Here is a 113696-nt window from a genome sequence, read left to right as displayed (position 1 = left end):
ATGCGTGCTTCATTCAGTCTGTTGCAGACGACCTTGTTGGCGATGGTGGCATCATGGACTTGTGGGTGCGTGAAGCGCGTCTGTTCAAATACGGCTCAGGCACAGGCACCAACTTTTCCTCCCTGCGCGGCGCTGGTGAGAAGCTGTCAGGTGGTGGCAAGTCCTCTGGCCTCATGGGTTTCCTGAAAATCGGCGATCGCGCAGCGGGTGCGATTAAATCGGGCGGCACGACGCGTCGCGCGGCGAAGATGGTCATCGTTGATGCGGACCACCCTGATATCGAAGAGTTCATCAACTGGAAGGTGCTCGAAGAGCAGAAGGTTGCGAGCATCGTTGCGGGCTCCAAAATGCACGAGCAGAAGCTGAACCTGATTTTCAAAGCCATCGCAGGCTGGGACGGTCTGGAAGCAGACGCTTACGACCCAACCAAGAACGAGCAGCTGAAGGACGCGATCCGCGCGGCCAAGAAGGTGATGATTCCCGAGACATACGTCAAGCGTGTGCTGGACTATGCAAAGCAGGGCCATACCAGCATCGAATTCCCGACCTACGACACTGATTGGGACTCTGAGGCGTATAATTCCGTTTCTGGCCAAAACTCCAACAACTCTATCCGCGTGACCAACGGTTTCCTTACAGCAGTAGAAAAAGACGCTGACTGGGAACTGCTGGACCGCACTACAGGCAAAGTGGCCAAAACCGTCCGTGCCCGTGATTTGTGGGACCAAGTCGGCCATGCTGCGTGGGCCTGTGCCGATCCGGGCATCCAGTACCACGACACCGTCAATGACTGGCACACTTGCCCCGAAGACGGTGCCATTCGCGGCTCCAACCCGTGTTCTGAGTATATGTTCCTCGACGATACGGCCTGTAACCTTGCGTCGATGAACCTGCTGACCTTCCTGAACGACGGTGTGTTTCAGGTAGAGGACTACATGCATGCCTCGCGGTTGTGGACTGTTACGCTCGAAATCTCGGTGATGATGGCGCAGTTCCCGTCCAAAGAGATCGCGCAGCGCTCATATGACTTCCGCACGCTGGGTCTGGGCTATGCCAACATCGGCGGTCTGCTCATGAATATGGGGTATAGCTATGACAGTGACGAAGGTCGCGCGCTGTGTGGTGCGCTGACTGCGATCATGACGGGTGTGTCTTACGCCACCTCTGCCGAGATCGCATCGGAACTGGGTGCATTCCCCGGCTATGCGAAGAACGCAGAACACATGCTGCGGGTCATCCGCAATCACCGCAATGCGGCACACGGCAACAGTGACGGCTATGAGGCGCTTAGCGTAAAGCCGCTGGCGCTGGATCACGCCAATTGCCCGCAGACAGGTCTGGTCGAGGTCGCCAAATCCACATGGGACGAGGCACTGGCACTGGGCGAGCAGCACGGCTACCGCAACGCGCAGGTTTCCGTCATCGCACCTACAGGTACAATCGGTCTGGTTATGGATTGTGACACCACAGGGATCGAGCCTGACTTCGCATTGGTGAAGTTCAAAAAGCTTGCTGGTGGTGGATATTTCAAGATCATCAACCAATCCGTGCCAGCCGCCCTTGAGAAGCTGGGCTATGGCTCTGCCCAGATCGAAGAGATCGTCAGCTATGCCGTAGGCCACGCCAGCATCGGCAACGCACCAGGCATCAACCATACCACGCTGATGGGCCATGGCTTTGGTCCCAACGAGCTGGCCAAAGTAGATGGCGCGCTGGCCTCTGCCTTCGACATCCGCTTTGTGTTCAACCAGTGGACACTGGGCGAGGAGTTCTGCACCCAAGTCCTTGGCATCCCGCGGGAAAAGCTGAATGACCCGACGTTCGACCTGCTGAAGTCGCTTGGTTTCTCAAAGGCTGATGTCGACGCGGCCAACGACCACGTTTGCGGCACCATGACGCTGGAAGGTGCGCCGCACCTCAAGGAAGAGCACTACAACATCTTCGATTGCGCCAACCCCTGCGGCAAGAAGGGCAAGCGTTATTTGTCCGTCAACAGCCACATCTACATGATGGCTGCGGCGCAGTCGTTCATCTCGGGTGCGATTTCCAAAACGATCAACATGCCGAATGACGCGACCATCGAGGACTGCCAGAAAGCGTATGAACTGAGCTGGTCGTTGGGTGTGAAGGCCAATGCGCTCTACCGTGATGGTTCTAAACTGTCGCAGCCTTTGGCAGCAGCCTTGGTCGAGGATGATGACGATGCAGCAGAAGTGCTGGAAAGTGGCACCATCCACGAGAAAGCGACTGTACTGGCCGAGAAGATCGTTGAGAAGGTAATCGTCAAGGAAATCATCAAATCGCACCGCGAGAAGATGCCACAGCGCCGCAAGGGCTATACCCAGAAAGCGAACGTGGGTGGACACAAGGTTTACCTGCGCACGGGTGAATATCAGGACGGCTCGCTTGGCGAGATTTTCATCGACATGCACAAAGAAGGTGCGGGCTTCCGCGCCATGATGAACAACTTTGCCATCGCCGTCTCCGTGGGTCTGCAATATGGCGTGCCGCTGGAAGAGTTCGTCGATGCCTTCACCTTCACCAAGTTCGAGCCTGCTGGCATGGTGCAGGGCAACGATAGCATTAAGTCGGCGACCTCGATCCTTGATTATATCTTCCGCGAACTGGCGGTCAGCTATCTGGACCGCACCGATCTGGCCCATGTACAGCCGCAAGGTGCGACATTCGACACGCTGGGCCGTGGCGAGGAAGAGGGCGTGGCGAATGTCACGGATGTCTCGGAAAGTGCCGCGTCCAAGTCGCTTGAAGTGTTGCGCCAGATCACATCGCCCGGTTATCTGCGCAACCGCGTGCCGCAAAACCTGACGGTGCTGCAAGGCGGTCAATCGGCAGCGATGGATGCGCTGACAGCGGTGATGCCGCAAGGGGATGGCGGTGTTGCGACAGCAGTTGCAACGTCTACCAGCACGACGGCGATTACGTCGGGCTCCATGTCAATGGACGCGCGTACCAAAGCCAAAATGCAGGGCTATGAAGGTGAGGCCTGCGGCGAGTGCGGCAACTACACGCTGGTGCGTAATGGCACCTGCATGAAGTGCAATACATGCGGCGGCACATCGGGCTGTAGCTAATCGAAAGAGAATGGGGCGCTTCGGCGCCTCATTTGATATGGGGTGGGTGCTGTCGCACTGTTTTGCGGTATGTTTACGCCCACTCTGTAGCCCCGAGTATGGGGCATGGATACGAGAGGCCCTAACTGTTCTCAGTAGAATGATGGGCACCTTTCATCGTCCCGCCTTTGTCGGGACGATTTACACGGGGCGGGTGCGCTCGCCCCCTGACGACATTCAGGCCGCAGGCAAAAATAAATTCGAGCGGTTAACATATGAGCCTGAATGGCGAGACTAGGGGAGAGCAATATGCTCTCCCTTTTTTCATCCAGAAGATTAGCTGTGTCTGGTAGGGTTCTGATTTATAGTCGTAATATGGACTGCGCCGAGCGATTTTGAGGCCGCGAAATCCCGTCGATTGCTAGATCAGGCTAAAGCAGTTCTGACACCCGACCGTCTGACCCCAGACCGATATGAGCGCGCAGTTTTACCCGTGCGCGCGCAAGCCGTGACATAACCGTGCCCAAAGGCAGGTCAAGCTGTGCGGCGATTTCGGTGGGGCTGACTTCGCCTTGCAGGATCATATGCATCACCTGTGCCTGATCGTCTGGCAGTGCACGAATGGCGCGCTGCAAATCGGCAATCGCAAGGCGGCTTGTGGCGACAGGTTGGGTGCTGATGTCATCGTCCTCCAGCGGGGCCAGATCGATGGCCGTGCGCCAGCGCGCGCGGGCCAGATTGTGCAGAATGGTCATGGCGTAATGCGCGGGGGCTTCTACCTCTTTTTGCTTCATACGCTGGAAAAGCCTCAGCACGGTCTCTTGCGCCATATCCTCGGCATCGCCGCGTGTAGCCCCCAATCGCTGTGCACGGCGTCGCAGACGCAGCAGCAGGGCCTCTATCTCGGGTGTTTTGATTTCGGAGTGCATTAGTCTGTTCTGCCCATTGTTGTTTTTCCCAGCATGACGGGTTTTTACGTTTCAACCAGAGGGGGAGTTTCCGCCGATCGGCCAGCACAGGCCTTTTTGAGCGGGTGTGTGCGCATCGGGCATGGCCAGATCGGCGGGTGGCCGCGCGTGGGGAGGGGGGAAGGGACGCAGAAGGTGATTGCACGCTCTATCCCTGTGAGGACGCCGAAACGGTGCCTCATGTAGCGAAACAAACTGGAGACACCACAATGACACATCTCAAAACCTTCGCCCTGATTGCAACTGCAGCACTTTGTGTGCCCGCCTTCGCGATGGGCCAGAGTGCTACACAGGCAGATGCAAACGAGGACGGCGTGCTGAGCCTGGCCGAAGTGCAGGCTGTGTATCCCGACATGTCAGAGGATCAGTTCACCACCGTCGATTTGAACGGCGACGGTGTGTTGGAGGATGCCGAAGTGAAGGCCGCCCAAGAAGCAGGCCTCATGCCAGCCAGCTAAGCGCGGCATCCCATTTGCGCGCCTGTGGCAGCAGCGCGCGTAAAACATCACAGGTCCGGTTGCCCCCAGCGCCGGGCCTGTGGTGCGTTTTGGGACTGCATGTGCGGCTGGTGTGCCCGTTGCCGCGCTGTTCTTGAGTATTTTTGGCCAGAAAAAATAGAGGGTTGCCCGTCTGTTATACCTCAGGCCTTGAGGTGGATGTTGTAACGGTCGCGGATCGCGCGGTCGGTTGCCGGATCAAGGGCCGCTTGGCTTGGCGCTGACAGGATTTCCTCTTTGCGCCGTGTTGCGGTTTCCAGCAGATCGGGTTTTTCCATCTCGACCCATTCTTTAGGCGACATGCGGTTGCCATACGTGGGATAGCAGTGGTCGCTCTGCATCCTGCTTAGTGTGCCTGCGGTGCCCAGATAATGACCGGGACCGCCCATACAGACCTGTGCAATCTGGTCGAGAGCAAGCGTTTCGTCGTTTACCTCGATTCCGCGGACGCAGCGCAACGCCTGACCGATGACGTCATCACCCAAAATCAGGCTCTCGTGGCAGAAACCCAGCAGTGAAGCGTGCATTCCGGCTGCTTCGTAGACCATGTTGCATCCTGATAGCCCCGCCATCACGTTTGAGCACATCGTCTCCCATCCGGCCTGCATGTCGGGTAGTTTGCTATCGGCAATTCCCGCAGCCGCCCCTCCCGGCAGATCATAGAAGGCATGCATTTGCGCACATCCCGCGCTCAGCAATGCTTGTTCGCCAGAGCCGCCTGTCATTGCGCCGGTGCGCAGGTCCAACCCAAATGGCCATGTGCCAAAGATGGCTGGGTGTCCCTGTTTTACCGCATTCACATAAACCAGCCCAGCCAGACATTCGGCGACGGCCTGCACGATAGCCCCTGCGACTGTCGAGGGGGCTGTGGCGCCCGCCATACCAGCGGAGAGCAGCAAGACGGGCATCCCGTGTTTGATACATTCCTCCATAACCAGACAGGACTCGGTGGCGAATTTCATCGGCGGTACGACAAAGCAATTGGAGTTTGAGACAAAGGGCCGCTCACGCCATTTATCCTCGCCGCCAGCGATCATATGCAGCATCTCTATGGTGGGGGCGACATAACTGGGATCGGTAAAGGATGTTCCGATGTGTTTGGTGGTGCCCGACACGCAGGCAAAGACCGAGTTGTAATCCATCTCCAGATTGTCGGGGATGTCGCGACAAACCATCGGGCGCTGGCAGAAATGCACGTTGTCCAGCGTGTTCACGATTTTTGCGGCATCGTGCAGATCCTGAACCCCGCAATCGCGGTAGTTTTTGCCGTCAATATCGACCAGATGCACCGCCGCACCTGCTGTGCCGTAATGTACGCGGGTGCCTGACAGCTCAAGATCATGTTCACCATCGCGGCTCATCAAGGTAATTTCACGGTTTGCGCGGGCCAATGTGTCTTCTACCAGTCCGCGGGGGAATCTGATGCGGCCGTCATCGCCCTCTATCGCGCCTGCACCTGTCAGATAGGCCACACCGGAGGCAGGCGCATCAGCCAGACCGATCGTCTCGAGTGCATCGAGTGCTGCATGGTGGATTTTCAAAACGTCTTCTTGTGACAGCGGTTTGTATTGCCCGCCTGACAGGCCAGGGCGCACGGGACGCAGATTGTCGGGCAGGGCAGAAGCGCGGGCAGCACGGCGGGCTGCGCGGCCACCAGATCGGGAGGAAGTCTGTACATTCATGGGATAAACTTTCTGGAAATGGGCTTGGGCAAGGTTTTGGTCTACGCCCTGTGAGGTGCCCCGCGTGCTGCGCGCCCACGTTCTGCACCGATCGTGCGGATAACCAAAATTGTGCGACAGATGCTGTCCTGCATAGCGCTGCTCCTGTTCCTGTCTTCCAGACTGGAAAGTATGAGCGACCAAATCTGTTCCGTTTGCGACGTGCGTGCATTTTCTGCGGTCGGCGTAAACACGCCTGTAAGTCGATGATCTGGCAAGGATTTGCCGCCTGTTTCCTAAGTATACGGATGGGCGGGAACCAAAAGCGGCAGCCCGTGTTGGCGAGATGAGGGGCGGATGAACTGCCTCCCGATCGAACAACCTCTTGAGGAGAAACGCATGAAACCGATTTGTAAAATCACTGCCGCGTCTGTCGCTGTAGCTGCACTGCTGACAGCGCCAGCCTTTGCTGGCAATCTGGCCGACCCGATTGTCGAGACTGTGCAAGAGCCTGTCTTTGAGCCGGCACCCGTTGAGAACTGGACCGGCTTTTATGGTGGTCTTAACCTCGGATACGGGGATGTGGATGGGACTGGTGCCGCAGACGGGGACGACACAACCTACGGTATTCACGCAGGCTATGATTATGACTTTGGCCGCTACGTGATCGGTGGTGAACTGGAGTATGACAAGGCCGATATCGACCTGAACGGCGCAGCCAACACGGACAGCGTAACGCGCCTGAAACTGCGCGGTGGCTATGATCTGGGGCGGACGCTGGTCTATGCCACTGGTGGTGTGGCACAGCTTGACAGCAGTATTGGCAAAGACACGGGCGAGTTTCTGGGCATCGGCGTCGCCTATCAGGTGACAGACCGCTTTGTCGTCGGTGGCGAGCTTTTGGAGCATCGCTTTGACGATATTGGTGGTAGTGGGGTTGATGCGGATGCAACCACGTTCAATCTGCGCGGCTCGTTCCGCTTCTAAGCGCGTGGAATAGCTAAAAAAGAGGCGCGCCTGACAAGGGCGCGCCTCTGGCATGCTGCTGATCTGTTGGATCAGGTCTGGTGCGTAAGGCTTTCGGCAAAGTTGCACAGTGTTTCCATCGCCGTTTTGAACGCGCTGTCCTCAATCGTCATTGCGACGCGCAGATGGCCCGCTGCAGCAGTGCCAAAGCTTTCTCCGGGCATCACGGCGATGTGGTGGGCGTCGAGTAGCTTGTTTGCAAAGGCCTCACCACTCAAACCTGTGGCAGAGATATCCAGCATCATATACATCGCGCCAGCGTTCGGTATGGCTGTGACGATGTTTTGACGGGCCAGCACATCCAGCGCCAATGTGCGGCGGCGGCGGAACGGTTCGGCGATCTCGGCCTCGAACTCAGGGCCTTGGTTCAGCGCAAACAGGGCTGCCTCCTGAATGAAACCCGCCACGCCGTAGGTGGTATGCGTTGCCAGATTGATCAGGTGCTGCACGATGTCTTCCGGCCCGACCACCCAACCGATGCGCGATCCAGTCATCGCATGGCTTTTGGACATGGAACCGACGACAAGTGTGCGTTCTGCCATCCCTTCCAGCGCGCGGGGCGAAATATGTGTGCCTTCCCATATCTGGGTGTCATACACCTCGTCCGAGATCAGCCACAGATCATGATCACGGCAGACCTGCGCAATCCCTTCTAGCGTGTCGCGACTATAGACGACGCCTGTAGGGTTATTGGGTGAATTGATGAGCAGGGATTTGGCGCCTTTTGCCTGCGCGGCGATATCGGCGGCGCGTGGCTGGAACGCATCGGCGGCGCGTGCTTTGATCGCAACAGGTTTGGCACCGACGCCGCGCAATGTACCTGGATACGTGGCATAGTAAGGATCAACATAGAGGGCGGTATCACCGGGATCGATAACCGCAGTATGGGCAGCAAACAGCGCCGATTGCCCCCCGGGCGTGATCATCACATTTTCGGGCCGTGTCGGCACGCCTGTACTGGCTGTAATCCTTTTTGCAATTGCATCACGCAAAGGGGCGATTCCGGGAATGGCGGCATAGCCTGTATGCCCGCCCATGGCAGCGCGGTGCATGTCCTGCAGGATAGGGGCGGCGGTACGAATATCATGCTCGCCAATGGTCAGTTCGGTCACAGGCGTGCCGTCCGCGATCATCTGGCGCGCGCGCCCGAAGACCTCCCACCCGTCAGAGCCGCCACCCAGAATTGTGCTGATGCGATTTGATGCTTGCATGATATGCCCTCCAGTTTGTCTGCGCAGGGGCGCAGAGGTGCGCTGATTTGTCAATCAGCCTTGACCGCAACAGGTGCGGTGCGCTACGCCAGTGCCATGAACATGATGCAGACCATTATTTGCTGTACGATTACCTGCTGAGATACCTCTCGCGGGCCTTGTTCACGTTGTTTTATTTCCATTGAAACTGTGCCATGTCCCGCGCATCCCGCGCTGATAGGACCTATGCCATGACGACTATTAAACTGCACAACACAAAGACCCGCAGACGCGAGGATTTTGTGCCCATCGATCCCAAAAACGTGCGGATGTATCTGTGTGGCCCAACAGTCTATGACCGCGCCCATCTGGGCAATGCGCGTCCTGTGATTGTGTTTGATGTACTCAACCGTTTGCTGCGCCATGTCTATGGGGCTGATTCCGTGACCTATGTGCGCAACTTCACCGATGTGGATGACCGGATTAACGAGACTGCACAGAAACGCAAAGCGGCGGGGGCCGAGGGCACGCTGGAAGAATTGATCCATGAGCGCTCCAACGAGACAATCGACTGGTATCACGCTGACATGGATGCATTAGGGGCGATGCGCCCCGACCATGAGCCGCGCGCGACCGAATACATCGCCCAGATGATTGCGATGATCGAAGACCTGATCGCCAAGGATCATGCCTATGAGGCGGAAGGGCATGTGCTTTTTGCCGTGGATAGCTGGAAAGAGCACTACGGCAAACTCTCGGGCCGCAGCGTAGATGATATGATTGCAGGCGCACGGGTAGAAGTGGCACCTTACAAGCGTAACCCGATGGATTTCGTGATGTGGAAGCCATCACCTGATGATCTCCCCGGGTGGGACAGCCCTTGGGGCAAAGGACGCCCCGGCTGGCACATCGAATGCTCCGCCATGGCGAAGGAGTTGTTGGGCGATCATTTCGACATTCACGGGGGTGGCAACGACCTGATGTTTCCTCACCACGAGAACGAGATCGCGCAAAGTTGCTGCGCCAACGGCACGGACAAGATGGCCAACATCTGGATGCATAACGAGATGTTGCAGGTAGAGGGCAAGAAGATGTCCAAATCGTTGGGCAACTTCTTTACCGTGCGTGATCTGCTGGACCAAGGCGTGCAGGGAGAGGTGATCCGCTTTGTGATGCTCTCGACGCATTACCGCAAGCCGATGGACTGGACGGAGAAAAAGCGGGAGGAGGCTGCGAGGACGCTTCAGCATTGGGCTATGCTCACTGCCGATGTGGAAAGCACCGAGCCTGATGCTGAGGTTTTGGACGCGCTTGCAGATGATTTGAATACACATCTTGCCATCACGCGTCTGCACAAGATTGCTCAGGAGGGTGACAGTGGCGCTTTAAAGGCCTCTGCTGAGTTTGTGGGGTTCAGGTTAGAACTTGTCTTGGGGGCGGCTAATGTTGATTTTCGAAGCTATGAAGAGGCCCTTATGACAGCGCGCTCTAGGGCGATGCATAGCAAGGACTTCTCACAGGTTGATCGCTTGAAAACGATGCTGCTTGATGCAGGTGCAAAGGTGCAGATGTCTAAAGATAGCGTTGAAATTACGGCGGGGCCCGACTTCGACTCCGCCAAGTTGGAGGGGTTGCTGTGACTTTTGCAAGCGAGGTGCGCAAAAATGCGCACCCTACCACGCCCGTAGGGTGCGCATTTATGCGCACCGTCACTCTCAAGACATCCATGCGCACCATGCTCCCTCACAAAGCGGAGCGAACCAATGCCTGAGCGCCTCTCTCTCTACGACACAACCCTGCGCGACGGCCAGCAAACCCAAGGCGTGCAATTCTCCACCGAGGAAAAGCAGATCATCGCCAAAGCTCTTGATGCGCTGGGCGTGGACTATATCGAGGGCGGTTGGCCGGGGGCGAACCCGACGGACAGCGCGTTTTTCGACGCAGCCCCCCAGACCCGCGCGCGCATGACCGCCTTTGGCATGACCAAGCGCAACGGGCTGTCAGCCGAAAATGATGATGTGCTGGCCGCTGTCACCAATGCAGGCACCGCCTCTGTGTGCCTTGTGGGCAAGACACATGACTTTCACGTCAAAACGGCGCTCGGCATTTCATTGCCAGAGAATACCGAAAACATCGCCAAATCGGTAGCGCATCTCGTGGCGCTGGGCCGCGAGGCGCTGTTTGACGCAGAACATTTCTTTGACGGCTACAAGGCCAACCCCGCCTACGCGCTGGAAGCGATCAAGGCCGCCTATGATGCAGGTGCACGCTGGATTGTGCTGTGTGATACCAACGGCGGCACGCTGCCTGCCGAGGTGCGGCGCATCACGACCGAAGTTATAGCGGCGGGCATCGAGGGCGACCGCCTCGGCATTCACACCCATGACGACACCGAAAACGCTGTGGCTTGTACGCTTGCCGCCGTTGATGCAGGCGCGCGGCAAATCCAAGGCACCCTCAACGGATTGGGGGAGCGGTGTGGCAACGCAAACCTCACCACGCTGATTCCGATCCTCAAGCTGAAAGAGCCCTACGCCAGCACCTTTGAGACAGGTGTAACAGACGAAGCACTTGCGGGGCTGACGCGTACGTCGCGGATGCTGGATGAAATCCTCAATCGTGTGCCGTTGAAACAAGCGGCTTTTGTCGGCTCTTCCGCATTTGCCCATAAGGCAGGGTTACATGCCTCTGCGATCCTGAAAGATCCGTCCACCTATGAGCATATCGAGCCGTCGGTGGTGGGCAATGCCCGCGTGATCCCGATGTCCAATCAGGCGGGCCAGTCCAACCTGCGCCGCCGTCTGGCGGGCGCAGGGCTCGAGGTGGCCAAGGGCGATCCCGCGCTCAGCGAAATTCTGGACGAGGTCAAAGCCCGCGAAGGCATCGGTTATAGTTATGATACCGCACAGGCGAGTTTCGAGCTGTTGGCGCGCAAGGTGCTTGGCCAGATGCCGCAGCTTTTCGAGGTCAAGCGATACCGCGTGACAGTCGAGCGGCGCAAAAACAAATACGACCAGATGATTAGCCTCTCCGAAGCTGTGGTGGTGGTCAAAGTCGACGGCGAAAAGCGGCTGTCCGTCTCGGAGAGTATGGACGACACAGGCGGTGACCGTGGCCCCGTAAATGCGCTGAGCAAGGCCTTGGTCAAAGACCTCGGCCAATATTCGGCCCTGCTTGCGGATTGGCGACTGGTCGACTTCAAAGTGCGCATTACCCAAGGCGGCACTGAAGCGGTAACACGCGTCATCATCGACAGCGAAGACGGGCAGGGCCGCCGCTGGTCCACCGTGGGCGTGTCGGCAAACATAGTAGATGCCTCGTTCGAGGCGCTGCTCGATGCAATTCGCTGGAAATTGATCCGCGATACAGGAGACGCGTCATGATCCTAACGATACTTAAACGCGTGGTGATTTCTGTCGTCATTACCCTGCTGGTCGCAGTTGCACTGGTGTTCAGCCAGTCGCCGCGCAAAATGGCGGGTGAGGGCGGGCTGGATTTCACCCGACAGCTCGAAAGCGTGGGCGACGCTCCTGCACCCTTGCAGAGCGTCCCTATGCGCGATGGATACGCGCTTCAGGTGCGCACCTATGGCGGTGCGGATGATGTGCCGTTGCTCGTACTTGTGCATGGCTCTGGCTGGCATGGTCTGCAATTTGATAATCTCGGCAAAGCGTTGCAGGGGAAGGCTGATATCATTGTTCCCGATCTGCGAGGGCACGGAACGGCACCCGGAAGGCGGGGCGATGTCGATTATATCGGCCAGTTGGAGGATGATCTGGCAGATCTGATCACTGCTGTTGCAAAGCCGGACCAGAAGGTGGTCATGGCAGGCCACAGCTCGGGTGGCGGGCTGGTTGTGCGCTTTGCGGGTGGTCAACATGCAGAGATGATCGACGGGGCGGTTCTGCTTGCACCATTCCTAAAGCATAACGCGCCTACTACGCGGCAGGATTCGGGCGGTTGGACTCAGGTCCTGATGCGCAGGATCATCGGGCTGAGTATCCTCAATACGTTCCGCATCACGGCGCTGAACCACCTCCCGATTATTCAACTGAACATGCCAAAGGTCGTGCTGGAAGGCCCATTGGGTCACACCGCAACAACCAGCTATTCCTACCGTCTGAACGAATCCTACGCGCCGCGTAGCGCCTATCTGGATGATATTGCCGCTTTGCCGCCGTTTGTGTTGCTTGCTGGCAAAACAGATGAGGCATTTTATGCCGAGCAATATGCCCCCACGATGGCCGCTGTGACAGACAAAGGCCGTTATGAGCTGATGACGGGCGCGACCCATCTGGACATCGTCGACGATCCGCGCACCAAGGCGATAATTGAAGGGTTTCTGAATGAGTTTTGATCCCAAAATGGAGGCGTTTTTTGCGCTGCACCGCGATTTGCCGCGCGAAGGACCGGGTGAAGCGGCTGATGTCGCTTGGGCGGTGTCCCTGCTGGAATTGCCAGACCGTGCGCATGTTGCCGATGTGGCCTGTGGCCCTGGTGGTGATATTGCGGCCTTGCTTGAGGCCGCGCCGAACGGCCATATCACCGCGTTTGATACCACTGCGCATTTTGTTCAGGCCGCACGGCAAACGTGGGGTCATGACGGCCGTGTAACGGTTCTGCGTGCGGATATGAAAGCGATTGCGAACCCCTATGATCTGATCTGGTGTGCGGGTGCTGTCTATTTCATGGGTGTCACTGCGGCGCTGACAGCTTGGCGCAAATCACTGCTGCCGCAGGGTGCGGTTGTGTTCTCCGAGGCATGCTGGTTCACTGACACCCCGTCGCCGCGTGCAGCCGAATTATGGGCGCGCGAGTACCCTAGCATGACAAATACCGCTGGTATTACAGCACAAATTACAGATGCCGGTTATGAGGTGCTGGGGCAGCGGCGTTTGTCTGATGCCGCTTGGGAGGCGTATTTCACACCGCTTGAAGCACGCGCAAAAGCACTGCGAAAAGATGCGGTTGGCCCGCTGGCTGACGTATTGGATGAGGCCGAAGAAGAGATCGCGTGCTGGCGCGCGCACAAGAACGAGTTTGGCTATTTGTTGAGCGTGGTACGGCCAGCGTGAACTGGAATGAAGACATCAACGCCTGTGCGGCCATTGTAGAGCGGGGCGACCCGCTTCGTTTTCGCACCGCTATGCTGGCGCCGCTCGCGCAGCGGGCGAAGCTCTTTGCGCTTTATGCTTTTAACGTGGAAGTCAGCCGCGCACCTTGGGTCACTCAGGAGGCGATGATCGCCGAGATGCGGTTGCAGTGGTGGCGCGACGTTCTGGAAGAAATTGCAACTGGCGCTACCGTGCGCCGCCATGAGGTCGCAACGCCCTTGTCCGCAATTATCTCTCCCGATCAGGCGCGGATGCTGGATACGCTGGTCGCCGCACGTCGATGGGATATCTACCGTGACCCGTTTGAAGACGGTGACGACCTGACACGCTATATTGACCAGACTGCGGGCAGTCTGATGTGGGTCGCAGCCTCGCTATTGGGCAAAGCACAGGAAGCGCCGGTCCGCCAAGCAGCATATGCTGCGGGCATTGGGGCTTGGTTGCGTGCGATCCCTGCGCTGGAAGAGGCGGGTCGCGTACCCCTGTTGGACGGCACGCCCGGAGGTGTTGCCGATCTGGCGGACGGTGGCTTGGTCGCACTCGGACAAGCGCGCAAGGCACGTGACAAGATCGGACGTCTTTGTGCGCCAGCATTGCTGCTTGCCACTGCGGCAGAACCCGCTTTGGTCGCAGCCAAAGCACATCCGCAGTCTGTTGTTGATGGCGCATTGCCTGACACCGGCGTCGGCTTTACGCTTCGTGCTGCACTGGGTCGGTGGTAAGAGGGCGTTCAGGCTCAGGCCGCGACGCGGCGATCGCGCAGCATCAACCAGATCAGTGCGCCGCCCGCAAGGATCAGGAACGGGATCATGGCATAGTTTACAGCCGCCCAACCCGCCTGTGCCGACCCGCCAGAACAGTTCATCAACCCACCAGAGGCAAGCGAGGCGACTGTCACGCCGCCAAACACCAGCAAATCGTTCAGCCCCTGCATCCGCCCGCGCTCATGCGGCGAATGTGCGCCAGCCAGCATGGATGTGGCCCCGATAAAGCCAAAGTTCCAGCCGATGCCGAGCAGGATCAGTGCGATAAAGAAATTACTCAGCTCGACACCTTGCAGCGCCACGATGCCTGCCGCAGCAAGAATGACCAAGCCTGTGCCGATTATCTTTTCGACACCAAATCGATTGATCAGGTGACCGGTAAAGAAAGAGGGGGCGAACATCGCCAGCACATGACCAGTCACCACAAAGCCTGCGATGACCTTGAACATCGTCGATGTCTCGTCACCCGAGAACATATCGGCGAGAAATGGTGGCACGGACGTGTCGCCTGCGATCCCGCAGCCAACAACAGCGAGAGGTGTTGAGGTCATCACGAGGTTCATCAATGCGTATGATACCATCGCACAGATCACAGCCACGGCGATGCGCGGTGTGCGCAAAAGCTCCAGCCTTGTACGGCCATGCGGTGCGTCAATGTCGGGCTTGGGCGGTGTCGGAATGTCGATAAAGAAAAATAATAGAGAGCCTGCGATGTTCAGGATCGCCACAGCCACATAGGTGCCGACAAAAGGCACTGCCGTCAGGCTGAGGGACGTGGCCGATGCCAGCTGTGGCCCGATGATGGCCGAGGCCAGACCACCCGCCATAACGTATGAAATCGCCTTTGCACGGTATTCATCCGATGCGGTGTCAGCAGCGGCAAAGCGGTAGAACCCCTGAGCAGACATGTAGATACCCGTCAGAAACGAGCCCGCAAGAAAGATCGGGAAGGACGCGGAAAACAACCCGTAGGCCGCAACAAGCGCGCCCGTTGCTCCGCCAGCCGCCCCGAGGAAGAACCCCGCACGGCGGCCATATCGCTGCATGATCGCCGAAACAGGTGTGGCAGACAGCATCGAACCGAGGACGATCATTGAAATGGGCAGTGTCGCAAAGCAGATGTTAGTGGCCAGCGACTGGCCTGCCAAACCACCTACCAGAAAAATCATGGGCATTTGTGCGCCCAGAATGGCCTGTGCTGCAACCAGAACGGCTACGTTGCGCTTTGCGCGGGTGTCGTCAATCATCGTCAGGTCCCTTTGTCTGGCTCTAGGGCTACTCTTCGAACGGATGTTCGGCAACCCCTGTCACCCTGTGAAGGGGCTTGTACTGTACGCTGGCGGGGGTAGTACTGTTGGCGTGATAGCAAATCCCCATATCCTTTTGCTGGCAGGCAGTTGCGAGGCGCGCGTTGTTGCGCAACACCTCAGCGATCGGGGCGCTAAATATGACGCTTGGCTATCGGAAGCGCCCCGCGGGGCAGCTCCCATGCCCCAAATTCCCCGGCTGCGCAGGTTTGACAGTGCGACACAGATGCAAGCAGAGATAATGCGGTCAGGGGCGCGTGTGATCGTTGATGCCGCCCATGTCTTTGACCGCAACACAACCCTTCGCGCTTTTGCCACTGCGCAAAATACGGGCCTTTCTTATCTGCGGATAGAGCGACTGGCATGGCAACTGCCGCCCAGCAGCGCCTGCGATCATGCGCTGGATGTATCCAGCGCAAATGCGATGATCGGGGCAGGCGCAAGGGTATTTGCCGCGACAGGGTGGGATAGCTTGCAAGATTTTTCGACCTTCGCAGGAGAGGTATTGATGCTGCGGCAAACCCGAAAACACGAGCGTGCGGCGCCATACCCCTTTGTACGGCTGTCCTTTGACGATCCGCCGTTCACGGCAGATCAGGAGAAAGCCATGTTTCGGGAGCACGGCATTGACACGCTGGTGTGTCGCAACCTCGGTGGAGCTGCGAGTTGGTCAAAGGTAGAGGCCGCTCTTGACCTTGATCTCAGGATTATATTGGTGGACAGGCCTCCTTTGCCTGCACAGCTTCCTGTGGTCAGCAGCGCGGAAGAGGCGATTGCTTGGCTGGGTAGACTGTGACGCGCCAAATAACCTGTGATGCGGATGTGGCGGAAGGGGCCGCGTGGCTTGCCGCACGCGAGCCGCGCTTTGCTGCGGCGCTGGCGCAAACAGGGCCACTGCCGTTGCGCCTTGCCCCTGACGGGTTTGCGGCGCTGTTCAACAAGATCGTCAGTCAGCAAGTCTCGGTCGCGTCAGCGCGCGCAATCTGGGGCAGGGTGGCAGCGGCGGGCCTTATTACACCACAAGCGATTGTATCGGCCAGCGATGATGAACTGCGATCAGTGGGGCTAAGCCGTCCCAAGCTGAAATACGCCCGTGCTTTGGCCGAGGCAGATATTGATTTTGTTGCGTTGCGTGCCGCCAGCGACGCCGACGTTATCGCGACCCTTACGGCTGTTTCGGGCATCGGGGTCTGGACGGCGCAGGTTTATGCGATGTTCAATCTGGGCCGGCCGGATCTGTTTGCCCCCGGTGATCTGGCCCTGCAGGAGGCTGTGCGCGTGCTGTGGAATTTGCCGGACCGCCCGACGCCAAAAGAACTGGAGGCGCGCGCGCGCGACTGGTCGCCTTGGCGGGCGGTTGCAGCGCGTCTGCTGTTCACCTACTACCGTGTGATAAAAGAACGGGAAGGAATAACATGACACGAGTCCTCACTTCGGAACGCCGCGCGCCAGTATCGGGCGAGACCCGCTCGGTCGTGGTGTTTTTGCACGGATACGGCGCAAACGGGGCCGATCTGCTGGGCCTTGCCGACCCACTGGGAGAGCATTTGCCCGATACGCTGTTTGTGGCCCCCGATGCCCCCGAAAGCGTTGCAGGCATGCCAAACGGCTATCAGTGGTTCCCGATCCCGTGGATTGATAATTCAAGCGAGGAAGAAAGCGCGCGGGGCATGGCCCAAGCGGTCGAAGATCTGAACGCCTATCTTGATGCGCTCATGGTGGATGAGGATGTCCTGCCCGAGCAGGTCGTCCTGTTCGGCTTTTCCCAAGGTACGATGATGGCACTGCATGTGGCTGCGCGCCGCGAGGACGAAGTTGCAGGGGTTGTCGCATTCTCGGGTCGTTTGCTTGCACCAGAGAGCCTTGCAGACGAGGCCGTATCGCGCCCGCCGATCCTGTTGATCCACGGCGATCAGGACGATGTTGTGCCGCCCCAGTCACTGCCAGAGGCAGCTGAAGCCCTGCAAGAGGCGGGCTGGACGGATGTGTTCGCTCATATCATGAAGGGCACAGCGCACGGTATCGCGCCTGACGGGCTCTCGGTGGCATTGGCGTTTATGCGCGACAAGCTGAGCCTCTGAGGCACATGTCGGGTACTCTGTCTGCCTAAAAATCCTGTCCTTCAGGCTGCGACATCTTGTGCCCTTCAAAGGCTTGCCAGCTTGAAACCACGAGATATAGTCATGTCAAACGGAAGACGGGTGGCGTGCAGATGGACGGCGATTTCAGAACCGAGTTTATACGAAGTCCAGCAGGGCTGAAACACAGGCCCGCGCTGGTGCTTAATGCGGATTATCGGCCGCTAAGTTATTATCCGCTGTCGCTATGGTCTTGGCAGGATGCGGTGAAGGCCAAATACCTCGACAGGGTCGATATTGTGGCCGAATACGAGGAGTGCGTGCACAGTCCCACCACCACTTTGCGCATTCCCTCGGTTGTGGTTCTCAAAGATTATGTCAAACCTCAAAAGCGCGTGGCCTTCACGCGCTTTAATTTATTTCTGCGCGACGAATTCCGCTGCCAGTATTGCGGCAGCAAGGGCGAGCTGACGTTTGACCATGTGGTGCCGCGTGCCGCAGGGGGCGTGACCAGCTGGCAAAACGTGGTGGCTGCGTGCAGCCCGTGCAACCTGCGTAAAGGCTCCAAGGCACTGCATCAGACGGGATACACCCTGCGCAAACCACCGCGTCAGCCCGAAGCGGAAGAGCTGCGCAATATGGGCCGTAAATTCCCGCCCAACCATCTGCACGAAAGCTGGATGGACTTTTTATATTGGGACGCCGAATTGCAGGCGTGATGTACTGTCGTTAAACGAGTTGGCTTTTTTTACAGCATGACCAAATAAATTTTAGAAAAAAGGTTATTAGCATGGAAGACGACTTCCCACAGACAAATGACACCACTGGGCGCCTTTCCGTAGGTGGCACAGCCACCGGCGTTCTGGAAGCTTTAGGGGACGTAGACCGTTTTGCGATAGATGGTATTGCGGGCCAGACCTACACGATCGAAATGTTGAGCGCTAATGAATCCGAGAGTGGTTACCCTGTTATCGACACGCTTATCCGTGGAGTTTTTGACGAAAGCGGCACTCGGGTCGGGCGGGGCGACGATGACGGAGGAGCAGATACGAATTCGCTGACCAGTTTCGCCCCGTCGGCTGATGGCACCTATTACATCGACGCGTCTTCATATGCGGGATCAAGCATCGGCGCGTATGAATTGCGCGCGAGCTTGGTGGCAGATGACTTTCCGAATGTTCCGTCAACCACGGGCATGGTCTCGATTGGCGGGACTGTGACGGGGTTGGGCCAGCCAATAGGGGAGAACGGGACGGATCGCGACTGGTTTGCTGTCTCGTTGGAAGCTGGGGTGCTGTACCGTTTTGATATAGACACATCCAACATCAACGATACCTCGCTGCGGCTATACGACGAAGGGGGCGAACGCGCCTTTCTGCAAGAAAACGAGCTGTTGGTTAATACGCGGGGCGACTCGATGTTCGTTTTTGCGAATGCGCCAGGTGACTATTTTGTTGATGTGCTGACCTTTCGTGAGAGTTTCAGCTATTCCTTGTCTGCAACCGAACTGTTTCGCACTGAAATAGACCAGCAAGATACAGGCGGATTTCCGGTGCTTGCCGTACTTTCCTCGGGGACCACAGCGCGCGGCAGCTCGCTTGATGAATTTGTTCTTGTAGCGCGAGAGACCGACGGAACGGCACTGCTGCGTGGCAGTGCAGGCAATGATACGCTGATTGGTTCGGCTGGCGATGACATCCTGATCGGCGATGACACGCTGGACCGGTTTGTGTCATTTGAGCAAGACGAATTTATTTATCGCGCATACCAGCTTCTGCTCGACCGCGCGCCCGATCCCGAAACTGCGGCGGCGCTGGAAAATCAGAGCTATGCTACCATCGTGGACATTATTCTTCGAAGCGTCGAATTCAACGCCAAGAATGCTGAGTTTGATATAGACTTGGCCTACGATGTTGATCCCTCTGCGTTTGTTGATTTTCTGTATACGGCGATGCGCGGAGAGGCGCCCGCCACTTCCAATACTTACAGACAGGAGTATATCTCACGGCTCGAAAGTACCGGTCGGCCATTCAGCAGTGAAATTGATGTTGCGGTGTCATTCATCAACAGCCAAGAGTTTCGTAATGTCGTCGGTGGTGATGCCCTTGATTTTTCCTTGCGCGATGTGACACCGGATGACCTTGGACCTATCTATGATATGTACGCGGCGGTCTTGGGTCGCACGCCTGACATGTTCGGCTTTACCCAATGGCAAATTGAAACGAATGATGGCCTCAGTAACGCGAGCCTTGCCTCCCGTTTTTTGAACTCGGCCGAGTTCGGGAAAATGGACGAGATGTCGGACGCGGCCTTTGCGGGCTATATTCTGGGCAATATGGGCGTATCCGAACAGGTGTTCTCGCTGCAGGTGGCCAGCGATCTGTTGGCAGGCGGTACATCGCGGGATGAGTTTGTTAACGCTTTGACGACACTTTTTGACGCAGACGGGGTCGAGGACTGGATCCGTGCAGAGGGCACCGATGATGTCTTGATCGGCGGGGGCGGCAATGACCGATTGCTCGGCGGTGCATTCTCGGATGAGTTTGTCTTTGCGCCGAACACAGACGGCACGGCCCGCGTGATGGATATGGAAACGTGGGACAAGCTGGACCTGACGGCCTTCGGGTTCGAGGACGTCTCAGCGGCGCGTGCAGCCTTTGGTGCCAGCGGCGATGATTTGGTGTTTGCCGCGCAGGATACCAACTTTGTGGTCGTCGATTTTACTCTTGCCGCGCTCAGCGATGATGCGCTGTTGATCTAGGGATCAGAGCGCCAGATCAACCCAGACAGGGACATGGTCGGACGGTTTTTCATGGCCGCGAATGTCTTTGTCGATCTGGCAATCAACCAGCCTGTCGGCTGTATAGGGACATAGCAGGAAGTGGTCGATGCGGATGCCCAGATTCCGGTTCCAAGCGCCTGCTTGATAATCCCAAAAACTATAATGACCGGGGCCTTGATGACGCGCGCGAAACGCCTCTGTCAGGCCAAGGTTCAGCAATGCGCGCCACTTTGCGTGGCTTTCGGGGCGGAATAGTGCATCACCGCGCCATGTTTCGGGGGTCGCTGCATCCTCGGGTTGGGGGATGATATTGTAATCGCCCGCCATCAGAAACGGCGTCTCTTCGGCCAGCAATTCTTGCGCACGGGCGCGCAGGCGGTCCATCCACGCCAGTTTGTAGGCGTATTTGCCGCCCTCAACAGGGGTTCCATCCGCCGCGAGTTCCACTGGGTTTCCATTGGGCAAATAAAGGCCGCACAGGCGCACAGATTGGCTCTCGCCTACGACTGTAGCCTCGATATAGCGCGCTTGCTCATCGCTATCATCGCCAGGCAAACCGCGCGTAACATCCTCTAGTGGCAGCTTGGACAGGATACCCACACCATTAAACGATTTCTGCCCGTGTACTTCGACGTTATAGCCACGCTCTTCAAAGATTTCGGTTGGAAAGGCTTCGTCTACCGACTTGATTTCCTGCATTAAAACAACATCGGGCTTGGCTTCGTCCAGCCATGCAGGCAATGCGTTTATGCGGGCCTTGATCCCGTTGATGTTAAATGTGGCGATCTTCATTGGGGCAGGCTCCTTGGGCGGGTTAGCCAAGCTATCGCGCATCTGCGCGGGTAGGGCAAGCCATCCGGCACGCTGCGGCACAACGCGCGTTTGCGCAATGAATCCTTCCTTTCTGACATGGATTGTGGTTATATTCGGCCTACGTCACGTCCTATCCAAACAGGATGCTAGACACGTAAAACGGCGCGATGCCGGGTCAGGGACGGCCCGTAACCGCGCCAGCTATTACGGGCATCAATACTGGATATTCGTCAAGAAGCAGATCTCGAACTGGCGCACGGCATGTCCTGCGCTTCGGCAACCTAGCCAACAGTAGACCGCATGAGCGGGGGAAGACGCGAACCGGACGGGGTTGAATGTACTGTGATGATGCGAGGATCATTTGCGGTGCAAGCGACACAACACTGTCAGCGTCTTTCCCCTGCTTCTGCGTTAGATCTGCACACCATGTTTGCTACATCGAAAACGACGTGCCACAGCCACATGATGACGTCGCGTTCGGGTTTTCGATCACAAACCTTGCGCCGATCAGCTCTTCGGTAAAGTCAATTACCGCATTGGCAAGGAACGGCAGCGAAATACTGTCGACCACAACTTTTTCGCCAGCGCCTTCAAGGATCAGGTCGTCTTCCTTGGCTTCGTCCAGTGCGATCTCGTATTGAAAGCCCGAACAGCCTCCGCCCTCAACCGCGACGCGCAGGGCTTTGCCATCGGTAGCTGCACCGATCTCGCTCAACCGTTCAAAGGCACGTTGTGTCACTTGGGGGGGCAGGTTCATGTGCTGGGGCTCCGCAGTGTGTTTTCATTGGGCTGTAAACGTAATATAGAAACGGACAAAGCGGGGTACAAGCGCCGCGTTACAGGAGACTACGTGTGCGTGCATCCTTTGCCTCCGATCCGGACCGCGCCCGCGGGCGACGTGTCCCCGAGGAAGAGAGCAACTTCCGCTCGTCTTTCCAGCGCGACCGTGACCGGATTATCCATGCCAGCGCCTTTCGCCGGTTAAAGCACAAGACACAGGTGTTTGTGGAGCATGAGGGCGATTATTACCGCACACGGCTGACCCACAGCATCGAAGTAGCCCAAGTGGCGCGTACGATCGCTGGCGCGCTTCACCTGAACCCCGAACTGACCGAGGCAATCGCGTTGGCCCATGATCTGGGCCATCCGCCTTTTGGCCATACAGGCGAAGACGCGCTGCATGCGTTGATGCAGCCCTATGGCGGGTTTGATCACAACGCCCAAGCGATCAAGATCGTTACATCGCTTGAGCGCCACTATGCCGATTTTGACGGGCTGAACCTGACATGGGAGACGCTGGAAGGGATCGCCAAGCATAACGGCCCTGTGCTGGGCGATTTGCCGCACGCATTGGCCGACTACAACCGTATGCATGATCTTGAGTTGCACACCCATGCAAGTGCCGAGGCGCAGGTGGCCGCGCTGGCCGATGATATTGCCTATAACAATCACGATCTGCATGACGGTCTGCGCGCAGGCCTGTTCACCGAAGACGATATCGCAGGCCTTCCGTTGCTTGCCCCTGCCTATGCGCAGGTGGACGCAAAGTATCCAAAACTGGACTCCTATCGCCGGCGCCATGAAGCACTGCGGCGGGTGTTCGGCATGATGGTTTCGGATGTGATCGAAACCTCGCGCGCGCAACTGTCGATTGCGCAGGCTGCATCGGTTGAAGACATCCGCAATCTTGGCCGTCCGGTGATCTGTTTTTCAGATGCGATGTGGCAGGACCTTGGCGCGATCCGGCGCTTTTTGTTCACACGTATGTATCGCGCACCCGCCGTGATGAAAATCCGCGCCGAAGTGACGGGCGTTGTCGAGGCCTTGTTTCCGCTATTTTTGGAAAAACCTGCGCTGATGCCCGCCGAGTGGGCAAATTATATTGCGCAAGCAGGGACAGACCGTACACTCTTGGCACGTATCGTTGCAGACTATATTGCAGGTATGACCGACCGTTTCGCGCTGCAGGAGCATGATCGCCTGATCGGCAATACGCCGCGCGCGGGGTCGTATAACGCCCAAGGGCACACGCACAAAGGGTAGCTTATGTTGGACAGTGAGACACAGCAGATGAAACGCCCATCGGGTACTTTACAGGGCCAGCGTATATTGGTGCTGGGAGCATGCTGCGGATTTGGCCGCGGCATGGCGCGCGCGCTGGCGGCGTCGGGTGCGCAGGTGGTTGTCGCAGACAGCAACGCCGATGCGTTGGCGCAGATCAGCAACGCGGTGCCATTGCCGCTCAAGGGCGAGGCCGATGTGGCGCTGCGCCGCGTGGGCCGTGCATGGGGCGAAGCGCGTCTTGATGGGGTGTTGAACCTGATGCCTCTGCGCCAGCCTGACAAGATTGATCTGAACGTGGCGGTGCTACAAGGGATCGTGCAAGGCTTTATGCCCGCGTTGACCTTGCGCGAAGGCCAGATTGTCAGCGTTGTTGCACGCCCCGAACAAGCGTTGGATGTAGGGGCAGGGGCCATGGCACCCGCGCTGGCATCTGCGCAATCGGCACTGGCCCATGCGCTGCGCCGTGACGGGCTGACCCTCAACATGGTTTCCGTTGGCGAAGGCGCGGTGAAACCCGCGCGCACAGCGGTTATCGGGCTGTTGTCAGGCGCGCTGGGGTCGCTGACTGGGGCCGAGCTGCGCCTTTGATTGACGCGCAGCCCCCGCGTGGTACATGAAGCGCAACATTCTGTTCTGAAAGCACACCAATGAACCTCTTTGCCGATATTCGTTCCCTTGTTTTGCACGCGCTCGACGCGATGGTTGCTGCTGGTGATCTGCCTGCGGGTCTCAGCACCGATAACGTCACGGCAGAGCCGCCGCGCGATGCGTCCCATGGTGATATGGCAACCAATGCGGCAATGGTACTGGCCAAACCCGCAGGGATGAAACCGCGCGACATCGCGGAAAAGCTGGCTGTGCGGTTGTCTGACGATCCGCGTGTCACTTCTGCCGAAGTGGCTGGTCCGGGCTTTTTGAACCTGCGACTTGCGCCTGCTGTCTGGCAAAATGTGGCGCAAACCGTTTTGGACAGTGGCACCGACTATGGCCGCGCGACGCTGGGGGCCGGCAAATCGGTGAACGTCGAATATGTCTCGGCCAACCCTACAGGCCCTCTGCATGTGGGCCATACCCGCGGTGCGGTCTTTGGTGATGCGTTGGCCTCTCTTTTGGCGTTCGCTGGTTGGGATGTGACGCGCGAATACGTAATCAATGACGGTGGCGGCCAGATCGGCATGCTCGCCCGTTCGGTTTATCTGCGGTATCTCGAAGCGCATGGCAAAGAGGTTGCCTTTCCCGAAGGGACCTATCCGGGTGACTATCTGGTGCCTGTGGGTGCTGCGCTTAAAGAGAAGGTGGGTGACCAATATATCGACCAGCCCGAGGATATCTGGCTTGGCCCCATTGGTGATTTTGCAACAGATGCGATGATGGAACTGATCCGCGATGATCTGGCGCTGCTGGGCGTCAAGATGGATCGCTTCTTCTCGGAAAAGTCTTTGTACAACACAGGCAAGATTGAAGCCTGCCTTGATAAGCTCGACAAAATGGGTCTGATCTATAACGGCACGCTTGAGCCCCCCAAAGGCAAGCTGCCAGACGACTATGAGGCGCGCGAGCAGACGTTGTTCAAATCGACCGAATTTGGCGACGACCAAGACCGTGCAATCAAAAAGCACGATGGCGCGTGGACCTATTTCGCCCCCGACATTGCGTATCACAATGACAAGGTCGAGCGCGGCTATGACGCGCTGATCAATGTTTTCGGGGCTGACCATGGCGGCTATGTAAAACGGATGAAAGCGGCTGTGCATGCGCTGTCGGGTGGCACTGTGCCGCTGGATATCAAGCTGACGCAGCTGGTTAAATTGTTCAAAAACGGTGAAGAGTTCAAAATGTCCAAGCGCGCGGGCAACTTTGTGTTGCTCAGTGATCTGATCCGCGAAGTGGGCAAGGACGTGACACGCTTTGTCATGTTGACCCGCAAAAACGATGCGCCGCTAGATTTTGATTTTGACAAAGTCACCGAACAGTCGCGCGAAAACCCGGTGTTCTATGTGCAATATGCCCATGCCCGTGTCGCCAGTGTGCTGCGCAAAGCGGCTGATGCTGGCATTGCGGTGGACGATGCCACGCTAAAATCCGCCGATCTGTCCAAGCTTGACCACGCGGCAGAGCTTGCCTTGCTGCGCAAAGTGGCCGAATGGCCGCGTCTCGTCGAGACTGCTGCGCGTAGCAATGAGCCGCACCGCATTGCCTTCTATCTCTATGAATTGGCGGGGGATTTGCACGGCTTCTGGAACCTCGGCAATGCCGAGACCGGCCTGCGCTTTATTCAAGAGGACGATCCTGCAACATCACAAGCGAAAATTGCCCTCGCGCGGGCGGTTGCGATTGTAATTGCAGCAGGCTTGGGTATCCTTGGCGTGACCCCTGCGGATGAGATGCGCTAAGCACCGCCGCAGGTACGAGCAAACACGATCAGATCAGCGCGGCAATGTACTGCGCTGACAGAGAGGCAACGATGGCAGATTTTACACACTCCCCTCAGGGGACGGGTGCGGCGTATCAACACCCTGAGTATTCCACCACCAATGGCAATGCTGTTACCAAACTGACCAATCTTGCAGGCGCTGTGGTTTCACTGGCACTTGTCGTTGGGGTAGGCGTTTGGGGTTATAAGCTGCTTGTGCGTGATGTGACCGGTATCCCTGTCGTGCGCGCTGCGGCGGGTGAAATGCGGGTACGTCCCGAAAATCCCGGTGGGCAGCTGGCGCAACATCAGGGCCTTTCGGTGAACGAGGTCGCCGTTGTCGGCGCGTCCGAGGCGCTGGCAGAGCAGGTCCGCCTTGCACCACAGCCCACTGATCTGGCGGAAGAAGACCAGCCGATGCCGCAAATCGAGGACGCGGCAGTTACGGCTATCCCTGAAATCGCTGATCCCGAACCGATTGTGCAAGATATCGCTGCTGCTATGGAAGCAGGATCAATTGACAGCATTGTAGCACAACTGACTGATGGTATTGCCCCGCTTGAACAGGTGGACGGCGAGGCGGTTCCGGTGCTTGCTTCGATCAATACGGGAAATGCCGTTGCTTTGCTAAGTGGTGATGGCATGCGTGTCTCGCTGCGCCCGACACTGCGGCCCAGCCGCCCTGCTGCGACCCAAGCTGCCGCCGCCGTGCCCAGCTCGGCTGTCAGTGATCTGGATATTAGTGCGGGCAGCCTGCCTGCTGGTACCCGTCTTGTGCAGCTTGGTGCGTTCGACACGCCCGAAATTGCCCGCGCCCAATGGGGCAAGCTGAACGCACGTTTCGCACCTTTCATGGAGGGCAAAAAGCGTATCGTGATGGAAGCTAAATCAGGTGGGCGGACTTTCTACCGACTACGCGCGCAAGGCTTTGACGATATCGGCGATGCGCGTCGGTTCTGTTCGGCACTCGTTGCGGAAAGCGTGGATTGCATCCCTGTGGTGACACGGTGAACAAGGGCCTCGCACGGTTCGGTGCGACAATCCTTGATGCCGATGGTCATCGGCTGAGCGCGGATGAAAAGGCGCTCTTTGCGGATGTGAACCCCTTTGGTTTCATTTTGTTTGCTCGCAATATCGACACACCGGATCAGGTGCGGGCGCTATGCGATGATTTTCGTGAGGCCGTGGGCCGCAATGCCCCCATCACCATTGATCAGGAGGGCGGGCGCGTCCAACGGTTGCGTGCGCCGCAATGGCGCGAATGGGTGCCGCCGATGCATTTTGTACAAGCTGCAGGCGCTGACGCTGCCGAGGCCATGTACATCCGCTTTCGCCTCATCGCACACGAGCTTTATGCACTGGGGATCGACAGCAACTGCGCGCCGATGGTTGATGTGCCTTGCCCCGACACCCATGATTTTCTTTATAACCGTTGTTACGGGCTGGATGCGCGCCATATCGCCCTGATGGGTCAGGCAGCCAATGACGGGATGTTGGCGGGTGGTGTTTTGCCGGTCATCAAACACATTCCCGGCCACGGCCGCGCGACTGCTGATAGCCATTTTGAACTGCCCCGTGTCTCGGCCAGCCGCAACGACTTGGACCGTGTCGATTTTGCTCCCTTCAAGGCGCTGCGTGACACGCCGATGGGGATGACCGCGCATGTGGTCTATGATGCGATTGATTCCGCTCCCGCTACCCTGTCGCCGCGCATGATGGGCGTGATCCGCGAGGATATCGGTTTTGATAATCTGATTATGACTGACGATATCTCGATGAAGGCACTGACAGGATCGCTGTCGGATCTCAGCCGTCAAGCGATTGCAGCAGGGTGTGACGTGATTTTGCATTGCAACGGCACCTTGGCAGAACGTGCAGAGGTTGCCGAAGCGGCGGGCGAGATGACCGATGCGGCTCAACGCCGCGCGCTGCGTGCGCTCAGCTATCGCCAGCGCCCTGACGATATTGACATTCCCGCCCTTGATGCGCAGCTTAAGGCGCTATTGGGCGAGGGGGCGCATGGCTGAAAACCTATTTGAGCAAGACAGCGCATCGGTAGCCGACCGTCTGGCCGCCGAAGCCCTGATTGTGGACGTGGACGGGTTTGAAGGCCCGCTCGATCTATTGCTGACGCTCAGTCGCACCCAGAAGGTTGATCTGCGCCGTATCTCCGTGCTGCAACTTGCGCGGCAATATCTGGCCTTCGTAGAGCGCGCCAAGGCTTTGCGGCTGGAACTGGCGGCAGATTATCTGGTGATGGCCGCATGGCTGGCTTTTCTTAAATCGCGTCTGCTGTTGCCCCCTGATCCAACCGATGAAGGCCCGTCTGGTGAGGAGCTGGCGGCACATCTGGCGTTCCAGCTTGAGCGTTTGGCCGCCATGCGCGACGCAGCTGCCCGCCTGATGGCGCGCGATCAGTTAGGCCGCGATTTCTTTGCCCGTGGGCAGACGCAAATGGTCGAACGGGTGCGCCGCGTCACCTATACGGCGACCTTGCTGGACCTGATGCAGGGTTATGCCCGCATCCGTACCCGCGATGATTTCCGCCCCTTTGTAATGGACCGCGAAAAAGTCTTTACGATGGAACAAGCACTAGAGCGGATGCGCGGCCTTATCGGATACGCAGGCGATTGGGGTGATCTGATGAGCTTTCTTCCCGAAGGATGGGAGAGCGATCCGGTCAAGCGCCGCTCGGCCACAGCGGCCACATTCGCGGCCTCGCTTGAGCTGGTAAAAGAAGGCCATCTGGAAATCCGCCAAAGCGATACATTTGCGCCCATCCAGTTGCGCAAGAAAGATTAAGACCATGTCAGAGCCTACTGTAGAACAAGAAGAAAGCCTGTTTGACGCGCCCCCCATGGCAGAGCAGGAACGTATGATCGAAGCTGTCCTTTTCGCCAGTGCCGAGCCTGTCACGATAAAAGAGCTGGCCGACCGTATGCCTCATGGCTCTGACGCTGCGGAGGCAATGGTACATCTGCGCCGCCGCTATGAAGGGCGTGGCGTGCAGGTCATGAAAATCGGTGATGCTTATGCCCTGCGCACTGCGGCCGATCTGGGATACCTGATGCAGAAGGAAACGGTGGAGGTCCGCAAGCTCAGCCGTGCCGCGATCGAAACTCTTGCCATCATCGCCTACCACCAGCCCGTCACCCGCGCCGAGATCGAGGAAATTCGTGGCGTTTCTGTCTCGCGCGGTACGGTCGACCAGTTGTTGGAGCTTGAGTGGATCCGCTTTGGCCGCCGTAAAATGACACCGGGTCGCCCCGTTACGTTTGTGGTGACAGAAGGCTTCCTTGATCATTTCGGACTTGAGAATGCACGCGATTTACCGGGGCTCAAAGAACTGCGCTCGGCAGGTTTGTTAGAAAACCGACCCGCTTTCGGTATGATGCCGCAAGTAGGTGAGGGCGAGGACGAGCCTGAAAGTACCGAAGGTCAAAGCGAGCTATTTGAGGACTGAACCTCAAAAATGCCGTAATTGTCCCTATATTGAGAACAAAGAAACGCGCGAGGAGAGTACTATGAACCAGATATTGAACATGGTCATGCGGATGGTGATGCGCAAAATGCTCAACAAGGGCATCGACGCAGGGTTTAACAAAGCCGCATCAATGAGTAGCAAGCGCAAGCAGCAGCCGCAGGGTGAAATCGATGATTTCGGCAACCCGACTGTGGGCCCCAGCAGCAAACAGCAAGAGATTCGCGCCGCACGCCGCGCCAAACGCCAAGGCGGCGGACAGGGTGCTAATCAGGCGAAACAAGCCATGAAAATGGCCCGCCGCGCAGGTAAGCTGTAAGCCCTCTATCTTTTGTCAGATATATTACGCGAATTTTTGGCAGACGGAGCTGGCCTTGCTCCAGTCTGCTATGGCGCTTTGAAATGCTTGGATAGCTTCAGGCCCTGGCCCTGATAGTTGGACGCGATCCCCGCACCATAAAGCTGTGTTGGTGCTTCAGACATTCGCTCGTACACCAACCGCCCGACAACCTGCCCATGTTCCAGCACAAACGGTGCTTCATGGCAGCGTACCTCCAGCACACCGCGCGATCCTGCGCCTCCTGATGCGTCATGGCCAAAACCGGGGTCGAAAAACCCCGCATAATGCACCCGAAACTCGCCGACCATTGCCAGATAGGGCGCCATTTCGGCGGCATATTCCGGCGGTATTGTCACCGCCTCGCGGCTGACCAGAATATAGAATGCACCGGGATCAAGGATGATTTGCCCGTTGTCGCTATGTACTTCTTCCCAATAGTCCGCAGGCGCATATTGGCCGATCCTATCCAGATCAATCACCCCAGTATGAGGTTTGGCACGGTAGCCCACCAGCGTCGTACCTTTGAGCCGCAAGTCCACGGAAAATCCCAGTCCGTCATCGATCACGGCAGGGCCATCGACCAAGGGCGTTTGTGCATGAAGCGCGCGCAAATCCTCGTCGCTTAGTGCCGCGTCACCCGTACCGAACCGTATCTGGTTCAGGCGCATGCCCGGCCTGACAAGAACCGAGAAAGAGCGCGGGCAAATTTCGGCATAGAGAGGGCCGGTATAGCCTGCGCTGATGCGGTCAAATTCGGTCCCGCCATCGGTGATGAGACGGGTCAGCAAATCCAACCGTCCTGTCGAGCTTTTGGCGTTTGCCGTTGCGCTTATTGCGTCAGGCAATGCCAGATGTTCCATCAACGGCACCACATAAACAGCGCCTTTTTCCAGCACTGCACCATTGCTGAGATCAACGCGGTGCATCTCGAACTCGTCCAGCCTGTCAGCTACTTTTGCGCCATGCCCCGCCAGAAAAGAGGCGCGCACGCGATAAGCCACAGTGCCAAGACGCAAATCAAGGCTCGCAGGCTGGATTTGGGCGGAGTCCACAGGGGGGGTGGCCGCGATCTCGCCACGCGCGATCATCTCTTCTAGCTGTTGGTTGGGAATCACGCCCGCCATGACAGGTCCTTTGCGAAAGCCTCGGGTCTGAATGTACGAAACGCCCACACCCGAGAGGATGCGAGCGTTTCGAAGTATGTCGTGGTCGGGCTAGCAGGACTCGAACCTGCGACCTTCCGTCCCCCAGACGGACGCGCTACCAGGCTGCGCCATAGCCCGACATGGGGGTGTTCATACCGCATAAACCCACACGCGCAAGAGGCAATCGCACCCATTCGTGCCGTGCCTCAGGATTTTGGCTGCGCGTTGTTGCGCCGGGCCGCCATTCGGTCCCGAAGACCTGCAAGCTGGGCCAACAAAGGCGCCATTTGCTGGGCTGTTCCCGCATCCAGCGCAGCCATGCGATAGGCGCGCGTCAGTGTCGCGGGTTGCGCATGGATCTCATGCTCTGGTGTTATCTCTGGCATCCCGATATCGCGCGGTTTCGGGGCAGGCGGCTCTTGCACTGCTGGTGGTTCTTGCACTGCCGGTGGTTCTGGTTCTGGCTCTTGCGCAACCGATGGTTCTGGTTCGGAATGCTCTACCGTCTGCGCAGGTTGCGGCGTCGGTTCTGGCGCTTGGGCCTGCGCTGACTGCGGCTCTCTATCTTGCGTCGCAGGGGTGCTCTCTTTTGTATCTGCGGCAGTGTCAGGGCTACGCATGAAGGATGGAAGCGGCTTTTGCGCTTCTGGTTTGGCCTCAGGCTCTTCCGCCACGCTTGCTTGCTCGGGTACAGTCTCTACTTCGGTGTCAGCTGGCACTGCGTCTGATAGATCTGCTGCAGCGGCCAGCGTGTCGCTTTCATCCACGGGCTCAGGACCGCTTGATAGGGGCGGTGCTTCTGGTGTTGGTGCGGGCGTCTGTGTCTGAGCGGACGCTGCTGCGACAGTCTCCGCCTCGTCGGGAGTGTCGATGTCTGTCGAAGGGACGGGCGCAATATCATCAGAAGCCAAATCTTGCGCGTCCATCGCTGGCGTTTCCGAAGCGGCGTCTTCTTGCGGCGCCTCAATTTGAGCCTCTGGCGCATCGGTTACAGGCTCGATTGCCTCGGCCACAGGCTCTTCTGAGGTGTGGCTAACAGCTTCAACTGTCTCAGGTTCAGCTGTTTCGGGTTCAGGTGTTTCAGGCTCGGACGCCGCAGCTACGGGCTCTGGTGCAGGCTCAACGGGGGCTGGAGGTTCTTCGGCCGCAGGTAATTCTGGTTTCGGCTCTTCAGGTGCAGCTGGCTGCGGTGCTTCCTCAAGAGTTTCGTCTTCTGTCGGGGATTGCTCGACCGTCGCTGTCTCTTCAGGCTCTTTGGGGGCCTCAAAAGGCAGCACAACTGCTTCCTCTTTGGGTGCAGGGATGGGCGCCGAGGTGGTTGGCGCGGCAGCAGGCATATCAAACTCCTGCTCGCCATCCTCCAGCGGAGGAGACATTGCCGATACATGGCTCATGCCTTCTTCGCGCAGCAGTTTTTGCACACCCTTGATGGTCAGACCATCATCATGCAGCAGCTTCTTGATACCGCCCAACAACAACATATCGGCAGGACGGTAATAGCGGCGGCCACCTGCGCGTTTGATGGGCTTTACTTGCGTAAATTTACTCTCCCAGAAACGCAACACATGCGCCTGAATGCCAAGCCAGTCGGCAACTTCTGATATAGTGCGGAACGCGTCAGGAGATTTGGGCATCAGTTCAGGACTTGTTGCCGTCCGCAACACGGTCTTTCATCAGGTGCGACGGGCGAAACGTCAAAACGCGGCGCGGGTTGATCGGCACTTCTTCGCCTGTCTTGGGGTTGCGTCCGATACGGGCTGACTTGTCGCGCACAGAGAATGTTCCGAAAGACGAGATTTTGACTTGCTCGCCACGCACCAGCGCATCCGACATTTCTTCCAGCACCGTCTCAACAAGTTGGGCGCTCTCGTTACGCGACAGGCCAACCTCGCGAAATACTGCTTCGCTCAAATCCATCCGCGTCAGTGTCGTACTCGTCATCGTATTCCCCCTAATTTTTCCAAGACATTGGCTAGCTTGGCTGTCCAAGTCAATAACTTCCCATTCGGCAGCTGTCTCAGCCGTGGGCGTGACCTTACCAGCGCAGGACCACCGCACCCCACGCCAGCCCGCCGCCAATTGCTTCGGTTACAATCAAATCGCCTGTTTTGATCTGGCCGCGCGCGACGCCCACGGACAGGGCCAGCGGTATGGAGGCGGCCGAGGTATTACCGTGATCCTGAACCGTCACAACAACCTTGTCCATCGACAGCCCCAGCTTTTTGGCCGTGCCTTGAATAATGCGAATATTGGCTTGATGTGGCACGATCCAGTCAACCTCGTCCGAGGTGATGCCAGCGCGCGCCATTGCCGTGGTGGCGGTCTGGCTCAGCTTTGCCACTGCATGGCGAAAGACCTGATTGCCCTGCATCCGCAAATAGCCCGAAGTGCCCGTCGATACCCCCCCGTCAACATACAGAAGTTCGCGGTGGGTGCCGTCAGAATTCAGATCGGTAGACAGGATGCCACGGTCATCGCTTGTACCGCTGGCGTCTTCGGCCTCCAACAGTACTGCCCCTGCGCCATCGCCGAACAACACGCATGTGCTGCGGTCGGTCCAGTCCATAATCTTGCTGAATGTTTCTGCCCCGATTACCATCACACGGGTTGCCTGACCCGACAGGATCAGCGCGTTTGCATTGCTGAGCGCAAAAACAAAACCCGCACAAACTGCTTGAATATCAAAGGCAAAGCCGCTTTTCATGCCAAGCTGCGCCTGTACCATGGTGGCAGCGGATGGAAAGGTCAGATCGGCGGTAGAGGTGGCAACGATAACCGCGTCGATATCGTCCGGACCAAGATCCGCCATGTCCAGGGCAGCGCGTGCAGCAGCAGTTGCCATGCTGGATGTCGTTTCACCTTCGCCTGCAAAATGCCGCCGTTCGATACCTGAACGCGCACGAATCCATTCATCGTTGGTATCTAGTGTCGCCTCGAACTCGGCGTTTTCAACAACACGGGTCGGCAGATAGTGGCCCACCCCTTTTACTACAGCACGCAGGGTCATTCGGCGGCAGGCTCCTCGGTGGGTAGGGCGGCGGCGACGCGCGCGGCCAGCTTGTCGTTAAATCCGTTCTCGGCCAGCTGCGCCGCGAGTTTGATTGCGGCTGATATTCCAGTGGCATCAGCAGAACCGTGCGACTTCACCACAGTGCCGTTCAGTCCCAAAAATACGCCACCATTCACGCGACGCGGGTCGATCTTTTTGCGCAGTCGCATCAGTGAGGTATAGGCCAGCAGCGAGGCGAGCTGGGACAGGATCGAATATTTAAACGCTTCCCTGAGACGCTGGCCGATCAGGCTGGCCGTACCTTCACCTGTCTTGATCGCCACGTTACCGGTAAATCCATCGGTGACGATCACGTCGGCCTTGTTGCCCGAAATATCACCGCCTTCGACGAATCCGACGAATTCATAGGCCGCCTCTGTCTGGTGATCGCGAATCAGATCGTGCGCTTCTTTCAGCTCGGTGCGTCCCTTATGCTCTTCCGTGCCGACATTGAGCAGGCCAATGCGGGGTCGTTCTACGTTCAGGCCATTGCGTGCATAAGACATGCCCATCAGCGCATAGCGCAGCAGATCATCCGCATCAGCACGAATGTCTGCACCTACGTCGAGCATCACGTTAAAGCCCTGGGTGTTGGAGGAGGGGTAGAGCACGGCAATGGCAGGTCGGTTCACACCAGGCAGCTTGCGCAGACGGATCATCGACAGGGCCATTAGCGCGCCTGTATTGCCGCAGGACACGGCGACACTTGCTTCGCCTGTGCGCACGGCCTCGACTGTGGACCACATCGAGGTGTTTTTACCCGTGCGTACGACCTGACTGGGTTTATCATCCATCGTGACAACACCGACCGCATCACAGATTTGCGTGCGGGTCTCCAGCTCCGGGTGTTTGCTCACCAGCGCGCGCAACTCTGCCTCGGGGCCGTGCAGGATAAAGGAAATGTCTGGATTTGCTTGCGCCGATTTAAGGCAACCGGCAACAACAGCTGCCGGTCCCAGATCGCCCCCCATTGCATCGACCGAAATGAGGGTTCGGGCATTCGCGGAATTGTGATCGGTCGGGGCCGTCATCTGCTGCGAGTGCCTTTAGTTGTTAGGGTCGAGCGCAGCTTACGCCGCGTCGTCTTCGAGATCAATCTCGTCGATCTGTGCAACGACTTCTTTATCGGCGTAGTGGCCGCAAGATGCACAGATATGGTGTGGGCGCTTCAGCTCACCGCAGTTTGAACACTCGTTCGGGTTCGCCGCAGACAGCGAATCGTGTGAGCGGCGGTTATTGCGGCGCGATTTGGATACTTTATTCTGCTGGACAGCCATGTCTGGTGCCTTTGTATTCGGGGCCGTGTTGCACACATCGGATGTGCAGGGCCGTGTTTCGGGTCAAGTCCCACGGGGGGCGTGTGGTGCGTTTAGGCAAGTGCTGCTCGCTTGTCCAACGCTATTTCGCCGTACTGCGGCAAAATATGGTGAAAACACGTGCCGTTTGGCTGTTTCATGCCACTCAGCGCGCGTGCCTAGCTTTCGTCCTTGCCGCCGAGCTGGTCTTTGAGTGCTGCAAGCCCTGCGAAAGGGCGCGCCTCTTCATCGCTCATCGGTTTCTTGCCAGGCTCCGTGACGCGGATCGGCTCGATGGCTGCGCCTTCTTTGCGCGGGTATTCGGGCAGGGCGAGGGCCAGCGCCTCTTGCATGATGACGGCAGGGTCAATCCATGCGCCCAATGGCTCGACTGTATCGTCCTCTGGCATCTCTATCTCTGGCGCATCCACATCCGAGTAGTCACGCACGAAAATCCGGTGAACGTCTGTATCAATCCGCGTCACCACAGGCTCAAGCGTGACAACGCAGGGTTGGGTCACTGTGCCCCCAAGGCGGGCTTTCAGCTCCCAATCGGCATCGCCCAAAGGACGCAACGTGCCTTCAAAAGACAATTTGCGCAGACCGTCCAGATGAAGCTCTTTGGCGATCTGGGCCAATGTGGCCGCATCAGGGCGCAAGGCAAAGGGCGTAGGCACGCCTTGGGACAGGGAAGACACCCTGAGGCTGGTAGCACTTGGAGGGGTTGCTGGCATGACTATGTGCTTTCGTTTCTTGAACCGCAGGGCGCATTTGGTATATGCGAGATAAAAGCCATACAGGTTAAGGGCAAGGGGCAGCACCATGGGTAACTCGAATTACACGATGCATGCGCGGCGGTTGCTGCTGGGTGCGGTGCTGGTCGGAGGCATTTCGGCCTGCAGCCCACAATACGTAAACCACGGGTATATCCCGCCGCAAGAAGAGCTGGACCAGATCGTCGTCGGTGTCGATACACGCGCTTCGGTTGAAGAAACGATTGGGACGCCAGCAACAGCGGGCGTCGTCAACGACAGTGGCTTTTACTATGTTCGCAGCCGCCAGCGTACCTTTGGCGCTTTGGCCCCCAAGGTGGTGGAGCGTCAGGTGCTTGCCATCAGTTTTGACAGCGCGGGCGTTGTCAGCAACATCGAGCGGTTCGGGCTGGAGCGCGGGCAAGTCGTGCCGTTGGCACGCCGTGTGACAACATCCGGTGTCAGCAATACAGGCTTTTTGCGCCAGCTGCTGGGCAATCTTGGCCGGTTTAACCCCGCAGGGTTGGCAGGCTGATCCCATACAAGGAGGAGCGCGTGGCATCTGTGCGGCGCAGCACTCCGCTCGGGGACGCGATGAAACCGCTTAGCAAAGGCAGATATACCGTGCGTGTTGCGCAATCGGGCGCGGACAGGGCCGCAGCATTAACGCTGCGCGGGCTGTGCTTTGGTGCGGCAGGGGGCGTTGCAGACGCCTTTGACGCGGCAGCGACACAAGTCATCGTCGAGAATGTACAGACCTGTGCGATTGTGGCGACTTTTCGCATGGCGCTTTTGGACGGCGTGCAACTGCCACAGAGCTATGCCGCACAGTTTTATGATCTGTCGGCCCTTACCGCCTATCCGGGTTCTATGCTGGAGCTGGGCCGTTTTTGCATCGATCCCGCGCTCAGCGATCCCGACGTCTTGCGCATCGCTTGGGCCGCGCTGACCGCCTATGTCGATGAGGCGGGAATAAAGCTGCTGTTTGGCTGTTCGTCCTTTCAGGGCACGCAGGCTGCACCCTATCTGGATGCCTTTGCATTGCTCAAAGCGCGTCACTTGGCACCAGCGCGCTGGTCGCCGCAGATCAAGGCCGAGCATGTCTTTGATTATGCATTAGAATTGCACGACAAACCCGATCTGAAACAGGCCAATGCGGCGATGCCGCCTTTGCTGCGCACATATCTGATGATGGGCGGATGGGTCAGCGATCATGCGGTCATCGACCACCAGATGAACACGCTGCACGTCTTCACCGGACTGGAAATCGGATCAATTTCACCGGCCCGTAAAACGCTGTTACGTGCGCTGTTGTCATAGCACGGAGGAGTGATTGCCTTTTTGTCTGATTGACGTTTTGGCGCGCGGGCTTTAGGCGGCTCGTATGGCACGCGCACCCCTTCTCCAGCTCTCCGATATCGCCCTCACATTTGGCGGTGATCCTGTATTTGAAGACCTCGGTCTTGTCGTCCAACCGGGCGACCGATTGGCATTGGTGGGGCGCAATGGCTCTGGCAAATCGACCTTGATGAAAGTCATGGCGGGACTGGTTGAAGCAGACAGTGGTATGGTCACTGCGGGTCCGGGTGTTAGCGTCGGCTACATGGAACAAGACCCTGATTTGACTGGGTTCGAGACATTGGGCGACTTTGCTTCCCACGGCCTTGAGCCAGGGGAACTATACAAGGTTGAGCGGGCTGGCGAAGGTCTCAAGTTTGATCCGGAGCGCCCCGTTGCAACTGCCTCTGGTGGAGAGCGGCGGCGCGCGGCGCTGGCGCGCCTGATGGCGCTGTCGCCCGAGCTGATGCTGCTGGACGAGCCGACGAACCACCTCGACATTGAGGCCATCGCGTGGCTCGAGGACGAGTTGAAATCGACCCGTGCTGCCTACGTCATTATCTCCCACGACCGTGCATTTCTGAACGCGCTGACCCGTGCGACCCTTTGGATTGATCGTGGCGCCGTGCGCCGACAAGAGATCGGTTTTCAAGGGTTTGAAGCATGGCGTGACCAGATCTGGGAAGAAGAGGACATGCAACGCCACAAGCTCAACCGCAAGATCAAGGCGGAAGCGCGGTGGGCGGTTGAAGGCATCAGCGCACGGCGCAAGCGCAATCAGGGCCGCGTGCGGGCCTTGCAGGAATTGCGGGCCGAGCGCGCAGGCCAGATCAAGCGTCAGGGCACGGCGGCGATGGCGCTGGAAGCGGGGCCAAAGTCTGGCCGTAAGGTCATGGAAGCCTTTAATATCACGAAGGTCTTTGGCGATAAGGTGATCCTGCATGACTTCTCGCTGACGGTAAACCGTGGTGACAGGATCGCCCTCGTAGGACCAAACGGCGTAGGCAAAACCACGCTGCTGAACATGTTGATCGGCAAGGAACAGCCCGACAGTGGCGAGGTCAAGATCGGCACCAATTTGGCCCTTGCACTGTTTGATCAGGCGCGGGCGCAGTTGGATGGCGATATGACCTTGTGGGATAGCCTGACAGGTGATCCCGAGATGCGTGTATCGGGCAAGGCAGACCAGATCTTGGTGCGCGGGAATCCCAAGCATGTTGTTGGATACCTTAAAGAATTTCTGTTCGACGAGGCACAGGCGCGTGCGCCGGTCCGGTCTTTGTCAGGTGGCGAAAAGGCGCGTCTGCTGCTGGCTAAACTGATGGCGCGGGAAAGCAATTTGCTGGTCCTTGACGAACCTACAAACGATTTGGATGTTGAAACCCTTGATTTGATGCAAGAATTGCTGGGCAGCTACGACGGGACCGTTATTCTGGTAAGCCACGATCGCGACTTTCTCGACCGTGTTGCGGCCACGACTATCGCTATGGAAGGTGACGGCAAGGCCACTGTTTATGCAGGCGGTTGGAGCGATTATCTGGCACAGCGCGGGATGGAGGATTTCTCGGAAAGTGTCGTGAAACCAAAAGGTTCTGCCCAAAAAGTCACGCAAAAAGAAGCTAAGGCACAAAAGGGCCTCAGCTTTACCGAGAAGCACCGTCTAGAGGCTTTGCCCGCAGAAATCGAACGGTTGGGCGCCGAGATTGCCAAACTGGAAGAATTGCTTGGCGATCCAGCCTTGTTCACAGAACAGCCTGCGAAGTTTCAAAAGGCGAGCGATGCGTTGGTCCAGCGGCACGAAAAACTCAGCGATGCCGAGGAAGAATGGCTGCTGCTGGAAGAGAAGGCGAGCAGCTGATTTCAGGGGGGTGTTTTGCGTACACCGCCTGTACACCCCCTGTACACCGTGCGGCAGACGCCCTTTCGTGGTAGGACAGCCGCGTGCATAAGAATTTTCTAAATCTCGATCTGCTTGGCGATTGCCGCGCGTTATCTAACCCAAGACTGCCCAGCGAAGCCATGTACCGCCAGTGGATTGTACCTTTGCACCGGCACGACATTTGAAGCGGTCAATCTGCTGTGTGGTCTGCGGGCCGAGGTCAAGCCTAGTGATGCCCGCGGCATGTAGATGCTGCATTGCTTCCCACAAGATCAGATTATGCGCATGGCTGCTGCGCCCTGCATCGGTTGTATGGCCGATGTGATAGGTCGCGCGGGTGCCATGGGTCAGAAACAGCATATGCGCCACTTCGTATCCGCGCAGCAATGCGGTGAACAGCAGCGTTTGCGCAGGCGCCGCTTGGACAAAGGCGGCTGTCAGAGCGGGCGGCCAGTTTTGATAGCGGCGGGTGCGGGCTTGGTCGGTCTCAAGGTCCAGAACCGGATGATCGGGCGACAGGGGGCGGATGCGCAGACGCAGCGCGCTATTTTCGGCGCGGCGCAATTGGTTGCGCCATTTCTGGTGCAGGGCGGCGCGGCGGGTTTCTTTACTGGTTCTCAGATCAAGAGAGAGCAGGCTGCGTGGCGGGCTGATCCTAACGGCACGCGGCATCGCGCAGGGCTGTTCGGGAGAGAGAATAAGCGGTCTGCGGGCGACACCTGCTTGTGTGAGTTGCGCGTGCAGATCTGCGGGTGGTGCAGCACGCGGCAGCATGAGGATGGGAACACCTACCACGCTGCGTGCCAGTAACAGCAGCCCCGAAGGCAGCCGCAAAGGCGTGCCGCCGCAGAGTGTCAGGGCGGTGGCAAAGGCGCTGTCTTGCATCAGCGCATGATCGGTAGGCGGGGGCGATGTATCAAACATACCCCCTTTGTGGGCCGTGCGGGGTTAAAGCGGGATTAACCTTGCTTTGACCCCGCTATGTATTCAGCCGCCTAACTGCACCAATGCATGGCGTTTTTTGCCAGCCGACAGTTTGATTGGTGTGGCCAGTGCGTCTGCGCCCAGCATCATCCCCGCATCGGTCAGCGGGGCATCATCAAGGCGCGCACCATTGTCCGAGATCAGGCGCTTGGCCTCTTTGCCCGAACCTGCGAGGCCCGATTTCACAATGAGCTGAACGATCGAAATGCCGTCGCCAACCTCTTCTGCGGTGAGGGTGAGCGTTGGCAGATCATCTCCCACCCCGCCTTTTTCAAAGACTTCGCGGGCTGTCGCCTCGGCGGCGGCGGCAGCATCTGCGCCATGCAGCAGGCTTGTCACTTCATTGGCGAGCTTGATCTTGGCCTCGTTAATCTCGGAGCCTTGAAGCGCGCCGAGGCGGTCACATTCTTCCACGGGCAGTTCTGTATAGAGCTTGAGGAAGCGGCCTACATCTGCGTCGGTGGTGTTGCGCCAGAACTGCCAGAACTCATATGGCGACAGCATATCGGGGTTGAGCCAGATGGCCCCCGATTGGCTTTTACCCATTTTCTTGCCGTCCGAAGTTGTGAGCAACGGGGACGTCAGGCCGTAGACTTCGCCATCGATAACGCGGCGGGTCAGGTCGATGCCGTTTACGATGTTGCCCCACTGGTCGCTGCCGCCCATTTGAAGGATGCAGCCATAGCGGCGGTGCAGCTCCATAAAGTCGTAGGCTTGCAGGATCATGTAGTTGAATTCGAGAAAGCTCAGCGACTGTTCGCGGTCCAGCCGTGACTTTACGCTCTCGAAGGCCAGCATGCGGTTGATGGAGAAATGCCGCCCGATGTCGCGCAGGAATTCGAGGTAGTTCAATCCGTCCAGCCATTCCGCGTTGTTGATCATCATCGCATCTGTGTCGCCATCGCCATAGGTCAAGTAGGCGCTGAAGACCTTTTTGATGCCGGCGATGTTGTCGTCGATCTGCTCGGGTGTCAGCAGGGGGCGCTCGTCGGCGCGAAAGGACGGATCGCCCACTTTGGTGGTGCCGCCGCCCATCAGGGTGATCGGCTTGCCGCCTGTCTTTTGCAGCCAGCGCAGCATCATGATCTGGATCAGAGAGCCTACGTGCAGGGATTTGGCTGTGGCATCAAAGCCGATATAGCCGGGCATGGCCCCTTTGAGCAGCGCCTCGTCGAGGCCTTGATAATCGGTGCAATCGGCAAGGAAGCCACGCTCCATCATAACGGCGACGAAATCTGATTTGGGATGGTATGTCATGGCGCTTGCCCTCAGCATAAATTGCAGGGCATCTATAGGGCGAGCAGGGCCAAAGGAAAAGGCAAGAATATGAGCGGCGGCGCGAGCAAGAGAGCCATAGCGAAGACGGGCGTGGTGACGGCTGCGGGGGCGATGTCGGGCACATCTCTGGACGGAGTCGACGTGGCTGTGCTGCGGACTGACGGGCATGACATCACCGATTTCGGGCGCAGTGCCTTTCGCGACTATAGCGTCGACGAGCGGGCAGTGATTGCGCAGGGGCTTGGCCAGTGGTCGGGCGTTGCGGTTGAGGCCGCAACCGAGGTGGTGGAGGCCGCGCATCTGAAAATTCTACGCGACTTTATGGATGTGGATCTGGTCGGGTTTCACGGCCAGACGCTGGCCCATGCGCCGCGCACCCTCGGGACGTTGCAGGTAGGCGATGGTGCGATGCTGGCGGCGCAATTGGGCGTGCCTGTGGTTTGGGATTTTCGCAGCGCCGATGTGAGCCTTGGCGGGGAGGGCGCGCCGCTTGCGCCGTTTTTCCACCACGCTTGTGCGCGGTATGTGGGGGCGCAGGAGCCTGTCGCGTTTCTGAACCTTGGCGGGGTCGGAAACCTGACGTGGGTTGATCCGCGCGTGGTGGCACCGCAGACGCAAGGGGCTTTGCTGGCCTTTGATACGGGGCCCGCAAATGCGCCAATAAACGATCTTATGCAGGAACGGCTTGGGCTGGCTTATGACAAGGACGGCGCCGTGGCACGTGGCGGCACCGTCGAGACGGGCGCGTTGGAGTTGTTTCTGGCCGAGCCGTATTTCGCGCGTATGCCGCCCAAATCACTGGACCGCAATGATTTTGCTGAAATGGTCGCATTGGTGCGGGAGTTGTCGGACGCGGATGCGGCGGCCACGCTGACGGCCATGTGTGCCGCAGGTGTGGCGGAAGCGATGCAGCATTGTCCATCCGCGCCTGCCCGTGTGCTGGTCACAGGAGGCGGACGGCGCAACCCTGTTCTAATGCAAATGCTTGAAGTGTCGCTGGATTGTCCTGTGGAGGCCATCGAAGAGGTAGGTCTGGACGGTGATATGTTGGAGGCGCAGGCCTTTGCCTATCTGGCGGTGCGCGTTGCACGGGGGCTGCCGACGAGTTGTGCGGGAACCACGGGCGTGCGCGCTGCAGTGGGCGGCGGCACGGTGAGTGTACCACTCAGCGCAGCATAAGCGGGTTTGATCCAAAGGAGCGCTGGCGCGCATGACATGTTTTGTCTGGCGCGCGGGGCTGCGTTTAGCGCGCGATCAACAGGGTTTATCTGCAGCGATCTCGTATCTGGTGCGACCAAAGCGGCGCGAGATGACACGCAGACAGACGGATTGGCCTTTCATGACGGTGGGGCGTGCAAGTTGCGGCGCTGTAAAGACCTGCGTTTGGTCAGGCATGGCCACCGACACGTGCCACGGATCGGCACCGGCATCGGGCAATGTGCTGGTGACGTTCAGCACGGTCGCCGAAACCGCCTCGGCCCGTTGGCGTGTGGTATCGAACAGGGCAAGTGCGGCAAGCAGGGTGATGCCGGTGATGGCGATGAATTGTTTCCGCGTCATAGGGTCAGGTCTTTTTCGTAGAACAGCAGGTGGGGCAGGACAGCTTCGGGAATGGGTTGATAGGGTCCACGTTGGCTGAAGCCCATACCTTCGTAAAGCCTGCGGGCAGCTGTCAGGCTGACAGAAGTATCCAGCACCGTGCGATAAAAGCCGTCGCTGCGGGCTTGCTTTGTGCAGGCGGTGACCAGTTTGCGGGCGATGCCGTGGCCGCGTGCAAAGGGGGCTACATAAAGGCGCTTGATCTCGCTTGTTTGCTGATCCAGCGCGTAGGTCATCACGCAGGCTGCGGGCTCTCCGTTCACTTCGGCCAGCAGAATGATCCCGTTCGGGCGCGCGTGTTCCGCATCAAGCCTGTCCATCAGCGCCTCGTATTTGGGGACGGGGTAAAAAGTCTCGGTGATTTGGGCATCGATGGGGGAGACCCCCAAAAGATGTTCGCGGTAGCCCCAGCACAGCGCACGCACGGCGGACAGGTCGTCGGGGGTGGTCGCGGGGCGTATGAGGGTCATTTACGCAGTACCTTCAGCATATCTGGCGGAATGGGGCAGGTGAGTGAGATTTCTTTCACGCGGTCGTTGATAAAGTGTCTTTGTTCGTCTGTGCGCCGGTTGTGGAGGAATTCGCGGCGCGTGGCGTTTGCACTGACGTAGATCCAGTCGCCGCGCAATGCGGGTTTGCGCATCGCGCTGCCGCTGTTGATCGGGCTGAGCCAGATGTGATCGCGGTAGAGATCATAGAGCGTGGCTGCATCAAAATCAAAGCGGTGCATATCGCTGGGGAGGCTGCGTGCGAAGGCATCGCCCTGTTGGCCACGCCAGAGGAATATGCGGGTATCGAGCTGGGCTGCCCAGCTTTCCAGAGTATGGCCATCAAGAAACCTGTCAGCCTTGCGGCGGCCAGCAAGCAAGGGCTTTTGATGGTTCAAGCGGACACTGCGGCCTTTGATGGCGAATTCAACAGGTGTGCTGCGCAGGGTTATCGATGCAGGATCAATGCCCGCGCGTTTTGCCAGCATCGCAGGCGGCATCAGACCCAGAGCCTTGATGCCGCCCAGATTTTCGGCGGGTGTGAAGTGGGAGAGCGTATCCCCCACAGTCCAACAGAATTCCGCGCGGTCCAAGTTTACTTGAGGATGCTGCGGCCCGCGTATTGCGCGGTTTCGCCCAGTGCTTCCTCGATGCGGATCAACTGGTTGTATTTCGCCAGCCTGTCGGAGCGCGCGAGGCTGCCTGTTTTGATCTGGCCGCAATTGGTGGCGACAGCGAGGTCGGCGATGGTGGCATCCTCGGTCTCGCCCGAGCGGTGGGACATCACGTTGGTGAACCCTGCGCGGTGGGCCATGTCTACGGCTTGAAGTGTTTCGGTCAAGCTGCCGATCTGGTTGACTTTTACCAGCATGGAGTTTGCCGCACGGCGTTTGATGCCATCGGCCAGACGGGCGGGGTTGGTGACGAACAGATCATCGCCAACCAATTGCACCTTGTCGCCGATCGCGGCGTTCAGGGCGATCCAGCCCTCCCAGTCATCCTCGGACATGCCGTCTTCGATGCTGATGATGGGGTAGTCGTTTACCAGCGATTGCAGATAGGCGACGTTTTCGTCCGATGTAAGGGTTTTGCCTTCACCACTCAGGACATACGCGCCGTCCTTGTAGTATTCGGTGGCGGCACAATCCAACGCGAGGTAGATCTCCTCGCCGGGTTTGTAGCCCGCCTTTTCGATGGATTTCAAAATGAAATCAAGCGCGTCACGGGTAGAGCTGATGTTGGGGGCAAAGCCGCCCTCATCGCCCACACCTGTGGCCAGACCTGCATCCGACAGCTCTTTCTTGAGCGTATGAAAAACCTCGGCCCCCATGCGCACGGCCTCGCGGATGTTGTCCGCAGCGACGGGCATGATCATGAATTCCTGAATGTCGATAGGGTTGTCGGCATGCTCGCCCCCGTTGATGATGTTCATCATCGGGACGGGCAAAACGCGCGCAGAGGTGCCGCCGACATAGCGATACAGGGGCTGGGTGCAGAAATCGGCCGCTGCCTTGGCCGAGGCGAGCGAGACACCAAGGATCGCATTGGCACCGAGGCGTGATTTGTTTGCGGTGCCGTCAAGTTCGATCATGGCTTCGTCCAGATCGACTTGCTCGGTTACATCCATGCCGACCAGCGCGCCTGCGATCTCGCCATTTACGGCGGCACATGCTTCCAGCACGCCCTTGCCGAAATAGCGGGTTTTGTCGCCATCGCGCTTCTCTACCGCTTCGTGTGCGCCTGTGGAGGCACCAGATGGTACGGCCGCGCGGCCCATTGTGCCATCCTCCAGGATCACATCGACCTCGACTGTGGGGTTGCCACGGCTGTCGAGGATTTCGCGGGCGTGAATGTCGATGATGGTGCTCATGAGGGCGCTCCTGAAGGGCAGATCGGTGAATTTCGCCCCGTCTTATAGGCGGCGCTCAGGGTTTGGAAGGGCTGAGGGTGGCTTTGAGGCGCTGTTTGCGCTCACGCAAAACGGTATAAATGCCAGAGGCCACGATGATAGCCGCCCCCAGCAGTGTCCAGATGTCGGGGCGTTCATCGAAAAAGACCATGCCGATGAACAGCGCAAAGATCAGGCGCGAATAGCGGAAAGGGCTGACAAAACTGACTTCGCCCACGCGCATGGCGGCGACGATGGCATAATAGGCAAAAACACCGATGGTGATGGAGGCGATGATCAGGGCGGTCAGGCGCAGGTCAAGCGCGGCGAGCGGCTGGCCCGTGACCGGCAGCAGCATGAGGCCTGCGGGGATCAACACCAGAAAGCCCAGAAAGCTGAGCTGCATGGTGGAGAGTGTTTGTGGCACCTTTCGCGTGGCGATGTCGCGCAGCGCAAGACCCAGAACACCGCCAAGCGCAAAGAGCGACAGAGGCGAAAAGCCTTCAAGCCCCGGGCGGATGATCATCAGCACGCCCATAAAGCCAACGGCAATGGCCGCCCATCTGCGCCAGCCGACAGCTTCGCCCAGAAAGAGGGCAGCCCCCAGCGTGACGACAAGTGGTGTGGCCTGCAAGATAGCGGAAGCGGTAGAGAGCGGGGTAAAGACAATGGCCGAGATAAAGCACATGGTGCCAATAATCTCGCCCACGCCGCGCAGGATGACGGGGCCTGTGAGCATTGCACGTTCGAACAGCGCGCGGCCCTGTATCAGCACGATCACGGCAAATATGGCCGAACCGCCCACACCCAACATGAACAGAATCTGACCGATTGGCAGGGCATCGCCCATCATTTTGATAAAGCTGTCTTCGATCGCGAAGCCGAGCATGGCCAGCACCATGAAGATCGCGCCGCGCAGGTTGTCCATGGGAAAGCTCCGGTTGGGGTGTGGCGGCGTGATGCGCCTTTGGGGGGCGCGGTGCAAGGGGGTTAGTTTTTGATCTTGACGCGAGGGTGGTTGTCTTTGTTGGCGAACTGCAGGCGCGGCATCGCCTTTACCAATCCGCTGAGTTTGGCAAAGCCGTAGGTGCGCGGATCAAAGTCGGGACGCATGGCACGCAAATTCTTTCCGATTGCACTTAGTGAAACCCACTCTTCTTCGGTCTCACAGCGGCTTATTGCGTTGCAGATCAGTTGATAGGCCTGATTCAGATCCTGTTTGGATTTAGCTTTTGTCGCCGTGGTACCTTCACTTTTCGTAGACAGGTTTTCGATTTGGACAAAGCGGTTGCACACATTCTTGAGCGCGTCGTTGGCCTTTGCGTTGCCGATAACGATAACTTCGCGACCGTCCTCGCGCAGGCGGTTGACGAGTGCAGTATAATCGCTGTCCGAAGAGACGATGACGAACGTGTTTAGCTTGCCAGAGTGCAGGATATCCATCGCGTCAATCACCAGCCCGATGTCTGTGGCGTTCTTTCCGGTCGTGTTGGCGGTTTCCTGACGCGCGACCAGCCCCAACTCGTGAATGGGATCTTTCCATCCTTTGATTTCTTCCTTGGACCAATCGCCATAGACGCGCCTGAGCGCGGGCTCGCCTATTTTTGTGATCTCGTCGTAGATGTCTTTGGCATGTTTGGCCGAGATATTGTCGGCATCTATCAACACCGCCAGCAGGGGGCGGTCGGGGTCTATGCGATTGGACATGGGGGAGGCTCCTGTATGTGTCGGGCGGTGATAAGACGCCGCGTCGCGCTTTGCCATAGCAGTTGACTTATCGGCGCGCGGCCCCCATGTGGGGGTCAGGGCAAGCCTTCTGCCGCGTGAGCAGGCTGCGGTGATCCGCATACGCAAGGCCGCCCTTTGTTCCCAAAATCACGCGTGGGGCAGACGCATGCCGACAGGTGCCGGACGTTTGGTCCGCGCCTGCGATCGTGTCATGCGCACCACGGATACGCGCCCGCACTGCGGTGGGGCGCATGGAAGACGAGACTTAATGAGCGATTTTGACATGATGGAGCTGCCATCAGCTCTGGTAAAACGATTGGCCGCTATGGGCCTGAACGAGCCGACACCAATCCAGAAACAGGCAATACCACACGGGCTGAATGGCCGCGATGTGATGGGACTGGCCCAGACGGGCACGGGCAAGACGGCCGCCTTTGGTATCCCGCTGATCGCGCGGATGCTGGAGCTGGAAGGCCGCCCGAACCCCAAATCGGTACGCGGCCTTGTGCTGGCACCCACCCGCGAGCTGGCCACACAGATCAGCGTGAATCTGCGCAGCTTTGCCGAGAGCACGCCGATCAAAGTGGCGATGGTTGTGGGCGGGCAGAACATCAACACACAGATCAAACGCCTGCATGGCGGTGTGGATATTCTGGTGGCGACACCGGGCCGTCTGCTGGATTTGATGGATCGCCGCGCCGTGCGTCTGGACGAGGCCAAGTTTCTGGTGCTGGACGAGGCCGACCAGATGCTGGACATGGGGTTCATCCATGATCTGCGCAAGATTTCACAAGTGATCCCGAAGGACCGCCAGACGTTTCTTTTCTCGGCGACGATGCCAAAGCTGATGAACGAGATCGCCAACAGCTATCTGAACAGCCCGATCCGCATCGAAGTGTCGCCCCCCGGCAAGGCGGCGGACAAGGTGACGCAAGAGGTGCATTTCATTGCCAAGGCAGAAAAGAAATCCCTGCTGATCGAACTGCTGGAAAAGCACAAGGGCGAGCGGGCGCTGGTTTTTGGCCGCACCAAGCACGGGTGTGAAAAGCTGATGAAGGATCTGGTGAAAGCTGGCTTCGATGCAGCCTCGATCCATGGGAATAAATCCCAAGGGCAGCGGGACCGCGCGATTGAGGGGTTCAAAAAGGGCGACATCACGGTGTTGGTTGCCACCGATGTGGCTGCACGGGGGCTGGATATACCTGATGTAAAGCACGTCTATAACTATGAGCTGCCCAACGTGCCTGACAACTATGTGCACCGTATTGGCCGGACCGCGCGTGCGGGCAAAGACGGTGCCGCGATTGCGTTTTGCGCGCCCGACGAGATGGGCGAGCTGATTGATATTCAGAAGGTCATGGGTATCCGTATTCCTGTGGCGTCTGGCCGCGTGTGGGAGAGCCATGAAATTCCGGCCAAGCCAAAGCAGCAAGGGCGCGGTGGCCGTGGTCGTGGTGGCGGCGGCGGAGGTGGCGGTGGTCGTCCCCAAGGGGGCGGTGGTGCCCGACCTGCTGGCGGCGGTGCTGGCAAACCGGGTGGCGGGCGCAGACGGCGCAGCGGCGGCGGTGGCGGCAAGCCTGCGGGCGGAGCCAGCTAAAGCAGGCATTTCTTTCTGCGCGCGTACATGGTGCGGGCGCAGGAAAGCTCTGCATCGCACCGGTTTCACTGATTATTTATACTGCAACTAAACTCGGCTTGCGCAGACAGGCTGTATTGTCTGTGGAGTTGCAGCCGATACCAGACATGGGCTGTTTTGTGCCGTGGCGCTGCCTGTGTCCGCACGCGCCGTGATGCAATCCGTGTTGCCACGCCATCAAGTGATCTATTCCGCCGGCTATCTCAGGAACCGCGGACTTCTGAAATAGAGGTTTCATTCAGTTTTTGTACCAAGCTGTTCTCGACGTCTTCCAGCACGGCGGCAACTCTCTTGTGCAGCGCATGCTCGACCGAGCAGGACGGCGCATCGCTATTCTCATCGCTTGCAACAATACGTTCGTCCAGCGCGAGATAGACATCGGCAAGTGTTATCTTTTCGGGCGCGCGCGCCAACTGCCAGCCGCCCGCGTGCCCCTTCTCCGAGGTCAGCAGCCCCGCCTCGCGAAGCCGCCCCAGAACCCGCCGGACAACCACCGGATTGGTGCCCGCGTGCTCTGCGATATCGGCTGAGGTGCGCATTTTGTCCGGCTCCCCCGCCATATGACTGAGTGTATGAAGGGCCAGAGATAGGCGACTGTTTCTCTTCAAGGTTATTCTCCAAGCAAATCTCACCTCACGCAACATTTGCTGTTGCGTGTATTGCGTAACTTCTTTAGTTGCGTGAGTGAATATCTTCAACTCTCGGGGAACAAGATGTCTTCACGCCACAAACGCAATCTGGGGCAAACAAGCCTCCGCGGCAAGCGCCGTGCGACTGATCCGATGCAAACCTATGATGCATTGCCTGCACCGCTTCGCCAATGGCTGGGGCAGGCGGCCCTGCCATGGTCACCGGCGTCTGCACGCCGTCTTTGGGAAAAAGCACATAGCAAAGGTGCTTGTGTCGAAGAAACCCTGTCAGCCCTGTCACAGGCCGAGGCCAAGACACTGTCCCGAGATCGCTTTGCCGCGCCGATCCTGCCCACTTCTGAACCCCGAAGGAACACTCCATGTCATTGATGACACGACTTACGCTTGCGACCCTCATGGCTTTCAGCCCCGCGTTGCCTGCTATGGCCCAAGAAAACAGCCTTACGGTTTCCATTGGCTTTGGTCCCACGGCAGAGGTGCCTGACCCGCGTGCAGGCTATAACGGTTGGATGTCTAACCAGACCGGCGTGACAGAAACCCTGATGGGTATTGATTATGAGATGAACCTCTATCCGCGTCTGGCCGAAAGGATCGCGCAGGTGTCTGCGACCACATGGCGGATTTCTTTGCGCGAAGGGTTGGCGTTTCATGATGGCACGCCTGTGACCGCACAGGCAGTTGTGGATGCAATTGCGCCGATCTCTGATGAGAACCACGCGGGCTATAATGCGCGCCTTGCCAACCTGCTTGATCTGGCCTCTGTTTCCACCGAGGGTGACCTTGGTGTTGTGTTCAAGACGAATTCCCCCAATGCTGCATTTCCGTGGACCTTGTCGGACCCGGGGATTGCTGTCCTTGGCACCGCCTCGGACGCGTTCCCGATCAACGCAACTGGGCCATTTGTGTTCAAAGAAGCGATCCCCGAGCAGCTTTACCGTGTTGAGGCGAACACAGATTACCGCCTTGGCGCACCTGCTTTGGAGGAGGTGCGGGTTGTGGGCATCCCTGATCCCGCAGCGGCTGCTTTGGCATTCGAGGCGGGGGAAGTGGATATGGTGATCAACTACCCCGAGACGGACTTTGCCCGTATTCAGGAAACTGGTGCGCTTGGATTTGCTGCCCCTACGGCGCGGCTGTATTTCTACACTGTCAACGCTGCAAGCGGCCCGATGGCAAATCCGCTCATTCGACGTGCTGTATCAGCGGCAATTGACCGCGACGGTATTGTGCAGGCAGCGCTGTCTGGCGTGGGTGGCGTGCCTGCGGGAACAGTCTATCCCGCTGGTATGGGCTGGGCGGCGGATATTGCGCCCGTCTATGACCCAGCCTTGGCCGAGCAGCTGCTGACCGAGGCAGGCGCTGTGAAAGAGGGCGGTACATGGATGGTGGATGGCGCACCACTGGAAATCGACATCGTCACCTATTCCTCCCGTGCTGCCCTTGCCCCGACAGCCGAGCTGACCCAAGCCTTTCTGCAAGCCATTGGCGTCAAGGCAAATGTGCGCGTGGGCGAGTACGGGGCCAGTAATGATGCGATTGCAGATGGCAGTGCCGACATGTTCTTGCAGGCATGGGTGACGACACCACAGGGCGACCCCGGTGCCGTATTGGAGGCTTTGCTGAAATCCACAGGTGGCTCGAACGCGGGCGGCTATGCCAATGCTGAACTGGATCAGTTGCTGGCTGACGGGCGCACGACATTTGATGCCGAAGGGCGCAAGGCAATCTATGACCGCGTACAGAAAATCATCGCGGCTGAGGCGGCCATCATCCCCGTCTTTCACGTCAGCCAGACCAATGTCGCCCGCGCAGGGTTGACGGGCTATGCCGTTCACCCGACAGAGACATATTGGATCACCCATGAGACTGCTTTGACGGAATGACGATATACGCAACCGGCCTGAGCGCGGTACGCTCGGGCCGCACAATTCTGCACGCTACGGATGTGAACATCAAACCCGCCACCCGCGTCGGGCTTGTTGGCGCGTCAGGGTCGGGTAAATCAACGCTGGGTCATGCGCTTATTGATGCGCTGCGTTGGCAAGGGCAAAGCGTCGCCCATGTCCCCCAGAGCCCTGACGAGGCGCTTGATCCGTTACGGTCTATGGCTTTTCACTGGCGCGAGGCAGAGCGGGCGTTGAACATGCCGCCTGATCCCGCACGCCAGCAGACGATTTTTATCGCGCTGCGCATCGAGGGCGGCGACCTGCGCAAACGCCCGTGGGGCTGGAGCCGCGGGATGCAGCAACGCTTTGTCATCGCCATGGCCCTGATTGGCACGCCAGACCTATTGGTACTGGACGAGCCGACATCGGCCCTTGACCCTGTAGTAGCGGCAAGCACGATGGACTTGCTGGAGGTTTATCTGGCGGATCGACCCACCGCATTGTTGCTGATTACACATGACCTCGGCCTTGCTGCCCGTCGTGTCACACGGCTGATGGTGATGGAGGGGGGACGGATTGTCGAAGACGCCGCCGTGGCGCGTCTGTTGTCTGCCCCGCAAACACAGGCCGCAAAATCGCTCTGCGCGCATCGTAACTGGCTGGAACTGCCATGTTGAAGGTCGACCGGATATCTGTGCGTCGGGCAACCACGCGCACCCTCGACGCCGTGTCATTCTCGCTTGGGTCCGGTGAAACCCTTGCGGTGGTGGGGGAAAGCGGCGCGGGTAAATCGACATTGATCGGCGCGATCCTTGGATTGGTGCCGTGTTATAGCGGCACAGTCACATGGAACGCGGCACCCGTTCGGCAGTGCCGTCCTGCGCTGGTCATGCAAGAACCCCGCAGTGCTTTTAACCCGCGCATGTCGCTGCGCCGCTCGGTCCTGGAACCGCTGGTGGCACAACGCCGCGCCGCAGACCCGAGCAGGCTGGCGTACCTTTGCCGTGGTTTGGAAATTTCGCCTGATCTGCTGGACCGCCGACCGTCCGAAGTCTCTATCGGGCAAGCGCAGCGTGTGGGCATCCTGCGTGCGTTGATTGGTGCGCCACCGCTGGTCTTGTTTGATGAACCGCTGTCGGCACTGGATGCGGTGACGCAAAAGCACACTGCGCGGCTGATAGCGCAGATGCAGCAAAACGAGGGGTTTGCTGCCCTTATCGTGACCCATGATCTGGGATATGCCGCAGCATATGCGGACCGGATCGTAGTCCTGCGTGCGGGCCGTGTTGAAGAGCTGAGCACGGCGCAAGCATTTGTCGAGGAACCACAATCCGCGTATGGGCGAACGCTGCGCGACGCCGCTTTTGCGCTTGGCGCATTGGAGCGTGTCGCGTGATCCGACTGCTGGCCAGCCTGATGCTACGCGCTGTTGTTGTGCTGACGGGGACGGCACTGGCGACCTTTGCGCTGCTATGGCACGCGCCAGGGGACCCTGCACTGGCAATCGCCCTCGCGCGGTATGACGCTCTTGTCGCGCGCGAAGTGGTTGATCTGGTTCGCGCCGAAGCTGGTCTGGATGCAGGGTTCTGGGCGGCTTTTCAGGCGTGGATCGCACCGCTGCTGGTTGGGGACTTTGGACAGTCTTCGGTGACGGGCCGCGATGTCTGGCCAGAGCTAGTGACAGCGGTATCATACACAGTGCCACTGGCGCTTGGCGGCCTGTTGGTCGGCGTGGCCATCTCTGTGCCGCTGGCGATCATCGCGACGCGGCGACCCCGCGGCTGGCTTGACCGCTTTGCCGTGGCGCTGGCCTCGATTGGTGCGGCTATTCCTGCATATTGGTTGGGTCTGTTGCTGATCTTGGTGTTTGCCGTTCATCTGGGGTGGCTGCCTGCCATGGGCGCGCGGACCCCCGCGCATGTCGTGCTGCCTGCGCTGACTTTGGGACTGGGGGTCGCCGCATCGCTGACGCGCATTCTAAGGTCGGGTATTCTGGAGGCCCGCGATCAGCCCTTTCTGCCTGCTATCAGACGGCGCGGTGTGGCTGCGCGTGATATCGAACGGGATCACGTTGCTCCGCATGCCGCGATCCCCGTTGTGACCGTCTTTGGGCTGGAACTGGCCTTTCTGCTGGAAGGCGCTGTGATGGTTGAAGTGATTTTCTCCCGCCCCGGCCTTGGCAGCTTTCTGGTGACTGCAATCGAGGCGCGCGACTTTCCCAAAGTGCAGGCTGTTGTCCTCCTTGCTGCGGTGCTGTTCGTGACCGTCAATCTGCTGATTGATCTGCTGTACCGCGCCGTTGATCCGCGGATCGGAGAGCAGAATGCGTAGTGTTTGGGTGCTGGCGGCGGGCCTTTTGCTGCTTGCGGTCGCGGGCCCGTGGCTGGCCCCGCATGATCCGACCCAGATCAACATTCCCAACCGTCTGAGCCCTCCAAATGCGCAGTGGCTCTTGGGCACTGACGCCTTGGGACGCGATACCCTGTCACGGCTGTTGCATGGCGCGCGCTGGTCGCTGGGCCTTGCCTTTGTGATCTCGGTGATTGGTCTGATCATTGGCACCCTCGCGGGGCTTTTGGCCGCACAAGGCGGCAGGCTGGCCGATTGGATTTTGATGCGCACCACGGACACGTTTCTGGCGTTCCCTGATCTGATCGCTGCCGTTGTTATTGCAGGGGTGCTGGGCGCGAGCATAACCAGTCTGGTCTTTGCGCTGACGGTAACGGGTTGGATGAGGTACGCGCGGGTTGCACGGGGCATCGGCCTGTCGCTGCAATCGCGTGGCTATGTTGTGCAAGCAAGGCTTGCTGGCTTGTCGCCGGTAGCGATCGCCCGTTGGCATTATCTGCCGGCGCTCTTACCGTCATTGGCCGTTGTGTGGACAGGCATGTTTGCCCGCGCCATTCTTGGCATTTCGGCGCTGGGGTTTTTGGGGTTTGGCGTGCAGCCACCCATGCCTGAATGGGGTTCAATGTTATTGGATGCGCGTATCCACATGCGCTCGACCCCGCTACAGATGATTTGGCCTGGCCTTGCGGTTGTCTGTTGCGTGCTGGCCATCAACCTGACGGGCGATGCCCTGCGCGACGCCCTTGCAGAACAGGAGCGTGGCGCATGATGCCTGATGATAATCCCCGCCTAGGGATCATATTGCGCGTGTTATCGGGCGTTTTGTTTGCAGGGATGGTGATTTGCGTCAAAGCGGTGAGTGAGAACATCCCGCTGGGCGAAATCGTGTTTTTCAGATCCGCCTTTGCCATCATCCCGTTGATCATATTCCTTTGGCTGCGTGGAGAGTTTCCGCAAGGACTGGCCACTAAGCGGCCCTTTGACCATATGTTGCGGGCCGGTCTGGGGGCATTGGCGCTGTTCGCCTCCTTTGCGTCTATTGCACGTCTTAACATTGCCGAGGCTGTTCTGATTGCACAGCTTTCACCGATATTTATGGCAATTGCTGCTGCTTTGTTGCTGCGTGAACGGTTGACCGTCTGGCGCATCGGCGGTCTGGTCTGTGGCTTTGCGGGTGTTGTGGTGATGGTTTGGCCCGAGATCGCAACCAACCGCGCTCAGGATGCGCGGCTTTTTGGCTTCGTGCTGGCCTTGCTGTCGGCAATTCTGGGCGCGCTTGCGTTGATTATGGTCCGTCGTCTGAACCGCACCGAAAGTCCGGGTTCAATCGCGCTGTACTTTGTTCTGGCCTCAATGCTGGGGGCTTTGTTCACTCTGCCTTCGGGATGGGTGATGCCGAATGGCTGGGCGCTTATCTTGTTGATTGGCGCAGGCCTGTTTGGCGGTTTTGCGCATATCGCCATGACCCTCGCATTCCGCTACGCAGAAGCGACCCGACTGGCGCCATTCGAATATCTGGCACTTCTTTGGCCACTGCTGGCAGACCTGTTGATCTTTCGCTTGCCTTTGACAACGAGCTTTATGTTGGCCGCGCCGTTGGTGTTGTTTGGCGCGGCTGTGGCAGCAGCAGAACAGAGCAAGCGGGTAGGGGACAAGGCGGCATAGCGAGTGGGCGCACCCCCTTCCAGCCTTGGAATTTAGAAAGACCTCGGGCTGTGCGTTTGACGACCAGCAGTTGATCTTGAGACGCCATAAAAGCCTCGCGTCTGCGCACAAAATTTGCAGGTCACCATCCGAAAAGCGGGCTTTGGATAGATGGACGGCGAAACGGGGTTTGTCCCGCATGGCAGACATAGAAAAGCCCCCGATAGCTCGGGGGCTTTTGGCCTTATGGTTGTGATCCTTTTATTGGATCAGAAAACGATCCGCTTAGGTGTAGAGTGACGGCACGCCCAATTCGGCGTGGATACTGTTCACTTGAGCAGGCTCAAGCCCGTAGGCGGTGGCAAGCTTGTGCAGGTATTGCGCTTCGTCTCCGGTATCGAGGTCAATGGCCATCACGCTCATGGCGTAGACCTGCTGTCCCATGCCATCGGGCGTGTTGGAAACAAGATTGTTTACGTCAACGGGCGCTTGCATCTGCGCTTGGACGAAGGCGGCTTCTTCGGCGTCTACATCCCCCAGCTGTCCCAGCAGCTTTTCCTTTTCGGCGTCATCGAATGTGCCGTCAGATTTGGCCGCCTGAATCATTGCGGCAAGCATGAGGGCTGCCGCGGCTTCTTGATCTTGGGAGGGGGCAATTGCTGGCTCGGATGTTTGGTCGAACTGGCTGTTCAGCACTGCGCCAAAGCTCTGGTCGTTTTGCGGGGGCGCCTTTTGCATCGCACCACCGAGGCTGCCCAAAAGGCCGCCTGCACCTGCGGCACCAGCCAGACCACCCAGCAATCCGCCAAGGCCGCCTTGTGCGCCAGCCGCACTTGTCTGCGCGCCACCAAGGTTTTCGAGCAGGCCGCCAAGGCCGCCCTGTGCCAAACCGCCGCCAGCAGCACCGCCGCCCAGCAACCCGCCGAGCATATCCTGCAAGCCACCTGTACCGCCTGCCTGCTGCGCGCCACCCGCACCCGCAAGCCCGCCGAGCAAGCCGCCAAGGCCTCCCGCTTGTGCTGTGCCGCCTGTTTGCGAGCTGCGGTTCATAACCGCGCCTGCACCTTTGGCCAGTGCAACGCCGACGGCCACTTTGGCCAGTGTTTTCATAAGGCTCATGGTTGAGTCCCCCCTTTTTTGAATCGTTTGTAAGTTAACATTGCATATTCAGGGCTGGAATGTCGGGGGAAAACGTATGGCTGCCACGCATTGACATTTCCGCGCCTGCGGCCCCCTGTAAGGTATGGAACGCAAAACACAAATGGACGCATTCGGCGCCGTGGCGCTGACCGCTTTCGCGCTGCATCTGTCGTTTAATCAGGTTGTTATCAAAGTTACGGGTGACGGGATCAGCCCTGTTTTCGCAGCGGGTGTCCGCTCGGCCGGGGCGGTTTTTGTGCTGTTGGGCTGGATGCATCTGCGGGGGGTGTCGCTGCGGATTGCGCCAGCGGCACGGCCATGGGCGATCGTGTCCGGGCTTCTTTTTGCGTTTGAATTCTTGTGTTTATATAACGCTCTTGACCTGACCACGGTAAGCCGCAGTTCGGTGATTTTCTATTCAATGCCGCTGTGGCTGGCGCTGGCCAGCACGGTGCTGCTACCGGACGAGCGTTTGACACGGCGCAAGGCGTTGGGGCTGGTGCTGGCCTTTTCCGGCGTGATCGTTGCGCTGTCGGATCGTGGCGGCGGCGAGGTAAGCTGGGCTGGGGACTTGCTCGCGCTGGTTTCGGCGCTCAGTTGGGCCGCGATTGCGCTGCTGGTGCGGGTGACACCGCTGGCCGATGTGCCGCCCGAGCAGCAGCTTGTCTCGCAGGTGGCTGTATCTGCGCCTATTTTGCTGTTGCTCGCGCCGCTGTTCGGGCCGTTTATTCGCGAATTGCAGCCGATTCACATTGCGGGCATGGCGTTCCAGATCATCGCGGTAGGCAGTTTCGGCTTTCTGGCGTGGTTCTGGTTAATGAAGCGGTATCCGGCCAATTCGGTCGCATCATTCAGCTTTATCTCGCCGGTGGCATCAGTGCTGATGGGGTGGATTCTGCTGGGTGAGGAGATTGCGCCCTCGATCTGGCTGGCGCTGGGGCTGGTTGCGGTCGGTATTACGCTTATCAATCGAAAGCCGCGCGCGGTTTAGGTCCCGCAGAACGTCGCGGGGACGATCTCGGCCTCGCTGGGCGGGTTTGCAAGGTCGGTATCGGTGAGCGTGTAGGGCGTGGCAAAGGCCGTGCTGAGGCGTTCGAACGGGGCCATGTCGCCTGTGGTGGCGGCTTCTATCATCTGCTCGATCCGGTGGTTGCGCGGGATCACTGCGGGGTTAACCGTATTCATTGTCGCAGTTGGATCAGGCTCGGACGCGATGCGGGCCGCGTGGGTCTGCGCCCATGCATCAAAGGCATCACGGTCGGTGAACTGATCGCGTGCTGTAGCTGTGGGCAGGGCGCGGAAAGTGTTGGTGAAATCCGCGCCATCGGTTTGCATCAGGTCAAGCAGCGCTTGGATCAACTCTCTGTCCGTCTCTGTGGCGGTGGTGATGCCGATTTTGGCGGCGAAACGCGCCAGCCATGCGGCCTCGATCTGGTCGGGCATGGCGTGGATGATCGCGGTTGCTTCCTCGACGCCTGCGTCCTTGTCCGGTGACAGCTGGATCAGGGCGGTGGCCAGTTGGGCCATGTTCCAAATCGCCATGTTGGGCTGGTTGCCATAGGCATAGCGGCCCTGCTGGTCGATGCTGGAGAACACGCGGCCCATGTGGAAATCATCCATGAAGGCGCAGGGGCCATAATCTATCGTCTCGCCCGCTATGCTGCAATTATCGGTGTTCATGACACCGTGGATGAAGCCCACAGACATCCACGCGGCTACCAGACTGGCCTGTGCGGCACAGACAGCGTGGAGCAGGTCCATCGGGCCGTTGGCGTCGGGGTAGTGGCGGGCAATGGCATAGTCGGTAAGAGTTTGCAGATCGTCCAATTGGCCGCGGTGGGCGAAAACCTGAAAAGTCCCGACCCGCAGGTGGCTGGAAGCTACGCGGGTGACAATGGCACCGGGCAACATGCCTTGTTCGCGCAAGATGTCCTCGCCCGTGGCAACAGCAGCCAGTGCGCGGGTGGTAGAGATGCCAAGGGCGTGCATTGCCTCGGACACCAGATATTCACGCAGCACTGGCCCCAGCCATGCGCGCCCGTCACCGCCGCGCGAATAGGGGGTGCGGCCTGAACCTTTTAGTTGAATGTCGCGGCGTATGCCTTTGGTATCAATCACTTCGCCCAGAAGGATAGCGCGGCCATCGCCCAATTGCGGATTGTAGTTGCCAAACTGGTGACCAGCATAGAGCTGGGCCAGAGGGTCTGAATTTTGGGGTATTTCGTTACCACTGAAAGTGGCGGTAACTTCATCGTTTGACGCGCCTTCCATACCCAGAAGCGTTGCCAGATCTTCGTTGAATGCCAGCAGCTTGGGGGTCTTTACCGATGTGGGGGCCAGCTTGGAATAGAAGGCCTCGGGCAAGGTGGCATAGCTGTTGTCAAAGGGGATGTGCATTGCGGTCTCCGCTCAGAGGCTTTTGGACATGAACATGTAGTTGTCACGCGGCACGAAACCAGCGCGGCGGTAGAGTTTGATGGCAGAGGTGTTGTTTTTGTCGACTTCAAGATGGATCGCACGCAGTCCTGCGCCTGACAGCGCACGCGGCAGCGCAATGAGGGCCTCGGACGCGATGCCGCGCCCACGCACACCGGGGCGGATATAAAGCTCGTCTATGATCCCGTCGAGACCGCCGAATTCAACGGACCAGCCGAAAGTGATGACGATATAGCCGATGGGCGCGCGCGGCGGCCCGATGAGGTAGGCGCAGCCATAGGGGATGCCGTCAAGCAGCGGAGCTATCCCTGCATGGCGTACGGCCTCGTCTGATGAGATGCCTTCCTCGGCATGAAACGCGGCAACAAGGGACAGAAATTTGTCCAGATGCTCTGTCTTGCCAAGGGTGAGGGCGGCGCTCACAATCGGGCCAGCCGCTCGGTCAACAGGGAGAAGAAGCCGTCGGCGTCCAGATCGCCCATGAAGGTAGCGTTGGGCGCGCGGTCGGTGACGCGCCACCAGTCGGCCACGGTCATCCCCATGGTCAGCTCTGACTGGGTTTCGATCTCGACGTTGATGTGGCGCCCTGTGAACAGATCTGGGGCGATCATGTAGGCCGTAACGCATGGATCATGCAGGGGCGCGCCCTCAGAGCCGTATTTTTCTTTGTCGAAACGCTCGAAGAACTCGGTCATTTGGGCCACGGCGATGCCTGTGGGTGTGCCAAGGGCGCGAATGGCGTCGTTGCGGGATTTGGTCACGAGGGCTTTGTGCGTGACGTCAAGCGGCATTACAACGATTGGTGCGCCGCATTTGAACACGATATGAGCCGCTTGTGGGTCGACGTAAATGTTGAATTCGGCGGTAGGAGTAATGTTGCCGCCCTCGAAATAGCCGCCGCCCATCAGCACGATTTTGGCGATGCGGTTGGCGATATCGGGCGCTTTTTGCAAGGCTGTGGCGATGTTGGTCAGCGGCCCGAGCGGGCAGAGTGTCACTGTTCCGGGCGCATAGGTGCGCAGCTGGTCGATGATGAAATCCACCGCATGCCCTTCGGCCAGTGGCATGGTCGGTTCGGGCAGATCGGGCCCGTCGAGGCCGGTTTTGCCGTGCACATGCTCGGCTGTGACCAGATCACGGCCTAGCGGGCGGTCGCAGCCTGCATATATCGCTATATCGCGGTGGCCTGCCAGCTCGCACACGATGCGCGCGTTGCGCGTTGTTAGCGGCAGCGGCACGTTGCCTGCCACACAGGTGATGCCCAGCACTTCGATTTCGTCGGGGCTGGCAAGAGCCAGCAGGATGGCGACCGCATCGTCCTGACCGGGGTCTGTATCTATGATAATTTTGCGAGGCGGCATTGGGGTATCCTGTCGATTGGGCTTTGCTGCACACTCGCAATTGAGCGCGGCGTTGTCCAGCGGATCAGGGGTGTTGCGCAGGGGGGCGCTGATTGGGTAAGGCTGTGGGCATGACTAGTGGCAAACCTCTTTATGTGCATTTGGGCGCGCACCGTACGGGTACATCATCCTTCCAGATGATGCTGGCCGAAAACTGCGATGTGCTGCGCGCAGCGGGATATGATGTTGCCTATCCGGGGCGCGATGATATCCCGCATGGTGATTTGCGCCTGCGCCTGCCGCAGCCGCGCAACACGGGCAAGTGGGAGGCGACTTTCCTGCCTGGTGCCACCAAGGAACTTGCGCGTCACGCCACGGCGGACACCCATGCGATGATCTTGTCGGAGGAGAATATCCCCGGAAAGATGATCCATTTCCCGAACGGGCAGTTTTATCCTGCTGCTGAAAAGCGGTTGCATGTGCTGGCCGCTGCAGCGGGCGCGCCAGTGCTGCGTGCGGTGTTGGTGGTGCGCGATTATGCGGGGCTGTATATTTCGGCCTACCGCAAGCGGGCCGAGGACAACCCGTCGCCACCCTTTGCCGAGGGGCGACAGAATATGTTGAAGATGGATCGCGGCTGGCCTGATCTGGTGCGGCTGGTGTTCAAGCATCTGGGTGTTCAGGAACTGGTCGTGATCGAATATGGTCGCCGCGGGCGCAGTGTGGATATGGCGGGGATGCTGGTGCCTGATCTGGCGGATGTCTCACTGGTGGAGCCTGCGCGGCGGATGAATCATTCGGCCACCGATGCGGCGATGATCGAGCTGCAAAAACGCTATCATGCGGGCGAAAAGCTGGCACGCGGCGATTGGCAGCAGATCATTGCAGAGCACCGCGATGACCGCGCGTCTTATGGCGTTTCAGAGTTTTCCAAGCGACAAAAGCGCATTCTTGACGGGCGCTATGCGGAGCATCTCGACGAGATTGCGGCCATGCCCGCGGTGATGCTGCTGCGTTAGCGCGTTTTTGCTTTTTCGTCCGCTTTTACCGCGTCCCAGAGCGCATCCATTTCTGCCAGATCGCTGTCTGTGGGTGCTTTACCCCTCTCGGCCAGCTTGGCTTCTACGCCTGCGAAACGGCGGGTAAATTTGGCGTTTGCAGCACGCAGGGCGGCTTCAGGTTCAATCCCCAAGTGGCGGCCCAGATTGGCCATGACGAACATCAGATCGCCAAATTCCTCGAACTGCTCTTCGGCGGTGAGCGTGTCGCGGGCCTCGACCAGTTCGGCGGCTTCTTCCTGAATTTTGGCGATCACATCGGCGGTATCGGGCCAGTCAAAGCCCACGCGGGCGGCACGTTTTTGCAGCTTGTAGGCGCGCAGTAGTGCAGGCAGGCCCACGGCGACACCGTCGAGCGCGCCTTTTTGCGCTTTGCCCGCACGTTCGGCTGCTTTTATGGCTTCCCAGTCTTTGGTCTGTTGTTCGGCGGATTTATCGCGGCTCTCGTCCCCGAACACATGGGGGTGGCGCGCGACCATCTTGTCGGAGATGTTGCGGACCACTGATTGAAAGGTGAAATGGCCCTCTTCGGAGGCCAATTGCGTGTGATAGACCGATTGCAGCAGCAGATCACCCAGTTCGCCTTCCAGCTCCGGCCAGTCGCGCCGCTCTATCGCGTCGGCAACCTCATAGGCTTCCTCGATGGTGTAGGGGGCGATGGTGTCGAAGGTCTGCACAATGTCCCACGGGCAGCCCGTATCGGGGTCGCGCAGGCGGCGCATGATCTCGACCAATCGCTCGATGCCTGCGGTCTGGTCGTGGATCAGGTCATTATTCGGGCTTGGGGGCATTGCGGGTCCTCTCGCTGTGGTGTCAGATAAGGATAACCTGACAGAGGAGTCCACCCATGCCTGTTCTTAACCGTATTGCCGAATTCGCCACCGACATGACCGAATGGCGCCAGCATTTGCATACTATTCCGGAGCTGGGGTTTGACTGCCCCAAGACGGCCGCGTTTATCAAGGAGCGGCTGGAAGAGATCGGGGTAGACGAGATTCACACAGGGATCGCGCAGACAGGCATTGTGGCGATCATTAATGGCACGGGTGCGGGGCGTACATTGGGGTTGCGGGCTGATTTTGACGCGCTGCCGATTGAGGAAGAAACGGGCGTAGACTATGCCAGTACCCATGCGGGCAAGATGCACGCATGCGGGCATGACGGGCATACGGCCATGTTGCTGGGAGCAGCGAAATATCTGGCTGAGACGCGTAATTTTGCGGGCCGTGTGGCGCTGATTTTCCAACCCGCCGAGGAAGACGGCGGCGGCGCACAGGTGATGTGTGCCGAAGGCATGATGGACCGTTTCGAGATTGCCGAGGTTTACGGCATCCACAATTTTCCCGGTGCGCCTTTCGGGACGTTCCACACCACCCCCGGCCCGATCATGGCGGCGGTGGACAGCTTTACCATCCAGATCAAGGGACGCGGCGGCCACGGTGCCATGCCGCATGAGACGGCTGATCCTGTGGTTGCGGCCTGTGGCATGGTGCAGGCGATCCAGACGATCATCAGCCGCAACACCCATTCGGGGCAGGAAAAGGTGATCTCGGTTACGCAGATCCATACAGGATCGGCCAGCAACATCATCCCCGATACGGCGATGATTAATGGGACCGTGCGTACGTTTGACAAAGAAACCCAAGAGCTGATCCACCGCCGCATGGGCGAGATCGTGGCAGGCCAAGCGGCAAGCTATGGTGTGGAGGCGGAGCTGGACTATGAGCAGGGCTATCCCGCAACGCTCAATGCGCCCGACCAGACCGAGTTTGCCGCCCGTGTCGCGCGTGAAGTTGTGGGAGATGCGAATGTAAATGCCAATGTGCCCAAGGTCGCAGGCGCCGAGGATTTCGCCTATATGCTGGAGGAACGACCCGGTGCCTATCTGTTCCTTGGTGCGGGCGAAGGTGCAGGGCTGCACCACCCCAAATTCAACTTCAACGACGAGATCGCGCCAGTGGGGGCATCGTTTTTTGTGCGCATGGTTGAGACGGCACAACCGGTGGCGGGCAAGTAAATGGGGCTTGAGGATGCAAAAACACAAGTCGATCAGGCGTTTACGCGTGATGATCTAAAGGGGCCCAGTTTCGAGAATGCCTTTGGCGGGGCCACATCATTTTTGCGACGCAAGTACTCCAAGGATTTGCGCGGTGTGGATATTGCCATAACCGGCGTGCCCTTTGACCAAGCGGTCACGAACCGTACAGGCACCCGCCTTGGCCCGCGTGCGATCCGTGAGGCGAGTGCCTTGCAGCCCTATGATCCGCCTTATGGCTGGGATTTCGACGTGATGAGCGAGTGTGCTATCGTGGACTATGGCGATCTGGCATTTGATTACGCGCAGGTGTCGGCCTTTCCCGCGACGCTGACGCGGCACATCGCAGGGATACTGGAGGCGGGCGCGGCATCGGTGGCACTGGGCGGCGATCACTATATCAGTTTTCCCATCCTCAAGGCCTATGCCGAGAAATACGGCCCGATGAGCCTGCTGCATTTTGATGCCCATTCAGACACTTGGCCCGATGATGACATGGAGCGGATCGACCATGGCACCATGTTCTACAAAGCGATCAAGCTGGGCTATGTGGACGCCGCAACCAGCGTTCAGGTGGGCATCCGCACCCATAATGACGACACAATGGGAGTAACGACCATTGATGCGCGTGAAGTGCATGAGCGTGGAACTGCCGCGGCGGTTGCAAAAATTAAGGAAGTGTTAGGGGATAATCCGACATACCTCACATTTGATATAGATGCGCTTGATCCTGCTTTTGCGCCTGGCACAGGAACGCCGGTTTGGGGCGGGTTGGCCAGTTGGCAGGCTGCAGCCATGCTGCGTGATCTGGCGGGCATCAATATAAAAGGGGGCGATATCGTTGAGGTATCACCGCCCTTTGATACCACAGGGGCGACTGCAATAGCGGGGGCGCATGTGGCGACAGAAATATGCTGCCTTTTGGGCGCGCGGATGAGAGCGGGCACCTAAGGTGCGCGTAGGAATAGCAGCGGCCTAGAAGGGCTGCGGGGACAGAGTGATGAGCGAGAAGAACCAACCGATTGGCGGCAACGAGCTGGCGCGGTTTTCGGGGCCGGGGACGTTTATGCGGCTGCCGTCGGTCAATGACCTCAAGGGGTTGGATGTGGCTGTGCTGGGCATTCCGATGGATATCGGGACATCCTGGCGCTCGGGTACGCGGTTCGGCCCCAAGCAAATTCGCGCCGAAAGCGCGATGTTGCGCCCCTATAACCTTGCCACTGGGGCTGCACCTTTTGACAGCTTGCAGGTGGCCGACATTGGCGATCTGGCGATCAATACTTTCAGTCTGAGCAATAGTTTATCAATCATCAAAGAGAGTTACGACCAGATCCTGATGTATGACGCAATGCCTATGGCGATGGGGGGCGATCATTCGATCACGCTGCCCATCCTGCGCGCGATGGCCAAGCGGCACGGCCCTGTGGCCCTTATCCATATTGATGCCCATGCGGATGTGAACGACGAGATGTTCGGCGAGAAAGAGACCCACGGCACCGTTTTTCGCCGCGCCTACGAAGAGGGGCTGATCCGCCCTGAAAAAACATATCAGATCGGCATTCGCGGCACGGGCTATGCTGCGACTGATTTCAGCGAGGCCGTGGGCTGGGGCTTTCAGCAGTGGCCCGCAGAGGAGTTGTGGAACCGCAGCCTGAGCCAGCTGGCCGGTGAGATCCGCCGCGACATTGGCGATACACCGACCTATGTAACCTACGATATCGACAGCCTTGATCCTGCCTATGCACCCGGTACCGGCACGCCTGAAATTGGTGGCCTGACCACGCCGCAGGCGTTGGAGCTGATCCGCGGGTTGAAGGGGCTTAATATCGTGGGCTGCGATTTGGTCGAGGTCTCGCCGCCCTATGATCCGTCAGGCAATACGGCGCTGACAGCGGCCAATTTGCTCTATGAGCTGTTGTGTGTCCTGCCCGGAGTTGCGTACAGGTAGACGGGCAATGAAAAGGTACAAAGGGTGCGCATGATGATTTGGATTATTCTGGTTTTGGCGATCGTTTCAGGGCTGGCTTTTATCCGCCTTGCGCCGACGGATATCTCGCGCTGGCACAAGCCGATTGGCAATGCCGAAACCACGGACGGCGAAGGCTGGTCGGCGCGGGTCGTGCCTGCGGGCAGTGGCCTTTTGTCTGACTTGCACCAAGCGATGCTGGCGCTGCCCCGCACGCAGATGATTGCAGGGAGCGTGAGCGAGGGCCGGCTGACCTACATCACCCGCTCGAAATTGATGGGATATCCTGATTACACCACGATCGAGCAGGACGGCGACCAGATCAAGCTCTATGCGCGGCTGAGGTTTGGAAAATCAGACCTCGGGGTCAATGGCAAGCGTTTGGACGGGGTGCTGGAGCGTGTCCGCAGAAAACGGGCTGAGGGGTAGCTCTTGGGCGTTTGACCCGGTCAGGCAGCCTTCTTCGGTCTCGCGCCACATCGGTACGTTCAGCGACATCTGGCATTGGGCGGTAAACATGCGGCCGCCGACCTGCAGGCAGATTGATTCGCCCAGCTCGACCCGCGAACCGCCGCTGTCGGTGCAGTAACATTCGACAGTTTTCACTTTCGTCACAATGCCTTCGGCATGGGCGGTAAGGGGCAGGAGGGTGAGGGCAAAAATCAGCTGTTTCATTCTCTCGATCCTATGGATGCGGCGTGAAAAGATTACCATGCCGCGCCCCTTGACCAAAGTGTTTTGATACGTCACTTCGTCGCATATGATACCCATGGACCGCCTTGCGCAGATTACCGCCCGTTTCGAATACCTCGAAGCGGCGATGTCTACTGCGGGGGGCGATATTAGCAAACTTGCCAAGGAATACAGCGATCTGCGCCCTGTGGTGGAGGAGATCGCGGCCTACCGCGTGCTCTTGGATGATCTGGAAGGTGCGCGTGAAATGCTGGCAGATGCCGATATGGCAGCCCTTGCGCGCGACGAAATTCAGGAGATCGAGGCCAAGCTGCCAGCAGCGGAGGCATCTTTGCAGTTGGCGTTGTTGCCCAAAGACGAGGCCGATGCGCGCCCAGCGATGCTGGAAATCCGTCCCGGTACGGGCGGGGACGAGGCGGCGCTGTTCGCTGCCGACCTGCTGCGAATGTACCACCGGTACGCCGAGGCGCGCGGCTGGAAGGTGGACCTGATCGAGCAGCAAACCACAGAGTTGGGGGGCATCAAGGAAGTGGTGGCCCATATCACCGGAGAGAATGTTTTTGCCCGCTTGAAATACGAGAGCGGCGTGCACCGCGTCCAGCGTGTGCCCAGCACCGAAAGTCAGGGCCGTGTGCATACATCTGCGGCGACGGTGGCTGTGCTGCCAGAGGCGGAGGATGTGGATATTACCATCGCGCCGAATGACATCCGCATTGATACCTACCGCAGTTCCGGCGCGGGCGGACAGCACGTGAATACGACTGATTCAGCTGTGCGGATAACGCATATTCCCAGCGGGATTGTTGTGACGAGCAGCGAGAAATCCCAGCACCGCAACCGCGAGATCGCAATGCAGGTGCTTAAGGCACGTCTGTATGATGCCGAACGCTCGCGGATTGATACCGAACGGTCTGACAGCCGTTCGGCCCAAGTGGGCAGTGGTGACCGCTCCGAGCGGATACGCACCTATAATTTCCCTCAGGGGCGGATGACGGACCACCGCATCAACCTCACGCTGTATAAGCTGGATGCGGTGATGCAAGGCGATCTGGACGAGATTGTGGATGCGCTCACTGCGGATGCGCAGGCCAAAATGCTGGCGGAGATGGGGCAATGACAACAGCTGCTGTGGCCATGGCCGCGGCGACAGCGCGTCTGAGGGCGGCGGGCGTGCCGGACCCTGCGCGTGACGCGCGGTTGTTGTTGGCCCATGCGGCATCGGTGGATGCGGCGCGGGTCACGTTGATCGCGCCCGAAGAAATTGCTCCTGAAATTGCTGAACGCTATGAGCATTTAATCGCATTGCGTGCTGTGCGCGTGCCTGTCAGCCATCTGGTGGGAGAGCGCGCGTTTTACGGGCGCGGTTTCAAGGTTAGCCGTGATGTTCTGGACCCGCGCCCCGAGACCGAAAGCCTGATCGAAGCGGCTTTGGCCGCACCCTTTGAGCGTGTGTTGGATTTGGGCACAGGCTCTGGCTGTATTCTGGTGACATTGTTGGCGGAGCGGGAGGCAGCGACAGGTGTGGGGGTTGATCTGTCCGAAGGGGCTTGTTTACAGGCCAGCGCCAATGCGGTGCTGCACGGTGTGGCTTCGCGTGCCGATATTTGCCAGTCCGACTGGTTTGCGTCAGTTGAGGGGCGGTTTGACCTGATCGTCAGCAACCCGCCTTATCTGGCGCAGGTGGAAATGGAAGATATCGCGCCGGAACTGGCCCTGCACGAACCGGCCATGGCGCTGACAGACGGGGCGGACGGGCTGAGCGTCTACCGTTTGATCGCGGGCACCGCTCAGGGCTATCTGAGTGCGCAGGGGCGCGTGCTGGCCGAAATCGGCTGGCAGCAGGGCGAAGACGTGGCCGCAATATTCCGCAACGCGGGATGGGCTGATGTAGCGATTCTGCCTGATCTGGACGGGCGAGACCGTGTTTTATGTGCTCAAAACCCTGCCTAAGCGTATAATTGCTGTGATTAGGGGTTATTGCCTCTTGCCCCTTGGGGTCAGAGAGGGGTATGCAGATGGTGTTGCAGCGGTGAAAGTATTTTGCGGTCCCGCGCGGCGTTATGCCCAACATCATCATGTGCCGATAGGATGCGCGTTGCGCGCCAACGGTCTGACCCAATAACAGCACCAAAGGCTGACCCCCTCTATGAAACCTCAAAGATCGCGTTCGCGTAATAACAAAAACCGCAACCGTGGCGGCGGCAACAATCAGGGTGGCAACGTCGTCAACCGTGTGTTCGACAGCTCGGGCCCCGAAGGCAAAGTACGCGGCACCCCCAGCCAAGTGATCGAGAAGTATAATCAGCTGGCCCGTGATGCACAGCTGAGTAACGACCGCGTGGCCATGGAAAATTTCCAGCAGCATGCAGAGCATTACCTGCGCTTGTTGAGTGAGGCGCAAAAAGAGGCAGATGCCAAGCGCGAAGAGCAAGAGCGTCAGAACCGCGAGCGTCAGGCCGAGCGCGACGAGCAGGACCGTCTGAACCGCGAGCGCCAGGCAGAGCGCGACCGCGAACGCAATGAGCGGCAGGACCGTGAAGCTGCACAGCCAGAGGTGCAGCCCGATCCAGCCAACGAGCCGCAGCCCGTTGCCGTCGAAGAAGGCGAAAGCACGCTGGTGGAGACGCCCGAGACCAAGCCCAAAACCCGCCGCGCCCCGCGCCGCAAACCCAAGCCCAAAGAACCTGCGGCAGAGGGTGCAAGTGAGACCCCCAAGGACAGTGACGGCGGCCAGCCCGAAGCTGCTGAATAGTTTGGACAAGCCCTGCGGATGCGGGGCTTTTTCAATTGAGGGGTGTGCGCATTGGACATGTGTGGTCGGGGCCAGCCCCGTCTGCGCCAAGGCGCAGCCTCCCCGGAGGATTTATGGCCAGAAAAAATAGTGTGGGTGGCGTTTAGGGTTTTGCGATTTCGCGGGCCAGCGCGCAAAATCCCTCTAGAGGGATCTGTTCGGCGCGGTCGGTGGGTCTGATGCCAGCGGCGATGAGGCGGTCTTCGATATCGGGTGCGGTGCCTTTGAGGGCGGCGCGCAGCATTTTGCGGCGTTGGTTGAAGGCGGCGGCAACTGTGCGTGACAAAATGGCTGCATCGGCGGGATAGCGCGGCGCGGGCAGAGCTGTGAGGTGCACAACAGCGCTTGAGATTTTGGGCGGTGGTGTAAAGGCCTCGGGCGGGAGGCCAAGAACGATTTTGGCATCTGCGCGCCATTGCGAGAGGATCGCGAGGCGACCGTAGGCTTTGGAACCTGGTTGGGCCACGATACGTTCGGCCACTTCCCGTTGGAACATCAGCGTGAGGCTTTGCCAGAAGGGGGGCCATTCGGGAGGGGTGAGCCAGCGCACCAGAAGTTCAGTGCCGATGTTGTAGGGCAGATTGGCAGCTACGCGGATCGGAGGTGTAAGATGCACCAGTGGATCAACCTCCAGCGCATCGCCCTCTATGATCTGAAGGCGGCCAGGATAGGCGGCTTTGATCTGGTCCAATGCGGGTATGCAACGGCTGTCTTTCTCGATTGCCAGTACGCGGCGGGCCCCCTCTGAGAGCAACCCGCGGGTGAGGCCGCCCGGGCCGGGGCCAATCTCCAGCACATCACAGGCGGTGAGATCACCTGCGTGGCGGGCGATTTTGGCTGTCAGGTTCAGATCAAGCAGGAAGTTCTGGCCCAGCGATTTGCGCGCTTGCAGCCCGTGATCGTTGATGACTTGACGCAGCGGGGGAAGGTTGTCTATCGCGCTCATGAATTGGTTGCCATACGGTGGGCCATGCGGATCGCTTCTATCATGCTGGAGGGGTTGGCGATGCCTTTGCCAGCGATGTCGAAGGCGGTGCCGTGATCGGGTGAAGTGCGGATGAAGGGCAAGCCAAGGGTCACGTTTACGCCCTTGTCGAAATCGAGTGTTTTGATCGGGATCAAGGCCTGATCGTGGTACATGGCGATGGCGGCATCATAGGTGGCGCGGGCGGCAGCGTGGAACATCGTGTCGGCAGGCAAGGGGCCCCGCAGATCGTAACCCTCGCCCTGCATGGTGGTGACGAGCGTATTGATCCACGCCAGCTCCTCCACGCCCATGGCGCCGCCTTCGCCTGCGTGCGGGTTCAGGCCACTTATCGCGATACGGGGGGCGGGGATGCCGAACTGGGTTTGCAGGCCTGTCTGCGTGATTTCGATGGTGCGGCGCAGCAGCGCGGGAGTGAGCGCGGCAGGGACTTCGCTGAGCGCGATATGGATGGTGGCAGGAACCACGCGCAGTTGATCGGAGGCGAGCATCATCACAACATCGGTGCGTCCTGCGAGAGCCGCGAGGTATTCCGTATGACCGGGATACCCAAAACCCGCCCCGTCTTTGAGGGCCTTTTTGTGGATGGGTGCCGTGCAGATTGCGCTGGCAGAACCTTGGCATACCAGATCAACCGCGCGCGCGATGACGTCTATCACGCCTTGGGCATTCGCGGGATCTGCGATGCCTGCTGTGGCAGGCGCAGCGAATGTATGAGGGAGGACGGTCAACATATCGGGAGAGAGGGCTGCCGCCTGTTGGGGTGTTTCGATCACGCGGTGCGGCGTGCCATGCGGCAGGTGACGCGGATCACCCAGCCACATCATCGGGATGCGGTCCGCCAAAGCAGCCCAGGCGCGGGCTGCTATTTCTGGTCCGATGCCTGCGGGTTCACCGCACGTCAGAACGACGGGTTTCATTTAATGCTGATGCGGGCATCGCTGCGCAGTTCGGCCAGCAGGCTGTCGGCAAAGCCCGACAAACGGCGTTGGCGGATGGAGGCGGCAACGTCTTCACGGCTGACATCGGCGTTCTGGGTTGCGGTGCGGCCACAGAGCATCAGAAACACCAGTGCTTGCCCGTCCGAGCGGGTCAGAACGGTAGAAACCTCGCCCTCGTCCAGCTTGCTGAGCTCAATCGCGAAATCGCGGGGGAGTTTGGCAGGCGTGGTGGTTTCACGTTCCAGCACGCCTTCGGGTTGACCCTTGGCAAAGGCGTAGAGGTCGTCGCAGACGTCAACTTGGGTCTTGAGGTTGGCGGCCTGTTGCAGGGTCTCTTCAGAGCGGCCACCGGCCATGTAATAGGCGGCGTATTCGATTGCCGAATAGGTTTTGGCGGGTTTGCCTGTTTCCTCGATATCGCGCAGCTGGAACAGGGCCACGGCGTTGGGAATGTTGAGCGGCTGTGTGACCTCACCCGGGGAAAGCGACAGAATCAGCGGTTGCAAGGCGGGTGGTAGATCGCTGAGGTTCTGCCAAGGCAGACGGCCGCCTGCGCCGCGTGTGGCGGTCGCAGAATAGCGGCGTGCGTAGCTGGAGAATTCGGATGCCGAAGTGCTCTGGGCGATTTCCTCGGCTACGGCGGCCACGCGGGCTGCTTGGGGCGGTGGCGCGGGAATAATGATCTCGGAGACAAGCACACGGATGTTCGAGCCGCCAGCGGACTGGGTGGACAGCGCACGGTCAATCTCGGCTTCGGAGATCGTCACGCGCGAGCCGTAGCGTGCGCGGATAAGATCACGCCAAGCCACGCCGTTGATTACGAAATCGCGGTATGTTTCTTTTTCGACCCCTGCGCGGGCGAGCGCGGTGGTGAACTCGGCGCGGGTCAGGTTGGCGCGGGCGGCAAATTCCTCAAGTGCTGCGTTCACGCCCTCATCAGTCAGTTGCAGGCCTGCATCGCGGATCGCTTCGCCGCGCAACCGCTCGTTTATCAGGCTTTCGATGGCGGCCTTGCGTGTGGCACCCTGGGCGCGCAGCACTTGCAGGAAACGCACACGCTGCTGAACTTCGAATTCGGTCACGACAGTGTCGTTTACCTTGGCCACAGGGGCGAACATGTTTTGGGCCGCAGCGGGCGTTGCCAGAGTGGCGATAAGACCAAGAGCGGCGAGGGCAGGTTTTAGTTTGAACATGAGCGGACGTATCTTTCTGTGCCGGTATCAGCGGAAAAGCCCCGCAGACCGATGTTAAATCCGAAATCGGTCGAGGGCTCAACACTTGTTGAGGTTGTATAGCGGCGCTTGACCTGAAGATCGAGGGTCACACACTCGTTCTCGTAGCGCAAGCCGAGGCCTGCGGTGGCCGCACGATCTGATGCCACATCGTAGCGCCAATTGGCGGATGCGGTCCAGAATTGGTTGATCTCGAAAGCGCCATCGAGGGCAAATTCGGATACTTCGCTGTCGCGGTCCTCGTCGGCGTCTTCTTGCAGCCAGACATAGGAGCCACCGATGCGTCCACGACCAAAGGCATAATCGCCGCGCAATTCGGCCTTGGACAGGGCAAGATTGTTTTCGAACAGGCTGCGCCCTGTGAGCATGACACCATTGCCCGAGCTAAGCTGGCCTGCAATCAGAATGTCCGAGGACAGGTTATTGAGGCCAGAGGTTGTTGAAAATCCTGTGTCGTGATCTTCGCGGAAAATTTGCCCGACGCTGATCTGGGCGTCCCATCCCTGCGGGTCGAACCGTGACCAACCCAGACCCACAGCCGCCATTACTCCGCGTTCACGGCGATCTGCGCGGGGGAAACGGGACAGGGCCAACAGATTGCCTTGATCGAACTCGACGCGGGTGCTTTCCTCGTTCGGGATGTCGAGACGATCACCCCCTGTCCAGCTGATCTGGACAACAGGTTCCAGCACATGGGACACACCGCGGGCGGTCGTGCGGGCCAGTGGATAGCGCAGGGTCAGGGCGGCATGGGGGGTGAGCTCGCTTGGGTCGTCGGTCGTCGTAGAGTCTTGGGCAATTTTGAATGTGTTAAAGGCCAGACCAACGCGCGTATCCGTGCGCAACCCGCCGCGCAGGGTATAGCTGCGCAGCCAGTCGACCTGCGCGTTGAGGCGCGCCACGTCGCGGCCATCGACGATGTCGTCGGCATCATCGCTGTCGATAACCAGATCGGAGATGCGGCCATGGCTGTGTGCAACCAGCCGCGTTCGGACCTCGCCCCCCAGCGCACGGGGGAAAAAGCGCCGCTCGTATTCGCCATCCAGCACGAGGGTTGGCAGTGTCTCGTTCACTTCGTCGTCGCGCAGGGATTTGAAGTTGTAAAAACTGGCGCGGATATACTCGTCGCGACGCGCACGGCTGACGGTCAGTTCTGATCGCAGGCGGTCGGCGTCTGAGTAGCCGTAGGTATCCAGATAGCCATCGTCGCTGACCGCTTCGATCGCAAAGTTCAGGACGAAATCGCGGGGCAGAGCAAAGAGGCCACGGCCAAAGAGATAACCGCGTGTATCGGAGGGCTGAAGCTCGTCTCGGGTGACGGCAGCGTCAAACTGGATGCGGCCATTTCGGTAGGCCTGACGGTAGCGCAGTTCAACTGTAGAGGTAGAAGACGAAAAATAGGGCGTGATGGTGAGATCGCGTTTCTCGCTCAGCTTGATGAAATATGGGATTTTGAGCCCCACACCGAGGCTGGAGGTGGAGCGGATGGATGGCACCAGAAAGCCACTGGCGCGTTTGACACTGGGGCCGGGAAGGCGCAGACGGGGCAGCCAGAACACGGGCATGTTCCCGATACGGAATTGTGCCTCGTCAAAGTATAGCTGCTGCTCGACCTCGTCATGGACAACGCGCTTGGCGCGAATCTGCCACAGAGGCGGGCGACCATCGTCGCAGATGCGGCATGAGGTGACGGCAGTTTTGTAGAGCTGGTTATAGCGGCCATCCACGCGGTCAATCTGCACAGCGGCAAGTTGCAGTTGTTGGTTAAGCACCAGCCGCGCACCCCGCAGGATGCCATTGCGCAGGCCTGCGTCCAGCTCGGCCGCATTGGCCAGAATGACTGTATCGGTGCCTTCGGTCAGGGTGATCGGGCCCTCGATGCTCAGCGCGCCGCTGGATTGGTTATAGCGGATGGCAGAGGCCTGTAGACGGATGCCGTTCTGGAACGCCTCGACATTGCCAGAGGCCACAAGTTCGCGGTCACGGGTGATATATAGCTGATCTGCCACCAGCAGGGCTGCTTGCTGCTCCTGTGCGGCGAGGCGCAGGGGCATCAGGGCCAAAAGAAGGACGATCAGCAGCCGCATGCTCTAGCCGTCCTCGCGGTGGAGCAGCAGGCCCATGGCAAGCATGATCGCAGCCAAGGGCGGCGCCCAAGCGGCCAGCAACACGGGTATCTGCCCGTTTTCGCCAAGGATTTGCGCAAAACTGCGGATGAAATACAAACCAAACCCCAACAACACTGCGGAGAGGACGGCGATGCCTGTGCCTCCCGATCTGGTATGGCGCATGGTGAACGCGCTCGCAACCAGAACCATCGCAATCAGGAACAACGGGCGGGCCAGCTCGGTTTGCAGCCAGACCTTATGACGGCGCGGCGAAAAGCCCGAATATTCCAGCTGGCGGATGAAGGCAGGCAGATCATAGATCGAAATCGCGCCCGCCTTGCCAAAACTGTCGCGGATACGGTCAAGGGTGAGCGTGGATGGAATGACAAAGCTCTCAAACGTCTGTGCGTTGCCTTCCGCGTTCACACCTGCCTCAAGGGGCCATGATTTTGCATCGCGCAGTTCCCACCCTTGCGGTCCAAGGGCCGCGCTTTTTGCTTCAATGCGGCGGATCGGGCCGCCATTCGCTGCATAGGAGATAAAGGTGACGTCATAGAGAACCGATCCGTCATTGTTGGAGCGCCAGGCGCGGATGACGGTTTGCCCCTCGGCGGTGCCTTGGCGCAGCCAGAGCCCTTCTTCGGATATCGACAGGGCAGAGGCACCACCAGCGCGGAACCCTTCGGAGACCTGCGCATAGCGTTTGGATGTGGCGGCCACGATGGGGTTGAACATGCCGACGACCATGCAGCCGATGATCGCCGCGACCACCACCGGCGAGGCCAGCGTTTTGAGTGCGGACCGACCCGAGGCGCGTGTGATCACCATCTCGGAAGAGCGCGCCATACCCAAAAACAGTACCACGGTTGCCAGCACCATGTTGAGCGGCAGGATCAGATTGATCTTTTGCGGTGCGTCCAGCAGCGTCAGCGTAACCAGATCGCGGAAGGTGACAGTGTCGGCATAATCGCGGCGCGTCTCCTCTAGCAGGCCTGTCAGCGCGATCAGCGTGAACAGGACGAGGGTGATGAGCAGAAAACTCATCGCGAAGCGGCGGGCGAAGTAGAGGTGCAGGATCATGCCGCAGCCCCGCGCCGTTTAAGGCGTGCGCGCCATGCAGGATGTGCTGCGTGCAGCAGCATCAAAGCCGCGATGCCCGCGCCGATCAGCGAGGGCAGATAGAGCAGCGGCCAGAGCGATGCGTTGGCTGTGACCTGACTGGTCAATGTGCCGCGCACCCCGTCGAGCAGAATGAGAAGGCCGAAGGCGATCACAATTTCGCGCCAGACGCCAAAGCGCGAAAACCCGCCAATCAGCAGCGTGCTGAACCCGACAAGGGCTGCAACGATGCAAAACAGCGGTTGGGCAAAGCGCGTATGGACCTCTTCGGCGACTGCGCCGATGCTGCGCCCCGATGCCTGCGCCAGACCTGCCCAATCACGCATCAAACCCGGTGTGGTGGTGTTGCGGATGCTAAACTCCTCTGCGCGGTCACTGCGCACCAGAGCCGAGATATCAAACGAAAAATCCGCGAATTTGGCGGTAGAAAGCTGTTGGCCCTCGCGGGCAAGCCGCTGTGCCAGACCGTCCACCATGATCAGGGTCGTGGATGTGCCGTTACGCACCATGTAGGCTTCGGCTGCGGTGTAGATGATACCCTGATCGGGGTTGCGGCGGTCTGACAGGAAAACATCGCGCAGCACGCCGTCTGCATCGATCAGGCGGGTATAGAAGGTGACTTGTTTGGTCGGGTGCAGAAATGTGCCTTCGGTCAAGAGGCGTGCGGTGACGTTCTGGGCGATCTCCTGTTCGCGCTGCTCCAGCTGTGCCTGTGCCATGGGCACCAGAAAATTACTGAGGATCGTCATGCCGAGGGCCACCACAATGCCAAACGCAAGCACAGGGCGCGCCATGCGCCACGGGCCGGAACCCGTGGCCTGCATCACCGTGAGTTCGCTGTCCGAAGTCATGCGGTTGGTCACATAGACCGTTGCGGCAAAGGTCGCGATGGGCAGTACGGTCGCGATAAGCTTGGGCAGGCCAAGAGCCGTAAATTCAAGAAAAACAAGCGCGGTCTGGCCATCGCCGATGAGGCGGTCAAACAGCACAACAGCACGGTTGATCCAGAAAATCGCCACCAGTACCAGCGCGAAAAATCCAAACAGCACCAACAGCTGCGACAGCATATAGCGGTCGAACTTGGCCACTCGAATCCCTCCAATCAACATGCTCTTACGGCGATTAGGCATAAGTTTAGCGCAAACCGTCGCGGCATGAAACTCGTATCTGGCCTTGGCGGTCAGTGCGCGCTAGGTCTTGGGGCAAGCAATAGCAAAAAGGCCGCTGACATGAGCATTCTGACACCCATTTCCTTTACCGAGACCGATCTGGACACAGTCGCAACCCATGAGGGCCGTGTGGCCGTGTTTGTTGATGCGCAAGGCAAGCTGGACCCCGGTGCGCGGCGGGTGAACCGCCTGACCAAAGGCGCTGTGGCACGCGTAGTGGAAAGCCCCAAGTGGGCCAAGATGAAAGACGCCGATGTAATCAGCCTCGGATATCCTGCGGGCATGGCCGCCGAAGCTGTCGATGTCGTTCGGATCGAGCGTAACGCCAAAGGTGTGCCTGCGCGCAAGGCAGGGGCCGCGCTGGCGAAATCCCGCGGGGGCAAGGGGGATATGCTGATGCTCTGCGCGCCGCTGCGCCACGCACAAGAGGTCGTTTACGGTTTTGCCATGCGTGACTATGCGTTTGAGGATCACAAATCGGCCGAAACTAGCCGCGATGGCACAGTGACCGTCATGCAGGGCAAACCGGATGAGCTGCAAGCGGCCTGTGCGCCATTGCTTGCTGTGGCCGAGGGCGCGCATATGTGCCGCGATCTGACGAATGAGCCTGCGAATGTGCTCACCACCACAAACTATGCCGAGCGGCTTAAAGAGATGGAGAGCCTTGGCCTGAAAGTTGAGGTGCTGGATGAAAAAGCACTGGCAAAGCTTGGAATGCGCACGCTTTTGTCTGTGGGCCAAGGCTCGGTCAGCCCATCCTATGTGGTGGTGATGCGCTGGGACGGTGGCAAGAAGGGTGAGGCCCCGCTGGCTCTGGTCGGTAAGGGGGTCGTCTTTGATACAGGCGGTATCTCGCTGAAACCCGGCGCTGGTATGGGGGATATGACCATGGACATGGGCGGTTCCGCTGTAGTGGCGGGTGTCATGCGCACGCTGGCGTTGCGCGCAGCCAAGGCCAATGTCGTCGGGCTGGTCGGTATTGTCGAGAATATGCCGTCGGGCAATGCCTCGCGCCCCGGTGATGTAGTTGTGTCCATGAAGGGGGACACGATCGAGAACCTCAATACAGACGCCGAGGGGCGTTTGGTGCTATGCGATGTGATGTGGTACGCGCAAGAGCAGTATAAGCCCGCCGCAATGATTGATCTGGCGACTCTGACGGGGGCGATCATCACCAGTCTGGGCCATGAGAACGCGGGTGTTTTTTCCAACAACACTTCGTTCTGTAATGATTTTCTAAAGGCGGCGGAGGCCGAGGGCGAGGGTGCGTGGCGGATGCCGCTGGGGCAGGCCTATGACGACCTGCTCAAAAGCCGTATCGCGGATATGAAGAACATCGGCGGCCCCGCAGCGGGCAGCATCACAGCGGCGCAGTTCTTGCAGCGGTTTGTAAAAGAGGATTGTCCGTGGATACACCTTGATATCGCGGGCGTGGCCTCGGTCAAATCGGAAACGGCGCTTGCGCCTGTGGGCGCAACAGGTTGGGGCGTGGCATCGCTTAATCGTTTGATTACAGACAACTACGAGGCGGAGTGAAGGCTGTGGGCGCAGTGATGTTCTATCATCTGACGCAGCGGCCTTTGGTGGACACGCTGCGCATGTTGCTGGAAAAATCGCTGGCGGCTGGCTGGCGCGTGTCGGTGCGCGGCACTGACCGCGCAGGGTTGGAAGCGTTGGATGCGGCGCTATGGCTGGGGCCTGAGGACAGTTTTTTGCCGCACGGCCTTGCGGGAGGGGATCAGGATGCATTGCAACCTGTTCTACTGGGGGGAAGTGCAGAAAACGCCAATAATGCGCAATGCGTTATGGCCGTTCATTCGGCAGAGGTGACTGCGGCTGATGCTGCTGCGATGGAGCGGGTGTGTATCCTGTTTGACGGCCATGACGAAGATGCCTTGGCCCATGCACGCGGCCAGTGGAAGGCGCTGACGGGGGCAGGCGTAAAGGCACAATACTGGTCCGAGGAATCGGGCCGCTGGGAGAAGAAGGCAGAGGCCTAGGGCGCGTCGCGGTTGGCGAGCCGGAGTTGGACACTATAACGCCGCTTGTCCACGCCCAGAAACCGCACGGGTGTGCCTGCGCTGATCTGGGTACATTCGGAAATAATCTGGCTGCCACGCGTCTGGCCCGTACCCGTTTCAAAAACCTGCGCGTTGAATATCATGCTATGCGACGCATCATCTATCTCGATATCGAGGGCCAATTGTCCTTCTTTAATGCCATCGCAGCTTTTGGTTTGGCAGGTTTCATAAGGGCCGCGCAAACAGACAAGTGCATCATCTGGAAATGTGACAGCCGTTTCGCTGATATCGCTGCCCTGCGCGAAGGTGATTGCGAGGATCAGAGATGGGCCAAAAAGAAATTCAAACATATCTGTAGGTTAGATGTGTTTGGTACATTTGGCAATATGGCTGGCGCTTAACGGTTTTGTAGTATCCTTGTGTGAGACTTTGTGGGTAGGCAAGGCAAAGGCACTGACATGAATCTCTATCACTGCTCGATTGATTTGAAAGACGATAGCAAGGCGTTGGCCTTTGCGGCGGCTGTTGAAGCGTGGATGGGACATCTGCAATCAAGCGCGGTAATCCAGTCGTGGCGGTTGTGTCGTCGAAAGCTGGGATTTGGCGCGCCGCAATCGCGCGATTTCCTGTTGGAAATCGAAGTGGAGAACATGACCCAGCTAGACGAGGCGTTCCGGTTTACCGCGTCCAGTGGTGAAGGGGTTGAGCGGCTTTATACTACCGTGCATCAGATGGTTGGTACTGTGGATGTGGCACTGTACCGCCCATTCCCCGACCCCGAGCGGGCGGAGCGAATGGCGTTGATCTGAGGCTTTAGCGCGTCAGCCGCAGCTCTCCGCCCGAAATTTCGATGCGGCCCCATTTCTCCAGATATCCCATGCCAAGCAGGGAGCCGAACATCTCACCACCATTGACAGAGGCACGCACATCCGTGTCGGTGATATCGCCTAAACGTACAGTGTCGATCCGGACTGGCGCGGTACGAACTGTGCCGTTGGCCGTATTTGCCATACCGATAAAATTCAGGCTGTCGGGGTCTAGGCCTGCACGTTCCGCATCGCGGCGGGTCAGGACCATATCGGTTGCGCCTGTGTCGACGACAAAGCGGATGTTTTCACCGTTCAGGGCTAAAGTGAGGTAGTAGTGGCCATCGGGTTGGCGCGGCACGATGATCTGACCATCGCCCATTTGCAGCATCTGGTCATTCATCGTCTGGCGTTGCACATCGTTCCACAGCCCGTAGGCGGCCACAACACCCAGAAAAATAAAGCCCCAAACAGCCGCCATTTGTAGTGTTTTGCTGATGCTTTCACGGCCAGACATGAACATCCAGCCGCCGACAGCACAGCCCAAAAGGACAAGGTAAATCAGGCTGGCTATATTGTCTGAGGTCATGGGCTGCTCCTGCATGTTCACCCGTCAATATAGGAGCGTTCCGCAGTTATCCAACTGGCGTAACAAAACCGAATTCGGCCAGACCGTCGAGAACAAACTGGACAGACAAGGCTGCCAACAACATGCCGAATATGCGGGTGAACACATTGATCGCCACCTTACCAAGCGCCTGCTCGAGCCTGCTGGAAAGACGCAGCATAATGTACATGAACAACAAGATCACGGCAGTCATGCCCAGCACGATCAGCAACCCTTCGCCGCCCGGCTTTTCCCCAACCAACAGGATCACGGAGGCTATGGCACCCGGACCCGCAATGAGCGGAATACCCAATGGAAAGACGCTGGGATCTTCGTGTACCGGATCTGGTTCGGAGCTGTCTTCGCGGCGTTTCGTGCGCCGCTCGAACAGCATGTCCAGCGCCGTAAGAAATAAAAGCATACCCCCAGCCACGCGAAAGGCGGCCATGGAAATACCGATGAAATCCAGCACCGCTTCGCCAGCAAGTGCAAAGACGACGAGGATCAACCCGCCAACCAGAACCGCACGGCGCGCAATCCGTTCGCGCATGGCGGGGGTCATATCCGGTGTTACCGCCAGAAAGATCGGGGCAATCGCGATAGGGTCGATCACGACCAGCAAAGTCACGAAGGCGGTGATCATATAGGCGGTGTCGAGGATCATTACGCCTGTGCCTTCTCTAACTTGGCGGCGACGTCCATCCATATGCCTTCGGCGCGCTCAAGGGCGGCCATGACTTCGGCATATTTCTTGTTCCAGACTTCCAGCTCGCCGACTTTGTCTTTTTCATAGAGGGCGGGGTCGGCCAGCTTTTTGGCCAGCTTGTCGCGCATCTCGTTGATTTTGGTTACACGCGCTTCCGCGGTACGCACTTCGGAACGCAGGGCGATGATATCCTCGCGGCTGGCGCGCTTTGGTTTGGGGGCTTCGACCTTGGGGCGGGCATTTTTGCTGACTGGTTTTTCTACCGTAAGCAGCATTTTGCGGTAGGCCTCCAGATCGTCCTCATAGGGTTTCACGGTGCCGTCGCTTACCAGCCACAGACGGTCTGCGACCATGGACAACAGATGCATGTCGTGGCTCACAAGGATCACGGCACCTGAATAGCGGGTCAGCGCCTCCACCAGCGCTTCGCGGCTCTCGATGTCGAGGTGGTTTGTCGGTTCATCGAGGATCAGCAGGTGCGGGGCGTCGAGAGTGGCCAGCAGCAGCGACAGGCGTGCTTTCTGACCACCTGACAGGCGACCAACAGCAGTGTCGGCCTGATCGGGCCCAAGGCCAAAGCCCGCAAGTTGTGCGCGCAGTTTAGGCTGCATGATGCCTGGCCGTGCGGCGATCATGTGCTGCAACGGCGTCTCGTCAATCGTCAACTCGTCAACCTGATGCTGCGCAAAGAAGCCGATGCGCAGTTTGTTTGAATTAACGGCGCGGCCTTCAAACAGGACCAGACGGTTTGAGAGCAGTTTGGAGAGCGTAGATTTGCCCTGACCGTTTTTGCCCAGCAGCGCGATACGGTCATCCTGATCAATCCGCAAATTGAGGCGCGACAGCACAGGTGTTCCTTCGACATAGCCTGTCGAGCCGCCTTCGATGCTGATGATCGGGGGGCTGAGCTCATCGGGCTGCGGAAAGGTGAAAACCTTGCGTGCGGCCTCCTCTGGCGGGGTGATTGTGACCATCTTTTCAATGGCTTTCATCCGCGACTGGGCTTGTTTAGCTTTGGAGGCTTTGGCCTTGAAGCGGTCAACAAAGGCTTGCATGTGTGCCTTGTGGGCCTGTTGTTTCTTGGCGGCTGCGGACTGCTGCGCACGCTTTTCTGCCCGCATTTTGGCGAACTGGTCGTAGTTGCCTTGGTAATACGTCAGTTTGCGGTCCTCAAGGTGGAGGATCCCGCCTACGGCACGGTTCAGCAGCCCGCGGTCGTGGCTGATGATGATGACGGTGTGTGGGTATTTTGACAGGTAGTTTTCCAGCCAGAGCGCGCCTTCGAGATCGAGGTAGTTCGTAGGCTCGTCGAGCAGCAGCAGGTCAGGTTCGGCAAACAGCACCCCCGCTAGTGCCACGCGCATACGCCAACCGCCCGAGTAGGCCGAGCAGGGCTGTTGCTGGTCATAGTCGTCAAAGCCCAGACCCTTGAGGATGGACGAGGCACGCCCCTCGGCGGTCCATGCGTCGATATCGACAAGGCGGGCCTGGATATCTGCGATGCGTCCGGGATCGGTGGCGGTTTCGGCTTCAAGCATCAGACTGGCGCGCTCTTCATCTGCGGCCAACACGGTGTCGATCAGCGAAGTGTCGGAGGAGGGGACCTCTTGGGCGACGCCGCCGATCTTCGCACGGCTGGGCAGCGAGATATCGCCCGCATCCAGCCCCAGCTCCTTGCGGATGATGCGAAAGAGCGTGGTTTTGCCAGCCCCGTTGCGCCCGACAAGGCCCACCTTGTGGCCATCAGGAATGACGGCGCTTGCCTCTTCGAACAGAGGGCGGCCTTCGACGGAATAATTGATCTCGGATATACGTAACATGGGCGGGGTGTGACTGATGTAGCCTGCTTCGTCAATCGCCGCTTTTCACCGAAGGAGGGCCATGTTAGGGAGCGGCCAAATTAACACCAAACTGGAGACGACCCATGGCTCTTGAGCGCACATTCTCGATCATCAAACCAGACGCAACGAAGCGCAACCTGACAGGCGCAATCGTTAAGAAATTCGAAGACGCAGGTCTGCGCGTTGTCGCGTCCAAGCGTATCCACCTGACCAAAGCGCAGGCGGGCGAGTTCTACAAAGTACACGCCGAGCGCCCTTTCTATGACGAACTGTGCGAGTTCATGGCATCCGCGCCGATCGTTGCACAGGTTCTGGAAGGCGAAGACGCCATTGCCAAAAACCGCGAAGTTATGGGTGCCACCAACCCTGCGGACGCAGAAGCCGGCACCATCCGCGCCGAATTTGCTGAATCAGTTGGCGAAAACTCGGTTCATGGTTCCGACGCGCCAGAGACTGCGGCCATCGAAATCGCGTATTTCTTCTCCGGTCTGGAGTTGGTGGGTTAAGCCAGCCTTCCTCAATGATGTGAATTCAGGGCTGCCCGTTCGGGTGGCCCTTTTTCGTGTGTAAACCCTTAGCGGATAATGCTGGGGGCAGCCCCCATGTCTAGGTCTGGGAATATGGTTTGCTCTAGCGTTGAGACGGGCAGGCCGAACTGGCTGTGCAAAACCCACGCCAGATAGGCACGTACATCGCGGGTGGGCATCAGATCGCGTTGGGCATACAGCTGCTCGGTGGCAAGCCCCGGCCAGTCGGCCATGACGTTGCCGCCGCGCATTGCACCTCCTGCCAGCACCATTAACCCGCCTGTGCCGTGGTCTGTGCCTGTTGAGCCGTTCATGCGGGCAGTGCGGCCAAATTCGGTCACGGCGACAATAGTGGTTTTGTTCCAGACGGGACCGCGCATCGTGTTTTTTAGTGTCAGAATGGTATCCGAGAGGCGCGTCAAGGCGCGGGGCAAGGCGCGGTCTTGTCTCTGGTGGGTGTCCCAACCGTTGATGGAGAAAGACGCAATGCGGGTTTCCTCGCGCAAGCGTTTGCCCGCAAACTCGGCCACACGGTGTTCGAGGCTTTGGTTTTTCTTGCCGCCTTGTGTCTGGCGGCCAGCGTTCTGTGACATCATATCGGTTGGCGTGCCTGTCATGGCGACGGCATCCCCGTCGTTGTCCGAAATAGACAAAGCCTGTTGGAATGCGGCGTCAAAAGCGGGATCGTCGCGCATGATAAGGCTGGCGAGTTTGATCGCTTGGGGGCTGAGGAGCAAATCGGCCTCGGGGGTCCAGCGCTGAAAAGGGGCGTCGCCACCCAGAACACCTGACTGGTCCCGTCCGATAGCATAAGCGGTATGGGCCTGCGTGTTGTCGAGATTTTGCAACACGCGGTTCAGCCAGCCATCGCGGCCCACAACGCTGCCGAGTTCGGGCAGCCCTGCTTCCAGCAAATCCTGCCCGTCGAAATGGCTGCGCTTGTCGCGATACGGTGTCGAGACCGCATGTGCAAAGCCGAGCTGCCCTGCTGCCCACAAGGGCATCAGCGGGCGCAATGCTGGGTGCAGCGCGTAAAACCCGTCCAGATCAATGGCACCTTCAGGCCCGCCAAGGCCTGCATCACCGCGCAGCGCACTATAGGCGGGATCGCCGTAGGGGCGCAGCACGTCCAGCCCATCCATCCCGCCGCGCAGCAGGATAACGACCAAACGGTTTTCCCCTGGCGTTGCAGCAAGGCTAACGGGTGTGACCAACGGGCTAGCGGCCAGCGAACACCCTAAAAGGGCGGACCGCGCCAGAAACGCGCGACGGTTGAGGATCTGTGTCATGGCGGTTTTCAGGTCCTTTGAAATGCGGGGCTGGCAAGGATAAGGCCGACACCGTCCCAGCGGCTTTCGGCGGCATCGGCTGCGAAATTGACAGCAGGTGTGGTGAAATCGCCCAGTGCTGTTTGTACAAACTGGCGCGGGTCCGGCAGATCGGCGATCAACTGATTTGGCACGGATATGGCCCATTGCAGCCTTGCGGCGATGCCCTGAGGGGCGATCCATGCACTGTCTTCTTCGGGCAGGCCGTCGGGGCCAGCGGGTTTTTCCCAAACCTGTCCCATTTCGCTGAGAGGTTTGTAGAATATCTTGCGCACGTCGCGTTCATCAATGCCGCTGATAGCCGCAGGGGGCGGGGCAAGGGCGCGTAAGGCCGAAGCCATGAATTGAAACGGCTGCTTTACGTTGCGCTGTACGGGGTCCCACGCGGAGGGGTGATTTAGCAGGGTGCTGTTGACGGCGGCCAGATCGCCATCCGTCTCCAAAAACGCAGCCTCTAACGCCGCGACAAGCGCGGGATCGGGCGTGTCGGAGGTGAAATGCACAGCCATTTTATGCGCGATATGGGCCGCGGTCGCAGGGTGGCGTGCAAGATCACGCAAAACGGCCTGAACGTCACGCATGCCTGCCTCGCCGCCGCCGTAGGTCTTGCCCAAGACAACCTCTGGTCCTGGTTCGGCCAGATCCTTGCGGAATTTCAGGGTCACGGGCTGTCCGTAAGTGACACCTGTCAAAAGCTCGGCCAGTTGTGTGACATCGGTCTGGTCGTAAGCGGCATGAACACCCAGCGTGTGCAGCTCCAGCAATTCCCGGGCCAGATTTTCGTTCAGCCCTGCGGATTTACCCGCTCCGATCGCACGTTTGGAATTCGGCCCGATAGAGCGGATCTGGTCGAGATAGTGGATCATCATCGGGTGCAGAACAGCGGCCTGCAGCAGTGTCTCAAAGCTGTCATTGATATGCGGGCGGATCGCGCTTTCGATATAGGGCGACACGGCGCGGCGGATCACGCCAGCCTTGCCCATCGTGGTAAAATGGTCGGCCCAGAACATCGTCAGCCGCTCCCGAAAGGGGGCATCAGTGCTGACCCAACGGTTGAGATGCTGGCAAAACCAAGTGGCCTGCGCGATGCGCGCGTCCTTTTTGACAAGGCGAATGGCTTTTTTCGCGGCCAATGCGCCGACTGACCCGCGATTGGTGCGCCGGACCTTTTGCAGTTCCAGCGCGTTGCCGATGCGGTGACCAAACTCGTCAAACCCCTCAATAGGGAAGCGCGCGGCAATCGCGTCAGGGCGGGTCAGTGTCGCAAGCATTTGGTCAACCGAGACAGGCGGCGCCACGTTGGGCGACAGACCGCAGCCAAAGCGGATTTCAGCCAATTGAGGATCAAAGCGCATGAGTGGCGTCCTGTGAAAAGTCTGCGTGCATTATATCAGGCCAGCGGTTGGATGTCAGATAGGGATAGACCGCGCGTTTTACACTGGCGGAACACCGCCCGCCTAGCGTTTTTTGCCGCGCATGCGGGGGTCATAGCCGCTTTTGGGGCCTGTGGCATCTGGCGTGTTGCTTGTATTTTCGTCTTGGAGCTTGCGCCAGCGGGCAAGGCGGTCTGGATCAATCTGACCTGCTGTCACCGCCGCTTGAATTGCGCATCCAGGCTCATGGGCGTGGGTGCAGTCGCGAAAACGGCAATCGGGTGCGCGCTCGGTGATCTCGGCAAAAAGAACGTCCAGCCCGTCCGACATATCGCTGAGGTGCAGGGTGCGGATACCGGGTGTGTCGATCACCCATCCGCCGCTGGCAATCGCGTGCAGTGAACGGGAGGTGGTGGTGTGGCGGCCTTTTGCGTCATCCTCACGAATGTCGCCTGTCAGTTGGGCATCCTCGCCGTGTTTGTCCGCCAGCGTATTCAGCAAAGTGGATTTGCCCACGCCAGAAGAACCAACGAGAACAACGGTTTGTCCTGCGCCGCACCACGGCGCCAGCACATCGGCCGCCTGTGGGATTTTTGCGTTAAGGCTGACCACCTCCAGCCCCCGCTGCAGGGCGCGAGCCGTAGTGATGAACGTAGAGACATCATCTGTCTGGTCGGCTTTGGTCAGCACGATCACGGGAGTTGTGCCGGCCTCATTGGCGAGGGCGAGGTAACGCTCAAGCCGCGCTGGGTTGAAATCGTCGTTGCAGGAGGTGACGATGAACAGGGTGTCGACGTTGGCGGCGATCAGTTGTGGTTGCCGCGCGCCTTCAATCTTACGTTGTAGCAGGGCGTGTCGGTCCAGCCTGCGGATCAGTTGATGCGTCTGTGGCTCGGCGATAACCCAGTCGCCCACGGCGAAATCATTTGTTTTGAACCCTTTGGATAGGGTCAGCCTGACCGGACCGTCAACAGACTGGGCTGTCATGCGGGCGCGGTGCACGGTGGCGATGCGCATGGGCTGCGCTGAGGCCTCGTCAGCGCCCAGTTGTGTCTGGTAGAACGGGGACCAGCCAAGGGCGGTCAGGGAAATACGGGTATCTGTCACGGTATTCTGAATGTGGTGGAAAAGGGGCAATTGCAAGCGCGGCGATTACACATCATCCCAACACCGACAGCCAGACCCAGACCGTAAAGATGGACGACCCTGTCGCGATCAGCACCGAAGAAGCAGCAACACGTTTGCCGCGCCCGTACATGTTGGCAAAGATATAGGCGTTGAACCCCGGTGCCATTGCAGCGGTCAGAACGCCTGCACGGAACAAGTCAGGCGGCACCGAAAGGGCAGAGCCGAGTAGCCAGACCAAGACGGGATGCACGATAAGGCCGATGCAGCAGACCATTGCGATGGCCTTCATATCGCCTTCGGGTTTGTACTGGACCAGCACAGCACCCAAAGCAAATAGCGCCGCAGGCAGGGCCGCGCGTACGATGAGCGATAGCCCGTCATCCACGACAGATGGCAGCATAAGGCCTGAGAAATTCACCACAAACCCCGCCATGATCCCGATCACTAGCGGGTTGTGGAACATGGCATTTCCAATGGATCGCGCCAGTGCAAAGCTGCTTTGACCGCGCCCGCGCACAAACTCCATCACCGTGATGCCCAACCCGTAGCAAAAGGGTGAATGGATCGCGATGATCATGTAATTGCCTGCCAGCTGGTCAGGGCCATAGGCCCGCTCGGATATCGGCAGGCCCAGCAAGACCGAGTTGGAGAACAAGCAACAAAAGCCGATGGCGACGCAATCCTCCCAATCGCGATTGAACAGCACCCGTGCGCCAAAAATCCCGAGGGCAAAACAAATCGCTGCCCCTGTATAAAAGCTGACGAGCAGTCGGGCATCGAAGGCGGCGCCTAGATCAAGATTGGCGATGGCCTGAAACAGCAAACAAGGCACTGCAAAGCTCTGGGCGAAGCGAAGGACACCATCAACGCCATCAACAGGGAACAAGCCGCGCCAGACAGCCACGTAGCCCGCGCCGATGACCAGAAAGACTGGCAGAATAACATCGAGGAGCAGTTGCATGGGTGCTTTCGGTCTGGCGGCGGTTGTGTGCGGCGTGCGCGTTTTTAGTCGAGCGGGAAGTCGAGTTGCATCATGTCATAGGCGGGTTGGATGTGATCAGGTGTTTCGGCCATCACTGTGGCATAGTCCAGATCGGTGTGCATGTTGGTCAGCACAGCTTGCTGCGGGGCCATGCGCGCGATCCATTTAAGCGTCTGGGACAGGTGGCTGTGGGTCGGGTGCGGATCGCGGCGCAAGGCATCGACGATCCAGCACCTCAGTCCCTTAAGGTGTGGCCAGATATCATCTGGAATTGTTGCAACATCAGGTAGATACGCGACACCGTTCACGCGAAATCCTAGCGCGTCCATCCCCCCGTGCGGTACCAGGAACGGTCGAAATGTCAGCGCACCGCCGGGACCGTCAATGGTCACGTCGCCCTCCATCAGGTTCATGTCCAGAATGGGCGGATACATGGAGCCTTCGGGCTGGATGAAAGCATAGCCAAAACGGTCCATGAGGGCCGCGTGGGTGGGTTTATCTGCCCAGACAGGCAAGCGCGCGCGCATGTTGATTACGATCATCCGCAGATCGTCCATGCCATGCACATGATCGGCATGGGCATGGGTATAAAGCACGGCATCAAGACGGCCCACACCCGCATCCAGCAACTGGCTGCGCATATCGGGTGATGTGTCGATCAGCACCGATGTTGTCCCATTGTCGGTGATCCGCTCGACAAGGGCCGAGCAACGGCGGCGGGTATTGCGCGGCTCTGACGGATCACAGGCGCCCCAGACGCCGCCAAGGCGCGGCACCCCACCAGAGGACCCACAGCCAAGGATCGTGACGCGCATCACATCGCTCATGCGGCACCTGTGTATTGCGCAGCTTTGGAGAACAGCCGCTCGAAGTTCGCCTCGGATCGGGCAGCAAAAGTGGCGTAGTCAATTCCGAAGGTTTCAGCGGCGCGGCGCGCGGTATGGGCGGTATAAGCTGGCTCGTTCCTTCGGCCACGGTGAGGGGGCGGTGCCAGATAGGGACTGTCCGTCTCGACCAGAATACGCTCCAGCGGTGCGCTGGCAAATATCTCGCGCAGGGCGTCGCTTTTGGGAAATGCGGTGATGCCTGACATGCTGAGGTAAAAGCCAAGATCAAGGGCGGCACGCGCCAGTGCTTCGGAGGAGGAAAAACAGTGCATGACGCAAGTGTACGGGCCGCGCGCATGTTCGTCGCGCAGGATCGCGGCCATATCATCGTCGGCGTCGCGGCTGTGGATGATAAGGGGCAGGCCGGTCTCGCGTGCAGCTGCGATATGGATGCGCAGGCTGTCTTGCTGGGCTTGCGCGCTTTCTGCGGTGTAGTGGTAGTCGAGGCCGGTCTCGCCGATGCCGACCATTTTCGGATGCTGTGTAAGCTGGATAAGTTGGTCCAGCGTTGCCATCGGCTCGGAGGCGACGGACATCGGATGGGTGCCTGCGGCGTAAAAGACAGGCGCATGGGCCTCGGCGATCGCACGTACAGAAGGCTCGTTCACCAGCTTGGTGCAGATCGTCACCATGCGTGCAACGCCTGCGTGTTGGGCGCGTGCGATGACGTCTGGCAATTCCGCGATAAGTTCGGGGAAATCAAGGTGACAGTGGCTGTCGGTGATGCGCGGTGTGTCGGTCATGATGCTCCGGATATGGCGGGACCTGAGGGGCGCTAGCGCGGTGCGGCCTTTGCCATTCTTGTGAAGGTATCTAGAACCAGTGCGGCAGGGTCAAGGTTGACAGCGATACCGTGGCGCGCCCGCGCGCCAATAACAGCCGCCAGATCGGCCCAGACACGCGCTTGGGTCGCATGGGGCGACAGGCGCATCAGAATATCGGCTTCGCCCGGAGCGGCTGCGGGGTGCGGCGGGGTGCCAATTGCACCTGTGCGCGCCAGACGGCTAAAGGCCAGATCAATCAACGTGAACAGCAGATCACGCTTGGCCTCGCCGCCACGTGCGGCGGCGAGTTCGGCCAGTTTCAATGCACGGGGACGGTCCATATGGGGCAGGGTGCCCAAGAGGGCGATTACATCGGCATAGAGCGCGGATCCGCCCAGCAGCGACAGGCGCATCGCCCCGCCGACCGAGCCACCCGAGAGTGCCGCAAGCGCGTCTGTATTGGCCGCCTGCACCTGCGCTTGCGCCATGGCTTGGGCCACTTCATTTGCGTCCAACGTGCGCAGTGGCAATGTGCGGCAACGTGAGCGGATGGTGGGCAACAGACCAGACGGTTGGTGAGAAATCAGGATCAGGAGGGCGCGGGCAGGCGGCTCCTCAAGCATCTTGAGCAGCGCATTGGCTGCGGTGGTGTTCATCTGGTCGGCATCATCAATGATGACAACGCGGTAACCGCCATCGGGGGCCGACATCTGGAAAAAACCGTTAAGCGCGCGAATATCATCTGCGACAATCTCGCCGCGCAGCTTTTTCGTGGTGGGGTTCACTGTGCGGGTGACATTGCGAATGCGCCCTTCACCACCCGAAGCCACACGGACTGCGACGGGATGATCGGGAGGAATTTCCAAACTTGTTGGGGGTGGTTCGGCAAACATACTGTTTGGATCTGGCGCAGGCGTGGCCAGCAAAAAACGCGCGATCTCCCACGCAAGCGTTGCCTTGCCGACGCCTCGCGGGCCAGTAAGCATCCATGCGTGGTGCAAGCGCCCTGTGTTGAACGCATCCACAAACGTCTGCTGTGCAGCGTCCTGCCCGATCAGGCGAAGGGTATCGCGCGGGTGTGGTGCGCCGTCTAGGCGCTCTGGTTGGGGGGCTGCATCATCGCTCATGCCATCGGTTTAGCGGGGATTGACGGGCGATGGAATGGGGCGTCGGGGGATTGTTGGCGCTGGTGGAAACTTTGGATAATTTCGGTGCTATGTTCGCCACAAATGCAGCTAGGCTCGGGCGGTCAGGGCCTTGTCGGTGACTTTGCGAATGTCGGCGGCGACACTGTCCATGCTTTGCGCACCGTTGATGATGCGGAAGCGGCCTTTGAATTCTTCTGCAAGCGCCAAAAATCCAGTGCGCATAGCTTCCTGGAGGCTTGTGCCAAAATCCTCGAACCGTTCTTCGGCACCGTTGCGCCCTTTGGCGCGTTTAAGGCCTTCGGTCGGGTCCATATCGATGAGCAGTGTCAGATCAGGCTCGACCCCGATCATGAGATCGTGCAGCTTGTCCACTGTCGCGCGCAGATCGCCTCGGCTGAGGCCCTGATACATGCGGGTACTGTCTGCAAAACGGTCACATATGACGATCTTGCCAGCAGCAAGGGCAGGGCGAATGACCCGCTCCAGATGGTCGCGGCGTGCGGCGGTAAACAGCAATATCTCTGTCTCGGCGGACCAACGATCAGGATCGCCTTGCAGCACCAGTGCGCGAATTTCTTCCGCCCCGTCCGAGCCACCCGGCTCACGCGTGACGACAACCTGATGGCCCGTGCTGCGCAAATGCTCGGCCAGACGGGTAAGTTGTGTAGATTTGCCCGATCCGTCGATGCCTTCAAAGCTGATAAAAAGGCCTTTTTTGCCCTGTTCGTGCTTTGTCACGAAGCCTCCGGCGGGGGACCGTCATTGATGCGTTGAACAAGGTGCTGTGCAGCGGCAACGACACGGCCCACAAAGCCATGGCGCGCAATTGCACGGTCGGCCAGTAGCGGCACGCGCCGTTCGGGCAGGCCTTCGGGGCTGATGATCAGCTCACCGATCTGGTCGCCTTTTGCGATAGGCGCTTTGAGGGGGCCGTCATAAATCACTTCGGCCTTCAGTGGTGAGATAGGATTGACTGGCAACAGCATGGAGATGTCTTCGCTCAGTTCCATCCCGACTGTTTGCTCGGCTCCGATGGCGACGTCTGCTTGGGCAATTCTGGTGCCCGCTTTGCCCAGCTCTGTCTGTGCGAACTGGCGGAAGGCCCAGTTTGTCACGGCCTCGGCTTCGCGGGCGCGGGCGGGTGCCGTTTCAAGACCGGACAGCACAAACACAATCCTGCGGTCGCCCTGTTTGGCCGAGCCTACAAGACCGTAACCGGCCTCTTGGGTGTGGCCTGTCTTCAGCCCGTCCGCGCCAATGCCCAGACCCAACAGCGGGTTGCGGTTCAGACGATTGGCAGATTCATTGGGGTCAAACAGAAACTCTTTTTGCGCAAACATCGGATAGTATTGCGGATAGTCCTTGATCAATTTGCTGGCGATAAGTCCCAAGTCGCGCATGGACATGCGGTGCCCCGCTTTTGGCCAGCCGTTGGAATTGGTGAATGTCGAATTGCTCATCCCCAACTGCTGTGCACGCATTGTCATTTGGCGGGCAAATTTGCTTTCTGTTCCGGCGAGGGCTTCGGCAAGCACCACACATGCATCGTTGCCCGACAGCACGATAATACCGCGGATCAAGTCTTCGACCTTTACGCGCTCTCCCGCTTTGAGAAACATGGTGGAGCCGCCATAAGCCTGCGCTGCCGCAGAAACAGGCAACTCCTGATCCAGATCCAGAATACCGTTCTCGATGGCTTCGAAGGCCATATAAAGCGTCATCAATTTGGACATAGAGGCTGGCGGCAGGGGCTGATCAGCGTTTTTGGTCATCAGTACCGTGCCGGTATTGTAATCCACCACATAGGCAGAAGATGCGCGGGTATCGAAGGCCTGCGCCGAAACGGAGCTGGCAAGCAGGGCGATGGCACTGAGGGTTAGTTTCAATCCGCGCATATCGGGCACCTCTAAGGATTAGCTTGAAACGGCATAGGCATCGGTGAAGCCTTCCGATTTAATGGTCGACAGAATTTTGGCGCGCTCGGCGCTTGTTGCTGCGGGGCCGACGACGACACGCCAGAAGGTCTTGCCGTTAATCTGGCTTTGCTTGACGGTAGGTGCAAGACCTGCGCCGCGCATCTGTTTGGCTGCACGGTTTGCATTTGCTTCTATGCTGAAAATACCGATCTGGATGAAAGGTTTGGACAAACGGGAGGTTTGTGCGGGCGCGGCGGGTTTCGGAGTAGGGGCGGCGGCCTCGATCGCGGCACTAGCTGTTGCAGCAACAGGATCAAGCGGTGCCGCGGTAACATCTGGTGCAGGCTGTACTGTTGCATCAGGTGCCGTTGCGGCATCCGCGCCAGCAGGCTCTTGCACCTTGCGCAGTGCAGTGACGTTCAGCTTGGCAGGCGCACCAGCCAGAATGCCAAGAGCAACGGCCGCGTCGGACGAGATTTGCAAGCTGGGGCCGGGGATGTCCCGCTCACGTCGGAAGAGCGCGCCTACGACGAACTTGCCATTGCTTTGATTGCGGATGATCACCCGCTCGGGATCGTTCACATCTGGGTGTGCCACCCAGACGCCGCCAAGGCTGGGGCGCCCGTCCCACAGCCCTTGATCCGTTACGGAAAACACTTCGGGTGCCTCGATATCGCGCTCGACCGTGGGGCCGGTAGGGGCTGCGGCCTGTCCTGCGCCGCCAGCAGAGTTTGCTGTTGGGAACGCGAAATTACCCTGATCGTCGCATCCTGCCAGCACGGTAAAAGCGACCAGCGTGCCGCCTAACGCCATGAGCGGGCGGCGCCTGCCGCGTGTGGAAATAAATGTGATATGACTGCCCATTAACCCTCGTCCTTGCCTGTGCGCGGCCTTTTTACAAGGCACACTGCGTCACCCCTTTTGCGGGGCCTTTCGCGCACTCTAGCGCGCACACCCCCTGCGCGACAAGAGAGACACGCACCGATCGGCAATTTTCCCCACCGCTCCGCGACATTTTTTGCGCAATTGCAGAATCGGTTTTACCGATTTAGAGAACTCATACAGCGGAGGTTTGGCAGAGTGGTCGATTGCACCGGTCTTGAAAACCGACGGGCGTGAGAGCGTCCCCAGGGTTCGAATCCCTGAGCCTCCGCCATTAATCTTGACGAAATAAATTTAAATATCATTTAAAATCATGGACTTGATAGTGATTTTCTGAGAAGCAACTTCCCCCTCATCTTGTTTTGCTACCCCTTCTGCACCACATTTTGCTACACAGCGTGCATATTGAGGGGGGGGCGCAGATATGTCAAAACCTGTCCTGCGAGGAAAGACGTGGTATCTCAAGAGACGGGTTCCGGCCCGCTTCGCTTCCGTCGAGGAACGTGCCGTTATCTGGGACAGCCTGTCGACGGATTCCTACAGTGTCGCGGTTCAGAAATCTGCAGGTGTCTGGCTCAATTATATTGAAGGCTGGGAGGCACGGCTGGCGGGCAGGGACGGCGATGCGTCCGAGAAATTTCGGGCGGCGCAGCAGCTTGCGGCAATCCGAGGGTTTCAGTTTCTGACCATCGACAAGGTCGAGCAGGCACCGCTGGAAGAAATTCTGCAGCGGGTCGAAGCCTCGCAACGTAGCGATGGCGAGCCTGATGAGAGTGTGGCGTCAGCACTTCTCGGAGCTGTTCAGGCGCCGAAACTGAAGTTGTCCAGTTTGATGGAGCATGACGAAGTGCTTGCGACGCAGGACAACCGGTTCAAAAACAGCGAGCAGATGAGACTGTGGCGCTCGCCCCGCGCTCGCGCTGTGAACAACCTCATTGCGGCGCTCGGGAAGGATCTGGAAGTGGTCACAGTCGGGTCGGCAGAAGCGCGGGCCCATAAAAAGTGGTGGCAGGCCCGGATCATGCGCGAAGGCCAGTCGGCGGACACGGCGAACAAGGATTTCCACTACATGTCCGGCATGCTGTCGCGCTTCTACGAAGACCTTGAGCATGAGGATCCCCCACGGCCCTATGCTGGGGTTGCTATCCGCGACCGACATGCAAAGAAATCCCGCAAAAATGAAGTGCCTGTCGATTGGATCGTTGACAAGTGGTTTGTAGAGGGCGCTCTTGACGGCCTGAACGACGAGGCACGTGACATTTTGCTTATCTCGGTTGAGACTGGGTGTCGCCAAAACGAAATCTACAACTTGCCGGGCTCAGCGATTTGCCTTGATGATCCGATCCCGCACCTCAGCGTCGAAAATGAGCTGGCGGATGATCCCGAAGAACGCCGCGAAGTGAAGAACACCGCGTCGCACCGGAAAATTCCACTTGTCGGGGTCGCATTGGCGGCGGCGTTACGTCATCCCAACGGCTTTCCGCGATACAGAAATAAGGCGAGCTACAGCGCTGCTGTGAACAAATATCTGCGTGCAAATGATCTGCTCCCTGCGGGAGTTACAATCGGTGGAACAAGGCACACTTGGGAAAGCCGCATGAAGAAGGCAGGCTATGATACGGATGATCGCGGGGAGTTGATGGGCCATTCGGTCAAAGAACGGCGAGGGCGGGAGGTTTATGGTGATGATATGCCGTTGGCTGATCGGCTTTTGATTGTGCAGAAGGTCATGCTCCGCGTGCCCGCACACCTGAAGTGATGATGCTTTCACGGTCGTGGTGCGAGGGCTGTAAAGCGAAGTAGTCAACGTTGATGGGGTAGATATTTCTTTGAGCGTGCAATGGCGTCGTGCTTTGACTGTTCGGCTATCAACTCCTGCTCCAGCCTCAGGAAAAGGGGGAGGTATGCGTGGTTTGCCTCAAGAAGGATGGCGACGGTCCGTAAGCTGGAGCGAATACGCGCGAGTTGTTGTGTCTGATTGTTTTCCGATTTCTTCCGCTTGTTCGATTTGACGAGCGAGAGCAAAATAGAGGCGCTGCCGGGCATCGACGCGGACTGTGTTCCGGAAGATGGGTGGACATGGGGCGCCAACGGCACCTCCTTGTTACGCGCATGTCCTTCCCAGTCTCGTGCCATTGGCCGAGTTCTCCCACCCGCTTAGAGGAGTGCTCAGAGCGGTGCATATCGATGTGAATGTGGCCGAAAATTTGTCCGGCCTTCTGATCATCAATATAAAGTAAGGGAAGGCTACTGGATCGCCCAACTGGGCGTGAATCGCTGGGAAATGCGCGAATGTTGTGGATTATCTGAGGATTGGAAATTGTATTTCGCATATTTTGAATTGAGAACAAAGCAATCAGAAAATCAAAGGAACTGAAAAAACAAAGAAACCTTGAAAATCCATATTATTCCTCCCCCCAAAAAAACAAAGAAACCAAAAACACTGAACCTCATTATTCCTTCAAAAATCAAATCAAACTTGCCCATAAAGAACTAAAAACTCAAAAACCTAAAAATAGAATGACCCAGGAAAGGGCAAAATACGCAGGCCACTAACCCAGACAAACGCAAATCCTATATCGCTCCTGTCCAGCGCAATGAACTCAACAGGCAATATGAAGACCTACCCGCACCAACCTCAGTCGGCGCGGGTATTATCTGGCTTTAGTTGAGCTTATCTCGGTCGGCATCTGCAAAGGTGTTTTCGCTCACGCTGTTTTTCAAAGCGAAGTCGTTTTTAACGCTTTTCAGCCAGTGCTGTATGTCCTGCGCACGCATCGAACGTCGCTTGACTAGATCGTATGCCAATGCCTCCAGAACTTTGCGATGCTGAGCCAATAGAGCACTGGCCCGTTGCTCCGCTCGTGTCAAACGGTGCCTTACTCTGTCGCGTATCGCCGGGGTATGCAAATGCACGGCCTCTGGTTTGGCGTGCCAGACCAGCCCTTCATGTCCGAGGCCGAGGGTTGTTTCGAGCTGGATGGCCCAACGGGTAGCCAAAGCGAGGTCGGACGCGTCTTGTCCTCCCGCACCGGCGGAGACTTCCCCCAGAACCAGCCGCTCTGCGGCACGACCAGCGAGGGAGTAGATGATCTCGGCCTCGATGTCAGACAATAGGCTTTCATTCGGCTGAATGCGGCGTTGGATTTCGCCTCCGTTGGTTGTGATGGAGATGCTTTGGATCGCGCCAAGCCCAAGCGCGGCGCTTGCAACGGCATGCCCTGCTTCATGGATCGCAATTCGCCAGAGCACTTTTTCGTCCGCGTCATTGGACACAATCCCCATCTTTTTACGCAGCATATCGGTATTCAGAAGTTCGCGTGTGTGCCGCGCGTCTGACCTTGCAGCACGGATTGCAGCATCGATATCCGCCGCGCTCCGGCCCACGGCGAGATGGGATAGTATCACCAATTCTCCATCAGCAATATCTTCGCACAGATGATGACGTAGGATAGCAAGGACTGCTTCTGCGTCGGGCAGCGCCACATGGATTTTGATGTCCATACGGCCCGCGCGGATCACAGCAGGGTCCATCCGCTCAGGGTGATTGCAGGTGCCAATCACAACCACGCCCTCGTTTTTGGCGATTGCGTCCATCTCGCCAAGAAAACCGTTGATGACCTGAGTCCGATAATTTGAGGCATGCCGATCAGTGTCGCTGCGTGATCCCACCGCGTCGATCTCGTCAATAACGAGCACACAGGGTGCAAGCTGCCGTGCCTCTGCAAAGGACTGCTGCATCGCGCTGAGCATCTCGCCCAAATGGCCCCGAGCCTGCCATTCCGAAAAACTGGCATTTACCGCCTTGATCCCCGCGCTGTTCGCAATGGCGCGCGCGAGGAACGTCTTTCCAGTGCCAGGTGGGCCATAAAGGAGCATCGAGCGGCTGATCTCGTTCCACGCTGCTTTGCCCTGCTGCCACAGCAAAAGGTCATCGACGATCCGGCGCGCAGCGATAAGGGCAGGGCTATCGCCGCCAAAATCTACCAAACGCGGCCCTGCGGCTTTCACGTTAGTGCTGATGATGGCACTGAGACGCTGAAGGACGATACGCGGAGTCGGCGCCCGCAGAGCGGCACAGACGTCAAGTGTGCTCAACTCAAAGAGATCACTATCGTCGGGCAAAGCGCGATACAGCGTTTCGGCATTTGGGACTTGGTCACATAGATGACCAGCAAGAATATAGGCTGAGAGAATGTCACGCGAAGGCGGTGCGAGTGGCAGTATCTGAGGAGCGATGGCTTCAAGATGACGGGGTAGTGAGACACCATGTGACTGCAAGATCAGCACGGGTTCGATGCGATCAATGCAATCTTCTATAGCTATATCAAAGCGATCCTGTGCAGCTTTTCCGACTCTGCCGTCTACGATGTCGGGTGAGACTATTTTCCAGTTTGCATGCGGGAATCCCGCTTTCAAAGTTTCACGTATGATGTGGATATCGGACGGAGCGATATCGCCGATAACGGTCAGCGCGCCACTTAGACGGCTGGCCTCATATGCATCTGTCCCGCCAAAGCTTGCGGCAAGTCGGATTGCAGTCAGAAGCTGGCGCGCAGGCACATAGCGAGATGGTAGGCTTGTGCATTCCGCCATTGTCTCGGCCTCATTACGGTCGTCGAAGCGGGCAAAAAGCTCATCGAGATCCGTGACGGGCTCCATCTTATGAGCGGCGTCGGCACTGTAAAGTGCTGGGACGCCGTGGTGGCGGCGTAGGTTTTCGACGGCGGCATGTGCAAATGCGGACCAGGCGGGTGGGGTGAATGTAGTGTGGGGCATAGCTGCGCCCTCCCTAATGAATGGGTGAATTGGGACGCCTCGGAAGCGATGCCCGAAGCGAAGGATGTGTGTGCTGGCGGGGGCGCTACGCGGCGCGACACTCGACATTGGTTCCGAGTTCTGCCTCGATGTCATCGAGATGGCCAAGGATTGTTGGTGTCAAAGAAGCGTCGTAGATCTCTGACGCAACGCGGATCTGACCGCGATATGACGCTGGATCAACAATGCACTCGGGATGATTGAGCTGCAGCATTTTATGCAAGCCTTTCTCGATGCAGAGTGCCTGTCGTCCTGTCGGGACTGCAACGGTGCGCAAAATCTCGCAGGGCATTTCCTGACCGACCACCAGTTGATGATGCATGCGGCTTGTCGGATTGCGTGAGAAACCTGCTTTGATCAGCTCGCGGCCTGTCGCACTGATGAACCGCATCAGATAGATAAAGCTCGGCGCCGCAGGCCAATCAATGCCGCATCCGCCACAGGAAAATCGCTGCGTCTGGATGTTGGCCCGCGCGATCCGTTGCGTGTGGCCACATTCGGCGTGCTGGAAAATACGGTAATTGGGATCGCCCTCACTGTCAGGGCCGATAAGATCCCACCCGAGCGCGGCGGCCTCTGACACCTCCATTGCCGCACGGCAGGTCTCGCAACGTAGACCAGTTTCGCCTGCAGCGACCCGCTTAATCAATTCAAACTGGCGACTAATTTCGTGACCGCAGGGCATTCGGTAGAAAGCGTAGTTGCGGCGTGCGGGGTCACGCTTGATGAACTCCAGTCCGGCAGCGACTGCGTCGACCTGCCAAACCTGTTCGATGCAGTGAGAGCAGAGCGGATTGGCACTGGTCAGCGTATAATGGCGGACCTTGCTGATGCCGCCACAGAGCTTGCATTGAAGTGCAAGATGCATGCGGTCAACGATGCGGGCTAAGATGTTATACCCTTTCTTCTGTGCCTCCTCGGCCCACTTCGGCTTGATAGCGCCGGTGTGGATCGGAAAAGGAAAGTCAGCGATTGTCATATTATTTGGTGGGTTAAACGTGTTCATGAGAAAGTCCTCCGTAAGGATTCAAAAAAGATTAACGTCATCAAAACGGGGCACCTGAAATGATCAGGCGGGATCAGCTAAGATGCGTATTTGGTGGGAGATGGTCTGGCCTGTTGCGGCCAGACTAAAGGCTTAGGTAAGAGCCGGCGGGTCGATTGAATCGTCGGCCTCTACTCCAGCACATCCATCGTAGGTCAGCAGCGTCGCCATGGCGTCGATATGTGCCAGCGCCTGCCCAAGCATCACGTTGCGATCGCGCACAGCTGGACCGCTGCCTTCACATTGAAACAGATCCTCGAAGTGCGGCCTCAAACCATAAATAAACATAAAGTTATCTGGTTCTTCAGAGCGGATCAGAGAATTAACCAGCAACGACATGCGCTTGAGCGGTTTGTCGTGGGCGCATGTCAGTTCAAGAGACGCGATGGTGGACAAATGTGTTGTAACATCCGTGAAAGCCACTTCCGCATCGGTCAGCCAAGCGCGGAACGCAGGGTCCCAGATATCGACTTCTTCGATCTCGCGTTCAGCTTCGATATGACGGGCAAGGGCCGGAAGCAAAGCGGCAAACGCACTGGCAATTGGAGTTGGATAATTTGGATAGTCGGCTTTAAGCGTCGCGACTTGCGTGATATTGTAATAGTCAGTCATGATGATCTCCTAAGGATCTAATTGATTAGGACGGAGGCGAGGGCGGGAACCCTTGCTTTCGTTCGATCAATATGCCATTACACCATTATGATGTCAACATCAAAATGTAAGGAAATGCTATGGCACCCCCAAAAAAAGATACTGAGGCGCTAACACTACGCCTTTCACGCGATATGATTGAGGCACTTGATGATAGAAGGCGATCAGAGCCTGATCTGCCAACGCGCCCGGAGATGATCCGGCGGCTTTTAGCAGAATGCCTCGCTCAGAAGACTTAAAATAATAGTCCGAACATCAATGGACGTTGTGCCGTGATGTTCGGACTTATCAATTCTTCAGCAGGTCATGGGCTACGCAGATAGCAACTGCGTGGGTTTTGTTTTGGGCACCCAAACGGGAACACGCATTTCTGATGTAGAATTTGATCGTGTTTTCCGTCAACTCAAGCAGAATTGCGGTCTCCCAAGCGGATTTCCCGTTTGCTGCCCACAAGAGAACATCTTTCTCTCGTGGTGCAAGGGTTACATTTGCAGGAAGATGGATGCCCGAAGCAATTTGTTGATTGGTTCCTTTAGAGCCGATTTTGTCAGCTTTAAAGGAAGTCATGTTATTTACGAGATGCTGATTGAACTGATCAAAAGCAGGCATCTTGACGTGATCCGGGAAGGTAACACGCGAGAGCATAGCCAAAGGGTCGCCTGACACTTCCATCAGGACTGGTGATTTGAATTGATTGAACATCGCGGAGCCTCCATCGTGTTGAGAGGCTGACCGGCATAGAGCCGGGTGTTAGTAATCCTGCACACAGCACAGGACGCCACCATTTTTAGGCGAGCCCTGGACATGTATGGTGGCCACCCGGCCAAGAAAAATCCTGACCGGCCTGTGTGCTATTGGAGTTACTAAGCCCCACGTGCAGAATTTGCTGCGCCGCTCGATATATTTGGCATGCCGGTATGCCTTCTTCAATGCTGAATACCTGCTTTATGCTGTATTTCCCGAAATATGGACCTGTGCGAAACATGCGTCATTGAGTTCACTCCATTCAGGGAGCCATCCGATGCATATGAGAACAGCAACTTTCAGTGCCGTAATTTTCTTTTGTAGCTTCTTCTCTTCCTTTGCCGAAGCGCGTCCTGTGCAATGCCTTCTTCAAGTTGATGGCCGTGTATACATTGACGGGGACTGCTATTTTAAGCCTCTCTCTTCAGGTTCTGGTGGTTTCCAAATCGCGGGCGCTGGCGGCAAATATTTTGCATATCTTTACGTCGAGGGTCCCGACATGGGGAGCGGGCACTGGAATGGCGCGATTGATGAGGCACGCGCGCATACGCCACTTGGCGCACTGCGCCGCGACGGGGCCTGTTGGACCAACGCGACCGTTAAACTGTGCGCATGGTGAACTGGTAGTCACTTCCCTAAATTTAACATCCATCAGAGTGGCATAGCGATCTTGTCCAAAGGGCAGCGTGCGGGAAGTTGCAGAGTTGCGCATGTCTTTTTGCCTCGAGAGCGACAAGTAAGAAGGAGATTATCATGACTAAAAAAGCAGAATTTCAACAAGGCTATGACGTCCAACATGAGGGTGAGAAGCAGGTCATTTCTTTTCGCGGGGACGGACTTTCTTGGGCAGCGTATGTCGTTTTTCCAATTGCCGTCCCGTTTCTCCTTCTCTCAATAACTTTAGTTCTTCCTGCATCTTGGTGGCCGTTTCTTGTCGCGTTGATGCTCGGTTTTGCTTACCTGATCTACAGCATGTTTCAGGCTCAATCTTTTACGCTCACACCTTCTGGTATCGTTAAGGGTGGAGTCGAATACGATCTGGATCGGGTATCCGAGGTCTTCATCGACAATCCTCTAGATAAAGATGTGATGCTCACCGGACAGCCGATGTTTGTTTTCGGTGGCACTGGGGCTGCCGGGGCTTCATTTGCTGCGATGGGGGCCATAGCTAACGCAACGACCTCAGCTATGGCTGGCGCAAGTATTGCAATTGGCCGTTCCTCGGCAAAACGGCGGTATCGCGTGATGATCCGCTATGGCAGCAAGACCATAAAGCTGGGGCGCAACCTTAAGCAGGACCGCGCCATCGCACTCTTCAACCTTCTGACCACCGAGCAGCAGGTCAAAGGCTGAGAGTTGCAGCGCGCCACTCCCGGTTAAGTCAGACGCCTCTCATCGAGATATCTGATGTCGCCCTTATTCCCCAATTAAATTCCCTTACAGAAAAAGGAACATCCTCATGATTTCTAGAACCGCTCTTATCCTTAGCCTCGGTGCTGCGATGTCCTCAGCCGCCTATGCCGAGACATATTCTAACCCTGATCCCAGATGGTGGGGCCGCTTTTTCAACGCCGTAGAGGGCCAACAGCCCGATTTTGAGGTGATCGCCAAAAAGGATCCGGCCTACATCGCTGCAAGCGAATTTGATCGCGACGAGGTGCTGACGCGGCTTGTTGCAGAACTCAAACAACAGCAGGGAAATATTGATACCGCCACTGCTGAGATCACGGTCACAATCAGCGCCACATTGGGCGACTACAGCGCTCAAGCGGAAGGCTTTCCATCAAGCTTGTTTGTGCCAAACATGCATCTGCCCATTGGCGTCCAAAAGCTCTTCTTCCGGAATTTTGAAGACTTTCGCATTTTTCCTGCAACGCGTGATCAAGGGAAAGCCCTGCGCGAACGCATCGGCACACGGGCGCTGACTGCTGACGTGACGCTGACCAATATCCAAGCCTCAACCACACGGCCGCGTGCCTTTGAGGGTTATGTGAGCAAGGTGATTTACACTGCAGCAGACGGTTTGGTGGTGGGTGAGTTCACTGCAAGGGAAGCCGCACCGCTGCCTGCAAGCGCTGCGGCGGATCAGGTGCCAACCACCCGGTCGAAGATCCTTGAGATGGCTGGAATCCCGCAGCTCGGCACGCCGTGGGCTGACGCGAAGGCTATTATCCAGTCGAGCTATCCATACAGTGCCAGCGATACGTTTATCTATACTGACAAGGGCAAGGTCATTGCATATCAGCATGACAATGGCATCACGGTGCTCGACGCGCCGCACGAGGCTGATAAGGCTTTTCGCATTTATCTCCAGCAGGCCGAAGGGAATTGGCGCACCACGCGCGGGTTTTCGGTCGATCTGATCGCGGGCAATGCGGTCAGCGTCAGAGGAACCGGGCCGGGCCTTGCGTGCTATACGCCTGACATCCTCGATCGATGCGGAATGCTTGAATTCTCCCCAGCAGATGGCGGCCATATTCTGACACGAGCTTACGGTATCATCGAGCTTGAGCGCTCGGGATCCCCGCGTGATGTAGTTGAAGCCTTTGTCGGTGATAGCATCGCGGCTTTTGACGGGTTCGGCGCGCAGGTCGACTATGATGCTGACACCTTAAAGACGGGTGTTCTTGCGAACTACCCCGGCATTCGCGGTGTGCCTGCCTATGTGATGGGGGCAGGGGAAATCCGTGAGGGCGCGCCGCTGTATGATCCGCTTCAAAACACCACGGGGCTCAATCCGATCACCCGCGAGGTTGCATTGTTTGCAATCGATGGCGCACCAGATCGCATCCCGCTGCTGTTCGTTCTGCAATAAGCCCGTCATTTCGTGAACTGACATCATGCTGCCCGTTGATAACTGGCCGGCAGGCATTCCGAAGCTGATCACTCGGCATAAGGTATATCTTTTTTCTGCAGACGATAATCTGAGGTCACGTTCGGTTATCGTCAGGAAGATTTCAGACCTTCTGATGAGTGTTCGTCTGTTTTCTCTGACATCTGAGGTTCAGGCGTAACAATTTTCTGATCATTGTTTTCAGTCAAAAACCTCGCATTTGGGAACATTTTTTTGAGCTTCTGTTTTAAATCGGGACGATCCGCGAACGAGTCGTCATCAATCATAATCTTACGACCCTTAGTCAGCCAATTGATGTGTGCCGTGCGCGCCTTCGATAATGCATTTCCAACAATCACAATCATAGGCGTCGGACCCCCAACTTGCAGCAGGCTCGTGATTGCTTCGAAAGGTGTGCGCACCAGCAGACACGTGTCGGCGGGCTGGGGCCCGATCATACAAACCCCACCAGTTGAAGTCTCTTGGATCGATGCCCGCGGATTGGCTTCCAGCAACATGCGATCAAACCCAACTATCCTTCCCTTTGCATCCCAGCGGGCAAATAGAAGACCGTTATTTCCGTCAAGGCGGAGTGTATTTTGATGCAGTGCAACAGCCGTCTTAATGATCTGGGGCGCATATGGATCTTTGATTGACGGTGCAACAATCCAGTCCTGTCGTCTGGCAGTGTGGTCATCGCGAGAGGCCAGGCCACTTTGCCGTGTGCGTAGCACGAGGCGATAACGTTCAAGAGGTGTTGGCTCCGGCGTTGGCGTGCGCTGCGGTCGCGTTGCACTCAGGTATTCCTTTAACGCTTTGATCGCGTTTCTGTGTGTTTCACGCATTGCAGCACGCAAACCCTGAGCTGCAAATGATCTCGTGCCTTTAAGCGTTAGGCGCACCGCAGTTCGTGCGCGCCAATGACTACGCTTAAGATTATTGATTTGCTCACGGTATCCGAATTGTGCCTCCTGCGCAGTCTCGGCAGGCACACTACGACGGGGGATAAAAGCACCAAGGCGCTTGCACATGGCGCCAAAGCTGAATGCGGATCCCAGCTGGTTCGCCGGCATGAACCGCTGACTTTTAATCTCTCGGATGCGCGCGCCACTGCCTATGGGCACATATTCCAGACCTGCGTTTTTGAGACCGGAATGAACCGACCGCCAGTGGAGTGCCGTTTTCAATATTTTGCACGCGAAGTCACGCAGGTTGGCAGTAAGATCGTTGCGCAAATAGCCTTGATTTGTAAGTCGGTGATGCTCTCTTACGGCCTTGCCATCGGGCCTCAGTCCTTGCGCGCGCTCTTGCGTTTTGCGGTCCCAGTGTTCTTGGGGCTTTGGGCAAAGTTCAATCTTGCCATTCACCAACGCGATATCAAACCGCCCTCGGTCTGCGGGCCAGCCGAAACGGTGTTCAGTTTGTCGACAAGCACGCTCAAGGCGTGCGTAATCGTTGCTGAGAGACAGACTCGCGCCCGTAAAGGGATGCACGCGGTTCAGGATGATATGAACATGGGTGCTATTGGTGTTACGGTGGATTAAAAGTATCGCCTGATACTCAGATGCCCCTATTTCTGTTAGCACCATCTGCGCCGCAGCGAGCACATCCTCATCACTGGGCTGTTCCGTCTCATGGAAACACAAAACGATATGGCTGCATGGTGCCCGGACCTTTGGGTTGAGGTCTGCAGTAAACGCCATTTGTGTTGATGCGTCCTCACAACCCCCGATGAGATTGAGCATCAGCATCGCGGATGCGGTGCGAGACGCGTATTCAACCCGATATCGGAAAACGTTTGCCCCATTGTCAGCCCACGACCGGTTAGGGATCACTTTTGCAAGCATTGATGTCCCCCTCGATCAACGCGGCTTGTATTAATGTGAGGTCCGACACGATCGCAATAAGTTCATCTTCAACGACCGCTGGTAAATCCTTTTTGCCGAGCATCGCAATTCGTGCGCCAATTCGCCCCAGTCTGCCTGATATCACCCGACGAAGATGTAGGCTGGGTTCACCGTCGCTGTTGATCAGATCCTTGATCCATGCGGATAAGCTGTCAAAACCCAATCGGTTCGCCGTTCGACGCCACGACAACTTTTCTTCCGTGGTGCAGCGCAAGCAGGCGCTTTCCGTTTGTCTGCGTTGGTTGGAGCGGGGCTTGTGAGTTTCTTCCATTTGCATCTGCGTCACCCGACATGGCCTTCCGTTCCACCGAACTTGTTAAACAATTGCTCTGAATCAATTCGGTCTTGTTGCTTTTGATCTTGCGGGGTGATCACGATATCATGTGGCGAAACGTCTTTTTCTTTCACGCTTGTCGGTATTTCTTTTTCGCGCATATTCGCATTCCGCGGGTGTATAGCCGTGTTGTTTTTGGGTGTTGTTCTAACTCTTGCGCCAGACTTAGTAGTGCGTTTTTTCGGATCACGCAGATAACTGCGCAGCGTGCTTACGCTGATATTCGCGCCTTCTTCAGTAAGCCATTTTGCAATATCCTGATAGCTATAGCCGCGCTGACTTACCGCATCCAGGATTGCCTCCTTGTTCATCTGAACGAACTCACGAGGAGTAAACGCGGTCTTCGCTTTAACTGGCGCATCTGCAAGCTTTTGTGCAAAACGCTCTGCAGCTTCAATCGATACTGTGTTTAAATTCTTAGGCATGTCGGTTTCCTTTTCTAAACGACCGACTCTTCTAATATGAGTGATTCGCGAAAATTCAAAACAAGGTTCTCTTCTTTTCTGTGGATTACGGAATTTTCTTGGGGTTTGAATAATCACTTAAATCAATCCAATTGGTCGTGTGAGTTTCTGCATTTAGAGATTTTCGGAAACAGCAGGGTATGCGGGCGGTCAGACCGCCGGATTTCGCCTGACATTCTCGGAAAGCGTTTGTCGGGTGTAAAAAGCAGGTGTCATTGGCATGGTGGATGAATGATTGGGTCACGTTGCTGGAAAAAGCCCTGCCCATTGCATTGAGCGATCTTGTTAGCATCGGTTTCGGCTGACATATCGTATCCATGACCAACCATGTCCCCTTAACCCGTTTGTTCGGGCCGCCGACTGAGAGCTATACCCGTGATCCTGAATTGCGGTCTTTGTGGGATAGGGCTGCAACCGGTGTTCTGCGCTGGAACGATTTGCTGGAACGAAGCCCGGTTCTTGTTATCGCTGAGGGGAAATCCGGAAAAACGCATGAATTCAAGCAACAGGTTGATCGACTTCGGGGGCAAGGTTCATTTGCGTTCTTCATCCCTATGGAACAATTACACGATCATGCTGTTCGGGATGTCCTCTCGTTGGAAGACGAAGGGCAGTTCGATACATGGCGGCAGGCCAATGACGCAACGGCCTACATCTTTCTCGATGCACTTGATGAGCTGAAGTTACGAGATGGATCATTCCGGATTGCTCTCAAAAAACTGCTGCGCGAGATCGGCCCACACGTCTCGCGGGTCAGGTTGTTTTTGTCCTGTCGACCGGGGGACCCGGAAGTGCAGTTCGATCTCCAAGAGCTTGAACCCTTCAACGTGCGGCTAACCCCTCAATCCCAGGCCCCAGAATCCCTCGACGGTGAGGCGATGTTTCTTGAAGCGATTACCGAAAAAACTGCCAAAGATGACAATTGCGATCAGGTGGGGGCGCAACCGCCTGATGGCACTCAGGGGCCTCTGGTTGTCTCGCTGCACGCGCTGTCCAATGACGAAGTGCGGACCTTTGCGGCGCTTTACGCTCCGGCGTATGCGGATCAATTTTGCGAAGCGCTGGAGGCAAACCAACTCTGGAATCTCTACCGACTGCCCTACGACATCATGGAAGGTCTGGATTTCCTAAAGCAACATGGTGCGTTGGGATCTCTCGAAGATCAGATGAAAGCCGGTATTGATCAGAAACTTCGCGAGCGCCCGCACAGGCGGGGCCAAACTCTATCGGAAGCGAAAGCGCGAGAAGGGGCCGAACGGTTGGCCTTGGCACTTTTCCTGATGAAGAAAAGGTCGTTGCAAACCGGAGGTGCCGTAGAAGCCGACACGCTGACAGTTTCAGCTATCTTGCGGGATTGGTCAGCGCCTGAGCGAGGTGAGCTGATCAGCAAAGCTCTGTTCGATCCGAGCGGTGTTGGTGCCGTCCGGTTCCACCATCGCGGCACGCAAGAATACCTTGCGGCGTGTCGGTTGAATGCATTGCGCGGGCTGGGGCTGTCTACACGTGAACTATTCGCCCTGCTATTCGATGAAATTGGTGGCGAGGAGGTGATCAAGCCGAGCATGGAACCTGTCGTTGCGTGGCTGGCGCTTTGGCACGGAGATATCCTCGAGGTTGTGAAGCGACGCAAACCGCACCTTCTGTTTCGCGAGGGAATACCGGGTGCGATGTCGATTGATTTGCGCGCCGGACTTTTGCGCAGCTATGTCAAACGGTTTGCCGGGAGTGATTGGCGCCAAGGGGGCGTTGGCCACCCCGAATTGAGACGTGTGGCGCATCCCGATCTGGGCCCAGTGGTTCGCGAGTTGTGGGACGCTGGCTATACGGGATTTGACACACGCGAACTTCTGCTGGAGCTGATCTGGCTTGCACCAATGCCCGACTGCGTAGACCTTTCTTTGCGGGCTTTTCAGGATGCCGAGTTACCTAACTGGCACAGGGTCTATGCGGGATATGGCGTTTTGGCTGGGGGGGCAGATGTTCAGAAGCAGGTCCTGAAAACATCTGTATTGGCTGGTGCGATTCCTGAGGAAGTGGTTCGCAACCTGTTACCTGAATTGTTTCCTGCCGTGCTATCACAGACAGAATTCATGACGCTGATTTCGGGTATGACCGAGCTGCCCAACTCGGTACACGGGTTGGGTTATTCTATAATGAATGCCGTTAAAGGAGCATATAGGGCCGGCGAGGAAACGCTTGCTCTTCGAAATCAACTCACTGCGGCTATTTGGGATGCGAGAACCGCCGAAAGCCGGATGTATGAATCCCACTCGGAATATGACCGCCATACTGATGCGCTGCTGGTTGCATGCGATGTAACGGTTCCAAGCGTCGGAGATGATGCTACATCTTGGGCGTGGTCGTTCGCGGTGGCGCTTCACTTCGGTGAGCGGCGGGAGAGTATAATCGCACGCGATGAAACGCAAAGGCTCCTCAGCCAATGCGAGAGTCGGCCTGATTTGCGGGCGGCGATTTTCTGGGCCTGTTTACGAATGTCCGATGCACTGGAGGGGCGGGAGGACGATTGGGGGCGCTTCATCAATACAACCTCAGACCTTGTTGGCGGGCTTTGGCCAAAGCGTGACGATCTTGAATGGATTCTCGCCGCTCTCCGGTCGCCCGATACAAGCGAGAAGCAAGGCGTCGCCTATTATGCTTTGATGCAGCTGTTTGATCCGGTTGCAGACGCTCAATTAACCGAGGAGATCCGCAGTCTGGTGGCAGAGCGACCGGATTTGGCCGAGCACTTTGAGAAGGTTTTGAACCCGGCACCCAGAGAACCAAGCGAATACGAAATCAGAAGCGCAACGCGTAAAGAAGAGCGGGCACTTAAGGAAGCCAAACGTGTGCAGGACTGGCGCGATTGGCGGGCTGCCGTATTGGCCGACAATGGGTTTCTTCTTAGTGGAAATACAAGCTGCGGAACAATCTCCGACGTCTATAAGCTGATTCAAATGAGTAACAGGACCGGCGGGTCGCGTGCAGGTTGGAACGCAAACCTAATTGAAAAAGCATTCTCGTCTGCATTTCTCGCACAGCTACGTCTCGCGTTGTCCGATTTCTGGCGACGTCAAGATGTCGCCCTGCGCAGCGAGCGGCACGTTGAAAAGCAGAATTCAATCTTTTACGTCTGGCTACATGCCTTGATGGCCGTTCACAGCGAAGCCGAGACGGTGGGCTGGGCCGAAGCACTGACACCGGACGAAGCCCGCCGCGCCACACGGATTGCCTGCCTGAAGCTAAACGGTTTTGCGAGCTTCATTGAGGTACTTGAGGCCGCCCATCCGCAAGTTGTCCGCGATGTCATAGTCACCGAAACGCTTGCGCAATGGCGGAACCTTTTGGTGACCAATCACGCTGATATGCTGCGTGATGTCAGCTACCACGGAACACAAAGCATGAAGGTGGCTGTTGCCCAAGCGCTGGCCGCCGAGTTTGAGAACCTGTCACCAGAGGCAATCGCAAACGGAACCAATTCCATCGAATACGGGGTGGCTTTGGTTGCGGAATATGGCGAGCCTGAAGACGTCGATGCGGTCATCAAGATTGTTCTTGCTCGGTTGGCTGAGGAGGGGGCTGATCACGGGTTTTGGCTGAAACAGCTTGCCCATCTGAATATCGAAGCTGCCTGTGCGCAGCTACTTGCTCTGACCGAAGACCTGAGTTCGCAGGACGCCAGAGAGCGCGCAAGCGGTCTGTTTGTGCGTGTGTTCGGTGATCGGTTCGACGGGCGCGTATCAAAGTTGAATTCTATCCCCCCGCAGCGACGCCTTGCACTCCTTCGTCAGTTGGTGATCCGCGCCTATCAAGCGGTCCGTAGGGACGATGATCCCGATCACGAAGGCGGAATGCGGCGGCGCGGCGAACGTGAAAACGCTCAGGATACGCGCAGCGCATTGTTCGATCATCTGGTGCAAGTCGAACTGACCCAGACACTGCAGGTCTTACATGAGTTCGCGGCTATAGCTGAATTCAGCCATATGCCTGACAGGTTGCGCGAAATGGCACACGAGCTTGCAGCACGGATGTCCGATAGCGCGGCTATGTCTTTGGCGGCGTTTCAGAAGTTGGACAATGACGTGTCTTACGTTCCGTTTGATGATGCTTCACTCTTTAAAATTATGGGTATCAGGTTAGAGGAGTTTGAGCATGACATCCTTGAAAGTGAAGACAGTCCTATTGATACATTAAGAAAGGTGGAAGCCGAGACGGAACTCCGACGGTTCATCACAAATTGGCTGCGCAATACCGATCGCGGGATGTTCAGTTTTACACAAGAAGCCGTCACGATTGTCGAGAATCGCACAGATATCCGGTTGCAGCCAAATTCAACGCCCGCTTACGCCACGATTGAGCTTAAGTTGGATGATACGCGGCGGCGGTGGTCTGGCACCCAGCTTGAACATGCACTGCGCAACCAGTTGGTCGGTCAATACCTCAACCATGACTTATGCAGGGTGGGTTGCTTGCTGATCGTCATGCGAGAGACCCGGCACTGGCAACATCCGCAGACAGGAGATCGTATGACATTACGGGAAACGGTTGATTGGCTACAAGGCATTGCTGACGAAATCTGTATCGAACGGCCAGAGCTACGTCTTTTGGTAAAAGGCATAAATTGCGCGATCTGAGAAAACAGTATGGAAAGGGCATGCCGGTCGCGCGACCTTAGGGAAAATCGACGAGGGGCGAGGAGTTCTATCTGGGCAGTTTGTATCATGCATTATTCGCGCACCTGTCTGTTGTCTGGGCCCGAATTCCCACATCGTGAACAGAACTAACTGAGGAAGTTCATCCCACTAAGTAAATAGATACGAGGCGGGTGGTTCAAGCGAGGGGGAGGTGGTCAAAGGCAAGCTCATCAGGCCTGTGTGGCCAGATTTACTTACCTGCAGGTAAGGACTGGAACGCGATGGGGATTCTATCCTATTGGTAGTGTTGAGACATGGGCCATATAGATTATGGGAAACGATAGGCTTATATTTCCATGACAGAAACGGTCACAAACTGGTCCATCCTTGTGGTCGGTTTATTATCTCACCACTAAACTGGAATTTAATGCACCTATGAGTTTAGATCCGCTTAAAATAGCGCTCGAGAACCTAAAACCTGCTGGAAAAGACGGATTTGAGGGACTTCTGGCGCTGGCCTTGGCCCGAATAACGGGCAATCCGATGCGGCTTGCGGCGAGTGGATTCCAGTTCGGGGTAGATGGTCAAGGTGAAGATCGCCTAAGGCCCGTATGCTTCGAAGCAAAGAGATATTCATCTGACCTCAAGCGGGAGCTGGTCATCTCAAAAATTGCAGATATTTCCCGTAGAAAAGATGAAGCAGAGATTCTTTGGGTCCTGGGCGCAACGACCGAAGTGAGAAACCAGATTGCCCAAGATTTGAGGAGTGATGGGGAGAAGCAAGGTATTGCGGTGCTTGTGCTCGACTGGAACGATCAGGCTCTTCCATCTCTAGCAATTACACTGGCGAACGCGGGGCCGGACATTGCGGGATGGATTACTGGCAAAACTGCTGGGTCATCTAATGAAGCTGAGCTTGAATGCATATTGGAGCATCTTCGGAGTGAGCCTGACGCCCAGAAGCGTTGGAAGGGGCTTTTGGAAGAATTTTCTGCTGCGGAACTTTCTGGCAGGCAGGCCGTTCAGGCGAACAAGTCTTGGTTGCAGGCAACTTTATCGTCGCAGAAAAAATCAAGATCACGGTTAGGCCAGCCAATTGCCCCCCGCCAACAAGATATTCCTGTTATTACGCGCAAGACTTCAAGGGATGCTGTCATCTCCAGTCTACAGGCTGCGACCACTTGTATCGTGCTTGGCACCGAAGGTGTCGGCAAGAGCTGGGTCGCAGCAGAGGCGGCTGTTGAATTCGAAGGCTTATCTGTAATTCTTGGGGCTGAAAAATTTGAAGGCATTGATGATGCACAGCTTGAGAGCTTGCTCATTCGTGAATTTGCCGCTCAGACCGAGAACGCTCACAGAAATATTGCGCGGTGGCAACGTCGTCTCGCTGCATGGGAATTTAACGCACCATCAAAGGGCTTTTTGCTTGTTGTGGACGGCGTGAACCAAAGACCAGCGGTCCCATGGGACCGGATCCTGACGCTGCTTGAAGGCTTTGTTGAAGATCGCGGCGGCAAACTTCTTGTTACCTCTAGGCCACAGTTTTTTACGCGGCATGTGCAACGCGGTTTCGACCGCCCCCAGAGACTGAACATTGGGAACTGGAGTGCAAGCGAACGCGATCAAATTTTGAACAAAGTTGATATTGATCCGTCGTCTCTTGATGCAACAACGCTCCAAAGCCTTCTTAACCCGAGGCTGCTTGGCATTGCACTTTCAATTTTACCCAGAGACAATCCTGACGCTTGGAAAGGGCTGAGCGTCGATGCCCTGCTATTCGAGCATATCAACCGGATGCAGGTCGACGGTTTTGAAACACAATCTCCAGACGAATTGTGTCTCGCTCTGAGCGAAAGCGCTGGCCAACTTTTGGATACGATTAGAACGGGTGCAGGTGCCGGGACGGATCTGGTTTTTGAAGGTGAATTGCGGGCCGTTAAAGAAACGCGCTTTTTTCAATCTTTGCCGGGACCGCGCGGTGGTTACAAACTTCTTGGAGAAGGGCTGTCGCTTGCTCTCGGGTTTGCGCTTGTCGATCGGATTTTGCAGTCGGTGCTGGACCGAGAAGAGCTTGAAGCAACCGCCGCAGCACTCATCGAGCCCATTGCGGCACTTGATGAAACCAGCCGCGTTGTCTTGGCAGCATTACATATTTGTGCATTCGACCCTGAGCGCTATGATGCAAAAGTGTTCGAATGTCTCGTTTCTGCTTTCTGTGAAATGCAGAACCTTGATGAGAACGCATATCCACAATTTTTCGATATCGTAAGACAGCGCCCAGAGGCGACGCTTAGCGCAGCCAGGCACAAGCTCTTGGAATGGCGGAATCCGATCAATGAGAAATGGCTCCTGGAAGCTGTGAAGCAGATGTCTGTGTCACAAGATACAAGACCTGCCGTTAATGCGGCTGTTCTTGATTGGCTGCGACATATCAACCCTGACGCTTTGAACCAACAGACCAAATATGGGCGCGCAGATGAGAAAGACGAGGAGCGAGCCGCGAAGCGACAGAAAGAGATAGATGGAGCGATAGCATCTTTCTCTGCACATGAATGCAAAGTCTTTAATTCCTGTGTGGTTGTACGGGGCGACACAGACAGCCTTCTTACGCAGGCGCTTGAACTCCTGGCAGGCTTGCCTCTTGCACCTTGGGCTTCAAGCCTCGCAACTCTCGGTTTTGGCTTTCATCTGGATCATAGTGTTTACCAAGCACGAAAATCATTTGACCAACTTACTGACTTCAATCGTGTCGACCCAGTTGAAGCTGGACAAGCCTTCTTGGAGGCTGCCGAGCCATTCAGAGCCGAAAATACCTCGCGTGCGGGGAAGTGGTCTCTTGTTCGTATGTTGTATGCAACGGGTAAGGAGGTGCATGCAAAAGAAGCATATGTGATTGGCGAGGGTCTGCGGAAGGACCTCGAACTACACCGAGACTTCGTTTCTCTTCGTGAAAAGATATGTGCGACCGATCCATGTGATCCTAATTCTGATCGGGCCGCTAACGTTGACCCAACTATTCAACAATTCTCCGAGATTGATACTGATCTGCTTCTCACGGGGATGCACCGTGGATCCGAAGACATGGACTATGAAGATCGCTTGTGCGCGGTAAGCCGTTTCGGTCCTGAAGTCGCAGTCGCAAAAGGACGAGAGTTTTGCCAATCAATCCTTTCACGGGAGGGC

The 113696-nt window shown here is 57.9% G+C and carries 109 protein-coding genes and 2 tRNA genes (2 of these 111 cut by a window edge); 54 read left to right on the top strand and 57 right to left on the bottom strand.

From position 1 onward, the window contains the following. A protein-coding gene (locus tag Q0903_RS13870) for a vitamin B12-dependent ribonucleotide reductase (RefSeq protein WP_299416407.1) crosses the window boundary here: on the top strand, positions 1-3092 show its 3' portion. Its footprint begins 565 nt before the window's first position; only the last 3092 of its 3657 coding nucleotides appear in the window; its start codon lies off the left edge, out of view; the stop codon is at positions 3090-3092. 410 nt (positions 3093-3502) lie between these two features. Here the strand turns inward: Q0903_RS13870 and Q0903_RS13865 are convergent, their stop codons facing one another. Continuing rightward, positions 3503-4000 carry an RNA polymerase sigma factor gene (locus tag Q0903_RS13865; RefSeq protein ID WP_299416404.1) on the bottom strand — a complete coding sequence of 166 codons (498 nt, stop codon included), beginning with the start codon at positions 3998-4000 and terminating at the stop codon, positions 3503-3505. A 248-nt stretch (positions 4001-4248) separates the two neighbouring features. Between Q0903_RS13865 and Q0903_RS13860 the strand changes: the two genes are divergently transcribed. Continuing rightward, positions 4249-4497, top strand: coding sequence for a hypothetical protein (locus Q0903_RS13860; protein ID WP_299023637.1), 249 nt, complete (start codon positions 4249-4251; stop codon positions 4495-4497). 182 nt (positions 4498-4679) lie between these two features. On the opposite strand, the gene Q0903_RS13855 is transcribed toward Q0903_RS13860, so the two are convergent. Beyond that, positions 4680-6218: a trimethylamine methyltransferase family protein gene (locus Q0903_RS13855; RefSeq protein WP_299416401.1), complete on the bottom strand. Its 1539-nt coding sequence runs from the start codon at positions 6216-6218 to the stop codon at positions 4680-4682. 378 nt (positions 6219-6596) lie between these two features. On the opposite strand from Q0903_RS13855, the gene Q0903_RS13850 reads away from it, so the two are divergent. After that, the gene (locus tag Q0903_RS13850; RefSeq protein ID WP_299416398.1) at positions 6597-7184 is read left to right on the top strand and encodes an outer membrane beta-barrel protein; all 588 of its coding nucleotides are present in this window, start codon (positions 6597-6599) and stop codon (positions 7182-7184) included. A gap of 71 nt (positions 7185-7255) precedes the next feature. Here Q0903_RS13850 and Q0903_RS13845 read toward each other — a convergent pair whose 3' ends face one another. Continuing rightward, positions 7256-8434, bottom strand: coding sequence for a pyridoxal phosphate-dependent aminotransferase (locus Q0903_RS13845; RefSeq protein WP_299416396.1), 1179 nt, complete (start codon positions 8432-8434; stop codon positions 7256-7258). A 230-nt stretch (positions 8435-8664) separates the two neighbouring features. On the opposite strand from Q0903_RS13845, the gene cysS reads away from it, so the two are divergent. From cysS to Q0903_RS13820, 5 genes are all read left to right on the top strand, one after another. Then, the gene (cysS, locus tag Q0903_RS13840) at positions 8665-10053 is read left to right on the top strand and encodes a cysteine--tRNA ligase (RefSeq protein ID WP_299416393.1); all 1389 of its coding nucleotides are present in this window, start codon (positions 8665-8667) and stop codon (positions 10051-10053) included. 123 nt (positions 10054-10176) lie between these two features. Next, a complete protein-coding gene (gene cimA / locus Q0903_RS13835) occupies positions 10177-11796 on the top strand; it encodes a citramalate synthase (RefSeq protein WP_299416390.1) in 1620 nt (539 codons plus the stop codon). Then, positions 11793-12770, top strand: coding sequence for an alpha/beta fold hydrolase (locus Q0903_RS13830; RefSeq protein ID WP_299416388.1), 978 nt, complete (start codon positions 11793-11795; stop codon positions 12768-12770). Before cimA ends, Q0903_RS13830 begins: the two co-directional genes overlap by 4 nt. Continuing rightward, positions 12760-13488, top strand: coding sequence for a class I SAM-dependent methyltransferase (locus tag Q0903_RS13825; protein ID WP_299416385.1), 729 nt, complete (start codon positions 12760-12762; stop codon positions 13486-13488). The genes Q0903_RS13830 and Q0903_RS13825 overlap by 11 nt, the downstream gene beginning before the upstream one ends. Next, on the top strand, positions 13428-14249 hold the full coding sequence (locus tag Q0903_RS13820; RefSeq protein WP_299416384.1) for a squalene/phytoene synthase family protein: 822 nt from the start codon (positions 13428-13430) through the stop codon (positions 14247-14249). The genes Q0903_RS13825 and Q0903_RS13820 overlap by 61 nt, the downstream gene beginning before the upstream one ends. A gap of 14 nt (positions 14250-14263) precedes the next feature. Here Q0903_RS13820 and Q0903_RS13815 read toward each other — a convergent pair whose 3' ends face one another. Continuing rightward, positions 14264-15538 carry an MFS transporter gene (locus Q0903_RS13815; RefSeq protein ID WP_299416382.1) on the bottom strand — a complete coding sequence of 425 codons (1275 nt, stop codon included), beginning with the start codon at positions 15536-15538 and terminating at the stop codon, positions 14264-14266. On the opposite strand from Q0903_RS13815, the gene Q0903_RS13810 reads away from it, so the two are divergent. From Q0903_RS13810 to Q0903_RS13790, 5 genes are all read left to right on the top strand, one after another. Beyond that, positions 15459-16394 carry a precorrin-6A/cobalt-precorrin-6A reductase gene (locus tag Q0903_RS13810; protein ID WP_366141503.1) on the top strand — a complete coding sequence of 312 codons (936 nt, stop codon included), beginning with the start codon at positions 15459-15461 and terminating at the stop codon, positions 16392-16394. The two genes, Q0903_RS13815 and Q0903_RS13810, sit on opposite strands and share 80 nt — an antisense overlap. Next, the gene (locus Q0903_RS13805) at positions 16391-17017 is read left to right on the top strand and encodes a DNA-3-methyladenine glycosylase 2 family protein (RefSeq protein WP_299416378.1); all 627 of its coding nucleotides are present in this window, start codon (positions 16391-16393) and stop codon (positions 17015-17017) included. Before Q0903_RS13810 ends, Q0903_RS13805 begins: the two co-directional genes overlap by 4 nt. Continuing rightward, positions 17014-17679 (top strand): alpha/beta fold hydrolase, encoded by a 666-nt coding sequence (locus Q0903_RS13800; RefSeq protein ID WP_299023619.1) that lies wholly within the window; start codon positions 17014-17016, stop codon positions 17677-17679. Before Q0903_RS13805 ends, Q0903_RS13800 begins: the two co-directional genes overlap by 4 nt. Before the next feature lie 131 nt (positions 17680-17810). After that, a complete protein-coding gene (locus Q0903_RS13795) occupies positions 17811-18395 on the top strand; it encodes an HNH endonuclease (RefSeq protein WP_299023617.1) in 585 nt (194 codons plus the stop codon). Positions 18396-18466: 71 nt separating this feature from the next. After that, the gene (locus Q0903_RS13790; protein WP_299416374.1) at positions 18467-20437 is read left to right on the top strand and encodes a hypothetical protein; all 1971 of its coding nucleotides are present in this window, start codon (positions 18467-18469) and stop codon (positions 20435-20437) included. Between the two features lie 3 nt (positions 20438-20440). Here the strand turns inward: Q0903_RS13790 and xth are convergent, their stop codons facing one another. Next, positions 20441-21250: an exodeoxyribonuclease III gene (gene xth / locus Q0903_RS13785; protein WP_299027569.1), complete on the bottom strand. Its 810-nt coding sequence runs from the start codon at positions 21248-21250 to the stop codon at positions 20441-20443. A gap of 454 nt (positions 21251-21704) precedes the next feature. Next, complete coding sequence (locus tag Q0903_RS13780; RefSeq protein WP_299023614.1) at positions 21705-22028, bottom strand: iron-sulfur cluster assembly accessory protein; 324 nt, start codon at positions 22026-22028, stop codon at positions 21705-21707. A 95-nt stretch (positions 22029-22123) separates the two neighbouring features. On the opposite strand from Q0903_RS13780, the gene Q0903_RS13775 reads away from it, so the two are divergent. The 8 genes from Q0903_RS13775 (at position 22124) to Q0903_RS13740 (ending at position 29548) form a co-directional block, all read left to right on the top strand. Further along, on the top strand, positions 22124-23314 hold the full coding sequence (locus Q0903_RS13775) for a deoxyguanosinetriphosphate triphosphohydrolase (RefSeq protein ID WP_299416369.1): 1191 nt from the start codon (positions 22124-22126) through the stop codon (positions 23312-23314). A gap of 3 nt (positions 23315-23317) precedes the next feature. Continuing rightward, positions 23318-23923 carry an SDR family NAD(P)-dependent oxidoreductase gene (locus tag Q0903_RS13770; RefSeq protein WP_299023611.1) on the top strand — a complete coding sequence of 202 codons (606 nt, stop codon included), beginning with the start codon at positions 23318-23320 and terminating at the stop codon, positions 23921-23923. A gap of 59 nt (positions 23924-23982) precedes the next feature. Next, complete coding sequence (argS, locus tag Q0903_RS13765) at positions 23983-25728, top strand: arginine--tRNA ligase (protein WP_299416366.1); 1746 nt, start codon at positions 23983-23985, stop codon at positions 25726-25728. Between the two features lie 71 nt (positions 25729-25799). Beyond that, the gene (locus Q0903_RS13760) at positions 25800-26759 is read left to right on the top strand and encodes an SPOR domain-containing protein (RefSeq protein WP_299416363.1); all 960 of its coding nucleotides are present in this window, start codon (positions 25800-25802) and stop codon (positions 26757-26759) included. Then, a complete protein-coding gene (nagZ, locus tag Q0903_RS13755) occupies positions 26756-27775 on the top strand; it encodes a beta-N-acetylhexosaminidase (RefSeq protein WP_299416360.1) in 1020 nt (339 codons plus the stop codon). Before Q0903_RS13760 ends, nagZ begins: the two co-directional genes overlap by 4 nt. Further along, complete coding sequence (locus Q0903_RS13750; RefSeq protein ID WP_299023605.1) at positions 27768-28550, top strand: ScpA family protein; 783 nt, start codon at positions 27768-27770, stop codon at positions 28548-28550. The genes nagZ and Q0903_RS13750 overlap by 8 nt, the downstream gene beginning before the upstream one ends. Before the next feature lie 4 nt (positions 28551-28554). Then, positions 28555-29211, top strand: coding sequence for an SMC-Scp complex subunit ScpB (gene scpB, locus Q0903_RS13745; RefSeq protein WP_299416357.1), 657 nt, complete (start codon positions 28555-28557; stop codon positions 29209-29211). A gap of 61 nt (positions 29212-29272) precedes the next feature. Then, on the top strand, positions 29273-29548 hold the full coding sequence (locus Q0903_RS13740) for a hypothetical protein (protein WP_299416355.1): 276 nt from the start codon (positions 29273-29275) through the stop codon (positions 29546-29548). A gap of 68 nt (positions 29549-29616) precedes the next feature. Here the strand turns inward: Q0903_RS13740 and Q0903_RS13735 are convergent, their stop codons facing one another. The 8 genes from Q0903_RS13735 to Q0903_RS13700 form a co-directional block, all read right to left on the bottom strand. Continuing rightward, a complete protein-coding gene (locus tag Q0903_RS13735) occupies positions 29617-30693 on the bottom strand; it encodes a 2'-deoxycytidine 5'-triphosphate deaminase (protein ID WP_299416353.1) in 1077 nt (358 codons plus the stop codon). Positions 30694-30775: 82 nt separating this feature from the next. Further along, a tRNA-Pro gene (locus tag Q0903_RS13730) sits at positions 30776-30852 on the bottom strand. A gap of 68 nt (positions 30853-30920) precedes the next feature. Then, positions 30921-32348 (bottom strand): MerR family transcriptional regulator, encoded by a 1428-nt coding sequence (locus Q0903_RS13725; protein ID WP_299416350.1) that lies wholly within the window; start codon positions 32346-32348, stop codon positions 30921-30923. Between the two features lie 4 nt (positions 32349-32352). Further along, positions 32353-32655 (bottom strand): integration host factor subunit alpha, encoded by a 303-nt coding sequence (ihfA, locus tag Q0903_RS13720; protein WP_299023599.1) that lies wholly within the window; start codon positions 32653-32655, stop codon positions 32353-32355. A 94-nt stretch (positions 32656-32749) separates the two neighbouring features. Then, entirely contained in the window at positions 32750-33721 is a 972-nt protein-coding gene (locus Q0903_RS13715; RefSeq protein ID WP_299023598.1) for a beta-ketoacyl-ACP synthase III, read from the bottom strand. Next, positions 33718-34794 carry a phosphate acyltransferase PlsX gene (plsX, locus tag Q0903_RS13710; RefSeq protein ID WP_299023597.1) on the bottom strand — a complete coding sequence of 359 codons (1077 nt, stop codon included), beginning with the start codon at positions 34792-34794 and terminating at the stop codon, positions 33718-33720. The genes Q0903_RS13715 and plsX overlap by 4 nt, the downstream gene beginning before the upstream one ends. A gap of 39 nt (positions 34795-34833) precedes the next feature. Further along, entirely contained in the window at positions 34834-35040 is a 207-nt protein-coding gene (gene rpmF / locus Q0903_RS13705) for a 50S ribosomal protein L32 (protein ID WP_299023596.1), read from the bottom strand. A gap of 197 nt (positions 35041-35237) precedes the next feature. Beyond that, positions 35238-35792, bottom strand: a complete 555-nt coding sequence (locus tag Q0903_RS13700; protein WP_299416346.1) for a DUF177 domain-containing protein — start codon at positions 35790-35792, stop codon at positions 35238-35240. Positions 35793-35880: 88 nt separating this feature from the next. Here Q0903_RS13700 and bamE point away from each other — a divergent pair, with 88 nt between their 5' ends. From bamE to Q0903_RS13685, 3 genes are all read left to right on the top strand, one after another. Beyond that, positions 35881-36345 carry an outer membrane protein assembly factor BamE gene (gene bamE, locus Q0903_RS13695; protein ID WP_299023593.1) on the top strand — a complete coding sequence of 155 codons (465 nt, stop codon included), beginning with the start codon at positions 35881-35883 and terminating at the stop codon, positions 36343-36345. 59 nt (positions 36346-36404) lie between these two features. Further along, positions 36405-37130 carry a GNAT family N-acetyltransferase gene (locus Q0903_RS13690; protein WP_299416786.1) on the top strand — a complete coding sequence of 242 codons (726 nt, stop codon included), beginning with the start codon at positions 36405-36407 and terminating at the stop codon, positions 37128-37130. 64 nt (positions 37131-37194) lie between these two features. Further along, positions 37195-39006: an ATP-binding cassette domain-containing protein gene (locus Q0903_RS13685; RefSeq protein ID WP_299416342.1), complete on the top strand. Its 1812-nt coding sequence runs from the start codon at positions 37195-37197 to the stop codon at positions 39004-39006. Positions 39007-39141: 135 nt separating this feature from the next. Here Q0903_RS13685 and Q0903_RS13680 read toward each other — a convergent pair whose 3' ends face one another. Both Q0903_RS13680 and tyrS read right to left on the bottom strand, forming a co-directional pair. Next, a complete protein-coding gene (locus tag Q0903_RS13680) occupies positions 39142-39951 on the bottom strand; it encodes a GNAT family N-acetyltransferase (RefSeq protein ID WP_299416339.1) in 810 nt (269 codons plus the stop codon). A 63-nt stretch (positions 39952-40014) separates the two neighbouring features. Next, positions 40015-41268 (bottom strand): tyrosine--tRNA ligase, encoded by a 1254-nt coding sequence (tyrS, locus tag Q0903_RS13675; RefSeq protein WP_299416337.1) that lies wholly within the window; start codon positions 41266-41268, stop codon positions 40015-40017. Positions 41269-41337: 69 nt separating this feature from the next. Between tyrS and Q0903_RS13670 the strand changes: the two genes are divergently transcribed. Then, a complete protein-coding gene (locus Q0903_RS13670; RefSeq protein WP_299416334.1) occupies positions 41338-42468 on the top strand; it encodes an anhydro-N-acetylmuramic acid kinase in 1131 nt (376 codons plus the stop codon). Between the two features lie 75 nt (positions 42469-42543). Here the strand turns inward: Q0903_RS13670 and Q0903_RS13665 are convergent, their stop codons facing one another. The 6 genes from Q0903_RS13665 to Q0903_RS13640 all read right to left on the bottom strand — a co-directional run bounded on the left by Q0903_RS13665 (position 42544) and on the right by Q0903_RS13640 (position 46971). Continuing rightward, the gene (locus tag Q0903_RS13665; protein ID WP_299416332.1) at positions 42544-42849 is read right to left on the bottom strand and encodes a hypothetical protein; all 306 of its coding nucleotides are present in this window, start codon (positions 42847-42849) and stop codon (positions 42544-42546) included. After that, positions 42846-43358 carry a GNAT family N-acetyltransferase gene (locus Q0903_RS13660; RefSeq protein WP_299416329.1) on the bottom strand — a complete coding sequence of 171 codons (513 nt, stop codon included), beginning with the start codon at positions 43356-43358 and terminating at the stop codon, positions 42846-42848. Before Q0903_RS13660 ends, Q0903_RS13665 begins: the two co-directional genes overlap by 4 nt. After that, positions 43355-43942, bottom strand: a complete 588-nt coding sequence (locus tag Q0903_RS13655; RefSeq protein WP_299416326.1) for a hypothetical protein — start codon at positions 43940-43942, stop codon at positions 43355-43357. Before Q0903_RS13655 ends, Q0903_RS13660 begins: the two co-directional genes overlap by 4 nt. A gap of 29 nt (positions 43943-43971) precedes the next feature. Then, positions 43972-45246: a phosphopyruvate hydratase gene (gene eno / locus Q0903_RS13650; RefSeq protein ID WP_299416324.1), complete on the bottom strand. Its 1275-nt coding sequence runs from the start codon at positions 45244-45246 to the stop codon at positions 43972-43974. Positions 45247-45301: 55 nt separating this feature from the next. Then, complete coding sequence (locus Q0903_RS13645) at positions 45302-46192, bottom strand: DMT family transporter (protein ID WP_299416321.1); 891 nt, start codon at positions 46190-46192, stop codon at positions 45302-45304. Between the two features lie 62 nt (positions 46193-46254). Further along, positions 46255-46971 (bottom strand): NYN domain-containing protein, encoded by a 717-nt coding sequence (locus Q0903_RS13640; RefSeq protein WP_299416318.1) that lies wholly within the window; start codon positions 46969-46971, stop codon positions 46255-46257. A gap of 289 nt (positions 46972-47260) precedes the next feature. Here Q0903_RS13640 and Q0903_RS13635 point away from each other — a divergent pair, with 289 nt between their 5' ends. Beyond that, positions 47261-48589, top strand: coding sequence for a DEAD/DEAH box helicase (locus Q0903_RS13635; protein WP_299416316.1), 1329 nt, complete (start codon positions 47261-47263; stop codon positions 48587-48589). Between the two features lie 242 nt (positions 48590-48831). Here the strand turns inward: Q0903_RS13635 and Q0903_RS13630 are convergent, their stop codons facing one another. Further along, a complete protein-coding gene (locus tag Q0903_RS13630) occupies positions 48832-49236 on the bottom strand; it encodes an Rrf2 family transcriptional regulator (protein ID WP_299023575.1) in 405 nt (134 codons plus the stop codon). 105 nt (positions 49237-49341) lie between these two features. Between Q0903_RS13630 and Q0903_RS13625 the strand changes: the two genes are divergently transcribed. The 7 genes from Q0903_RS13625 to Q0903_RS13595 are packed head-to-tail and all read left to right on the top strand — an operon-like array spanning position 49342 to position 55178. Beyond that, positions 49342-49647: a DUF6525 family protein gene (locus tag Q0903_RS13625; RefSeq protein ID WP_299416313.1), complete on the top strand. Its 306-nt coding sequence runs from the start codon at positions 49342-49344 to the stop codon at positions 49645-49647. Further along, entirely contained in the window at positions 49638-51161 is a 1524-nt protein-coding gene (locus Q0903_RS13620) for an ABC transporter substrate-binding protein (RefSeq protein WP_299416311.1), read from the top strand. Before Q0903_RS13625 ends, Q0903_RS13620 begins: the two co-directional genes overlap by 10 nt. Then, complete coding sequence (locus tag Q0903_RS13615) at positions 51158-51841, top strand: ATP-binding cassette domain-containing protein (protein WP_299416308.1); 684 nt, start codon at positions 51158-51160, stop codon at positions 51839-51841. The genes Q0903_RS13620 and Q0903_RS13615 overlap by 4 nt, the downstream gene beginning before the upstream one ends. After that, positions 51835-52560: a dipeptide/oligopeptide/nickel ABC transporter ATP-binding protein gene (locus Q0903_RS13610; RefSeq protein ID WP_299416305.1), complete on the top strand. Its 726-nt coding sequence runs from the start codon at positions 51835-51837 to the stop codon at positions 52558-52560. Before Q0903_RS13615 ends, Q0903_RS13610 begins: the two co-directional genes overlap by 7 nt. After that, a complete protein-coding gene (locus Q0903_RS13605; protein ID WP_299416302.1) occupies positions 52557-53495 on the top strand; it encodes an ABC transporter permease in 939 nt (312 codons plus the stop codon). The genes Q0903_RS13610 and Q0903_RS13605 overlap by 4 nt, the downstream gene beginning before the upstream one ends. Further along, a complete protein-coding gene (locus tag Q0903_RS13600) occupies positions 53488-54282 on the top strand; it encodes an ABC transporter permease (protein WP_299416301.1) in 795 nt (264 codons plus the stop codon). Before Q0903_RS13605 ends, Q0903_RS13600 begins: the two co-directional genes overlap by 8 nt. Next, entirely contained in the window at positions 54279-55178 is a 900-nt protein-coding gene (locus Q0903_RS13595; RefSeq protein ID WP_299416298.1) for a DMT family transporter, read from the top strand. The genes Q0903_RS13600 and Q0903_RS13595 overlap by 4 nt, the downstream gene beginning before the upstream one ends. Positions 55179-55442: 264 nt before the next feature. On the opposite strand, the gene Q0903_RS13590 is transcribed toward Q0903_RS13595, so the two are convergent. Then, a complete protein-coding gene (locus tag Q0903_RS13590) occupies positions 55443-56276 on the bottom strand; it encodes a tellurite resistance TerB family protein (protein WP_299023568.1) in 834 nt (277 codons plus the stop codon). A gap of 124 nt (positions 56277-56400) precedes the next feature. Between Q0903_RS13590 and Q0903_RS13585 the strand changes: the two genes are divergently transcribed. Next, entirely contained in the window at positions 56401-57288 is an 888-nt protein-coding gene (locus Q0903_RS13585; RefSeq protein ID WP_299416295.1) for a DMT family transporter, read from the top strand. On the opposite strand, the gene Q0903_RS13580 is transcribed toward Q0903_RS13585, so the two are convergent. From Q0903_RS13580 to Q0903_RS13570, 3 genes are read right to left on the bottom strand one after another with little or no spacing between them, the layout of a single operon-like run. Then, positions 57285-58694, bottom strand: a complete 1410-nt coding sequence (locus Q0903_RS13580; protein ID WP_299416293.1) for a protein adenylyltransferase SelO — start codon at positions 58692-58694, stop codon at positions 57285-57287. The two genes, Q0903_RS13585 and Q0903_RS13580, sit on opposite strands and share 4 nt — an antisense overlap. Before the next feature lie 12 nt (positions 58695-58706). Next, positions 58707-59156: a GNAT family N-acetyltransferase gene (locus Q0903_RS13575; protein ID WP_299416290.1), complete on the bottom strand. Its 450-nt coding sequence runs from the start codon at positions 59154-59156 to the stop codon at positions 58707-58709. Further along, a complete protein-coding gene (locus Q0903_RS13570; protein WP_299416288.1) occupies positions 59153-60094 on the bottom strand; it encodes a nucleoside hydrolase in 942 nt (313 codons plus the stop codon). The genes Q0903_RS13575 and Q0903_RS13570 overlap by 4 nt, the downstream gene beginning before the upstream one ends. A gap of 110 nt (positions 60095-60204) precedes the next feature. On the opposite strand from Q0903_RS13570, the gene Q0903_RS13565 reads away from it, so the two are divergent. Continuing rightward, positions 60205-61092 (top strand): hypothetical protein, encoded by an 888-nt coding sequence (locus Q0903_RS13565; protein ID WP_299416285.1) that lies wholly within the window; start codon positions 60205-60207, stop codon positions 61090-61092. Here Q0903_RS13565 and mazG read toward each other — a convergent pair. Next, a complete protein-coding gene (mazG, locus tag Q0903_RS13560) occupies positions 61089-61922 on the bottom strand; it encodes a nucleoside triphosphate pyrophosphohydrolase (RefSeq protein WP_299416282.1) in 834 nt (277 codons plus the stop codon). The two genes, Q0903_RS13565 and mazG, sit on opposite strands and share 4 nt — an antisense overlap. A 56-nt stretch (positions 61923-61978) precedes the next feature. Between mazG and Q0903_RS13555 the strand changes: the two genes are divergently transcribed. From Q0903_RS13555 to Q0903_RS13540, 4 genes are read left to right on the top strand one after another with little or no spacing between them, the layout of a single operon-like run. Next, positions 61979-63148 carry a M20 aminoacylase family protein gene (locus Q0903_RS13555; protein ID WP_299023558.1) on the top strand — a complete coding sequence of 390 codons (1170 nt, stop codon included), beginning with the start codon at positions 61979-61981 and terminating at the stop codon, positions 63146-63148. Then, positions 63149-64117 carry an agmatinase gene (gene speB, locus Q0903_RS13550; protein WP_299416280.1) on the top strand — a complete coding sequence of 323 codons (969 nt, stop codon included), beginning with the start codon at positions 63149-63151 and terminating at the stop codon, positions 64115-64117. Positions 64118-64166: 49 nt separating this feature from the next. After that, positions 64167-65114 carry an agmatinase gene (speB, locus tag Q0903_RS13545; protein ID WP_299416276.1) on the top strand — a complete coding sequence of 316 codons (948 nt, stop codon included), beginning with the start codon at positions 64167-64169 and terminating at the stop codon, positions 65112-65114. Between the two features lie 30 nt (positions 65115-65144). Next, entirely contained in the window at positions 65145-65561 is a 417-nt protein-coding gene (locus tag Q0903_RS13540) for a DUF1499 domain-containing protein (RefSeq protein ID WP_299023553.1), read from the top strand. On the opposite strand, the gene Q0903_RS13535 is transcribed toward Q0903_RS13540, so the two are convergent. Beyond that, the gene (locus Q0903_RS13535; protein WP_299416273.1) at positions 65487-65807 is read right to left on the bottom strand and encodes a hypothetical protein; all 321 of its coding nucleotides are present in this window, start codon (positions 65805-65807) and stop codon (positions 65487-65489) included. The genes Q0903_RS13540 and Q0903_RS13535 overlap by 75 nt on opposite strands. A gap of 85 nt (positions 65808-65892) precedes the next feature. On the opposite strand from Q0903_RS13535, the gene prfA reads away from it, so the two are divergent. The 3 genes from prfA (at position 65893) to Q0903_RS13520 (ending at position 68577) form a co-directional block, all read left to right on the top strand. Beyond that, a complete protein-coding gene (gene prfA / locus Q0903_RS13530) occupies positions 65893-66942 on the top strand; it encodes a peptide chain release factor 1 (RefSeq protein WP_299023549.1) in 1050 nt (349 codons plus the stop codon). Further along, positions 66939-67775 (top strand): peptide chain release factor N(5)-glutamine methyltransferase, encoded by an 837-nt coding sequence (gene prmC, locus Q0903_RS13525; protein ID WP_299023548.1) that lies wholly within the window; start codon positions 66939-66941, stop codon positions 67773-67775. The genes prfA and prmC overlap by 4 nt, the downstream gene beginning before the upstream one ends. Positions 67776-67971: 196 nt before the next feature. Beyond that, positions 67972-68577: a DUF4167 domain-containing protein gene (locus Q0903_RS13520; protein WP_299023547.1), complete on the top strand. Its 606-nt coding sequence runs from the start codon at positions 67972-67974 to the stop codon at positions 68575-68577. A gap of 142 nt (positions 68578-68719) precedes the next feature. Here the strand turns inward: Q0903_RS13520 and rsmA are convergent, their stop codons facing one another. From rsmA to lptF, 6 genes are read right to left on the bottom strand one after another with little or no spacing between them, the layout of a single operon-like run. Beyond that, entirely contained in the window at positions 68720-69562 is an 843-nt protein-coding gene (rsmA, locus tag Q0903_RS13515) for a 16S rRNA (adenine(1518)-N(6)/adenine(1519)-N(6))-dimethyltransferase RsmA (RefSeq protein ID WP_299416270.1), read from the bottom strand. After that, complete coding sequence (gene pdxA / locus Q0903_RS13510) at positions 69559-70521, bottom strand: 4-hydroxythreonine-4-phosphate dehydrogenase PdxA (protein ID WP_299416268.1); 963 nt, start codon at positions 70519-70521, stop codon at positions 69559-69561. Before pdxA ends, rsmA begins: the two co-directional genes overlap by 4 nt. After that, the gene (locus tag Q0903_RS13505) at positions 70518-71735 is read right to left on the bottom strand and encodes a peptidylprolyl isomerase (RefSeq protein ID WP_299023542.1); all 1218 of its coding nucleotides are present in this window, start codon (positions 71733-71735) and stop codon (positions 70518-70520) included. The genes pdxA and Q0903_RS13505 overlap by 4 nt, the downstream gene beginning before the upstream one ends. Next, on the bottom strand, positions 71723-73861 hold the full coding sequence (gene lptD / locus Q0903_RS13500) for an LPS assembly protein LptD (RefSeq protein WP_299416265.1): 2139 nt from the start codon (positions 73859-73861) through the stop codon (positions 71723-71725). The genes Q0903_RS13505 and lptD overlap by 13 nt, the downstream gene beginning before the upstream one ends. 3 nt (positions 73862-73864) lie before the next feature. Then, positions 73865-74962 carry an LPS export ABC transporter permease LptG gene (lptG, locus tag Q0903_RS13495; protein WP_299023540.1) on the bottom strand — a complete coding sequence of 366 codons (1098 nt, stop codon included), beginning with the start codon at positions 74960-74962 and terminating at the stop codon, positions 73865-73867. Continuing rightward, positions 74959-76089, bottom strand: a complete 1131-nt coding sequence (gene lptF / locus Q0903_RS13490) for an LPS export ABC transporter permease LptF (RefSeq protein ID WP_299027560.1) — start codon at positions 76087-76089, stop codon at positions 74959-74961. The genes lptG and lptF overlap by 4 nt, the downstream gene beginning before the upstream one ends. A gap of 141 nt (positions 76090-76230) precedes the next feature. Here lptF and Q0903_RS13485 point away from each other — a divergent pair, with 141 nt between their 5' ends. Together Q0903_RS13485 and Q0903_RS13480 are read left to right on the top strand one after the other, a co-directional pair. After that, the gene (locus Q0903_RS13485; protein ID WP_299416262.1) at positions 76231-77706 is read left to right on the top strand and encodes a leucyl aminopeptidase; all 1476 of its coding nucleotides are present in this window, start codon (positions 76231-76233) and stop codon (positions 77704-77706) included. Positions 77707-77711: 5 nt separating this feature from the next. After that, complete coding sequence (locus tag Q0903_RS13480; RefSeq protein WP_299416785.1) at positions 77712-78170, top strand: DNA polymerase III subunit chi; 459 nt, start codon at positions 77712-77714, stop codon at positions 78168-78170. Here the strand turns inward: Q0903_RS13480 and Q0903_RS13475 are convergent. Beyond that, positions 78167-78541, bottom strand: a complete 375-nt coding sequence (locus Q0903_RS13475) for a hypothetical protein (RefSeq protein WP_299416260.1) — start codon at positions 78539-78541, stop codon at positions 78167-78169. The two genes, Q0903_RS13480 and Q0903_RS13475, sit on opposite strands and share 4 nt — an antisense overlap. Positions 78542-78649: 108 nt before the next feature. Here Q0903_RS13475 and Q0903_RS13470 point away from each other — a divergent pair, with 108 nt between their 5' ends. Continuing rightward, on the top strand, positions 78650-79000 hold the full coding sequence (locus Q0903_RS13470; protein ID WP_299023533.1) for a DUF6614 family protein: 351 nt from the start codon (positions 78650-78652) through the stop codon (positions 78998-79000). 4 nt (positions 79001-79004) lie between these two features. On the opposite strand, the gene Q0903_RS13465 is transcribed toward Q0903_RS13470, so the two are convergent. The 3 genes from Q0903_RS13465 to Q0903_RS13455 are packed head-to-tail and all read right to left on the bottom strand — an operon-like array spanning position 79005 to position 82130. Then, on the bottom strand, positions 79005-79586 hold the full coding sequence (locus Q0903_RS13465) for a TIGR02281 family clan AA aspartic protease (RefSeq protein WP_299416257.1): 582 nt from the start codon (positions 79584-79586) through the stop codon (positions 79005-79007). A gap of 46 nt (positions 79587-79632) precedes the next feature. Further along, a complete protein-coding gene (locus Q0903_RS13460) occupies positions 79633-80268 on the bottom strand; it encodes a MarC family protein (RefSeq protein WP_299023530.1) in 636 nt (211 codons plus the stop codon). Continuing rightward, a complete protein-coding gene (locus Q0903_RS13455; protein WP_299023528.1) occupies positions 80268-82130 on the bottom strand; it encodes an ABC-F family ATP-binding cassette domain-containing protein in 1863 nt (620 codons plus the stop codon). Before Q0903_RS13455 ends, Q0903_RS13460 begins: the two co-directional genes overlap by 1 nt. 104 nt (positions 82131-82234) lie before the next feature. Between Q0903_RS13455 and ndk the strand changes: the two genes are divergently transcribed. Continuing rightward, on the top strand, positions 82235-82657 hold the full coding sequence (ndk, locus tag Q0903_RS13450) for a nucleoside-diphosphate kinase (protein WP_299023527.1): 423 nt from the start codon (positions 82235-82237) through the stop codon (positions 82655-82657). Positions 82658-82725: 68 nt separating this feature from the next. On the opposite strand, the gene Q0903_RS13445 is transcribed toward ndk, so the two are convergent. The 10 genes from Q0903_RS13445 to Q0903_RS13400 form a co-directional block, all read right to left on the bottom strand. Continuing rightward, positions 82726-83967, bottom strand: a complete 1242-nt coding sequence (locus tag Q0903_RS13445; protein WP_299416253.1) for a DUF1501 domain-containing protein — start codon at positions 83965-83967, stop codon at positions 82726-82728. A gap of 8 nt (positions 83968-83975) precedes the next feature. After that, positions 83976-85361 (bottom strand): DUF1800 domain-containing protein, encoded by a 1386-nt coding sequence (locus tag Q0903_RS13440; protein ID WP_299416250.1) that lies wholly within the window; start codon positions 85359-85361, stop codon positions 83976-83978. A 102-nt stretch (positions 85362-85463) separates the two neighbouring features. Next, positions 85464-86486 (bottom strand): ribosome small subunit-dependent GTPase A, encoded by a 1023-nt coding sequence (gene rsgA / locus Q0903_RS13435; protein WP_299416248.1) that lies wholly within the window; start codon positions 86484-86486, stop codon positions 85464-85466. 52 nt (positions 86487-86538) lie between these two features. Continuing rightward, positions 86539-87468, bottom strand: coding sequence for an AEC family transporter (locus Q0903_RS13430; RefSeq protein WP_299023521.1), 930 nt, complete (start codon positions 87466-87468; stop codon positions 86539-86541). A gap of 44 nt (positions 87469-87512) precedes the next feature. Further along, positions 87513-88316, bottom strand: coding sequence for an MBL fold metallo-hydrolase (locus tag Q0903_RS13425; protein WP_299416245.1), 804 nt, complete (start codon positions 88314-88316; stop codon positions 87513-87515). After that, entirely contained in the window at positions 88313-89119 is an 807-nt protein-coding gene (locus Q0903_RS13420) for a TatD family hydrolase (RefSeq protein WP_299416242.1), read from the bottom strand. Before Q0903_RS13420 ends, Q0903_RS13425 begins: the two co-directional genes overlap by 4 nt. Positions 89120-89151: 32 nt before the next feature. Then, positions 89152-90267, bottom strand: a complete 1116-nt coding sequence (locus Q0903_RS13415; RefSeq protein ID WP_299416240.1) for a DNA polymerase III subunit delta' — start codon at positions 90265-90267, stop codon at positions 89152-89154. Between the two features lie 108 nt (positions 90268-90375). Then, complete coding sequence (gene tmk, locus Q0903_RS13410; RefSeq protein ID WP_299023514.1) at positions 90376-91026, bottom strand: dTMP kinase; 651 nt, start codon at positions 91024-91026, stop codon at positions 90376-90378. After that, complete coding sequence (locus Q0903_RS13405; protein ID WP_299416237.1) at positions 91023-92183, bottom strand: D-alanyl-D-alanine carboxypeptidase family protein; 1161 nt, start codon at positions 92181-92183, stop codon at positions 91023-91025. Before Q0903_RS13405 ends, tmk begins: the two co-directional genes overlap by 4 nt. Before the next feature lie 18 nt (positions 92184-92201). Continuing rightward, entirely contained in the window at positions 92202-93068 is an 867-nt protein-coding gene (locus Q0903_RS13400) for an SPOR domain-containing protein (protein WP_299416234.1), read from the bottom strand. 202 nt (positions 93069-93270) lie between these two features. Here Q0903_RS13400 and Q0903_RS13395 point away from each other — a divergent pair. After that, positions 93271-93360: transfer RNA gene (locus tag Q0903_RS13395), tRNA-Ser, on the top strand. Between the two features lie 150 nt (positions 93361-93510). After that, entirely contained in the window at positions 93511-94845 is a 1335-nt protein-coding gene (locus tag Q0903_RS13390) for a DUF6538 domain-containing protein (RefSeq protein ID WP_299416232.1), read from the top strand. 44 nt (positions 94846-94889) lie between these two features. Here Q0903_RS13390 and Q0903_RS13385 read toward each other — a convergent pair whose 3' ends face one another. The 4 genes from Q0903_RS13385 to Q0903_RS13370 all read right to left on the bottom strand — a co-directional run bounded on the left by Q0903_RS13385 (position 94890) and on the right by Q0903_RS13370 (position 99561). Further along, positions 94890-95222, bottom strand: a complete 333-nt coding sequence (locus Q0903_RS13385) for a hypothetical protein (protein WP_299416230.1) — start codon at positions 95220-95222, stop codon at positions 94890-94892. Positions 95223-95750: 528 nt separating this feature from the next. Next, positions 95751-97865 (bottom strand): AAA family ATPase, encoded by a 2115-nt coding sequence (locus Q0903_RS13380; RefSeq protein WP_299416227.1) that lies wholly within the window; start codon positions 97863-97865, stop codon positions 95751-95753. 85 nt (positions 97866-97950) lie between these two features. Further along, positions 97951-98910, bottom strand: a complete 960-nt coding sequence (locus tag Q0903_RS13375; RefSeq protein ID WP_299416224.1) for a GIY-YIG nuclease family protein — start codon at positions 98908-98910, stop codon at positions 97951-97953. A 132-nt stretch (positions 98911-99042) separates the two neighbouring features. Further along, positions 99043-99561 (bottom strand): hypothetical protein, encoded by a 519-nt coding sequence (locus Q0903_RS13370; RefSeq protein WP_299416220.1) that lies wholly within the window; start codon positions 99559-99561, stop codon positions 99043-99045. Positions 99562-99680: 119 nt separating this feature from the next. Between Q0903_RS13370 and Q0903_RS13365 the strand changes: the two genes are divergently transcribed. Next, positions 99681-99839 (top strand): ribbon-helix-helix protein, CopG family, encoded by a 159-nt coding sequence (locus Q0903_RS13365; protein WP_299416218.1) that lies wholly within the window; start codon positions 99681-99683, stop codon positions 99837-99839. A 49-nt stretch (positions 99840-99888) separates the two neighbouring features. Here the strand turns inward: Q0903_RS13365 and Q0903_RS13360 are convergent, their stop codons facing one another. Beyond that, positions 99889-100302, bottom strand: a complete 414-nt coding sequence (locus Q0903_RS13360) for a helix-turn-helix transcriptional regulator (protein ID WP_299416215.1) — start codon at positions 100300-100302, stop codon at positions 99889-99891. Between the two features lie 106 nt (positions 100303-100408). Between Q0903_RS13360 and Q0903_RS13355 the strand changes: the two genes are divergently transcribed. From Q0903_RS13355 to Q0903_RS13345, 3 genes are all read left to right on the top strand, one after another. After that, positions 100409-100963, top strand: coding sequence for a hypothetical protein (locus Q0903_RS13355; RefSeq protein WP_299416213.1), 555 nt, complete (start codon positions 100409-100411; stop codon positions 100961-100963). A 134-nt stretch (positions 100964-101097) separates the two neighbouring features. Then, on the top strand, positions 101098-101697 hold the full coding sequence (locus tag Q0903_RS13350) for a hypothetical protein (protein WP_299416211.1): 600 nt from the start codon (positions 101098-101100) through the stop codon (positions 101695-101697). Positions 101698-101944: 247 nt separating this feature from the next. After that, positions 101945-103159, top strand: coding sequence for a hypothetical protein (locus Q0903_RS13345; RefSeq protein WP_299416208.1), 1215 nt, complete (start codon positions 101945-101947; stop codon positions 103157-103159). Between the two features lie 131 nt (positions 103160-103290). Here the strand turns inward: Q0903_RS13345 and Q0903_RS13340 are convergent, their stop codons facing one another. The 3 genes from Q0903_RS13340 to Q0903_RS13330 are packed head-to-tail and all read right to left on the bottom strand — an operon-like array spanning position 103291 to position 105960. After that, positions 103291-105024, bottom strand: coding sequence for a relaxase/mobilization nuclease domain-containing protein (locus Q0903_RS13340; protein WP_299416205.1), 1734 nt, complete (start codon positions 105022-105024; stop codon positions 103291-103293). Then, the gene (locus Q0903_RS13335) at positions 105002-105370 is read right to left on the bottom strand and encodes a hypothetical protein (RefSeq protein WP_299416203.1); all 369 of its coding nucleotides are present in this window, start codon (positions 105368-105370) and stop codon (positions 105002-105004) included. The genes Q0903_RS13340 and Q0903_RS13335 overlap by 23 nt, the downstream gene beginning before the upstream one ends. Next, entirely contained in the window at positions 105367-105960 is a 594-nt protein-coding gene (locus Q0903_RS13330; RefSeq protein ID WP_299416201.1) for a hypothetical protein, read from the bottom strand. The genes Q0903_RS13335 and Q0903_RS13330 overlap by 4 nt, the downstream gene beginning before the upstream one ends. Before the next feature lie 239 nt (positions 105961-106199). On the opposite strand from Q0903_RS13330, the gene Q0903_RS13325 reads away from it, so the two are divergent. Both Q0903_RS13325 and Q0903_RS13320 read left to right on the top strand, forming a co-directional pair. Beyond that, entirely contained in the window at positions 106200-110513 is a 4314-nt protein-coding gene (locus tag Q0903_RS13325) for a hypothetical protein (RefSeq protein ID WP_299416198.1), read from the top strand. 435 nt (positions 110514-110948) lie between these two features. After that, positions 110949-113696, top strand: partial view of a hypothetical protein gene (locus Q0903_RS13320; RefSeq protein ID WP_299416195.1) — the 5' portion only. Its footprint extends 1791 nt past the window's final position; the window shows 2748 of its 4539 coding nt (coding positions 1-2748); its start codon is at positions 110949-110951; its stop codon lies beyond the right edge, outside the window.

It is taken from the genome of uncultured Sulfitobacter sp. (assembly GCF_947502895.1).
Taxonomy (GTDB): domain Bacteria; phylum Pseudomonadota; class Alphaproteobacteria; order Rhodobacterales; family Rhodobacteraceae; genus Sulfitobacter.
This window is presented reverse-complemented; position numbering and strand designations above follow the sequence as displayed.

Bases quoted from the DNA above. Each gene is read 5' to 3' on its own strand.
- Q0903_RS13865 (WP_299416404.1), bottom strand. From the start codon at position 4,000: ATGCACTCCGAAATCAAAACACCCGAGATAGAGGCCCTGCTGCTGCGT.
- Q0903_RS13860 (WP_299023637.1), top strand. From the start codon at position 4,249: ATGACACATCTCAAAACCTTCGCCCTGATTGCAACTGCAGCACTTTGT.
- Q0903_RS13855 (WP_299416401.1), bottom strand. From the start codon at position 6,218: ATGAATGTACAGACTTCCTCCCGATCTGGTGGCCGCGCAGCCCGCCGT.
- Q0903_RS13850 (WP_299416398.1), top strand. From the start codon at position 6,597: ATGAAACCGATTTGTAAAATCACTGCCGCGTCTGTCGCTGTAGCTGCA.
- Q0903_RS13845 (WP_299416396.1), bottom strand. From the start codon at position 8,434: ATGCAAGCATCAAATCGCATCAGCACAATTCTGGGTGGCGGCTCTGAC.
- cysS (WP_299416393.1), top strand. From the start codon at position 8,665: ATGACGACTATTAAACTGCACAACACAAAGACCCGCAGACGCGAGGAT.
- cimA (WP_299416390.1), top strand. From the start codon at position 10,177: ATGCCTGAGCGCCTCTCTCTCTACGACACAACCCTGCGCGACGGCCAG.
- Q0903_RS13830 (WP_299416388.1), top strand. From the start codon at position 11,793: ATGATCCTAACGATACTTAAACGCGTGGTGATTTCTGTCGTCATTACC.
- Q0903_RS13825 (WP_299416385.1), top strand. From the start codon at position 12,760: ATGAGTTTTGATCCCAAAATGGAGGCGTTTTTTGCGCTGCACCGCGAT.
- Q0903_RS13810 (WP_366141503.1), top strand. From the start codon at position 15,459: ATGGGCATTTGTGCGCCCAGAATGGCCTGTGCTGCAACCAGAACGGCT.
- Q0903_RS13815 (WP_299416382.1), bottom strand. From the start codon at position 15,538: ATGATTGACGACACCCGCGCAAAGCGCAACGTAGCCGTTCTGGTTGCA.
- Q0903_RS13800 (WP_299023619.1), top strand. From the start codon at position 17,014: ATGACACGAGTCCTCACTTCGGAACGCCGCGCGCCAGTATCGGGCGAG.
- Q0903_RS13795 (WP_299023617.1), top strand. From the start codon at position 17,811: ATGGACGGCGATTTCAGAACCGAGTTTATACGAAGTCCAGCAGGGCTG.
- Q0903_RS13790 (WP_299416374.1), top strand. From the start codon at position 18,467: ATGGAAGACGACTTCCCACAGACAAATGACACCACTGGGCGCCTTTCC.
- xth (WP_299027569.1), bottom strand. From the start codon at position 21,250: ATGAAGATCGCCACATTTAACATCAACGGGATCAAGGCCCGCATAAAC.
- Q0903_RS13780 (WP_299023614.1), bottom strand. From the start codon at position 22,028: ATGAACCTGCCCCCCCAAGTGACACAACGTGCCTTTGAACGGTTGAGC.
- Q0903_RS13770 (WP_299023611.1), top strand. From the start codon at position 23,318: ATGTTGGACAGTGAGACACAGCAGATGAAACGCCCATCGGGTACTTTA.
- argS (WP_299416366.1), top strand. From the start codon at position 23,983: ATGAACCTCTTTGCCGATATTCGTTCCCTTGTTTTGCACGCGCTCGAC.
- Q0903_RS13760 (WP_299416363.1), top strand. From the start codon at position 25,800: ATGGCAGATTTTACACACTCCCCTCAGGGGACGGGTGCGGCGTATCAA.
- Q0903_RS13750 (WP_299023605.1), top strand. From the start codon at position 27,768: ATGGCTGAAAACCTATTTGAGCAAGACAGCGCATCGGTAGCCGACCGT.
- scpB (WP_299416357.1), top strand. From the start codon at position 28,555: ATGTCAGAGCCTACTGTAGAACAAGAAGAAAGCCTGTTTGACGCGCCC.
- Q0903_RS13740 (WP_299416355.1), top strand. From the start codon at position 29,273: ATGAACCAGATATTGAACATGGTCATGCGGATGGTGATGCGCAAAATG.
- Q0903_RS13735 (WP_299416353.1), bottom strand. From the start codon at position 30,693: ATGGCGGGCGTGATTCCCAACCAACAGCTAGAAGAGATGATCGCGCGT.
- Q0903_RS13725 (WP_299416350.1), bottom strand. From the start codon at position 32,348: ATGCCCAAATCTCCTGACGCGTTCCGCACTATATCAGAAGTTGCCGAC.
- ihfA (WP_299023599.1), bottom strand. From the start codon at position 32,655: ATGACGAGTACGACACTGACGCGGATGGATTTGAGCGAAGCAGTATTT.
- Q0903_RS13715 (WP_299023598.1), bottom strand. From the start codon at position 33,721: ATGACCCTGCGTGCTGTAGTAAAAGGGGTGGGCCACTATCTGCCGACC.
- plsX (WP_299023597.1), bottom strand. From the start codon at position 34,794: ATGACGGCCCCGACCGATCACAATTCCGCGAATGCCCGAACCCTCATT.
- rpmF (WP_299023596.1), bottom strand. From the start codon at position 35,040: ATGGCTGTCCAGCAGAATAAAGTATCCAAATCGCGCCGCAATAACCGC.
- Q0903_RS13700 (WP_299416346.1), bottom strand. From the start codon at position 35,792: ATGCCAGCAACCCCTCCAAGTGCTACCAGCCTCAGGGTGTCTTCCCTG.
- bamE (WP_299023593.1), top strand. From the start codon at position 35,881: ATGGGTAACTCGAATTACACGATGCATGCGCGGCGGTTGCTGCTGGGT.
- Q0903_RS13690 (WP_299416786.1), top strand. From the start codon at position 36,405: ATGAAACCGCTTAGCAAAGGCAGATATACCGTGCGTGTTGCGCAATCG.
- Q0903_RS13685 (WP_299416342.1), top strand. From the start codon at position 37,195: ATGGCACGCGCACCCCTTCTCCAGCTCTCCGATATCGCCCTCACATTT.
- Q0903_RS13680 (WP_299416339.1), bottom strand. From the start codon at position 39,951: ATGTTTGATACATCGCCCCCGCCTACCGATCATGCGCTGATGCAAGAC.
- tyrS (WP_299416337.1), bottom strand. From the start codon at position 41,268: ATGACATACCATCCCAAATCAGATTTCGTCGCCGTTATGATGGAGCGT.
- Q0903_RS13670 (WP_299416334.1), top strand. From the start codon at position 41,338: ATGAGCGGCGGCGCGAGCAAGAGAGCCATAGCGAAGACGGGCGTGGTG.
- Q0903_RS13665 (WP_299416332.1), bottom strand. From the start codon at position 42,849: ATGACGCGGAAACAATTCATCGCCATCACCGGCATCACCCTGCTTGCC.
- Q0903_RS13660 (WP_299416329.1), bottom strand. From the start codon at position 43,358: ATGACCCTCATACGCCCCGCGACCACCCCCGACGACCTGTCCGCCGTG.
- eno (WP_299416324.1), bottom strand. From the start codon at position 45,246: ATGAGCACCATCATCGACATTCACGCCCGCGAAATCCTCGACAGCCGT.
- Q0903_RS13645 (WP_299416321.1), bottom strand. From the start codon at position 46,192: ATGGACAACCTGCGCGGCGCGATCTTCATGGTGCTGGCCATGCTCGGC.
- Q0903_RS13640 (WP_299416318.1), bottom strand. From the start codon at position 46,971: ATGTCCAATCGCATAGACCCCGACCGCCCCCTGCTGGCGGTGTTGATA.
- Q0903_RS13635 (WP_299416316.1), top strand. From the start codon at position 47,261: ATGAGCGATTTTGACATGATGGAGCTGCCATCAGCTCTGGTAAAACGA.
- Q0903_RS13625 (WP_299416313.1), top strand. From the start codon at position 49,342: ATGTCTTCACGCCACAAACGCAATCTGGGGCAAACAAGCCTCCGCGGC.
- Q0903_RS13620 (WP_299416311.1), top strand. From the start codon at position 49,638: ATGTCATTGATGACACGACTTACGCTTGCGACCCTCATGGCTTTCAGC.
- Q0903_RS13615 (WP_299416308.1), top strand. From the start codon at position 51,158: ATGACGATATACGCAACCGGCCTGAGCGCGGTACGCTCGGGCCGCACA.
- Q0903_RS13610 (WP_299416305.1), top strand. From the start codon at position 51,835: ATGTTGAAGGTCGACCGGATATCTGTGCGTCGGGCAACCACGCGCACC.
- Q0903_RS13600 (WP_299416301.1), top strand. From the start codon at position 53,488: ATGCGTAGTGTTTGGGTGCTGGCGGCGGGCCTTTTGCTGCTTGCGGTC.
- Q0903_RS13595 (WP_299416298.1), top strand. From the start codon at position 54,279: ATGATGCCTGATGATAATCCCCGCCTAGGGATCATATTGCGCGTGTTA.
- Q0903_RS13590 (WP_299023568.1), bottom strand. From the start codon at position 56,276: ATGAGCCTTATGAAAACACTGGCCAAAGTGGCCGTCGGCGTTGCACTG.
- Q0903_RS13585 (WP_299416295.1), top strand. From the start codon at position 56,401: ATGGAACGCAAAACACAAATGGACGCATTCGGCGCCGTGGCGCTGACC.
- Q0903_RS13580 (WP_299416293.1), bottom strand. From the start codon at position 58,694: ATGCACATCCCCTTTGACAACAGCTATGCCACCTTGCCCGAGGCCTTC.
- Q0903_RS13570 (WP_299416288.1), bottom strand. From the start codon at position 60,094: ATGCCGCCTCGCAAAATTATCATAGATACAGACCCCGGTCAGGACGAT.
- Q0903_RS13565 (WP_299416285.1), top strand. From the start codon at position 60,205: ATGACTAGTGGCAAACCTCTTTATGTGCATTTGGGCGCGCACCGTACG.
- mazG (WP_299416282.1), bottom strand. From the start codon at position 61,922: ATGCCCCCAAGCCCGAATAATGACCTGATCCACGACCAGACCGCAGGC.
- Q0903_RS13555 (WP_299023558.1), top strand. From the start codon at position 61,979: ATGCCTGTTCTTAACCGTATTGCCGAATTCGCCACCGACATGACCGAA.
- speB (WP_299416280.1), top strand. From the start codon at position 63,149: ATGGGGCTTGAGGATGCAAAAACACAAGTCGATCAGGCGTTTACGCGT.
- speB (WP_299416276.1), top strand. From the start codon at position 64,167: ATGAGCGAGAAGAACCAACCGATTGGCGGCAACGAGCTGGCGCGGTTT.
- Q0903_RS13540 (WP_299023553.1), top strand. From the start codon at position 65,145: ATGATGATTTGGATTATTCTGGTTTTGGCGATCGTTTCAGGGCTGGCT.
- Q0903_RS13535 (WP_299416273.1), bottom strand. From the start codon at position 65,807: ATGAAACAGCTGATTTTTGCCCTCACCCTCCTGCCCCTTACCGCCCAT.
- prfA (WP_299023549.1), top strand. From the start codon at position 65,893: ATGATACCCATGGACCGCCTTGCGCAGATTACCGCCCGTTTCGAATAC.
- prmC (WP_299023548.1), top strand. From the start codon at position 66,939: ATGACAACAGCTGCTGTGGCCATGGCCGCGGCGACAGCGCGTCTGAGG.
- Q0903_RS13520 (WP_299023547.1), top strand. From the start codon at position 67,972: ATGAAACCTCAAAGATCGCGTTCGCGTAATAACAAAAACCGCAACCGT.
- rsmA (WP_299416270.1), bottom strand. From the start codon at position 69,562: ATGAGCGCGATAGACAACCTTCCCCCGCTGCGTCAAGTCATCAACGAT.
- pdxA (WP_299416268.1), bottom strand. From the start codon at position 70,521: ATGAAACCCGTCGTTCTGACGTGCGGTGAACCCGCAGGCATCGGACCA.
- Q0903_RS13505 (WP_299023542.1), bottom strand. From the start codon at position 71,735: ATGTTCAAACTAAAACCTGCCCTCGCCGCTCTTGGTCTTATCGCCACT.
- lptD (WP_299416265.1), bottom strand. From the start codon at position 73,861: ATGCGGCTGCTGATCGTCCTTCTTTTGGCCCTGATGCCCCTGCGCCTC.
- lptG (WP_299023540.1), bottom strand. From the start codon at position 74,962: ATGATCCTGCACCTCTACTTCGCCCGCCGCTTCGCGATGAGTTTTCTG.
- Q0903_RS13485 (WP_299416262.1), top strand. From the start codon at position 76,231: ATGAGCATTCTGACACCCATTTCCTTTACCGAGACCGATCTGGACACA.
- Q0903_RS13475 (WP_299416260.1), bottom strand. From the start codon at position 78,541: ATGTTTGAATTTCTTTTTGGCCCATCTCTGATCCTCGCAATCACCTTC.
- Q0903_RS13470 (WP_299023533.1), top strand. From the start codon at position 78,650: ATGAATCTCTATCACTGCTCGATTGATTTGAAAGACGATAGCAAGGCG.
- Q0903_RS13465 (WP_299416257.1), bottom strand. From the start codon at position 79,586: ATGACCTCAGACAATATAGCCAGCCTGATTTACCTTGTCCTTTTGGGC.
- Q0903_RS13460 (WP_299023530.1), bottom strand. From the start codon at position 80,268: ATGATCCTCGACACCGCCTATATGATCACCGCCTTCGTGACTTTGCTG.
- Q0903_RS13455 (WP_299023528.1), bottom strand. From the start codon at position 82,130: ATGTTACGTATATCCGAGATCAATTATTCCGTCGAAGGCCGCCCTCTG.
- ndk (WP_299023527.1), top strand. From the start codon at position 82,235: ATGGCTCTTGAGCGCACATTCTCGATCATCAAACCAGACGCAACGAAG.
- Q0903_RS13445 (WP_299416253.1), bottom strand. From the start codon at position 83,967: ATGACACAGATCCTCAACCGTCGCGCGTTTCTGGCGCGGTCCGCCCTT.
- Q0903_RS13440 (WP_299416250.1), bottom strand. From the start codon at position 85,361: ATGCGCTTTGATCCTCAATTGGCTGAAATCCGCTTTGGCTGCGGTCTG.
- Q0903_RS13430 (WP_299023521.1), bottom strand. From the start codon at position 87,468: ATGCAACTGCTCCTCGATGTTATTCTGCCAGTCTTTCTGGTCATCGGC.
- Q0903_RS13425 (WP_299416245.1), bottom strand. From the start codon at position 88,316: ATGAGCGATGTGATGCGCGTCACGATCCTTGGCTGTGGGTCCTCTGGT.
- Q0903_RS13420 (WP_299416242.1), bottom strand. From the start codon at position 89,119: ATGACCGACACACCGCGCATCACCGACAGCCACTGTCACCTTGATTTC.
- Q0903_RS13415 (WP_299416240.1), bottom strand. From the start codon at position 90,267: ATGAGCGATGATGCAGCCCCCCAACCAGAGCGCCTAGACGGCGCACCA.
- Q0903_RS13405 (WP_299416237.1), bottom strand. From the start codon at position 92,183: ATGCGCGGATTGAAACTAACCCTCAGTGCCATCGCCCTGCTTGCCAGC.
- Q0903_RS13400 (WP_299416234.1), bottom strand. From the start codon at position 93,068: ATGGGCAGTCATATCACATTTATTTCCACACGCGGCAGGCGCCGCCCG.
- Q0903_RS13390 (WP_299416232.1), top strand. From the start codon at position 93,511: ATGTCAAAACCTGTCCTGCGAGGAAAGACGTGGTATCTCAAGAGACGG.
- Q0903_RS13385 (WP_299416230.1), bottom strand. From the start codon at position 95,222: ATGGCACGAGACTGGGAAGGACATGCGCGTAACAAGGAGGTGCCGTTG.
- Q0903_RS13380 (WP_299416227.1), bottom strand. From the start codon at position 97,865: ATGCCCCACACTACATTCACCCCACCCGCCTGGTCCGCATTTGCACAT.
- Q0903_RS13375 (WP_299416224.1), bottom strand. From the start codon at position 98,910: ATGAACACGTTTAACCCACCAAATAATATGACAATCGCTGACTTTCCT.
- Q0903_RS13370 (WP_299416220.1), bottom strand. From the start codon at position 99,561: ATGACTGACTATTACAATATCACGCAAGTCGCGACGCTTAAAGCCGAC.
- Q0903_RS13365 (WP_299416218.1), top strand. From the start codon at position 99,681: ATGGCACCCCCAAAAAAAGATACTGAGGCGCTAACACTACGCCTTTCA.
- Q0903_RS13360 (WP_299416215.1), bottom strand. From the start codon at position 100,302: ATGTTCAATCAATTCAAATCACCAGTCCTGATGGAAGTGTCAGGCGAC.
- Q0903_RS13355 (WP_299416213.1), top strand. From the start codon at position 100,409: ATGGTGGCCACCCGGCCAAGAAAAATCCTGACCGGCCTGTGTGCTATT.
- Q0903_RS13350 (WP_299416211.1), top strand. From the start codon at position 101,098: ATGACTAAAAAAGCAGAATTTCAACAAGGCTATGACGTCCAACATGAG.
- Q0903_RS13340 (WP_299416205.1), bottom strand. From the start codon at position 105,024: ATGCTTGCAAAAGTGATCCCTAACCGGTCGTGGGCTGACAATGGGGCA.
- Q0903_RS13325 (WP_299416198.1), top strand. From the start codon at position 106,200: ATGACCAACCATGTCCCCTTAACCCGTTTGTTCGGGCCGCCGACTGAG.